Source organism: Pseudaestuariivita atlantica, assembly GCF_001205715.1.
GTDB classification, from domain to species: Bacteria; Pseudomonadota; Alphaproteobacteria; order Rhodobacterales; family Rhodobacteraceae; genus Pseudaestuariivita; species Pseudaestuariivita atlantica.
On the sequence record NZ_AQQZ01000006.1, the window covers coordinates 1 to 113,140 of the forward strand.

At 65.8% G+C, this 113,140-nt stretch carries 104 protein-coding genes and 1 tRNA gene; 50 read left to right on the top strand and 55 right to left on the bottom strand.

The annotated features are described in order from the left end of the window. Nucleotides 1–90: 90 nt before the first annotated feature. Both ATO11_RS13430 and ATO11_RS13435 read right to left on the bottom strand, forming a co-directional pair. Nucleotides 91–1,941 (bottom strand): tetratricopeptide repeat-containing sulfotransferase family protein, encoded by a 1,851-nt coding sequence (locus ATO11_RS13430; RefSeq protein ID WP_050531423.1) that lies wholly within the window; start codon nt 1,939–1,941, stop codon nt 91–93. Between the two features lie 85 nt (nt 1,942–2,026). After that, nucleotides 2,027–3,067 (bottom strand): Hint domain-containing protein, encoded by a 1,041-nt coding sequence (locus ATO11_RS13435; protein ID WP_050531424.1) that lies wholly within the window; start codon nt 3,065–3,067, stop codon nt 2,027–2,029. A 199-nt stretch (nt 3,068–3,266) separates the two neighbouring features. Here ATO11_RS13435 and ATO11_RS13440 point away from each other — a divergent pair, with 199 nt between their 5' ends. After that, nucleotides 3,267–3,578, top strand: a complete 312-nt coding sequence (locus ATO11_RS13440) for a DUF6916 family protein (RefSeq protein ID WP_050531425.1) — start codon at nt 3,267–3,269, stop codon at nt 3,576–3,578. 7 nt (nt 3,579–3,585) lie between these two features. Here ATO11_RS13440 and ATO11_RS13445 read toward each other — a convergent pair whose 3' ends face one another. The 5 genes from ATO11_RS13445 to ATO11_RS13465 form a co-directional block, all read right to left on the bottom strand. Continuing rightward, a complete protein-coding gene (locus ATO11_RS13445; RefSeq protein ID WP_050531426.1) occupies nt 3,586–4,086 on the bottom strand; it encodes a GNAT family N-acetyltransferase in 501 nt (166 codons plus the stop codon). Nucleotides 4,087–4,154: 68 nt separating this feature from the next. Beyond that, nucleotides 4,155–4,622 (bottom strand): DUF6916 family protein, encoded by a 468-nt coding sequence (locus tag ATO11_RS13450; RefSeq protein ID WP_050531427.1) that lies wholly within the window; start codon nt 4,620–4,622, stop codon nt 4,155–4,157. A 25-nt stretch (nt 4,623–4,647) separates the two neighbouring features. Beyond that, complete coding sequence (locus tag ATO11_RS13455) at nt 4,648–5,181, bottom strand: phage tail protein (RefSeq protein WP_050531428.1); 534 nt, start codon at nt 5,179–5,181, stop codon at nt 4,648–4,650. 232 nt (nt 5,182–5,413) lie between these two features. Further along, on the bottom strand, nt 5,414–7,963 hold the full coding sequence (locus tag ATO11_RS22505; RefSeq protein WP_134643119.1) for a tetratricopeptide repeat protein: 2,550 nt from the start codon (nt 7,961–7,963) through the stop codon (nt 5,414–5,416). Next, nucleotides 7,948–9,432 (bottom strand): aldehyde dehydrogenase family protein, encoded by a 1,485-nt coding sequence (locus ATO11_RS13465; protein ID WP_050531430.1) that lies wholly within the window; start codon nt 9,430–9,432, stop codon nt 7,948–7,950. The genes ATO11_RS22505 and ATO11_RS13465 overlap by 16 nt, the downstream gene beginning before the upstream one ends. Before the next feature lie 170 nt (nt 9,433–9,602). On the opposite strand from ATO11_RS13465, the gene aroQ reads away from it, so the two are divergent. From aroQ to ATO11_RS13480, 3 genes are all read left to right on the top strand, one after another. Beyond that, the gene (gene aroQ / locus ATO11_RS13470; RefSeq protein WP_050531431.1) at nt 9,603–10,046 is read left to right on the top strand and encodes a type II 3-dehydroquinate dehydratase; all 444 of its coding nucleotides are present in this window, start codon (nt 9,603–9,605) and stop codon (nt 10,044–10,046) included. After that, nucleotides 10,043–10,804, top strand: a complete 762-nt coding sequence (locus tag ATO11_RS13475; protein ID WP_050531432.1) for a LuxR family transcriptional regulator — start codon at nt 10,043–10,045, stop codon at nt 10,802–10,804. The genes aroQ and ATO11_RS13475 overlap by 4 nt, the downstream gene beginning before the upstream one ends. 543 nt (nt 10,805–11,347) lie before the next feature. Then, on the top strand, nt 11,348–12,004 hold the full coding sequence (locus tag ATO11_RS13480; RefSeq protein ID WP_050531433.1) for an NAD(P)-dependent oxidoreductase: 657 nt from the start codon (nt 11,348–11,350) through the stop codon (nt 12,002–12,004). Nucleotides 12,005–12,070: 66 nt separating this feature from the next. Here the strand turns inward: ATO11_RS13480 and tsf are convergent, their stop codons facing one another. The 3 genes from tsf to ATO11_RS13495 all read right to left on the bottom strand — a co-directional run bounded on the left by tsf (nt 12,071) and on the right by ATO11_RS13495 (nt 15,332). After that, nucleotides 12,071–12,946 (bottom strand): translation elongation factor Ts, encoded by an 876-nt coding sequence (gene tsf, locus ATO11_RS13485; RefSeq protein WP_050531434.1) that lies wholly within the window; start codon nt 12,944–12,946, stop codon nt 12,071–12,073. An 87-nt stretch (nt 12,947–13,033) separates the two neighbouring features. Further along, nucleotides 13,034–13,840: a 30S ribosomal protein S2 gene (rpsB, locus tag ATO11_RS13490; protein ID WP_050531435.1), complete on the bottom strand. Its 807-nt coding sequence runs from the start codon at nt 13,838–13,840 to the stop codon at nt 13,034–13,036. A 193-nt stretch (nt 13,841–14,033) separates the two neighbouring features. Then, a complete protein-coding gene (locus ATO11_RS13495; RefSeq protein ID WP_050531436.1) occupies nt 14,034–15,332 on the bottom strand; it encodes a HupE/UreJ family protein in 1,299 nt (432 codons plus the stop codon). A 98-nt stretch (nt 15,333–15,430) separates the two neighbouring features. Between ATO11_RS13495 and ATO11_RS13500 the strand changes: the two genes are divergently transcribed. The 3 genes from ATO11_RS13500 to ATO11_RS13510 all read left to right on the top strand — a co-directional run bounded on the left by ATO11_RS13500 (nt 15,431) and on the right by ATO11_RS13510 (nt 18,082). Next, nucleotides 15,431–16,324 (top strand): PfkB family carbohydrate kinase, encoded by an 894-nt coding sequence (locus tag ATO11_RS13500; protein ID WP_050531437.1) that lies wholly within the window; start codon nt 15,431–15,433, stop codon nt 16,322–16,324. Further along, nucleotides 16,321–17,238 carry a pseudouridine-5'-phosphate glycosidase gene (locus ATO11_RS13505; RefSeq protein ID WP_050531438.1) on the top strand — a complete coding sequence of 306 codons (918 nt, stop codon included), beginning with the start codon at nt 16,321–16,323 and terminating at the stop codon, nt 17,236–17,238. The genes ATO11_RS13500 and ATO11_RS13505 overlap by 4 nt, the downstream gene beginning before the upstream one ends. A gap of 76 nt (nt 17,239–17,314) precedes the next feature. After that, nucleotides 17,315–18,082, top strand: coding sequence for a DUF502 domain-containing protein (locus tag ATO11_RS13510; RefSeq protein WP_050531439.1), 768 nt, complete (start codon nt 17,315–17,317; stop codon nt 18,080–18,082). On the opposite strand, the gene ATO11_RS13515 is transcribed toward ATO11_RS13510, so the two are convergent. The 3 genes from ATO11_RS13515 to ATO11_RS13525 all read right to left on the bottom strand — a co-directional run bounded on the left by ATO11_RS13515 (nt 18,079) and on the right by ATO11_RS13525 (nt 22,183). After that, nucleotides 18,079–19,128 (bottom strand): patatin-like phospholipase family protein, encoded by a 1,050-nt coding sequence (locus ATO11_RS13515; protein WP_050531440.1) that lies wholly within the window; start codon nt 19,126–19,128, stop codon nt 18,079–18,081. The two genes, ATO11_RS13510 and ATO11_RS13515, sit on opposite strands and share 4 nt — an antisense overlap. 136 nt (nt 19,129–19,264) lie before the next feature. Next, on the bottom strand, nt 19,265–20,038 hold the full coding sequence (locus tag ATO11_RS13520) for a 3-hydroxybutyrate dehydrogenase (protein ID WP_050531441.1): 774 nt from the start codon (nt 20,036–20,038) through the stop codon (nt 19,265–19,267). Nucleotides 20,039–20,128: 90 nt separating this feature from the next. Continuing rightward, on the bottom strand, nt 20,129–22,183 hold the full coding sequence (locus tag ATO11_RS13525) for a calcium-binding protein (protein WP_134643120.1): 2,055 nt from the start codon (nt 22,181–22,183) through the stop codon (nt 20,129–20,131). A gap of 280 nt (nt 22,184–22,463) precedes the next feature. Here ATO11_RS13525 and ATO11_RS13530 point away from each other — a divergent pair, with 280 nt between their 5' ends. The 4 genes from ATO11_RS13530 (at nt 22,464) to ATO11_RS13540 (ending at nt 25,758) form a co-directional block, all read left to right on the top strand. Continuing rightward, nucleotides 22,464–24,290 (top strand): extracellular solute-binding protein, encoded by a 1,827-nt coding sequence (locus ATO11_RS13530; protein WP_050531443.1) that lies wholly within the window; start codon nt 22,464–22,466, stop codon nt 24,288–24,290. Between the two features lie 137 nt (nt 24,291–24,427). Then, complete coding sequence (locus tag ATO11_RS21680; RefSeq protein WP_110553698.1) at nt 24,428–24,544, top strand: lipoprotein; 117 nt, start codon at nt 24,428–24,430, stop codon at nt 24,542–24,544. Nucleotides 24,545–24,601: 57 nt separating this feature from the next. Then, complete coding sequence (locus ATO11_RS13535; RefSeq protein ID WP_050531444.1) at nt 24,602–25,078, top strand: arsenate reductase ArsC; 477 nt, start codon at nt 24,602–24,604, stop codon at nt 25,076–25,078. Further along, nucleotides 25,075–25,758: an aquaporin gene (locus ATO11_RS13540; RefSeq protein ID WP_050531445.1), complete on the top strand. Its 684-nt coding sequence runs from the start codon at nt 25,075–25,077 to the stop codon at nt 25,756–25,758. Before ATO11_RS13535 ends, ATO11_RS13540 begins: the two co-directional genes overlap by 4 nt. 41 nt (nt 25,759–25,799) lie before the next feature. Here ATO11_RS13540 and ATO11_RS13545 read toward each other — a convergent pair whose 3' ends face one another. Further along, nucleotides 25,800–26,423, bottom strand: a complete 624-nt coding sequence (locus ATO11_RS13545) for a helix-turn-helix domain-containing protein (protein ID WP_050531645.1) — start codon at nt 26,421–26,423, stop codon at nt 25,800–25,802. 69 nt (nt 26,424–26,492) lie between these two features. On the opposite strand from ATO11_RS13545, the gene ATO11_RS13550 reads away from it, so the two are divergent. Then, nucleotides 26,493–27,992 carry a class I adenylate-forming enzyme family protein gene (locus ATO11_RS13550; RefSeq protein ID WP_050531446.1) on the top strand — a complete coding sequence of 500 codons (1,500 nt, stop codon included), beginning with the start codon at nt 26,493–26,495 and terminating at the stop codon, nt 27,990–27,992. Then, the gene (locus ATO11_RS13555) at nt 27,989–28,645 is read left to right on the top strand and encodes a DsbA family oxidoreductase (protein ID WP_050531447.1); all 657 of its coding nucleotides are present in this window, start codon (nt 27,989–27,991) and stop codon (nt 28,643–28,645) included. The genes ATO11_RS13550 and ATO11_RS13555 overlap by 4 nt, the downstream gene beginning before the upstream one ends. Before the next feature lie 68 nt (nt 28,646–28,713). On the opposite strand, the gene ATO11_RS13560 is transcribed toward ATO11_RS13555, so the two are convergent. Continuing rightward, complete coding sequence (locus ATO11_RS13560) at nt 28,714–29,928, bottom strand: NADP-dependent isocitrate dehydrogenase (protein WP_050531448.1); 1,215 nt, start codon at nt 29,926–29,928, stop codon at nt 28,714–28,716. 86 nt (nt 29,929–30,014) lie between these two features. Continuing rightward, nucleotides 30,015–31,256 (bottom strand): MFS transporter, encoded by a 1,242-nt coding sequence (locus ATO11_RS13565; RefSeq protein ID WP_242601422.1) that lies wholly within the window; start codon nt 31,254–31,256, stop codon nt 30,015–30,017. 454 nt (nt 31,257–31,710) lie between these two features. Between ATO11_RS13565 and ATO11_RS13570 the strand changes: the two genes are divergently transcribed. Beyond that, complete coding sequence (locus ATO11_RS13570) at nt 31,711–32,607, top strand: mechanosensitive ion channel family protein (RefSeq protein ID WP_050531647.1); 897 nt, start codon at nt 31,711–31,713, stop codon at nt 32,605–32,607. Nucleotides 32,608–32,864: 257 nt separating this feature from the next. Here ATO11_RS13570 and ATO11_RS13575 read toward each other — a convergent pair whose 3' ends face one another. The 8 genes from ATO11_RS13575 to pdxH form a co-directional block, all read right to left on the bottom strand. Further along, complete coding sequence (locus tag ATO11_RS13575) at nt 32,865–33,071, bottom strand: hypothetical protein (protein WP_165586976.1); 207 nt, start codon at nt 33,069–33,071, stop codon at nt 32,865–32,867. Beyond that, nucleotides 33,071–36,727, bottom strand: coding sequence for a vitamin B12-dependent ribonucleotide reductase (locus ATO11_RS13580; RefSeq protein ID WP_050531450.1), 3,657 nt, complete (start codon nt 36,725–36,727; stop codon nt 33,071–33,073). The genes ATO11_RS13575 and ATO11_RS13580 overlap by 1 nt, the downstream gene beginning before the upstream one ends. A 501-nt stretch (nt 36,728–37,228) precedes the next feature. Next, nucleotides 37,229–38,176: a glycosyltransferase gene (locus tag ATO11_RS13585; protein ID WP_050531451.1), complete on the bottom strand. Its 948-nt coding sequence runs from the start codon at nt 38,174–38,176 to the stop codon at nt 37,229–37,231. Beyond that, complete coding sequence (locus ATO11_RS13590) at nt 38,166–39,293, bottom strand: DegT/DnrJ/EryC1/StrS family aminotransferase (RefSeq protein WP_165586977.1); 1,128 nt, start codon at nt 39,291–39,293, stop codon at nt 38,166–38,168. Before ATO11_RS13590 ends, ATO11_RS13585 begins: the two co-directional genes overlap by 11 nt. 84 nt (nt 39,294–39,377) lie before the next feature. After that, nucleotides 39,378–39,454, bottom strand: a tRNA-Pro gene (locus ATO11_RS13595). 58 nt (nt 39,455–39,512) lie between these two features. Beyond that, complete coding sequence (locus tag ATO11_RS13600; protein ID WP_050531453.1) at nt 39,513–39,980, bottom strand: DUF192 domain-containing protein; 468 nt, start codon at nt 39,978–39,980, stop codon at nt 39,513–39,515. After that, complete coding sequence (locus ATO11_RS13605; protein WP_050531454.1) at nt 39,953–40,495, bottom strand: cold-shock protein; 543 nt, start codon at nt 40,493–40,495, stop codon at nt 39,953–39,955. The genes ATO11_RS13600 and ATO11_RS13605 overlap by 28 nt, the downstream gene beginning before the upstream one ends. A 113-nt stretch (nt 40,496–40,608) precedes the next feature. Then, on the bottom strand, nt 40,609–41,214 hold the full coding sequence (pdxH, locus tag ATO11_RS13610) for a pyridoxamine 5'-phosphate oxidase (RefSeq protein ID WP_050531455.1): 606 nt from the start codon (nt 41,212–41,214) through the stop codon (nt 40,609–40,611). Nucleotides 41,215–41,356: 142 nt separating this feature from the next. Here pdxH and fabI point away from each other — a divergent pair, with 142 nt between their 5' ends. The 7 genes from fabI to trpE all read left to right on the top strand — a co-directional run bounded on the left by fabI (nt 41,357) and on the right by trpE (nt 48,576). Further along, nucleotides 41,357–42,163 carry an enoyl-ACP reductase FabI gene (fabI, locus tag ATO11_RS13615; protein ID WP_050531456.1) on the top strand — a complete coding sequence of 269 codons (807 nt, stop codon included), beginning with the start codon at nt 41,357–41,359 and terminating at the stop codon, nt 42,161–42,163. Further along, nucleotides 42,160–42,711, top strand: a complete 552-nt coding sequence (locus tag ATO11_RS13620) for a hypothetical protein (protein ID WP_050531457.1) — start codon at nt 42,160–42,162, stop codon at nt 42,709–42,711. The genes fabI and ATO11_RS13620 overlap by 4 nt, the downstream gene beginning before the upstream one ends. Beyond that, nucleotides 42,708–43,310, top strand: coding sequence for a LysE family translocator (locus tag ATO11_RS13625; RefSeq protein WP_050531458.1), 603 nt, complete (start codon nt 42,708–42,710; stop codon nt 43,308–43,310). The genes ATO11_RS13620 and ATO11_RS13625 overlap by 4 nt, the downstream gene beginning before the upstream one ends. Before the next feature lie 74 nt (nt 43,311–43,384). Next, a complete protein-coding gene (gene gpt / locus ATO11_RS13630) occupies nt 43,385–43,900 on the top strand; it encodes a xanthine phosphoribosyltransferase (protein ID WP_050531459.1) in 516 nt (171 codons plus the stop codon). A gap of 11 nt (nt 43,901–43,911) precedes the next feature. Further along, a complete protein-coding gene (locus ATO11_RS13635) occupies nt 43,912–45,078 on the top strand; it encodes an aminotransferase (protein ID WP_082176325.1) in 1,167 nt (388 codons plus the stop codon). Between the two features lie 105 nt (nt 45,079–45,183). Next, nucleotides 45,184–47,061 carry a peptidylprolyl isomerase gene (locus ATO11_RS13640; protein WP_050531461.1) on the top strand — a complete coding sequence of 626 codons (1,878 nt, stop codon included), beginning with the start codon at nt 45,184–45,186 and terminating at the stop codon, nt 47,059–47,061. A 6-nt stretch (nt 47,062–47,067) separates the two neighbouring features. Further along, a complete protein-coding gene (gene trpE, locus ATO11_RS13645) occupies nt 47,068–48,576 on the top strand; it encodes an anthranilate synthase component I (protein ID WP_050531462.1) in 1,509 nt (502 codons plus the stop codon). A gap of 15 nt (nt 48,577–48,591) precedes the next feature. On the opposite strand, the gene ATO11_RS13650 is transcribed toward trpE, so the two are convergent. Beyond that, a complete protein-coding gene (locus ATO11_RS13650) occupies nt 48,592–50,232 on the bottom strand; it encodes a divergent polysaccharide deacetylase family protein (RefSeq protein ID WP_110553701.1) in 1,641 nt (546 codons plus the stop codon). A gap of 134 nt (nt 50,233–50,366) precedes the next feature. On the opposite strand from ATO11_RS13650, the gene ATO11_RS13655 reads away from it, so the two are divergent. The 6 genes from ATO11_RS13655 to lexA all read left to right on the top strand — a co-directional run bounded on the left by ATO11_RS13655 (nt 50,367) and on the right by lexA (nt 55,428). After that, nucleotides 50,367–50,948, top strand: a complete 582-nt coding sequence (locus ATO11_RS13655; protein WP_050531464.1) for an anthranilate synthase component II — start codon at nt 50,367–50,369, stop codon at nt 50,946–50,948. After that, nucleotides 50,945–51,958, top strand: coding sequence for an anthranilate phosphoribosyltransferase (gene trpD, locus ATO11_RS13660; protein WP_050531465.1), 1,014 nt, complete (start codon nt 50,945–50,947; stop codon nt 51,956–51,958). Before ATO11_RS13655 ends, trpD begins: the two co-directional genes overlap by 4 nt. A 227-nt stretch (nt 51,959–52,185) precedes the next feature. After that, the gene (gene trpC / locus ATO11_RS13665) at nt 52,186–53,001 is read left to right on the top strand and encodes an indole-3-glycerol phosphate synthase TrpC (RefSeq protein WP_050531466.1); all 816 of its coding nucleotides are present in this window, start codon (nt 52,186–52,188) and stop codon (nt 52,999–53,001) included. Next, nucleotides 52,998–53,474, top strand: a complete 477-nt coding sequence (moaC, locus tag ATO11_RS13670; protein ID WP_082176327.1) for a cyclic pyranopterin monophosphate synthase MoaC — start codon at nt 52,998–53,000, stop codon at nt 53,472–53,474. The genes trpC and moaC overlap by 4 nt, the downstream gene beginning before the upstream one ends. Continuing rightward, complete coding sequence (locus ATO11_RS13675; RefSeq protein WP_050531467.1) at nt 53,471–54,637, top strand: molybdopterin molybdotransferase MoeA; 1,167 nt, start codon at nt 53,471–53,473, stop codon at nt 54,635–54,637. Before moaC ends, ATO11_RS13675 begins: the two co-directional genes overlap by 4 nt. Nucleotides 54,638–54,732: 95 nt before the next feature. After that, nucleotides 54,733–55,428 (top strand): transcriptional repressor LexA, encoded by a 696-nt coding sequence (lexA, locus tag ATO11_RS13680; RefSeq protein WP_050531468.1) that lies wholly within the window; start codon nt 54,733–54,735, stop codon nt 55,426–55,428. Here the strand turns inward: lexA and ATO11_RS13685 are convergent. After that, nucleotides 55,422–57,491 (bottom strand): ComEC/Rec2 family competence protein, encoded by a 2,070-nt coding sequence (locus ATO11_RS13685; RefSeq protein ID WP_050531469.1) that lies wholly within the window; start codon nt 57,489–57,491, stop codon nt 55,422–55,424. The genes lexA and ATO11_RS13685 overlap by 7 nt on opposite strands. Before the next feature lie 79 nt (nt 57,492–57,570). On the opposite strand from ATO11_RS13685, the gene gltX reads away from it, so the two are divergent. Beyond that, nucleotides 57,571–58,986 carry a glutamate--tRNA ligase gene (gene gltX / locus ATO11_RS13690; RefSeq protein ID WP_050531470.1) on the top strand — a complete coding sequence of 472 codons (1,416 nt, stop codon included), beginning with the start codon at nt 57,571–57,573 and terminating at the stop codon, nt 58,984–58,986. A gap of 59 nt (nt 58,987–59,045) precedes the next feature. Next, nucleotides 59,046–60,344 carry a citrate synthase gene (gene gltA / locus ATO11_RS13695; protein WP_050531471.1) on the top strand — a complete coding sequence of 433 codons (1,299 nt, stop codon included), beginning with the start codon at nt 59,046–59,048 and terminating at the stop codon, nt 60,342–60,344. An 88-nt stretch (nt 60,345–60,432) separates the two neighbouring features. Here the strand turns inward: gltA and ATO11_RS13700 are convergent, their stop codons facing one another. Both ATO11_RS13700 and ATO11_RS13705 read right to left on the bottom strand, forming a co-directional pair. Next, on the bottom strand, nt 60,433–60,765 hold the full coding sequence (locus ATO11_RS13700) for a 2Fe-2S iron-sulfur cluster-binding protein (protein ID WP_050531649.1): 333 nt from the start codon (nt 60,763–60,765) through the stop codon (nt 60,433–60,435). A gap of 109 nt (nt 60,766–60,874) precedes the next feature. Then, complete coding sequence (locus ATO11_RS13705; protein WP_050531472.1) at nt 60,875–62,224, bottom strand: selenium-binding family protein; 1,350 nt, start codon at nt 62,222–62,224, stop codon at nt 60,875–60,877. A gap of 310 nt (nt 62,225–62,534) precedes the next feature. Here ATO11_RS13705 and ATO11_RS13710 point away from each other — a divergent pair, with 310 nt between their 5' ends. Then, the gene (locus ATO11_RS13710; protein WP_134643122.1) at nt 62,535–64,637 is read left to right on the top strand and encodes a hypothetical protein; all 2,103 of its coding nucleotides are present in this window, start codon (nt 62,535–62,537) and stop codon (nt 64,635–64,637) included. Between the two features lie 61 nt (nt 64,638–64,698). On the opposite strand, the gene ATO11_RS13715 is transcribed toward ATO11_RS13710, so the two are convergent. The 10 genes from ATO11_RS13715 to ATO11_RS13760 form a co-directional block, all read right to left on the bottom strand. Continuing rightward, nucleotides 64,699–65,475: an enoyl-CoA hydratase-related protein gene (locus ATO11_RS13715; RefSeq protein WP_050531474.1), complete on the bottom strand. Its 777-nt coding sequence runs from the start codon at nt 65,473–65,475 to the stop codon at nt 64,699–64,701. A gap of 70 nt (nt 65,476–65,545) precedes the next feature. Then, complete coding sequence (locus ATO11_RS13720; RefSeq protein ID WP_050531475.1) at nt 65,546–66,001, bottom strand: cytochrome c-type biogenesis protein; 456 nt, start codon at nt 65,999–66,001, stop codon at nt 65,546–65,548. Next, on the bottom strand, nt 65,998–67,968 hold the full coding sequence (locus tag ATO11_RS13725) for a heme lyase CcmF/NrfE family subunit (protein WP_050531650.1): 1,971 nt from the start codon (nt 67,966–67,968) through the stop codon (nt 65,998–66,000). The genes ATO11_RS13720 and ATO11_RS13725 overlap by 4 nt, the downstream gene beginning before the upstream one ends. 78 nt (nt 67,969–68,046) lie before the next feature. Continuing rightward, on the bottom strand, nt 68,047–68,622 hold the full coding sequence (locus tag ATO11_RS13730) for a holin family protein (RefSeq protein ID WP_050531476.1): 576 nt from the start codon (nt 68,620–68,622) through the stop codon (nt 68,047–68,049). Beyond that, the gene (locus ATO11_RS13735; protein WP_050531477.1) at nt 68,613–69,224 is read right to left on the bottom strand and encodes a holin-associated N-acetylmuramidase; all 612 of its coding nucleotides are present in this window, start codon (nt 69,222–69,224) and stop codon (nt 68,613–68,615) included. The genes ATO11_RS13730 and ATO11_RS13735 overlap by 10 nt, the downstream gene beginning before the upstream one ends. Nucleotides 69,225–69,303: 79 nt before the next feature. Continuing rightward, nucleotides 69,304–69,747, bottom strand: coding sequence for a cytochrome c maturation protein CcmE (gene ccmE, locus ATO11_RS13740; RefSeq protein ID WP_050531478.1), 444 nt, complete (start codon nt 69,745–69,747; stop codon nt 69,304–69,306). Between the two features lie 7 nt (nt 69,748–69,754). After that, nucleotides 69,755–70,783: an N-acetyl-gamma-glutamyl-phosphate reductase gene (gene argC, locus ATO11_RS13745; protein ID WP_050531479.1), complete on the bottom strand. Its 1,029-nt coding sequence runs from the start codon at nt 70,781–70,783 to the stop codon at nt 69,755–69,757. Nucleotides 70,784–70,813: 30 nt separating this feature from the next. After that, the gene (locus ATO11_RS13750; protein WP_050531480.1) at nt 70,814–71,623 is read right to left on the bottom strand and encodes a glutamate racemase; all 810 of its coding nucleotides are present in this window, start codon (nt 71,621–71,623) and stop codon (nt 70,814–70,816) included. 4 nt (nt 71,624–71,627) lie between these two features. Then, nucleotides 71,628–72,506 (bottom strand): lysophospholipid acyltransferase family protein, encoded by an 879-nt coding sequence (locus ATO11_RS13755; protein WP_050531481.1) that lies wholly within the window; start codon nt 72,504–72,506, stop codon nt 71,628–71,630. A gap of 57 nt (nt 72,507–72,563) precedes the next feature. Beyond that, the gene (locus ATO11_RS13760) at nt 72,564–75,977 is read right to left on the bottom strand and encodes an indolepyruvate ferredoxin oxidoreductase family protein (RefSeq protein ID WP_050531482.1); all 3,414 of its coding nucleotides are present in this window, start codon (nt 75,975–75,977) and stop codon (nt 72,564–72,566) included. Nucleotides 75,978–76,126: 149 nt separating this feature from the next. Here ATO11_RS13760 and ATO11_RS13765 point away from each other — a divergent pair, with 149 nt between their 5' ends. From ATO11_RS13765 to grxD, 6 genes are all read left to right on the top strand, one after another. After that, a complete protein-coding gene (locus ATO11_RS13765) occupies nt 76,127–77,032 on the top strand; it encodes a LysR family transcriptional regulator (RefSeq protein ID WP_050531483.1) in 906 nt (301 codons plus the stop codon). 417 nt (nt 77,033–77,449) lie between these two features. Beyond that, nucleotides 77,450–79,609, top strand: coding sequence for a phosphoribosylformylglycinamidine synthase subunit PurL (purL, locus tag ATO11_RS13770; protein ID WP_050531651.1), 2,160 nt, complete (start codon nt 77,450–77,452; stop codon nt 79,607–79,609). Then, on the top strand, nt 79,609–80,223 hold the full coding sequence (locus ATO11_RS13775) for a CatA-like O-acetyltransferase (protein WP_050531484.1): 615 nt from the start codon (nt 79,609–79,611) through the stop codon (nt 80,221–80,223). The genes purL and ATO11_RS13775 overlap by 1 nt, the downstream gene beginning before the upstream one ends. A gap of 57 nt (nt 80,224–80,280) precedes the next feature. Next, on the top strand, nt 80,281–80,517 hold the full coding sequence (locus ATO11_RS13780; protein WP_050531485.1) for a BolA/IbaG family iron-sulfur metabolism protein: 237 nt from the start codon (nt 80,281–80,283) through the stop codon (nt 80,515–80,517). After that, complete coding sequence (locus ATO11_RS13785; RefSeq protein ID WP_050531486.1) at nt 80,514–80,807, top strand: hypothetical protein; 294 nt, start codon at nt 80,514–80,516, stop codon at nt 80,805–80,807. Before ATO11_RS13780 ends, ATO11_RS13785 begins: the two co-directional genes overlap by 4 nt. Nucleotides 80,808–80,838: 31 nt before the next feature. Beyond that, nucleotides 80,839–81,201 carry a Grx4 family monothiol glutaredoxin gene (grxD, locus tag ATO11_RS13790; protein ID WP_050531487.1) on the top strand — a complete coding sequence of 121 codons (363 nt, stop codon included), beginning with the start codon at nt 80,839–80,841 and terminating at the stop codon, nt 81,199–81,201. A gap of 24 nt (nt 81,202–81,225) precedes the next feature. Here grxD and ATO11_RS13795 read toward each other — a convergent pair whose 3' ends face one another. Next, nucleotides 81,226–81,639, bottom strand: a complete 414-nt coding sequence (locus ATO11_RS13795; RefSeq protein ID WP_050531488.1) for a hypothetical protein — start codon at nt 81,637–81,639, stop codon at nt 81,226–81,228. Nucleotides 81,640–81,683: 44 nt separating this feature from the next. After that, nucleotides 81,684–82,790: a PQQ-dependent sugar dehydrogenase gene (locus ATO11_RS13800; RefSeq protein WP_050531489.1), complete on the bottom strand. Its 1,107-nt coding sequence runs from the start codon at nt 82,788–82,790 to the stop codon at nt 81,684–81,686. Nucleotides 82,791–82,951: 161 nt separating this feature from the next. Here ATO11_RS13800 and ATO11_RS13805 point away from each other — a divergent pair, with 161 nt between their 5' ends. The 7 genes from ATO11_RS13805 (at nt 82,952) to ATO11_RS13835 (ending at nt 89,077) form a co-directional block, all read left to right on the top strand. Then, nucleotides 82,952–84,151, top strand: a complete 1,200-nt coding sequence (locus tag ATO11_RS13805; protein ID WP_050531490.1) for an ABC transporter substrate-binding protein — start codon at nt 82,952–82,954, stop codon at nt 84,149–84,151. 66 nt (nt 84,152–84,217) lie between these two features. After that, nucleotides 84,218–85,000, top strand: coding sequence for an ABC transporter ATP-binding protein (locus ATO11_RS13810; protein WP_050531491.1), 783 nt, complete (start codon nt 84,218–84,220; stop codon nt 84,998–85,000). A gap of 77 nt (nt 85,001–85,077) precedes the next feature. Then, entirely contained in the window at nt 85,078–85,704 is a 627-nt protein-coding gene (locus tag ATO11_RS13815; protein ID WP_050531492.1) for a hypothetical protein, read from the top strand. Next, nucleotides 85,701–86,414 (top strand): ABC transporter ATP-binding protein, encoded by a 714-nt coding sequence (locus ATO11_RS13820; protein WP_050531493.1) that lies wholly within the window; start codon nt 85,701–85,703, stop codon nt 86,412–86,414. The genes ATO11_RS13815 and ATO11_RS13820 overlap by 4 nt, the downstream gene beginning before the upstream one ends. A 1-nt stretch (nt 86,415) precedes the next feature. Beyond that, nucleotides 86,416–86,769 carry a hypothetical protein gene (locus tag ATO11_RS13825; RefSeq protein ID WP_134643124.1) on the top strand — a complete coding sequence of 118 codons (354 nt, stop codon included), beginning with the start codon at nt 86,416–86,418 and terminating at the stop codon, nt 86,767–86,769. Further along, entirely contained in the window at nt 86,769–87,779 is a 1,011-nt protein-coding gene (locus ATO11_RS13830; protein WP_050531495.1) for a branched-chain amino acid ABC transporter permease, read from the top strand. Before ATO11_RS13825 ends, ATO11_RS13830 begins: the two co-directional genes overlap by 1 nt. Continuing rightward, nucleotides 87,776–89,077 carry a branched-chain amino acid ABC transporter permease gene (locus ATO11_RS13835; RefSeq protein WP_050531496.1) on the top strand — a complete coding sequence of 434 codons (1,302 nt, stop codon included), beginning with the start codon at nt 87,776–87,778 and terminating at the stop codon, nt 89,075–89,077. The genes ATO11_RS13830 and ATO11_RS13835 overlap by 4 nt, the downstream gene beginning before the upstream one ends. Before the next feature lie 42 nt (nt 89,078–89,119). Here the strand turns inward: ATO11_RS13835 and ATO11_RS13840 are convergent, their stop codons facing one another. Together ATO11_RS13840 and ATO11_RS13845 are read right to left on the bottom strand one after the other, a co-directional pair. Beyond that, nucleotides 89,120–89,875 (bottom strand): DUF2272 domain-containing protein, encoded by a 756-nt coding sequence (locus ATO11_RS13840; RefSeq protein ID WP_050531497.1) that lies wholly within the window; start codon nt 89,873–89,875, stop codon nt 89,120–89,122. A 173-nt stretch (nt 89,876–90,048) separates the two neighbouring features. Continuing rightward, nucleotides 90,049–91,584, bottom strand: coding sequence for a helicase HerA-like domain-containing protein (locus ATO11_RS13845; RefSeq protein ID WP_050531498.1), 1,536 nt, complete (start codon nt 91,582–91,584; stop codon nt 90,049–90,051). A 420-nt stretch (nt 91,585–92,004) separates the two neighbouring features. On the opposite strand from ATO11_RS13845, the gene ATO11_RS13850 reads away from it, so the two are divergent. Beyond that, nucleotides 92,005–92,634: an invasion associated locus B family protein gene (locus ATO11_RS13850; RefSeq protein ID WP_050531652.1), complete on the top strand. Its 630-nt coding sequence runs from the start codon at nt 92,005–92,007 to the stop codon at nt 92,632–92,634. Nucleotides 92,635–92,697: 63 nt separating this feature from the next. Here the strand turns inward: ATO11_RS13850 and lpxB are convergent, their stop codons facing one another. From lpxB to pyrH, 13 genes are all read right to left on the bottom strand, one after another. Next, nucleotides 92,698–93,864, bottom strand: coding sequence for a lipid-A-disaccharide synthase (lpxB, locus tag ATO11_RS13855; RefSeq protein WP_082176330.1), 1,167 nt, complete (start codon nt 93,862–93,864; stop codon nt 92,698–92,700). Next, entirely contained in the window at nt 93,861–94,664 is an 804-nt protein-coding gene (locus tag ATO11_RS13860; RefSeq protein ID WP_050531499.1) for an LpxI family protein, read from the bottom strand. Before ATO11_RS13860 ends, lpxB begins: the two co-directional genes overlap by 4 nt. Nucleotide 94,665: 1 nt before the next feature. After that, nucleotides 94,666–95,451 (bottom strand): acyl-ACP--UDP-N-acetylglucosamine O-acyltransferase, encoded by a 786-nt coding sequence (gene lpxA / locus ATO11_RS13865; RefSeq protein ID WP_050531500.1) that lies wholly within the window; start codon nt 95,449–95,451, stop codon nt 94,666–94,668. Between the two features lies 1 nt (nt 95,452). Further along, nucleotides 95,453–95,914, bottom strand: a complete 462-nt coding sequence (gene fabZ, locus ATO11_RS13870) for a 3-hydroxyacyl-ACP dehydratase FabZ (RefSeq protein ID WP_050531501.1) — start codon at nt 95,912–95,914, stop codon at nt 95,453–95,455. Nucleotides 95,915–96,025: 111 nt separating this feature from the next. After that, nucleotides 96,026–96,559 carry an OmpH family outer membrane protein gene (locus ATO11_RS13875; RefSeq protein ID WP_050531502.1) on the bottom strand — a complete coding sequence of 178 codons (534 nt, stop codon included), beginning with the start codon at nt 96,557–96,559 and terminating at the stop codon, nt 96,026–96,028. A 3-nt stretch (nt 96,560–96,562) separates the two neighbouring features. Further along, entirely contained in the window at nt 96,563–98,914 is a 2,352-nt protein-coding gene (gene bamA / locus ATO11_RS13880; protein ID WP_050531503.1) for an outer membrane protein assembly factor BamA, read from the bottom strand. Nucleotides 98,915–99,040: 126 nt separating this feature from the next. Next, a complete protein-coding gene (locus ATO11_RS22510; RefSeq protein ID WP_278044297.1) occupies nt 99,041–99,166 on the bottom strand; it encodes a hypothetical protein in 126 nt (41 codons plus the stop codon). Between the two features lie 99 nt (nt 99,167–99,265). Then, nucleotides 99,266–100,609, bottom strand: coding sequence for an RIP metalloprotease RseP (rseP, locus tag ATO11_RS13885; protein WP_050531504.1), 1,344 nt, complete (start codon nt 100,607–100,609; stop codon nt 99,266–99,268). Nucleotides 100,610–100,621: 12 nt separating this feature from the next. Beyond that, nucleotides 100,622–101,791, bottom strand: coding sequence for a 1-deoxy-D-xylulose-5-phosphate reductoisomerase (gene dxr, locus ATO11_RS13890; protein WP_050531505.1), 1,170 nt, complete (start codon nt 101,789–101,791; stop codon nt 100,622–100,624). After that, on the bottom strand, nt 101,791–102,585 hold the full coding sequence (locus ATO11_RS13895; RefSeq protein WP_050531506.1) for a phosphatidate cytidylyltransferase: 795 nt from the start codon (nt 102,583–102,585) through the stop codon (nt 101,791–101,793). The genes dxr and ATO11_RS13895 overlap by 1 nt, the downstream gene beginning before the upstream one ends. Then, the gene (locus ATO11_RS13900) at nt 102,582–103,295 is read right to left on the bottom strand and encodes an isoprenyl transferase (RefSeq protein ID WP_050531507.1); all 714 of its coding nucleotides are present in this window, start codon (nt 103,293–103,295) and stop codon (nt 102,582–102,584) included. The genes ATO11_RS13895 and ATO11_RS13900 overlap by 4 nt, the downstream gene beginning before the upstream one ends. Nucleotides 103,296–103,509: 214 nt before the next feature. After that, nucleotides 103,510–104,076, bottom strand: a complete 567-nt coding sequence (gene frr / locus ATO11_RS13905) for a ribosome recycling factor (RefSeq protein ID WP_050531508.1) — start codon at nt 104,074–104,076, stop codon at nt 103,510–103,512. Between the two features lie 54 nt (nt 104,077–104,130). Continuing rightward, entirely contained in the window at nt 104,131–104,862 is a 732-nt protein-coding gene (gene pyrH, locus ATO11_RS13910) for a UMP kinase (RefSeq protein ID WP_050531509.1), read from the bottom strand. An 85-nt stretch (nt 104,863–104,947) separates the two neighbouring features. Between pyrH and miaA the strand changes: the two genes are divergently transcribed. From miaA to ATO11_RS13940, 6 genes are all read left to right on the top strand, one after another. Continuing rightward, nucleotides 104,948–105,832 (top strand): tRNA (adenosine(37)-N6)-dimethylallyltransferase MiaA, encoded by an 885-nt coding sequence (gene miaA / locus ATO11_RS13915; RefSeq protein ID WP_207382975.1) that lies wholly within the window; start codon nt 104,948–104,950, stop codon nt 105,830–105,832. Nucleotides 105,833–105,931: 99 nt separating this feature from the next. Continuing rightward, nucleotides 105,932–106,699, top strand: coding sequence for a helix-turn-helix transcriptional regulator (locus ATO11_RS13920; RefSeq protein ID WP_082176331.1), 768 nt, complete (start codon nt 105,932–105,934; stop codon nt 106,697–106,699). A gap of 178 nt (nt 106,700–106,877) precedes the next feature. Next, the gene (locus ATO11_RS13925) at nt 106,878–108,524 is read left to right on the top strand and encodes an ABC transporter substrate-binding protein (protein WP_050531511.1); all 1,647 of its coding nucleotides are present in this window, start codon (nt 106,878–106,880) and stop codon (nt 108,522–108,524) included. Between the two features lie 110 nt (nt 108,525–108,634). Beyond that, on the top strand, nt 108,635–109,681 hold the full coding sequence (locus tag ATO11_RS13930) for an ABC transporter permease (protein ID WP_050531512.1): 1,047 nt from the start codon (nt 108,635–108,637) through the stop codon (nt 109,679–109,681). Between the two features lie 14 nt (nt 109,682–109,695). Then, entirely contained in the window at nt 109,696–110,883 is a 1,188-nt protein-coding gene (locus ATO11_RS13935) for an ABC transporter permease (RefSeq protein WP_050531513.1), read from the top strand. A 104-nt stretch (nt 110,884–110,987) separates the two neighbouring features. Next, nucleotides 110,988–113,072: a dipeptide ABC transporter ATP-binding protein gene (locus ATO11_RS13940; protein WP_050531514.1), complete on the top strand. Its 2,085-nt coding sequence runs from the start codon at nt 110,988–110,990 to the stop codon at nt 113,070–113,072. Nucleotides 113,073–113,140 lie beyond the last annotated feature (68 nt).

Here is a 113,140-nt window from a genome sequence, read left to right on the forward strand (position 1 = left end):
CATTCCTGAATTGCTCATGGGTGACATTATCGCTTTGCGGCTACATCTGATATTCGTATAATCTGTATTATGTAAATATCGGATGCGCAGCTATTGCAGCTTGGTGACCCCGCACGCCGCCAGTTCCTCTTCCGTCAGGTGCTTGCGCAAGGCCAGCGCCAGCCCCTCAAGTCGTGGCCCGTATCGCTGCCAGCGCTTGACCGAGCTTTTGTAGACCGGCTGGCGCACCTGCACGACCGACGCGGTGTTCACGTTGCGCGAGGATGACGCGTGGTCCAGCACCGCCGGTTCCCAGGCAAGACCGACGAAGTCGAGAAGGTCTTCCATCATGGCGCGGGGATCGGCGACCAGCGCCTCGTAAGGCACCTCCCGCACCTGCCCCGGCAGTACCTTCGCCCAGTAGGATGCAAGTTCGTCGAACGTGTCATAGGCCGCGGCGAGATGTTCGAACCTGGTCGAGAACGGCTGGTTGCGCCCGAAGTTCTGGGTGAAGTTCGACAACAGGCAATCCATCGGGTGGCGCCGCATGATGAGGAACCGCGCGCGCGGGAACGCCAGCGCCAGCAGCCCGACATAGAGGTAGTTGGACGGCATCTTGTCGGTCACATACTCGGACCGCAGGCCGTTCGCGTGCAGGAATTGCACGTAGTTTTCCGCCATGACCGTGATCATGTCGTCCGTCAGCGTGTCGGGCTCCATCTCGCCTTCCAGCACGTCCTTGACCTCGGGCGCGAAGCGGAAGGCGGCCATGGTCGCCGTCATCTCCCCGCCCGCCTGCACGGCGGAATGGCGGGAGAACATCTGTTCGGTCAGCGTGGTGCCCGACCGGGGCATCCCGCAGATGAAGATCGGCGCATGCGTTTCGAGCCCGGCAGACCGGTGCCGCGTGATCAGTTCGGGCGTCACCACCTCGCGCATGCGGGCGGCGCGGGCGTCCAGCACCGACTGGTCGTGGGGGTATTGCTCGGCGGTGATGTCGTTGGCGCGGGTGAAATAGGTGATGGCAGCGTCGTAATCGCCGATATCCTCGGCCGCCTTGCCACGGGCGAACATGAGGCCCGCAAGCGCATCGCGGTCCTCGATCCGGTCGGCCTCTGCCTCGAACCGGTCAAGCGCGTCCAGCTCGGGATCGCCGGGCTGGATCTTTCGCAGGTAGACCAGCCGCGTCAGCGCGGCGAGCCCGATGCCCGGTTTGCCGACGATGGAGCGCAGGGCCGACACGCCCTCCTCCACCCGGCCCGAGGATGCGAGGATCGACCCGAGATACAGCATCGCCTCGGACGCGTTCGGGTTCAGTTCCAGCGCCCGCCGTGCATGGTGTTCCGCCGCTTCGTGCCGTTCGAAGCGGTAAAGCGCGTGGGCCAGCGACACATGCGCCGACACGTCCTGCGGATCGTCCGCGAGGATGCGGAACAGCACGTCCACCGAGGGTTTGTAATTGCCCATGCGCAGGTAGGCCTGCGCGAGGTTGTGACGGCTGTCCGTCAGGCTGTCGTCCAGTTCGATCGCCTTTTGCAGGTTGAGGATCGCCTTGCGGTATTCCTTGCGCAGCACCTGCGCCGCGCCAAGGTTCGCGCGGGCCAGCGCATAGTTCGGCGCGGTGTCGACCGCCTGCTGGAAAAGCTCGGTCGCCGCGTCCAGATCGCCGTCATCGGCCATGAGCGAGCCAAGGTCGACCATGATCGACACGTCGTCCGGCGCCTTGAGCAGCGCTTCTTCCAGAAGCGCCCTGCCCCGCGCGCGGTCACCGGCCTTGGAGGCGCCGCTGGCCTGCATTTGCAGAAGCTGTGGCAGCGGGCCGTACTCGTCGATCAGCGCGCGGATGCCCTCGTTCGCCTCGTCATGGCGACCGGCATTCTGGTGCCGCCTGATGCGCGGCAGGGCGGCGTTGATCTTTTCGACGATTGCGTCCGCATCCTTGGTACTGGGTGCGCTGGTCATGTGGTGCGGGCCTTGAAGTCTTCAGAAGAAAAAAGCGGTGCCGCCCGGAAGGACGGCACCGCCGGATCGTTCGGTTTGCGCAGCGTCAGGCCGCGCGGGAGAGCGCCAGGCCAAGGGCATCGGCCCGCGTCGAAAGGCGGTCCACCACGCTGCGTGCGACCATGCGTTTGGCCGACACGCGCGGCAGCGGCATCTCGTCGATGATCGGCGCGTCGATACGCTCACCGCCATTGATGAAATTGTCGCGCGTCGCGTAGTCGAGGAACGTCTCGGCCGGGCAATTCTCGGCGAGGATCAGTTCATGCGCGGCCGTTTCCACGTGGTAGTAGGTCAGGCTCTTGCCCGCATCCACAACCTGGTAGATCGACCGGCCGTTGATCAGCGCGTGCGCGTCGTAAAGCCGCCCGTCAAGCTCGATCGCGTGGTTGGGCGAGACATACAGGTCGCGCGACGGCACGCCTTCGGCCAGCGCGCCCGCCTTGATGCAGACCGGGTGGGTCTTGGCCGGTTGCGCGGTCGTCAGGTCCACGGGCTGGATGCCAAGCCATTCGACCGCGATCGCGCGGCCATCGGCGGTGCTGACCAGATCGCCTGCCTTGATATCCTCGACGGCGACGTCGCCTTCGGGCGTCGCGATGCGCGTGCCTTCAAGGTAGCACACCAGCGCGGACTGCGTGGTGATGCTGTTGACCGTGATCAGCGGCGGACCACCCAGCGAGGTGAAGCGGATGCCCGAGAAAAAGTCACCGATGCCCAGCGTGCCGACGTTGATCGTGCCGCTGTGTACACCGGTGATCACGACGTCCGTCCCGGTCGCCGCGATGAACGTCACGTTGAACGCCTGGGAGCCCGAACCGAACACGATCTCGAGGTTGGTGCCGGCAAACCGGTCGAACCCGCCGGTTGTTGCGAACGTCAGGGTAAAGTTCCCCGCCGCGCCGGTCGTCTGGTCCGAGATGTTGAAGTTCTGGTTCACCGTGGGATCGTATTGCAGGATCTCGTTGCCGCCGTTCGCGTCATCGGTGCTGAGCGTGAAGGTAACACCATCCTCGACGAACACGAGGGTGGGATCGGTCCCCCCCTGGTTGATGTTCGATGAGCCATCGTCAAAATTGAAGGTGGGCATGGAGTAGTCCAATCGTGTTGTAACAATCTCTTAACTTGTAACTGACGCTGCGGCAGTCGCCTACGAAAAAATGCAGGGCCGCGCACATTTTCCAGAAAGAATCGTCGGTTGCACAATTGCTTCGGGCATTTTGCCGGGATCGCGTGCGGACCGGCATGTTGTGCTTGAGTGCGTCGGCAAACTGTTCATAACTCTCGCCATGGATGATTTGAACGCTGACATTTTCGAACGCCGGATCGGCAAGGACGTGCATGTGCAGGGCGATGACGCGGTGGTGACGATGCGCGTCGTGCAGGTTGAGCGTCGCGCGACGAACGCGCCGCCGCAACCCGAAGGCGCCCTGCAAGTGCGGGCCGAGGGCTTTTCGGTCGTTCTGAAAGGGCCGCTCGATCCCGTGCTGGCCCCCCTCACCTATCCCGTGGACGTGCCTGATGGCGGGCAGCATTTCCTGTTCGTGTCGCAATTCGCACAGGACGCCGAAGCGGCGCATTACGAAATCGTCGTGAACTGATCGCCGGTCAGACCTCGCGCGGGCCGAGGTCGGGCATCCATTCCATCGCCCAGTATTGCCCGATGTCGCCGGTCACCCGGAATCCCAGCCGCGCGTAAAGCTGCTGGACGGGATTGCCCTTGGCCACGCTCAGGCGCAGCGGAACCTTGCCGCCCTGCGCCTCGTGCATCAGGGCGCGCAGGATGTCCGTGCCCAGCCCCCGGCCCTGCCATTCGGACGCGATGAGCAGGTCGATCAGGCGCAGGCAATCGCTTTGCCGGTCAACGGTCAACCGCCCCCCATCGATGCCGTCGACCTGCAGGATCGTGTAGGTCGCACCGGGGTACGAGGTGGCATATCCCCGCTTTTGCAACGCGAACTGGCTTTTCAGGAAATCGCGCGTGGCCTCGGCGCTCCAGCCGGTCTGCGCCATCTCTTGCGCGCGGCTCTCGGCATAAAGGGCGAACAGGAACGCGTCGTCCGCGTCGGTCACGGGCCGCACGGTCACGGTATGCGTTGTTGCCTGCATGTCATTGGCCCGTATACGAAAATCGCCGCCGGCCCGAAGGCCGCCGGCGATGTCGGTTGGATCGGTCCCTAGTTGAGGACCAGTTCGAGCGTGTGCCCGCCATGGCGGCGCGGCGTAGCGATCAGGTGCAGATCCGCCGTGCCGAGGCGCCGGTGAGACACCCGGTAGGTGCCATACCCGTCATCCACGATCGGGGCGATGTCCGGTCCCTCGAACGTGGCCGTCAGACCGGCACGCCGCGGCAGGTGCGCGGGCCGCGCCGGACCGGAGTTCACCGGGTCCACCGCGGTCAGCTTGAGAACGAGATCGCCATGCACCTTGCTGTGCAGACGGAACCGTTCACCGACCAGCGGCTCCATTTCCACCGCCGTGACGTTGTGCCAGCGCGGCGCGCTGAGGACCGGCGCGGTTTGCGGTGCCGTGGCGGCCTCACCCCCCAGCCCAGCACGAACCGTGCCCGGCAACGCGGCAATCATGGCGACCGCCGCCTGCCCCGCCAGCAAGGTGCGGCGCGTGACCTTTGCAAAATAGCTCATGTCAGCCTCCTTTCGATGGCGTGGATCAGCTGCGCGACGGGAAGAGGCCCTGCAGTGCGATCACGAAATTGACCACCTGGTACGGAGGCATGTTGTAATGCGGCAGGTTGCCACCGGCATTGCTTTGCTGGATCGCTGCCGCGTCAAAGCTGACGTCGTTGCTCGGGCTCCGGTTGTTGCGGTAGGCCGTGAACCCGTTGCCGAGGATGCGTCCCGTCGGATCCGTCGAGTTGGCCGCCGCCGGATCCGCCCGGAGCGTCACGTTGTGGTTGTGACTTGGCATTTCATTGACCGTGAGTGCTACTTCCTCCACCCCGGCCTTCTGCCCCATCACTGCCGGTGACAGACCGGGGCCGTTGCCCTGATGCATGGGGAACCGCCCGCGCAGCTCCGGAAGACCGAAAGATGTGCGCCCATCGCCACCGAACATCGTGCCAAGCAACGAGAAGAGCGCGGTGTAGGAAGCGATCGGCAACAACTGGCCGTCGCACATCGCCCAGCCACGCGGCGCAAAGTTCCACCCACCCATTTTGATTTCACCAAGAAACGGTTCGCCCATACCAACAATCCTTTTGTAAAAAGCTTCTATAGGTTGAAAGGTTAGAGGGTGACGTGAAGTAATGCAAAGGAAAGTTAACGGCAGTCGAGAAATTTTCCTCTCTGAATTGGCCCGTTTTTCGTTTTAGAATCAGGTACTAGCAAAAAGAGCGCGGATGTGGCGCCAAACACATACATGCCCGTTTATGTCACATGACATACATCAGGAGCGTGTATCGGTCTGACGAAGCGGGTCAGATTTCCTTGATTCCCCGGATCGCGTTCTGCACCTCTTCCGGGACCCGCGACTTGCGCGCATTCCAGTATCCGGCCTTCGACTTGTAGGCGAGGTTGACGTGGCTCTGGACGGTGCGCGCCACCTTGTCCGACGGGATCACCGTGAGGTTCTCGTACGTCGTCTCGGGCGGATTGTGGGCGATGTAAAGCGCGGTCGCGCGGGTCATCAGGCCCGGCCCGGTCTTGGCCCACGGGCTGTCGTTTTCGCGCTGAATCAGCGATTGCCCCGCCAGCGCGATGGCGTTCTGCAAAACCGGGTGGCCGGGCCGCGCGCAGATGAAGTTGTTGGCGATCGGCCCCATGATCTCGCGCATGGCGACCATGCCGTTGCCACGCCCCGTCAGGTCGCGCAGATCGCCCACCAACCGGTCATCGGCGTCGGCGTAGACGCCGCCGAACTTGAACAGCAGGCACAGGCGCAGGAAGTCGCATTCCTCGGTCACCGAATTTGCCAGCGTGAAGGCCCGGACATGCTGGCGCGAGAAGTTTTCGCGCAGGAAGGAGAGCGCCGTCATGTGGTTGTAGACCACGTGTTCCACGCCGGGGGCTTTCCAGCTTTGCATCACGGTCTGGACGTCGCCGGGGATGTCGGCGGTGTTCCAGTATTGCATGACGCGCAGCGGGATGTCGGTTTCGCCCCTGGGCCGCGGCGGCTGGCCGGCGAACCAGTTGTCGACGATGATCCGCGCCGGGCGTACGAAGGGCCGCGCGAGGGTGCGCAGGATGGTGGCCTCGTCATCGCCCGCCGCCTCCATCTGCTTGGCCTCGTGCAGGTAGAGCTGCAATTCCCGCAGGCGCGAGCCCATGAAGGTCGTCCCGAAATGCCGTGTCGCCTGCAGGCCCGAGGCGCGCGTGTCGCGGCTTTTCTGCGCGACTTCGGTGGCGCGCTCGACCCGGCCAAGCGCGAGGTTCAGTTCGAATTCCTGCGACAGGGACGGATGGGCAAGGCCGCGCGCTTCCCGCGCCTCGATCAGGTCGAGCGCCTTTTCCCATTCGAACCCGAACACCCAGAGCGAGATGCGGTCGGGATCGAGGTCGATCTCGGGATTGGCGGCCTGCAGCCGGTCAAGATAGGCGTGGCCTTCGTCGATCGCGCCGCTGTCGATGCAGCTGCGGATATACCGGCGGCGGGCGGGCGCGAGGTCAGGCCAGACATGCATGCACCGGCGCAGGTACCGTCGCGCCAGCGCCAGTTTGCCCGCGTCGATCAGGTATTCCGCCAGCACCATCGCCTGCGACGCCGTCGCCGGGACCGGGAACCGCGCGCGCGCGGTGCGCAGGGCCGCGTCCGGCCCGTCGATCAGCCATGTCGTCAGCGCCTCGAATTCCGGGCGGACGGGCGGTGCCACGCGGGAGGCGAGCGCGCGCGCCACGCCCGTCACCTCCTCCTCGGGCATCACCGTCAGCGCGCAGCGCAGGACATGCGACGCCGGGCCGAGCCCGATCTTCGTCTGATCCGCGACCGCGCCGTAACAGGCGGCGGCAGCGGCGGGCATGTCAACCTTGTCGACGACCTCCATCAGCCGGGCGATCTGCGGATCGCCCAACTCGCCGATCCGGGCCGCCAGCGCCGTCAGCACCGGTTCAAGATGGCGGGGCCGCGTCGTCCGTACCGCGAGTTCGGCATATTTCAGCAGCGCCGCATGCGGTGCCTGCGCCAGCGCCTCGGGATCGGCAGGCAGGCCAAGCTGGGTTTCCAGCAGGTCGAACGCGCCGGTCAGGTCGCGTTTCTGTTCCAGAAGGTCCGCCCGCGAGGCCGCGAAGGCGGGATCGTCCGCATGCGCGGCGAGCAGCGCCTCGGCCTCGGTCACGTGGCCCTCGGCGATCAGGGTCTGGACCAGCCTGTAGGTCAGCACGGTGTCGCCCGGCTGCGCGGCAATCGCCTCACGCAGCGCGTCGAGCGCCCGGCCCGGTTGCATCATGCGTTTCAGAAGCGCGAATTTCGCCAGGACCAGCCGCCGGTTGCCCGGCGTCAGGTCAAGGCCCGCATCGCAGGCCGCAAGCGCGGCCTCGTAATCGCGGGCATCCGTCAGCATCTCGACGAGGCTCACACGGATCCGGAACGCTTCCGGCGCGGCATCCAGCCCTTCGCGGGCCGAGGTCATGGCCTCTTCGGTGCGCCCCAGTGCCGCGAGGCTTTCCACGTGTCCCGACCGCGCCAGCACGTTGTCGGGGATGGCGGCAATCGCTGCATTGAAATTTCCAAGCGCGTCCTCGACCCGGCCCGCCGCCAGCAGCCGCTGACCCAGCTTGGCGCGCACGACCCCGTTTCCGGGCAGTCGTTCCGACAGCTGTTGCAGGAGGTCGAGCGCTTCACCGTCGCGCTGCAACGCTTCCAGCACCGATGCGCGTGTCAGCAGGATCGGCGGGTCGTCGGGCCAGCGGGCAAGCGCGGCGTCGATCTCGACCAATGCGTCGTCGGGTGGCAGCGACGAGAGCGCCGCGCGGGCCGAGGCCCGCGCATCGGGCAGGGTTTGCGCGTCGACCATGTTCACAGCTTGATCCACGCGGTTTTCAGGTCGACGTATTTATCAAGCGCGTGCAGGGACTTGTCGCTTCCATTGCCCGATTGCTTCACGCCGCCCAGCGGCACGGTGCCGTCCGCCCCGCCATAGGTGTTGACGTGCACGACCCCGGCGCGCAGGCCCGCAACCATCCGGTGCGCCCGCGACAGCCCGCCGGTCCAGACCGCCCCGGCAAGGCCGAGCGGGCTGTCATTGGCAAGGCGCAGCGCCTCGTCTTCGGTAGTGAACGGGGTCACCGCCAGCATCGGGCCGAACACCTCTTCACGGAACAGGTGATGGTCGGGGCGGACGCCGGTGAAGATCGTGGGCGCCATGTAGGTCCCGCCCGTGTCGCGCAGGATCTGGTCGCCGCCGGTTGCGCAGGTCGCGCCCTCGGCCCGCGCGGTCGCGGCGAAATCGAGGTTGCGGGCCATTTGCGCCTCGGAATGCACGGCGCCGATCTGGGTGGAGGTCTGCAGGGGATCGCCGACGCGGAAGGCCTCTGCCTCGCGCACCAGCGCCGCGACGAAATCGTCGTGGATCGAGGCTTCGACCAGCAGCCGCGCGCCCGCAATGCAGACCTGCCCGGAATTGCGGAAGATGCCCGCCGCCGACACGCGCGCGGCCTCGTCCAGATCAGGCGCATCGGCGAAAACCACGTTGGGCGACTTGCCCCCAAGTTCGAGGTAGCAGCGCTTGAGGTTCGACGCCGCCGACGCCTCCAGCAGTTTGCGCCCCGTTGCACCCGACCCGGTGAAGACCAGCACGTCCACGTCCATCGAGCGCGCCAGCGCATCGCCCGCCCCTGCCCCGTCGCCGGTGACGACGTTCAGCACACCCGGCGGCAAACCGGCCTCAAGCGCCAGTTCGGCCAGTCGCAGCAAGGAAAGCGAGGCGCTCTCGGACGGTTTCAGAACCACCGAATTGCCCATCGCCAGCGCGGGCGCGAGTTTCCACGCGCCGATCATCAGCGGGAAGTTCCACGGCACGATGGCCCCCACCACGCCCACCGGCGCGCGATGGATCAGGCCAAGGGTATCCGGGGCGGTCGGCGCGATTTCTCCGTACACCTTGTCGAGCGCTTCGGCGTAGTACCGGATCGTGCCCGCGGCCGAGAGCGGTTCGGCCTTGAACGCCATCCCGATCTCGGTCCCGTTGTCGCGCACGCCAAGCACGGCGAGCGACAGCGCCTCGGCCTCGATCAGGTCCGCCCAGCGATGCAGCACCGCCTTCCGCGCGGCAGGAGGTTGCGCGGCCCAGCGTCCATCCTCGAACGCCGCGCGGGCCGAGGCGACGGCGCGGGCGACGTCCTCTGCCCCGCCACTTGCAATCGTCGTCAAGTGCGATCCGTCTATCGGGGAGATGACATCCAGCGTTGCGCCATCCACTGCTGCCACGCGCGCGCCATCGATCAGGTGGCCCTGCGCGGCAACGGGCCGCGCACGCTCTTTATCGATGTCGGATTGCTGCATTTTTTTCCCCGGTCTTCGTGCGCCACCCGACCCTACCGCGCCTCATGCGTCAAGCCCCTTGCACAGCGATGCAACATCCCCGCAACGCCTGCCGTTCGATGCATGCGCAACGTCTGGACAGCGACCGTGCAGGCGTTTAGAACCACGCGACGCCGGGGTAAAAAGACGTTATGCAGTCGATCCTTATATTGAATGGACCGAACCTGAACCTGCTTGGGCAGCGTCAGCCGGAAATCTATGGCCGCACCACGCTCGACGACATCCGCGAGATGTGTACCGAGCATGCGCAGACCCTTGGCATCGAGATCGAGTTCGAACAGTCCAACCACGAAGGCGCACTGATCGACCGGATCCACCAGTCTAAGGCCCTGCATGACGGGATCGTGCTGAACGCGGGTGCCTATACGCACACCTCGTGGGCGTTGCACGATGCGGTTGCATCGGTCGAGTTGCCCACCATCGAATTGCACCTCAGCAATGTCCACGCGCGCGAGCCGTTCCGGCACCATTCGTGCCTCGCCCCTGTGGTGATCGGTCTCATTTGCGGATTCGGCGCAAATGGCTATCGCCTCGCCATGGATGCGATGTATAGCTGGCTTGAGGACAGTGCATGAAAACCAACCTCCGCCAGTACCTGATCGACATCACCAACGCTCCCTCCATCGAAGAGATGTGGGAGCTGCACGTGCGCGTGATGGGTGAATACGGGTTCGACCGGCTGCTGTATGGGTTCACCAACTTCCGGACCGAGCACTCGCTGGGCGACCCGAACGACTTCCTGCTGCTGACGAACCACAATCCAGAATACATGGACGGGTTCATCAAGCAGGGCTTCTTTTCCGACGCGCCGATGGTGAAATGGGCGCTGGAGAATGACGGCGCGCAAAGCTGGCGCTGGATGGCCGAGGTCGCGGCCTCGGGCGCGGTGTCGCCGAAGATGGCCAAGGTGATCGAGTTCAACCGCGACATGCAGGTGATCGCCGGCTACACGATCAGCTTCAAATCGGTCTCGCCCCGGTCCAAGGGCGCCATCGCGCTGACTGCCAAGCCGGGCATCAGCCAGGACGACGTCGATGCGATCTGGGCCGAGTCGGGCACCGACCTGATCGTGATGAACAACGTCGCGCACCTGAAGATCCTCAACCTGCCCTTCCATGTGTCGGGCCGGACGCTGACGAAGCGGCAGCTGGAAGCGCTGCAATGGGTGGGCGACGGCAAGACGATGCAGGATATCGCGACCATCATGGGCCTCACGCAGGCCACGGTGGAAAAGCACCTGCGGCTTGCCCGCGACGCGCTGGACGTGGAAACGACCGCGCAGGCCGTTTTGAAAGCCGCGTTCCAGAACCAGATGTACCTCGTCGATCGCTGATTTGGGCCCGATTCGAATCGGGCTGCGCCGAAAGTGGGAATTCCCGCGCCGAATTCCCCTCGACAAAACTGACCAAGGGTAAGGAATTCCAGCATAGCGCCGGATTCGCTTTTTGGCATCTGCCCCGAATCGACATTTTTGTTTGCCATTCAATCGCTTGATTGCCCCGGTCAAACCGCTTTGAGCGGGTGGAAATCCCCGAAGGTACGGAATCCCCTACTGTTTGACGTAGCGTCCAATTGGCACTGTGATGTTGTTCCGTGAGTGGTGGCTTTGGCCTGGAACGCTGGGTCCGACCCTTCTGATTTGAAGGCACTGGGGCTCATCTACCGGGAAACCGGCGTCGGTCTTGAGGTGAATTACCATCGAAAGGCCGACATCAATTCGAGCTGCTCTGCCTCATCCCCAACGTTCGGGGCAGCTTCGTAAGGGAACGGCGCAGGCTCCGGGAGCCTGCGTCGTTTTTTATGGTGGGTGCACGGTCCGGTTTCGGTCTGTCGAATTTGCAGTGAACCCACCGGCCGCTTTGCGCGTAGGTCCCGCATGACCGATGCCGAAAACCAAGCCCCCCTGCTCGTGATGGGCGCGACCGAAGGCATCGGCAGGTGCGTCGTGCTCGAAGCCATGGAACGCGACCTGCCCGTGCGCGCCTTTGCCCGCGGGATCGATCCCGGAACCGCCCGTCCGGGATTCGAACCCGTTCAGGGCGACGCCCTTAGCGCCGGCGACGTGCGCCGCGCGGTGGCCGGTAGCCGCGCCGTCATCGTGGCCCTCGGCATCACCGAACGCCTGTCGATGCTCTGGGAGAAAGAGACGCTGTTCTCCCGTTCGGCGCATGTCCTCGTCGAGGCGATGGCAGCAGAGGGCGTGAAACGTGTGGTCGTTGTCACCGGGTTCGGCGCGGGCCGGTCGCGGACCGCGATGAGCGGTCTGGAGCGGCTGGGACATGGCGCGCTGCTGGGCCGTGTCTATGCCGACAAGACCCGGCAAGAGGAGATCGTGATGGCTAGTGGGCTCGACTGGACCATCGCGCGCCCCGTGATCCTGCGCAACGGCGATACCGGTCGCCTGCCGCGCGTGCTGCGCGATCCCGCGCATTGGCGCAACGGTCTGGTCGGGCGGCGCGAGGTCGCGCGGTATCTGGTCTCATCCGCGCTTGACCCGACGGATATCGGCGCGGATGTCGTGCTGACCCGCTAGCGCCGCGTCGACAAAGAAAAACCCCGGCGCGAGGCCGGGGTTTTCCTGATAGCTGTGAAGGAAGGCTCAGCCGCCCATGGTCTTGGCGACCTCGGCTGCGAAATCCTCTTCCTTCTTCTCGATCCCTTCGCCCACTTCCATGCGGATGTAGCCGGTGATCTCGACGCCCGCGTTCTTCGCGGCCTGTTCGACGGTGTTGTCGGGGTCGATCACGAAAGCCTGGCCCAAGAGGGTGACTTCCGAGAAGAACTTCTTCATCCGGCCGACGATCATCTTCTCGATCACGTTGTCGGGCTTGCCCGACTCGCGCGCCTGCTCGGTCAGGACGTTCTTTTCACGCTCGACCACGGCGGGGTCCAGGTCGGCCTCGCCCAACGATTGCGGGTTGGCGGCGGCGATGTGCATCGCGACCTGCTTGCCGAACGCCTCGTTGTCGCCCGACAGGGCCACCAGCACGCCGATCTTGCCCATGCCGGGCGCGGCGGCGTTGTGCACGTAGGACACGACCGAACCGCCTTCGACCACCGCCATGCGGCGGACCGACATGTTCTCGCCAATCGTGGCGATGGCGTCGGTCACGGTTGCCTCGACGGTCTTGCCGCCCATGTCCGCCTGTTTCAGCGCGTCGATATCCGACACGCCAAGCGCGGCATCTGCGATGCCCGACACCATCGACTGGAAGTCGGCGTTCTTGGCGACGAAGTCGGTTTCGGCGTTGACCTCGACCGCGACACCGCGGCCCCCGTCGACCTTGACGGCCACGAGGCCCTCGGCCGCGACGCGGCCCGATTTCTTGGCGGCCTTGGCAAGGCCCTTGGTGCGAAGCCAGTCGATGGCGGCCTCGATGTCGCCGTCATTCTCGGTCAGCGCCTTCTTGGCATCCATCATGCCCGCGCCGGTCATTTCGCGCAGTTCTTTCACCTGTGCGGCTGTGATCGCCATGTCGGCTCTCCTCGTCGTCTTTTTGATGATGGTGGGAGCAGGCCCCTGCCCGCTCCCGTCATGTCTTTGTGACCGTCAGGGACGGTCTCAGGCTTCGGCCGTGGTCTCTTCCTCGGCGGCTGCGGCAGGGGCGTCTTCGCCCGCATCAGCCACGGCCTCTTCTTCCATGCCCTCTTCCATCGCGCCCAGGTCGACGCCTGCGGCGCCCAGCTGGGCCGACATGCCCTCGATCGCCGCGCGGCTGGCGAGGTCGCAGTACAGCGCAATGGCGCGGGCCGCGTCGTCGTTGCCGGGGATGATGTAATCCACGCCGTCGGGCGAGCAGTTGGTGTCGACGACGGCCACGACCGGGATGCCCAGCTTGTTGGCTTCCTGCACGGCCAGCGCTTCCTTGCGCACGTCGATCACGAACAGCAGGTCGGGGATGCCGCCCATTTCGCGGATGCCGCCCAGCGACGCCTGCAGCTTGGCCTGGTCACGCTCCATGCCCAGACGCTCTTTCTTGGTCAGGCCCTCGGCGCCGTCGTTCAGCTTCTCGTCAATCGCGTTCAGGCGGTTGATCGATTGCGACACGGTTTTCCAGTTGGTGAGCGTGCCGCCCAGCCAGCGGTGGTTCATGTAGTATTGCGCGCATTTCTCGGCGGCCTCGGCGACGGGGCCCGAGGCCTGGCGCTTGGTGCCGACGAACAGGACGCGACCGCCCTTGCCCACGGTGTCCGAGATCACCTTGAGCGCCTGGTCCAGCATCGGGACCGTCTGGGTGAGGTCCATGATGTGGATGCCGTTGCGCGAGCCGTAGATGAACTCGCCCATGCGGGGATTCCAGCGTTGGGTCTGGTGACCAAAGTGAACGCCAGCTTCCAGAAGCTGGCGCATCGAGAATTCGACTGCCATTGCAGGTCCTTTCCGGTTTCAACCTCGGTCCGCGCATTCGGGGCTGTTGCCCCAACCGGTGGACCGATGGGGATGTCTCCCCCACCCGCCCGACACGGACCTGTGGATTTCGTGTGCGCGCCTTACCGCCGATGGCGCGCATGCGCAACCCCCGCCGTGGCGAGGCCGCCCGTCAGGGCGGATGAGCGGCCCCTTACAGCAGGACGCGCTCGATCACCCACCACACGCCGACCAGCCCGATCAGGGCCGAGGCCGGGATCTCCACCGACCGGCGATAGGCCTCGTTGTCCCAGCTGACCATCGCGCCCGCGCAAAGCGCGCAAAGCGCCGAGGCGGCGGCGAACAGCAGGCCGAGGTCAGCGAAATCGAGGCCCGGCACCGCCGCGTTCAGCGCGAAGGCGACCGCCGGGACGGCGATCACCGCCGCCACGAGGTAGCCAAGCGCCAGCGGCCGTCCGGCATCGCCGCGCCCCGCCTCGCGCATCGCGATCCGGCACAGGACCCACGCCACGACGATCACCGTGATCTGGCCAAGCTCCACGCCGATATTGAACCCGATCAGCGCCGACACGAAATGCCCCGGCGGCAGGCCGAACTCGCTGAGAACGCTGGCAAAGCCCAGCCCGTGCAACAGCCCGAACCCGAAGATCACGAAGGGCCGCCATCGGTTCAGCCCGTCGGTGAACATGTTCTCGAACGCGACATAGGCGATCGACAGCGCGATCAGCGGCTCCACGATTGACCCCGGAACCTCCACGATCTTCAGCGCGCCAAGCGCCAGCGTGACCGTGTGCGCCACGGTGAAAAGGCTGATCTGGATCAGCAGGGGCCGCAGCGCGGGCGTCAGGAAGAACAGCCCCAGCACGAACAGGATATGGTCGAGACCCTTCGGCAGGATGTGGTCATACCCCACGGGAATGTATTCGAAAAACGTGGCCCCCCAGCCCTTGTCGATCCCGCCGTCCAGCGGGATCGGCTCGCTGGTTTCACCCCCGGCAAGGTAGCCGGTAAAGGGGTCGTCCACCGCCTGCTGGCGCAGGATCATGGCGCCCCAGCCCGCGGGCCAGGTCACGGTGAGCGATTGCGCCCCGGCCGGGACGCTGCCGGTCAGCGTGAGGGTCGAATCGCGGGCGAGATCGACATTGCCCACCGGCGCGACCTCGACATTGTCGAGCGTCAGGGCCACGGGCGCGTCGCCCGCGGTCACGATCAGCTTGTCCTGCATGGCCGGGAACGCCTCGCGCACCCGCGCGGCCAGCGCCTCGGGGTCGAGCGCGCGCGCGGCGTCATAGGCCTCGGCCCGGTCGCTGTCATTGGTATCGGCCAGCCCGTCGAGGTCGACCCCGGCCACCAGCGCCTCGGCGCTCATCTGCAGTTGCAGCGACATCCGGCCATCGGCGACGCTCAGATCGCCGATCGCGGGCCGCACTTCGTGGGCCGACGCGGCGCCTGCCCAGACCATCATCAGAATTGCCAGCAATCGCAGCAACATCACGTGCCTCCCGGTTCGTCTCTTCCTTGGGTTAGACATCACTCCGCACCCGGCGGCAAGCGCTTGCACACGGCGACGCGGAGGTTCACAACCGCCACATGGCATCCAACCCCGATATCCTGTGCATCGGCTCCGTCCTGTGGGACGTGATCGGCCGTTCGGCCAGCCACATGCGGCAGGGATCGGACGTGCCGGGGCGCATCACCCGCTTGCCCGGCGGGGTCGCTCTCAACATCGCGATGACGCTGGCGCGCTTCGGCCTGCACCCGGCCCTTCTGAGCGCCGTGGGCCGGGATGCCGAGGGCGATGAGCTTGTCGCCTCCTGCGCCCAGCTCGGCCTCGACACGACCCACCTCTACCGCTCCGACGACCTGCCGACCGACCGCTACATGGCCGTCGAAGGCGCGAACGGCCTGATCGCCGCCATCGCCGACGCCCATTCCCTCGAAGCCGCCGGGTCCAAGATCCTGCGCCCGTTGACGTCCGGCCCCCTCGGCAGCACGGACGCACCCTATGACGGCCCCGTCGCGCTCGACGGGAACCTGACCTTGCGCCTGCTGACCGAGATCGCCGAAAGCCCGGCCTTCGCCGCCGCGCGCCTCTACGTGGCACCGGCTTCACCCGGCAAGGCCGAGCGCCTGTCGCCCTTCGTCAGCCACACGCGCGGCCAGCTGTTTCTGAACCTCGAAGAGGCGAACCTGCTCTGCCAGGCCCGCCACACCACGTCCGAGGCCGCGGCCGAGGCGCTTCTGAACCGCGGCGCCGCGCGCGTGCTGGTGACGAACGGTCCCAACGCCGCCTGCGATGGCAGCGCCGCGGGCCTTGTCACCGGCCAGCCGCCCGAGGTGCTGGTGACCCGCGTGACCGGCGCGGGCGACACCTTCATGGCTGCCCATATCGCGGCGGAACTGCGGGGCGAGGACCGGGCGACCGCGCTCGACACCGCGCTGCAGGCCGCCGCGCACTACGTTTCCGGAGACACCTCCCTATGACCCTCTTCACCCCCACCGCCGAGGTGCGCGACGCGCTGGCCGCTGGTAGCCCCGTCGTCGCTCTGGAAAGCACGATCATCACCCACGGGATGCCTTACCCCCGCAACCTCGACATGGCTGCCGAGGTCGAGGCGACGGTGCGCGAGGGCGGCGCGGTTCCCGCCACCATCGCGGTCCTCGACGGTGTGCTGCATGTCGGCCTCACGCCCGACCAGACGCAGGCGCTGGCGCAGGCCGAGGACGTCGCCAAGCTGAGCCGCGCCGACCTTGCCGTCGCCATCGCGCAGGGGCGCACCGGCGCCACCACCGTCGCCGCCACGATGATCGCGGCCCGCGCCGCCGGGATCGGCGTTTTCGCCACCGGCGGGATCGGCGGCGTGCACGTGGGCGCGGAAGAGAGTTTCGACATCTCCGCCGACCTGCAGGAACTGGCGCAAACCCCCGTCACGGTCGTCTCCGCCGGGGCCAAGGCCATCCTCGACCTGCCGAAGACGCTCGAAGTGCTGGAAACCCTCGGCGTGCCAGTCATCGCCTTCGGACAGGACCGCCTGCCCGCCTTTTGGTCGGCGGACTCGTCGCACCTCGCCCCCCTGCGCATGGACGACGCCGCCACCATCGCGCGGGCGCAACTTGCGCGCGCGGCGCTCGGCATCCCAGGCGGCCAGCTTGTCGCCAACCCCGTGCCTGCGTCCCACAGCATCCCCGAAGCCGAGATGGCCCCGATCATCGCCCGCGCCATCGACGACGCCCGCGCCGCGGGCATCGCCGCCAAGGCCGTGACCCCTTTCCTGCTGCAACGCATCTTCGAACTGACGGGCGGCCGGTCTCTCGACACCAACATCGCGCTTGTCCTCAACAACGCCCGCCTCGCCGCCGCGATTGCCGTGGAATTGAGCAGGATGCGCGCAAAATGACCGCGCGGGGGCCAAGGCAACTTGTGGGCAACCGCGAAACGCCTTACCTCAAGGCAACTCTGAGTTTTCGCGGCCCATGAATACGCCCTTCGACGACCCGCCCCCACGCCCGCGCCGCCCCGGCCTTCTTGCGCGCCTGCGCACCTCGTTCCTGACGGGGATCGTGGTCATCGCGCCGGTCGGCCTGACGGTGTGGCTTATCTGGACGGTGATCGGCTGGGTCGACGGCGTCGTGCTCCCCTTCGTGCCAGAGGCCTCGCAACCCGAGAACCTCGTCAACCAGCTGATCGGCAACCCCCGCTTCGTCACGACGGAGACCGGGCAAAAGGTCCCCAACCCCGACTGGATCACGGTGAACATCCGGGGCGTCGGCGTGGTTGTCGCGCTTTTCTTCACCATCTTCGTCGGCTGGATCGCCCGCGGCGTGATCGGCCGCTCGCTCATCCGCTGGGCGGAATCGCTGGTCGAAAGCGTGCCCGTGGTGCGCTCTATCTATTCCGGCGTGAAGCAGATCGCCGAAACCGTCTTTGCCCAGACGGACCGGTCGTTCGAGAAGGCCTGCCTCATCCAGTATCCCCGCGAAGGCATCTGGGCGATCGGCTTCATCTCGACCCAGGCCAAGGGCGAGGTCGCGCGCCGCGGCGGGCGCGGCACCGACATGCTGTCGATCTTCGTGCCCACCACCCCCAACCCGACCTCGGGCTTCCTGCTGTTCTTCCCGCGCGAGGACGTGATCGAACTCGACATGTCGATCGAGGATGCGGCCAAGCTGGTGATCTCGGCAGGCCTCGTCTATCCCGGCGACCTGCCCCCGAAAACCGAGAAAAAGCGCGCCGACGCCTAGCCGAACATCTCGGCCAGGTCCTGCGTCTGGCGCGTGTTCAGATCGTCCCAATGCGCCTCGATGAACCGCTCAGCCGCCGCGCGGCCCGCCTCGCGCAGCGTTTCGAGCACCTTGGGCACCGGAATGATCTTGGTCGCCACGCTCAACCGCGTCATCAGCCCGTCGTCGGCGATCATGTGAATACGCGGCGCCTTCATCTGGTCCGCCCCGATCCGCCCCTCCCCGATCAGCCGTTGCACGAAATTGATCGCCCGCAATTCGCGCAGAAGCGACGAGTTGAAACTGATCTCGTTCAGGCGGTTCTGGATGTCCTGCGGCCTGCGCGGCACCTCGTCCCGGTGCAGCGGGTTGATGTTGATGACGACGATATCCTTGGGCAGATGCGCGGCGAACAGCGGAAACAGCGCCGGGTTGCCGGTATATCCCCCGTCCCAGAACGCCTCCTGCCGGCCCGTCGCCGGATCCGTGAATTCCACCGCCTGGAACAGCGTCGGCAAACAGCCCGAGGCCAGGATCGCCTCCGTCGTGATCTCCTCGCGCGTGAAAACCCGGATCTTGCCGGTCCGCACGTTGGTCGCGCTAATGAACAGGTCCGGGTCACCATGGCTGCACACGTTGCCGTAATCGAACGTCTCCACCACCCGCCGCAGGGGATGGGAATAGAACGGACCATAGGCATAAGGACTGACAGCGCGGCTTACCGCCTCGGTCCAGTTATAGACCGGCGACGCTTCCAGCGCTTTCGAGATCGCACCGACATCGCCCAGCCCACTCGCCATCCAGCCACCGGCCCAGCCCGGCAGGCCCAGGTCCGGCATCGCCCCGATCCGCGCCCACAACTCATTGAGCGCCGCGCGCGCCTCCTCCGCACCACCCCGGTCCAGCCCCGCCTTAAGCGCCGCCCCGTTCATCGCCCCGGCAGAGGTGCCCGAAATGCCCGCGATATCAAGCTCCGGCTCCTCCAGCAGACGATCCAGAACACCCCAGGTGAACGCGCCATGCGCACCGCCACCCTGCAAGGCCAGATTGATGCGCTTCCGGGCCATGCGGCACCTCCACCCGATCTTCTTCTCTTTTCAAATATGTCCGCCGGAGGCTCCCGCCCCCAGCCACCCAAACACCCGCCGGATCATGCGCGGCCCACCCAGGCGAGGCCGCCCATCAGGGCGGATGAGCGCGCGGTCAAAGCGCCGTCCAGCCGCCATCAACGCTGATCGTCGTGCCGGTGACCTGGGCCGCCGCGTCCGAACACAGGAACACGCAGGTCCCGCCCATCTGCTCGACGGTGGCGAACTGTTTCGACGGTTGCCGCGTCAGCATCACCTCGCGGATCACCGTCTCGCGGTCCATCCCGTATTCCTTCATCGTGTCGGGGATCTGGGCCTCGACCAGCGGCGTCAGCACGTATCCCGGACAGATCGCGTTCGCCGTGATCGGCTCCTCCGCCGTCTCCAGCGCGGTGGTCTTAGTCAGCCCGACGATCCCGTGCTTGGCCGCGATATAGGCGGACTTGTAGGGCGAGGCCGTCAGCCCGTGGGCCGAGGCGATGTTGACCACCCGCCCCCACCCCGCCGCCCGCATCTTCGGCAGTGCGGCGGCGGTGGTGTGGAAGGCCGAGGTCAGGTTGATCGCGATGATCGCGTCCCACTTCTCGACCGGGAACTCGGGGATCGGCGCGACATGCTGGATACCCGCATTGTTGACAAGGATGTCGCAGGCACCCGCCTTCTCGATCAGCGCCCGCGCGTCGTCGCCCTTCGACATGTCGGCCTGGATGTACCGCGCGGTCACACCGGTCTCTTCGGCGATCGTCTCGGCGATCGCGTGATCCTCGTCCCGATCGGTGAACGAGTTCAGCACCACGTCCGCACCGGCCCGCGCCAGCTCCCACGCGATCCCCAGCCCGATTCCCGAATTCGATCCGGTGATCACGGCTGTCTTTCCCTTCAGGGCCATCTGCGCCTCCCTTCATGCTGCGTTGCCGCAAAGGTAGGCGCTGCACGCGCAAAGGGAAAGCCCGGACGGACCGTCCGGGCCTGTCACCCGTCAGAAGAAGATGACGTCGGCGCTGTCGAACTGCCCTGCCATGTTCAAAAGCGTGATGGTGCCCTGGGTGCCGAAATCCAGCACGACGTGCGCCCCCCTTGTGGTGATATCCAGCGATGCGAAATCCGCCGCAAGGTCCGTCGAGATGCGCAGCCGGTCGGGGCCATTCTCGAAATCGGTGATCACGTCGTCGCCGAACCCGGTCAGGACGATCAAACCCTCGCCGCCAGCGCCGCCGGGCGCCGACAGCGCCGCTTCCTCGCGATAGATGAACTGATCGATGCCCGGCCCGCCAAAGAGCGTGTCGTCGCCGCGCTGCCCCCAGAGGCGGTCGTTTCCGTCATCGCCGAAGATCTGGTCGTCTCCGCCCGAACCGAAAATCGTATCGGACCCGGTGCCGCCATGCATCTCGGTCCCGACATTCATCCCTGTCCCCTGCGGGCCCGCGTCGTTGATCGCCTCGTTGTCTCCCTGGATGAAATCATTCCCGGCGCCGCCGAACACGGTCGAGTTGCCCGCCCCGGTGATGACCCGGTCGTTGCCGCCGCCGCCGTGAATCTCGTCACTGCCGCCGCGGCCGCGTATGATGTCGCTCGACGTGCCGCCATCGATCAGGTCGGCCTCGGAGCTGCCGAGCAGAACGTCGCTGCCGGCACCACCGAAGATTTGCGAGGACCCCTGCGCGGTGACGAAATCATTGCCGTTTCCGCCCCGCAGGATCTGATTGCCTTCGCGGAAACCGTCGCCGGGACTGGACGTCCCGCCGAAGATCAGGTCGTTGCCATCGCCGCCGTTGATCTGGTCGGACCCGGCCCCGCCATAGACGGTGTCGTTGCCGGTGCTGCCGTCGAATACGTCGCTGCCGCCGTACAGGCGCGACAAGACCGGCCCGGTTGGCGCCACGTAATCATCGAACCGCGATCCGACATCACCGAACAGCCGTACCTGGCCATTTTCGCGTCCGAAGCCGATGAGTCCGTCGGCGTATTCATGGATGAACACGCCCGCGCTGAACGCGCCCATGTCGGGCGACTCGATTGGGCCCGTCACAAGTGCGCCGTTCCCCGAGTAAACACTATAGAGCAGCGCATCGTCGGCAGCACCGGTCGAGGCCATCACGTCTTCGCGGGCAAAGCCGATGGCAAATCCGCCACTCTCCAGCGGCGTGACGTCGTGGTTGCCGGAGATGGCCCGGTCGGCGCCCTCATGCACCGCGCGCCGTGGCCCGACGAGGCCACCCGAGTGGTCCAGCACCTGGAAGAATACGCCGCCGGCGCTGGTATCGGTCCAAACCACCACGAAATTGCCGTTCGCAAGCGCGACCAGTTCCGGGTCTGCCGGCGTGTGCGAACCTGCCGAGATCAGTTGCGGCGCGACGACGGTGTTGCCTTGACTGTCGATGATCCTGACCTGAACCCACAGGTTCGACCCGTTGTCGAAAAGGGAGGCAAGGGCGATATTGCCATTCGGCAGATCGCTCGCCGACGGGTTCGTCTCGTCGATACCGGCTGAATTCGTGATGTTCACGCCGGACTGCAGTTCCTGCCCGAACAGATTGTAACGGGTCAGCATCAGGTCGTATCCGTTCGTCCCGTCGGGCTGTGCATAGATGACGGCTGTGCTGCGGTCATCGAGGGTTTCGACATCCACGCCCATCGCCTCGCCGCCCAGATCGATGAGTCCGCTCATCCGTTGCGCTCCGACGGAATCGACGACTCGTACCCGGATCGAGTTGAAGGTCGTCGAGCCGACCGCCGAGTGATAGGCGACCGCATACCCGCTGAGCGGCGAGGCATCGATATCCACGTCGAAGAATGGCGGCGTGTTCACCGAGCCCCCGAACGAGATGTCGGAATATTCACGGATCAAATCGCCGCGCTCGCTGATCTGGTCGACATCAAAGGTGGTGTTCAATGGATCGAGCAACAATGTGGAACCATCTGCCGCTCGGACGGCTTCCAGGCCGCCCAGGAACGATGTTGTTAAGAACGTCGTCGTTTCTATTCCCCTTGCAAATCTACTGGTCAATCGAATGCGCCCGCCGAAAATCTGCACCCCGTTGAGGGGCGCGCCGGGCGTCGGGGAAAGATATTATGGGCGAAACGCACACCGACAAAGAAAAAACCGTCGTGGGCATCTGGCCAAAAAAAAAACGCCGGCACGAAGCCGGCGTTAAGTTATTGAGGCAGGTTTCATACAGGCAAGAAACCTATCGAGCAGTGCCCTTTGTATAAGCGAGGCCGCGCCGCAGGCCAAGCTAAAAGTTTGATAAGACGTAAAGACACCGGTACGGTTCGGCTCAACAAAACAAGGGCAAAGGGAGATTGTACCCGATATGGCATCAGATTTTTTCCAACGTGGACGGGCAAATATCGGGGCGGCGCTGGTCGCGGCGGCGCTTGCTCTCAGCGCAAATGTGGCAATTTCTGGGCCGAAACATGGCATAGCTATGTATGGGGACCCTGCCCTCCCACCGGATTTTGTGTCGCTGCCTTATGCCAACCCGGCTGCGCCCACCGGCGGCAAGATCGTCACCGGCGAGGTCGGCAGCTTCGACAGCCTCAACCCGCACATCCAGAAAGGACGTGTGCCCTGGCAGCTACGGTTCATCGCGTATGAAAGCCTGATGGGCCGGTCATGGGACGAACCCTTCACGCTGTACGGCCTTCTCGCCGAATCAATCGAGACCGACGAAGACCGCAGCTGGGCCGAGTTCACGCTCCGCCCCGAGGCGCGCTTTTCGGACGGCTCCCCGGTGACGGTCGAAGACGTGATGTGGTCCTACGAGACGCTCGGCACGATCGGGCACGGGCGCTACCACGGGCTGTGGAAGAACATCGCCTCGATGGAACAGACGGGCGAGCGCAGCGTGAAATTCACCTTCGCGGAACCCAACCGCGAGCTGGCGCTGATCGTCGGCATGCGCCCGATCCTGAAAAAGGCGCAATGGGACGAGGTGGAGTTCGACCGTTCGGGGCTCGACGTGATCCCGATCTCGTCGGCACCTTACGTGATCGACGATTTCCAGGCCGGGCGCTTCGTGTCGCTGAAACGCAATCCCGATTACTGGGGCGCAGACATCCCCTTCCGGCGCGGCACCAACGTGCTGGACGAGATCCGGCTGGAATTCTTCGGCGACGGCACCGCCCAGTTCGAGGCCTTCAAGGCCGGTGAGCTGAATTCCAACCGCGAGTTCAACGCCGAGAAGTGGGCCACGCAATACGATTTCCCGTCGGTCGAACGGGGCGATGTCGTCAAGTCTCTGATCCCCAACCGGCGGCCTTCAGGCATGACCGGGTTCGTGATGAACACCCGCAAGCCGCTCTTTTCGGACTGGCGCGTGCGCGACGCGATGCTGCACGCCTTCAACTTCGAATACATCAACGACACCATCACCGGCGGCCGGCAGTCGCGGATCGGATCCTACTTCTCCAATTCCTACCTGGGGATGGAGGACGGCGCGGCCTCGGGCCGGGTGGCCGAGATGCTGGCGCCCTTTGCCGACACGCTCCTGCCCGGCGCACTTGACGGCTATGCCCTGCCCGTGTCGGACGGCAGCGAACGCAACCGCGCGGGCCTGCGCGCGGCCATCGCCCAGATGGAAGCCGCCGGGTACACCCTGCAGGACGGCGTGATGACCGGCCCCGATGGCCCCGTCTCCTTTGAAATCCTCTTGCGGCAGGGCTCGACCGAGGAACGCGCCATCGCCAACATCTTCGTGCAGGCGCTGGACCGCATGGGTATCACCGCCACCATCGAGGTGGTCGAAAGCGCGCAATACAAGGAACGCACCACCGCCTTCGATTTCGACATGACGTGGTACCGGTTCGGCCTGTCTCTCAGCCCCGGCAACGAACAGCGGCGCTATTTCGGCAGCGAGAACGCGGCGGTCGAAGGCCAGCGCAACTGGGCGGGGGTCGAGGATCCGGCGGTCGATGCGATGATCGACACGATGCTGAACTCCACCAGCCGCGAGGATTTCATCGCCGCCGTGCGCGCCATGGACCGCGCGCTGATGGCCGGGCGCTATTTCCTGCCGACCTATGTCTTCACCGAAGGCCGGATCGCGCATGACAAGCGGCTGAAATACCCCACGACCTTCCCGATCTACGGCGACTGGATCGGCTGGCAGCCGGATGTCTGGTGGTGGGAAGAAGGCTGATCTCCGCCCATACAGGCGTTGTGGATAAGTAACACGAGGCCACTGGAACAGGACCGGCCCGTTGCGCATCGGCGCGGCGGGCCTTTATCTGGCGTCAGAGCCGCCGAAAAAGAGCGGCCCACGCATGAGGCAACACGATGCAACGCACACTTCTGGCTTTGGCCGCTGTCGCGCTCCTTTCGGGATGCGCCACCGTCAACGGGATCGGAGAGGACATCTCGGCCGGCGCAACACGCGTCGCCGGCTGGTTCTGACACTCCCGTCCCGGCCCTCGTCATAAAAGGTTTACAAACCTGCCCTACCCGGCAGGCATGAATATCCTTGTGCTGTGCACCGGCAATTCGGCCCGGTCGATCCTTCTTGAATCCATCTTCAACGACGCGGCACCGGGCCGGGTGACGGCGTGGTCGGCGGGCTCGCAGCCCACGGGCAAGGTGCACCCGCACTCCCTGCGGCTGCTGTCGCGGCTGGGGCACGACGTCACGCGCGCACGGTCGAAAAGCTGGGATGAATTCGCCGGGCCGGACGCGCCCGCGATGGATATCGTCATCACGGTCTGCGGATCGGCGGCGGGCGAAACCTGCCCTGTCTGGCCCGGAGCGCCCGTGCGCGCCCATTGGGGCGTCGAAGACCCGGCAGCGGCGGCCGAAGCCGACTGGGACGCGGCCTTTGGCGAGGCCTACCGGATCCTGAGCCCGCGCGCCCACGCCCTTCTGGCGGAGCCGTTCGAAGAGATGTCCCCGGCGGACCTGAAAACCACGCTCGACAGGATCGGAGCGCTCGCATGATGCAGAAACTCGCGGCCGAAGGGCTCGGCACGGCGCTGCTGCTGATCGGCGTCGTGGGATCGGGCATCATGGGAGAGACGCTGGCGGGCGGCAACACCGCCATCGCGCTTCTGGCCAATGCCATCGCCACGGGTTGCATGTTGTATGTCATCATCACCGTGCTTGGCCCCGTTTCGGGCGCGCATTTCAACCCCGCCGTCACGCTTGCATTCCTGCTGCGGCGCGAGATCGCGCCTGGCCTCGCCTTCGGCTATGTCGCGATGCAGATTGTCGGAGGAATATTGGGGGTTTGGGCGACACACCTCATGTTCGACCTGAACATCCTCCAGACCTCCACCACCGCCCACCGGACCGGCATCGCGCAATGGTGGGCCGAGCTTGTGGCGACCTTTGGCCTGTTGTTCGTGATCTTCGGCGGGCTGCGGTCGCGGCCCGACGCGGTGCCGACGCTGGTGGCGCTGTATATCACCGGGGCCTACTGGTTTACCGCCTCGACATCCTTCGCCAACCCGGCGGTCACCATCGCGCGGTCCTTCACCGACACGTTCGCGGGCATCCTGCCCGCCCATGCGCCGATGTTCATCGTGATGCAGATCGCGGGCGTGGGGGTCGCGGCGCTGGTCCTGCCGCGCCTTTTTGCCATTCCAACGCCGGACGAGATCAGGCGCGACCAGAACTGACCCGGCGCGGCCTCAACGCCCAGCCGCCGCGTACCGGGGGATCACCCCAGCGAGGTCACCCACAGCACGGTCGCGTCATCCTCGCTGACCGACACCACGTTATGGCCCATCGCCGCGTCGTAATAGGCGCTGTCGCCCCGGCGCAGCTCGGCCGGTTCGTAGAACTCGGTATAAAGCCGCACGACACCGGTCAGCACGAACAGGAATTCCTCGCCATCGTGGCGCACCCAGCCGTCGAATTCGCCCGGATCACGGGCGCGGATTCGGGTGTGATAGGGCAGCATCTTCTTCTGGGTCAGGCCCTCGGCCAGAAGCTTGTGTTCGTAGGTCGTGGTCAGGAAATCGACGCCTTCGTCGGCCCGCGTCTGCACCAGCCGCCCGGTGATCCGGTCGTCCTGCGGCGGCGTGAAAAGCTGCGGCACGCTGATCGCCAACCCCTCGGCCAGCTTCTTCAGCGCGTCGTAGGTGGGCGACATGTTCCCGTTCTCGATCTTCGACAGGGTCGACCGGGCAAGGCCCGCCGCCTGTGCCGCCTGTTCCAGCGTCCAGTTCCGCTCCTTGCGCAACTGGCGCACGCGCGCGCCCAGGTCGAGCGGTTCGGCATGCAGTTCCGACTGGCCGCTGGCCCGCGCGATGCGGATGATTTCTGGTTGACTGTCGCTCATGGCCATTCCGGGTATAGGAGCCGCCTCTGCCCCTTGCAACCGCCCTGAGCCGCCTCTACCCCGTTGACCATGTTGTCCGATCACCACGAAGGCGCGCCGCCGGCGATCCCGTCCGCGTTCAATCTTGCCGCGCATGTGCTGGCGGGCGGGGCCGCAAGCGACCTCGCATTCGACCTGATCGGGGGCGAGGCGCGGCTGACCTATGCCGACCTGCGCGCCGCCGTCGGGGGTGCCACACTTGCGCTGGCGTCACGGGTGCCGCCGGGGGGGCGTGTCCTCATGCGGCTGGGCAACAGCCTCAACTTTCCGCTGTGCTATCTCGCGGCGATCAGCGCCGACCTCGTGCCGGTCGTCACCTCGGCACAATTGACCGCGCCCGAGGTGGCCGACCTCGCCGCGCAGGTGCGCCCGGCCCTTGCCGTGCAGGACCCCGACCTGCCCGCCGCGCCGGACGTGCCGCAGGTCACCGCCGCCGAATTCCGCGCGTTCTGCCATGGGCCCGCGCAGGCTCCGGTCCAAGGCGATCCCGACCGGCCCGCCTATATCGTGTTCACCTCGGGCACGTCGGGCCGTCCGCGCGGCGTGGTGCATGCCCACCGCGCGATCCTTGCCCGGCAGATGATGATCCGCGACTGGTACGGGTTGCTGCCGCGGGACCGGTTGCTGCATGCCGGGGCCTTCAACTGGACTTACACGCTGGGCACCGGCCTGATGGACCCGTGGAGCATCGGGGCAACCGCGCTCACGCTGGCGCCGGGGACCGATTTTGCCACGCTGCCGGACCTCTTGCGCGCCCACGACATCAGCATCTTCGCCGCCGCGCCGGGCGTCTACCGCCGCCTGCTGCGCGGGTCGGGCCGGATCGACGCGCCTGCCCTGCGCCACGGCCTCGCGGCCGGGGAGAAGCTGCCCGATACCCTGCGCGCCCGCTGGCGCGTGGCCACGGGGACCGACATCCACGAGGCGTTCGGGATGAGCGAGTGTTCGACCTTCATCTCGGGCGCGCCCGACCGTCCCGCCGCGCCCGGTGCGCTGGGGCGGCCACAGCGCGGGCGGCGCGTGGCGCTTCTGGGGGATGGCACCGCCCCCGTGCCGCGCGGCGAGGAGGGCGAGATCGCCGTGCACCGCTCCGATCCCGGCCTGATGCTGGGCTACCTCGATGCGCCGGACGACACCCGCGCGCGGATGCGGGGCGACTGGTTCCTGACCGGGGACCGGGGCGAGATGGATGCCGACGGGCAGATCACCTACCTTGGCCGCGCCGACGACATGATGAACGCGGGCGGTTTCCGCGTCTCGCCCATCGAGGTCGAAACCGCCATGGCCCGCCACCCCGCCATCACCGATTGCGCGGCGGTCGAATGCCGGGTCGGGGCCGAGACCAGCATCATCGCACTTGCCTATACCGGCGAGGCCGTGCCCGAGGCCGACCTGGCCGCGTTTGCAGAAGCCCGCCTCGCCCGGTACAAGTGCCCGCGCAATTTCACCCGCGTCGCGTCCCTGCCGCGCGGGGCCAACAACAAGCTTCTGCGCCGCCGCGTCCGCGCCCAACTGGAAGGCTCTTCATGACCCAGCTTGTCCGTCTCGACATCCTGTCGGACCCGATCTGCCCGTGGTGCTACATCGGCAAGACCCATCTTGACCGCGCGTTAGCCGAAGCCGCCGCCCCGGTGTTCGAGATCCAGTGGCATCCCTTCCAGCTGAACCCCGACATGCCACCCGAGGGCATGGACCGCCGCGCCTACCTCGAGGCGAAGTTCGGCGGCAAGGAGCGCGCGGTAGAAGTCTATGGCCAGATCGCCGAAGCGGCCGAGGATGCCGGGCTGATGCTGAACCTCGGCGCGATCGAACGCACGCCCAACACGCTCGATGCGCACCGGCTGATCCACTGGTCGGGGCTGGAGGGCAAGCAGGGCGAAATCGTCGCCGCGCTGTTCCGCGCCTATTTCGAGGAAGGCCGCGACATCGGCGACCGCGAAGTGCTGGCCGACATCGCCGATGGCGTCGGCATGGATGCGGCGGTGGTGCTGAAACTGCTGGCGTCCGATACCGATATCGACGACATCCGCGCCCGCGACGCCAAGGGGCGCGAGATGGGCGTGACCGGTGTGCCGTGCTTCATCGTCGGCGGCCAGCACGCGGTGCCGGGCGCGCAGCCGCCCGACCTGTGGGCCAAGGTGATCGAGGAGATCCGCGCCAACACCCCCGCCCCCGCCGCCTGACCCCGGAACGAAACAACCCGGCCACGATGGGCCGGGTTGCGAAGTCTTTGCGCCAAGGGGCCGGGTGATCAGCCTGCCAGCGCCTTGTTGAGGTTCTCTTCGATCTTCTCGAGGAAGCCCATCGTCGTCAGCCAGGATTGGTCCGGGCCGACCAGCAGCGCGAGGTCCTTGGTCATGTGACCGGATTCCACGGTGTCGACGATGACCTTTTCCAGCGTCGTGGCAAAGTTCATCAGCGGCTCGTTCCCGTCGAGTTTCGCGCGGTGCTTCAGGCCACCCGTCCAGGCATAGATCGACGCGATCGAGTTGGTCGACGTCTCTTCACCCTTCTGGTGCTGGCGGTAGTGGCGGGTCACGGTGCCGTGCGCGGCCTCTGCCTCGACGATCTTCCCGTCGGGCGTCATCAGTTGCGAGGTCATCAGGCCAAGCGAGCCAAAGCCCTGCGCCACGGTGTCGGACTGCACGTCGCCGTCATAGTTCTTGCAGGCCCAGACGAAGCCGCCGTTCCACTTCATGGCGCAGGCGACCATGTCGTCGATCAGGCGGTGTTCATAGGTGATGCCCTTGGCCTTGAACTGCTCTTCGAACTCTTCCTCGTACACCTTCTGGAACAGTTCGAGGAACCGGCCGTCATATTGCTTGAGGATGGTGTTCTTGGTCGACATGTAGACCGGCCAGCCAAGGTTCAGGCCATAGTTCAGCGAGGCGCGCGCGAAATCGATGATCGAGTTGTCGAGGTTGTACATCGACATGAACACGCCCGACGACGGCGCCTTGAAGACCTCGTGCTCGACGACCTCGCCATCCTCGCCGACGAATTTCATCGACAGCGTGCCGGGGCCGGGGAATTTCATGTCGGTCGCGCGGTACTGGTCGCCAAAGGCGTGGCGGCCGATCACGATGGGTTGCGTCCAGCCGGGAACAAGGCGCGGCACGTTCTTGCAGATGATCGGCGCGCGGAACACCACGCCGCCCAGGATGTTGCGGATCGTGCCGTTGGGCGAACGCCACATCTTCTTGAGGCCGAACTCCTCGACCCGCGCCTCGTCCGGCGTGATCGTGGCGCATTTGACGGCGACGCCCACTTCCTTGGTTTTCTCGGCGGCGTCGATGGTGATCTGGTCCTCGGTCGCGTCGCGCGACTCGATGCCCAGGTCGTAGTACAGAAGGTCCACATCCAGGTAAGGCAGGATCAGCTTGTCCTTGATGAACTGCCAGATGATGCGGGTCATCTCGTCGCCGTCCATCTCGACGATGGGGTTCTCTACCTTGATCTTGGTCATGGGATGCTCCGGTTTTACTGATTTGGCCGCCTGATAGCGCAAGCTCGCATGGGTGAAAAGGGGCGATGTATACCTGTGTATACTGTTTAGCCACTTTCCGGCGCCAGCCGCCGCATCAGCCACAGCCCCGCAACGGCGAAGATCAGCACGCCCAGGGCCAGCGTCAGCGGTGTGCCGTCGAAAAACAGTGCAACGGGTGCCGCCATAAGCGAGGACACGACCGTCGCGATGGATGCCATGACCGAGGTCGCAACCCCCGCGATATGGCCCAGCGGCTCCATCGCGATGGCGTTGACGTTGCCGATGGTCAGCGCCGCCTGGAAGAACAGGGACGTCAGCCACACGATCGACAGCGCAAAGAAGACCGGCCCGGTCATCCCGGCGGCCAGCATGACCAGCACGCCGCCGCTGATGAAGATCTGCACACCCAGCATCGTCTTGACCAGCCGCTGCATGCCCAGCCTTTCGACCAGCAGCGCGTTCAGGAACGAACCCGACCCCGCCACCACCGCGATGGCGAAGAACCACACCGCGAAGCTGTCGGCACGCCCGAATGACTGGTCGAAGATCAGCTGGATCGTGGCCACGGTCGCGAAGATGGTGGCGAAACAGAAGCACTGCACCATGATCGAGATGCGCACCGTCTGGTTGCGCCACATCTCCAACCCGGCCGCCCAAAGCAACGTGACGCGCATGGGGCGACGATGGGCAGGGTTCAGCGTTTCCGGCAGGCGCACCATGGTCCAGATGGTGGTGATGGCGGAAAAGAGCACGAAGGCAAGAAAGATCGCCCGCCAGTCGACCGCCCAGATGATCGCCGTGCCGATCAGGGGCGCGACCGCCGGGAACAGGGTGAAGACGATCATGCAGAAGGACAGGATCTTGGCCATGCCCCGCCCCGCGTAAAGGTCGCGCACCACCGCGATCGCCACGACCCGCGGCCCGGCGGCGGCCATGCCTTGCGCGAACCGCGCCGCCAGCATCACTTCCAGCGATTGCGCCCGCCACGCGATCAGCGAGGCCAGCACGTACAGCACCCCGCTCCACAGGATCACCGGCTTGCGCCCCCACGCATCCGACATCGGCCCGGTGAACAGCGTGCCGACGCCGGTCCCGACAAAGAAGGTCAGCACGATCAGCGGCGCCATGTGCGCCCGGTCCGGCCCGATCTCTGCCGCGATCTCGGGCAAGGCGGGCAGCATCGCGTCGGTGGAAAAGGCGATGGTCGCGAACGTCATGCCCATCAGGGCGATGAATTCGATCCGCGACATGCCCCCGCTGTCGGGGGTGGCCGATCCGGGCGGCGGGGAGGCGGAGGCGCGATCCATCTCCCGCACCCTACCCGATCGGCGAGGGGCCACAAGGCAGGGCCGGCGAATCGAAACCCCGCCCCATTTCCAGACCAACGGGACACGCAACGCGGACAATCGAAAGACGCGATCCGCCATTGTTGCACGCTCCACCGCCAGTTCCGCCACATTTCGGCCGGATTGGGTCCAAATCGCGGAAATCCTTGCCCGATTTCTGCCTCTTTTCGTAACGTCCCGGCAGCTCAGGAGGACGTCATATGCTCGTCTTGGTTCTTTTCGTTGCCGTGGTGGCACTCGACCTGGTGGTGTTCAAAACATTCGGGTCGGACGACCTGTAAAACCCAGGTCCAAAGGTGGCGACGCCCTCTCACGTGTCGCTGCCTTCCCCAGGAAGGGGGTCCGGGAACCGGGCTCCCTTTTTTCTTGGCCACGCGGCCTTGGAACGATGACGGCGATGCGTCGTTTCCCCTGCATGGAACTGTTATCGAACGCCTGGACGGCGCTGCCCGCCCCCACCCGCAATGCGGTCGAGGATTACGTGTCCGGCTTCTGGACACTCCTGCCCAAGCTGGCGATCGCGGCGCTGTTCCTGCTGCTCGTCTGGGCGGCGATCCGGGTGGCGCGCTGGATCCTGCCGCGCGTTCTGCGCCGCGCACGGATGCGCACCGCGCTGGTCGAGGTGATCGTGATGATCCTGACCACGGCGGCATGGCTGTTCGCGATCCTCGTCGCCCTCACCATCCTGTTCCCGTCGGTCACGCCCGCCAAGGCGATCACCGCGCTCGGGCTGGGGTCGGTCGCCATCGGCTTCGCGTTCAAGGACGTGTTCGAGAACTTCCTCGCCGGGATCCTGCTGCTCTTGCGCGAACCCTTCGCCAAGGGCGATTTCGTCGAATGCGAAGGCATCGATGGCGAGGTCGAGACGATCACCATCCGCGACACCCATGTGCGCCAGACCGACGGGCAACTGGTCGTGGCGCCCAATGCCATGTTCTTCAAGAACCCGGTCACGGTGCGCACGGCGATGGACCTCCGGCGGACCACCATCATCTGCGGCGTCGCCTACGGCGAGGACGTGGACGCCGCACGGACCGTGATAGAAGACGCCGTGAAAGGCGTCGACGACGTGCGTGACGACGTGCGCGACGTGGAAATCTTCGCCCAGGAATTCGCCGACAGTTCGATCAATTTCGAGGTCACGTGGTGGACCGGGTCGCGCCCCATCGACATCCGCCGGTCACGCGATCTCGTGGTCGCCGCCGTCAAGCGCGCGCTGGACGAGGCCGGGATCGAAATCCCCTTCCCCTACCGCACGCTCACCTTCAACGAACCGCTGCCCCTGCGCGGCGCACCCGCCGATCCCGAATGAAAAAAAGGAGGCCACGAGGGCCTCCTTCTAGTTTCGCCGTTCAGGCTCATTTGGTACACCGCTCGGTTATTCTCGCCTGCGGCCTGAACGTCATCCGGGGTGAGCGCACCCACCCGGTACCCTTGTGACCTCTCGCGGCCGCCCATCAGGGCGGACAAGAGGCCTGTCTCGTCGCCGGGCCCGGTGCTGCTGGAACCGGGCCCGGCTGCGCTTGAAGTCGTAGGGACGCTCCCCCCAAACAGCCCCAAGCGGTCCGGTCAATCGCGGTGCAGCACGGCGCGGGCCAGCTGCACCCAATCCATCTCCTTCGTCTCGTCGCACCGCACGAAGCGGCCCAGGAACCCTTGCACCCGCGCGGCCATCACGTCCGCGCCCGTGTCGGTGGCGAGGATCCGTGCCAGGCTTTGCCGTTCCGCTGTCGTCAGCGGCACCGCATCGCCCAGACGGGTCCACGCCGCCTGCATCAGCTGCACCCGCTCGTGGCGCCGCAGGTGTTGCACTTCATGCAGGTGCCGTTGCGCACCAGCGTGTAGTTGCCGCAATCGCCGCACGGGTCACCTTCGTACCCCTGCATCTTGGCCTTGGTGCGCGCATCCATGCCCGTGGCCGTGGCGATCGCCCCGGTCGAGGTCGAGGTTTCCGGCACGATGGTCTGCAACGTGGCGACGGGATCGCCTCCGCCCGCTTCCATCGCCACGGCCTGCCCCTGCCCGCCTTGCAGCACCACCAGTTCCTGCGGTGCCCGGCCGCGCAGGTACCCAGACGAGGCCACCTGCTTCAGCACTTCCAGCGGATCGGACGCCTTGGTGCCCGCCAGTTCGCGGATGTTCGACACGCCCTCTTCCTCGCCACGGCCCAGCTCGTCGAAATGGGTGCCGTCGGGCTGGACGTGCGCCAGGTCGGTTCGGTCGAGGTACGACACGGCCAGTTCGCGGAAGATGTAGTCGAGGATCGAGGTCGCGTTCTTGATCGTCTCGTTGCCCTGCACCATTCCCGCCGGTTCGAACCGGGTGAAGGTGAAGGCGTCCACGAATTCCTCCAGCGGCACACCGTATTGCAGGCCGACCGACACCGCGATGGCGAAGTTGTTCATCATCGCCCGGAACCCGGCACCTTCCTTGTGCATGTCGATGAAGATCTCGCCCAGCTGGCCGTCTTCGTACTCGCCCGTCCGCAAATAGACCTTGTGCCCGCCCACGATCGCCTTCTGGGTATAACCCCGGCGGCGTTCCGGCATCTTGTCGCGGTTGCGCTTGATGACTTCCTTGACGACCACCTTCTCGACGATCTTCTCGGCGATGACCTGCGCCTTCTCCATCGTGCCGCCGGTTTCGAGGATTTCGGCGGCTTCGTCGTCGTCCTCCACCAGCGCGGCCGCCAGCGGCTGCGACAGTTTCGATCCGTCACGGTAGAGCGCGTTGGCCTTCACCCCCAGCTTGTGGCTGAGCTCGTACGCCGCCTGGCAATCCGCGATGGTCGCGTCGTTCGGCATGTTGATCGTTTTCGAGATCGCGCCCGAGATGAACGATTGCGCCGCGGCCATCATGGTGATGTGGCTGTTGACCGACAGGAACCGCTTGCCCTTCTTGCCGCACGGGTTGGCGCAGTCGAAGATCGGCAGGTGCTCTTCCTTCAGGTGCGGAGCCCCTTCCAGCGTCATGGTCCCGCAGACATGGTCGTTCGCCGCCTCGATATCCTGCCGCGAGAAGCCCAGGTGCTTGAGCAGGTCAAAGGTCGGGTCATTCAGCGTTGCAGCCGGGATGCCCAGCGTGCCGGTGCAGAACTCCTCGCCCAGCGTCCACTGGTTGAACACGAACCGGATGTCGAAGGCCGAGGCGAGCGCCTGTTCCACCTTGTCCAGTTCCGCCTGCCCGAACCCGTGGCCAACCAGCGCGGTGTGGTTGATCCCCGGCGCATTGCCGAGCGACCCGTGACCCACGGCATAGCTGACGATCTCTTCGATCTGCGCGCTGCCATAGCCCAGCTTTTCCAGCGCCGTCGGGACCGAGCGGTTGATGATCTTGAAGTAGCCGCCACCGGCCAGCTTCTTGAACTTCACCAGCGCGAAGTCCGGCTCGATCCCCGTCGTGTCACAATCCATGACGAGGCCAATGGTGCCGGTGGGCGCGATCACGCTGGTTTGCGCGTTGCGGTAACCGTGCGCCTCGCCCAGCTTCAGCGCCTCGTCCCACGCGCCGGTGGCGAGCTTCACGAGGTCCTTGTCGGGGCAGTTCGCGTGGTCGAGCGGGACGGGTTTCACCGCCAGCTTCTCGTACCCCTCGGTTGCGCCGTAGGCCGCGTTGCGGTGGTTGCGGATGACCTTGAGCATGTGCGCCTTGTTGCGCTCGTAGCCCGAGAAGGCGCCGAGTTCGCCGGCGATTTCTGCCGAGGTGGCGTAGGCCACGCCGGTCATGATTGCCGTCAGCGCACCACAGAGCGCCCGGCCCTCGTCACTGTCATACGAGTAGCCCATGTTCATCAGCAGCCCGCCGATATTGGCATACCCAAGGCCCAGCGTGCGGAAATCGTAGCTGAGTTGCGCGATTTCCTTCGACGGGAACTGCGCCATCATCACCGAGATTTCCAGCGTCAGCGTCCAGAGCCGCGTGGCGTGCATGTAATCCTCGGCCTGGAACTTGCCGTCCTTCAGGAAGGTCAGCAGGTTCATCGAGGCGAGGTTGCACGCCGTGTCGTCGAGGAACATGTATTCCGAGCACGGGTTCGAACCGCGGATTTCGCCATCTTCGGGGCAGGTGTGCCATGCGTTCACGGTGTCGTGGTACTGGATGCCCGGATCGGCGCAGGCCCATGCGGCGTGGCCGATGTCTTCCCAAAGCGCACGCGCCTTGATCGTCTTGGCCACCTTGCCGTCGGTGCGGCGGATCAGTTCCCAGTCACCATCGGTCTCAACCGCCTTCAAGAAGGCATCCGTGACGCGGACCGAGTTGTTCGAGTTCTGGCCCGAGACGGAGGCATAGGCCTCGCTGTCCCAATCGGTGTCATAGGTCGGAAACTCGATCGAGGCATATCCCTGCCGCGCATAATCCAGCACGCGCTTGATGTATGTCTCGGGGATCGCGTTGCGCTTGGCCGCTTTAACAGCGTCCTTCAAGCTGTTGTTCTTGCTGGTATCCGTGGCGTCTGTCGCATCTCCGTCCCAGCTGCGGATCGCGGCAAAGATGGCGTTGAGCTTTTGCTCGTGCATCTTCGAACCGGCGACGATGGACGCAACCTTCTGCTCTTCGCGGACCTTCCAGTTGATGAAGTCCTCGATATCGGGGTGATCCGCGTCGCAGATCACCATCTTCGCGGCGCGGCGCGTGGTGCCGCCCGACTTGATGGCGCCCGCGGCGCGGTCCCCGATCTTGAGGAAGCCCATCAGGCCCGACGAACGTCCGCCGCCCGACAGGGCCTCCCCTTCGGCACGGAGGCTGGAGAAGTTCGTGCCCGTGCCTGAACCGTATTTGAACAGGCGCGCCTCGCGCACCCACAGGTCCATGATGCCGCCATCGTTCACCAGGTCATCCGAGACCGACTGGATGAAGCAGGCATGCGGCTGCGGATGCTCGTAGGAGGATTTCGACTTGGTCAGCTTGCCGGTCTTGTAATCGACATAGTGGTGGCCCTGCGCCGGCCCGTCGATGCCGTAGGCCCAGTGCAGGCCGGTGTTGAACCATTGCGGCGAGTTCGGCGCGGCGCGCTGGGTCGCCAGCATGTGGCGCATCTCATCGTAATAGGCGCGCGCGTCTTCCTCGGTCGTGAAATAGCCGCCCTTCCAGCCCCAGTAGGCCCATGCGCCTGCAAGCCGGTCGAACACCTGCTTGGCCGAGGTTTCGCCCGTCTTTTCAGTACCTTCCTCGGCCGGGACAGACCGCCACAGGAATTCGGGCACGCCCTTTTCCTTGACCTTTTTCAGCGCGACCGGAACGCCTGCCTTGCGGAAGTATTTCTGCGCGATCACGTCGGACGCGACCTGGCTCCAGCTTTGCGGCACCTCGACATCGTCAAGTTTGAACACGATGGTCCCGTCGGGGTTGCGAATTTCAGACGACGTGCGCGTGAACTCGATGGCGGCGTAAGCGTCCTGCCCGGCGGTCGTGAATGTCCGTTCGATCTTCATGGCTGCCTCTCAACCTTCCCTATCATGCGGAGCTTGACGTCTGTGCGTCCTGCGCCCCTTTTCATCCCCACAACCAGGTTCCAACCGTCGGCAAAACACCTGCCACCGGGCCAGATGCGCCTGGCCGGACTACATGGTCGGGATCCTGTCTTTCAAACCGGCCTGCCACAATATTTAGTGTTCGTTGAACCGGCCCACGCAAGGTGACGTATCGGCGCCCAGACGGTCAACGAAAATCTCGACAAATTTCCGACAAAAATTGCTTGCAATGCTCTGTTGCGGACGCACCAAGAATTGCCCACCGATTCATACCCAGCGCCGCGAGCCGTATTTTTCCAGTAAAAGAGGCGATTTGCGCCGCGTCCTTCGCATTTGCTCACAACTTGGCAGGCGGTCAGTCGCGCGGTCGAAAAGTCGCTCAAACACAACATCTAGCGGTGGAAACCGGCGCACGACCACACGGGGTAGTGTGTCATCCAGCCGCAGATTGCGCAGAATCGGTCACAGGCGACCCATCAGCGCGGCCAGCCCAAGCACCACAAGATCGACCCGTCCCTGCCGGTAGAGATCCAGGTCGCGGAAGGCGCGCAGGCGTTCAGGCGCCGGTTTCGAGCGCAGGTCCATGAACGCCTCCAGCACCGCGCGATGTCCGGGCGTCAGCCGATGCGCCGAGGCGTGAAGCGCCCGCCCGTTGCGCGCGGTCCAGTCGCCCATCTCCCCACCCAGAACCTGCCGCACCCGCAACAGCGTCGCGCCCAGCCCCTTGTTCGTCCCGAACAGGTTGCCGCCGTGCTGGCGGTACAGCAGCGTCGGCGTCTCGTCCCGCACCACCCGCGCGCCTGCGCCCGCAAACAGCTGGTAGAGCCACCAGTCATGCGTGACCGGCCCGCCCGCTGCCAGCGCCTCCTGCGCGGCGTCGCGGGCCAGTTGCCACCCCGCGCGGTTCATCAGCATCGTGTTGCCGCCCGCGATCGACTGCACCAGCGCGTTCCGGAAACCGGGCGGCCGGGTAAACAGCGGCGAGCGGCGCTGGCCCGAAAGGTCCGCCTCCACGATCCACGTGGCGCTGCCGTAAAGCGCCGGACCCGTCACACCGCGCAGCGCCTTGATACCGTGCGACAGCCGGTCGGACAGCCAGACATCGTCCTGATCGCTGAGCGCCACCCAGTCCGGATCGCCCTCGACCCCCGCAAGCATCGTCAGGAAGTTCGCCGCCGGTCCCTGCCCCGGTCCGTCGATCAGCCGCACGTCGTGGTGGGGATGCGCCGCCGCGAAGGCGCGCACCATGTCCGGCCCCGCGTCCCGCGACCCGTCATCGCCCACGGTCAGGTCCCACACGTCGTGATCCTGCGCGGCAAAGCTCTGCAACTGGTCGTCGAGAAATTGCGCGCCGTCATAAAGCGCCATCAGGATGCGCACGCGCCCGGTATCGGCCCCGTCAGCCGTCAAAGCTCAGAAGCCCGTCACAGACCTGCGCGATCTGCGCCTCGGTCAGGTCGGCATAGATCGGCAGGGAAAGGCAGCCCTCCGCGAACCGCTCCGCCCCCGGCAGGTCCCAGCGGCGATCGCCCCATGCCTCCATCTGCCAAAGCGGCGGGTAATGCACCGAGCATTGCACGCCATGGTTCTTCAGATGCTCCATCAGCGCCGCGCGCGGCGTGTCGCGCAGGACGAAAAGGTGCTGGTTGCCCCTCTCGGACCCGTCAAGCGTGTGCATCCCGGCCTGCGCCAGCACCTCGCGGTAGCGGCCTGCGATCCCGGCAAGGCGCGCGAGCGTGGTGTCGAGCCGGCCCAGTTGCGACAGCCCGACCGCGCCCTGGATGTTGGTGGGGTTGCACTTGTGGCCCATGATCGGCAGCGCATAGGCCCAGTCGGTTTTCAGGGACCGGTACCTGTCCCCCACCGGCTTGTTGACCCCGTGCAGCCGGGCAGAGCGGCACCACGCGGCGAGGTCGGCATCGTCGGTTAGGATCATCCCGCCCTCGGTCGCGTTCACCACCTTGGTCGGGTAGAACGACCAGATGGAGGCGAGCGTCGACAGGCTGCCCACCGCGCGCCCGTCGGCATAGCTCGCACCCGTCGCGTGGGCGCAATCCTCGATCACCACGTGCCCGTGCTCTTCGGCAAAGCGGATGAGCCGGTCCATCCCGTCAAGCGGGATGCCGCCGTACCCAAGCGGCGCAAGGATGGTGGGCGCGGTGCCTGCCGCTTCGATCAGGGCATCGACGGGCGTGGATCCGGTGGCCGGGTCGGTATCGGCGAAGGTCACATCAAACCCGGCATGCGCCGCCTGGAAGGACGGGCCTGCAAAGGTCATCGCCGGGAACACCGCGCGCGCGCCTTCGTCCCAGCCACCCGGACCCCGCAGGTAGCGCAGGACCAGCATGTGCCCGTTGGTGCAGGAGTTCACCATCACCGCATGCGCCCGCCCGTGCCGCGCGGCAAAGGCCTCTTCGAACGCCGCGACATGGGTACCCATGGTGGTGAACCGCGTGTCCATCACCGCGACCGCCGCGTCGCGGTCGGCATCGGTGAAATGCGGCAGGTGGAAGGGCACGGTGGACATGCCCGATACCTGCCCGGTCAGCGGCCCGCACGCAAGCCGGTCGTGCCTTGCGCGCCTCATCGGTCGATTTTCGGGGGAAACCGGTGGTCGGAGCGGCGAGATTCGAACTCACGACCCCCTGTACCCAAAACAGGTGCGCTACCAGACTGCGCCACGCTCCGTCACCGAGGTCGGGCTATAATGCCTGCCGCGGGGATTGGGAAGGCCGGATCGACCGGTTCAGCACGCCCAGGCGGCGGTCTCTTGCCCGATCATGGGGTGCCGCAACTCGCTGCCGGGGACGATCCCGATCCGTTCGGCCAGACCGCCATTGATTTCAAGCACGTACTGGATGCCGTCGCCGCCATCGATATGGGTCAGGTCCAGCGGGATCGCGTTGGAATGGACCCGCTGCACGACGCCCCGTGCGTCGGCAAAGATCATGTCGAGCGGGATCAGCGTGTTCTTCATCCAGAACACCGCCCGGCGCGGCGCGGGATAAATGAAGAGCATGCCGGCAGACATCGCCATCGCCTCGCGGTTCATCAATCCGACGGATCGCGATGTCGGTGTGTCGGCCAGTTCGACGTTGAACGCCGCCTCGCCCCAGTCCCCGCGCAATTCGACGCGGTCGGGCGCGCATTCGGCAGAGGCGACCCCGGCCCAGACAAGCAGCCCGATCAGGACTGCGACAAAGCGGCTTCCCATGCGGTGACCTCGGTTGCCATGCGGCCTCTCTTGCCGTCGATGACCCGGATACCAAGCGCCTCGCCCGGTTGTAAATCGGCAAGGCCCGACCGCCGCAACACTTCCACGTGAATGAACACGTCTTCCGAGCGCCCGAACACGTTGGCAAAGCCAAAGCCCTTGGCCTTGTCGAACCACTTGACCCTGGCGGGTTCCAGCGGGGCCGAGCGCATGACCTCGGGATCGACGTCGTCGAAGTCCGCCAGCGGCGCCGCCTGCGCCCCTTCCGGCGGATTTATGGCGTGCACCACAAGCGCCTGCATGCCGCGCGTCGTCTGCTGCACCGTCACTTCGATGCCCGCGCCATCCGCGACCGAGCTTTGCCCGAAATTGCGTAATACGTTGGCGTGAAGGAGGATATCCGGCCCACCCGAATCCGATAACACGAACCCGAATCCTTTAACCGGATCAAACCACTTCACGGTGCCGTTAACGCGCTGCCCATCCGCTTGCACGTCGTACTTGTCTTCAGTCATGATCGCCTCACCCTGGCCCCTGTGTGCGCCAGAGGACCGGACTTGGCAAGCGCATAAATTGTACTTTTCGACAAGTCCACTTTGCATAAACGCAATACGCTCAGGGATTAAGCTCATGGATTCAGTCGCGAGACCTCCCACGTCTCGCCCGCCGCCGCGCGCGTCCACCGGAACCGGTCATGCAGGCGAAACGCGCCATCGGCCCAGAATTCGATCTCGACCGGCGTGATCCGGTAACCGCCCCAGTGCGGGGGCCGGTTGGGCGCGGTTCCATGAGCGGCGGTGACCCGCGCCACCTCGGCCATCAGCGCCGCGCGGCTTTCAAGCGGACGGGATTGCGCGCTGGCCCACGCGCCGAGCCGCGACTTGAGCGAGCGCGACGCGTAATACCGGTCCGCCTGCGGCCCGTCCTCGCGGCTGACCAGCCCGCGCACGCGCACCTGCCGATGCAGGCTTTTCCAATGCAGCACGAAGGCGGCCTTGCCCGCGCCGTCAAGCTCACCCGCCTTGGCGCTTTCGTAATTGGTGTAGAAGACGAACGCGTCGTCCTCGATCTCCTTCAACAGGACCATGCGGACATTGGGCAGGCCGCCCGAATCCACCGTCGCCAGCGCGATCGCGTTGGGATCGTTGGGCTCCATCGTTTCCGCCTCGGCCAGCCATCGCCGCGCGATCACGATCGGATCGTCCCCTGCAAATATCCCGCCCCGGTCCGACATGTGCTGCCCCTTCCTGCATTTGTCTGGCTGGCATCTAGCGACCTGACCCGCCCCGGCAAGGGCACGGCCCGCGGGCTTGATGCGTTGCGATCCTTGGCCTAAAGGTCTGTGAAGTCAAACGACGCGCGGGGGGACAGGCGGGATGTCGCATCAATTGATGGCCGGAAAACGCGGCCTGATCATGGGCCTGGCCAACGACAAGTCCATCGCCTGGGGCATCGCCCGCGCGCTGGGAGAGGCCGGGGCGGAACTTGCCTTTTCCTACCAGGGCGAGGCGCTGAAAAAGCGCGTGGCGCCGCTGGCCGAGCAGCTGGGCAGCGACCTTGTCCTGCCCTGCGACGTGAGCGATCCGGCCTCCATCGACGCGCTGTTCGAGACGCTGAAGGAAAGCTGGGGAAAGCTTGATTTCCTTGTCCACGCCATCGGCTTTTCGGACAAGAACGAGCTGCGCGGGCGTTATGTCGACACCAGCCGCGACAACTTCCTGATGACCATGGACATCTCGGTCTATTCCTTCACCGCCGTGGTGAACCGGGCCGAGAAGATGATGACCAATGGCGGGTCCTGCCTGACGCTCACCTATTACGGGGCCGAACGGGTGATGCCGCATTACAACGTGATGGGCGTCGCCAAGGCGGGGCTGGAAGCGTCGGTGCGCTACCTGGCCGAGGACCTGGGCAAGGACAACATCCGCGTCAACGCGATCAGCGCGGGCCCGATCAAGACGCTCGCGGCCTCGGGCATCGGCGATTTCCGCTACATCATGAAGTGGAACGAATACAACTCGCCGCTGCGCCGCAACGTGACCATCGACGACGTCGGCAATTCGGCGCTCTACCTCTTGTCCGACCTCGGCGCAGGGGTCACCGGGGAGAACCTGCACGTCGATGCGGGCTATCACGTCGTGGGCATGAAGGCGGTCGACGCGCCCGACATCTCGAAATCATGAAGGCGGCGGCGTTTGCGCTTGCCTGCCTCTGCGCGGGACCGGCGGCGGCGCTGTGTGACATGGACGGTGCTGGGGCCGCGGGCCTCGCGTCGGGCGACTGGACGGTCATGGTGATCGAATCGATCATTTCCGTGGGCAATATCAACCACATCGCCGATCCCACCCCGCCACAGACAGCGCAGATCGAAATGGACGCTGAGGGCGCCGGGCGCTTTGCCATGGCCGGGGCCGAGATGCCGCTGGCACGCCGCGCCCCCGGCACCTTCCATATCGAAGTCCATCCCGAACGCCGCGCCGGTTTCGACGCGGTGCTGGCGCATCTTGAACGCACCGAGGGCGACCTGCCCTGCCCGCTGGCGGCCTTGCCGCAATACCTTGGCGAGAAGACCGCCGAACAGGGCGCGCGCCGGGCGCTGGCGCTGACCGACCTCGTGCAACTGGACGCGGAGACGATGGCTGGCGTGCAATACACGGTGATCCGCGACCCCGACGCGCCGCTGGTGACCGTGCGCACCACCCTGACCCTGACGCGGGAGACGGGTGAGTGACCTGGGAGCAGCTGATCGCGTTCAACCTCGTTCTGGGCGCGGCGCTGATCAGCCCCGGCGCGGCCTTCCTCGTTGCCGTCAGGACGTCGGTCAGCGCGGGTCGCGCGGCGGGCATCGCGACGGGGCTTGGGCTGGGCAGCGCGGCGGCCTGCTGGACGCTGGCGGCGCTTCTGGGCCTCAAGGTCGTGTTCGACCTCTTCCCATGGACCTATGCCGCGCTGAAGATCGCGGGCGCGGTCTACCTGATCTGGCTGGCGGTGCAGACATTGCGGCACGCCAGCGCGCCCCTCGGGACCGCGCCTGTCCCCCGGCACCGGGCCTTCCTGGCCGGCGCGCTCGTCAACTTCGGAAATCCGAAATCGATGCTGTTTGCCGCCGCCGTGATCGTCGTCGTCTTTCCGCAGGGCCTTGCGCCGCGCGACATCGCGCTGATCACGCTCAACCACCTCGTGCTGGAGTGGATTTTCTATACGAGCGTGGCACTTGCGCTGTCCTCGGCCCCCGCCCGTGCGGGATATCTGCGGGCCAAGCCGTGGTTCGACCGGCTGGCGGCCGGGCTGCTGGGTGCGCTGGGTCTGCGGCTGCTGCTAAACCGATAGGCGCAGGCCCCCTTTGCAGCGGCGCGATACCGACGTAAGACCAACGTGAGACCGACGCGCCGAAGGAGCCTTCCATGACCGACCGCCTGCCCCACGAAAAAGGCTTTCACGTCAGCTGGGACCAGCTGCACCGCGATGCGCGCGCGCTGGCGTGGCGTCTGCAGGGCGAAGCCCCCGAAAGCGGCTGGAAGGCGGTTGTCGCCATCACCCGTGGCGGCATGGCGCCCGCGATGATCGTCGCGCGCGAGCTGGATATCCGCACCGTCGACACGATCAGCGTCAAATCCTACCACTCGGGCGGCGGCAAGGCCGACCAGCGCCGAGACGCCGAGGTGCTGAAATCCCCGGACGCGACGGTGATGGGAGATGGCAAGGGTATCCTCATCGTGGATGACCTTGTCGACAGCGGCAAGACGCTGGAACTGGTCCGCTCGCTCTATCCGCAGGCCCATGTCGCTACCGTCTATGCCAAGCCGATGGGCCGCCCGCAGGTGAACACCTTCATCACCGAGGTCAGCCAGGACACGTGGATCTTCTTCCCGTGGGACATGGCGCTGCAATATGTCGAACCCTATCGCGGCACGGATTAAGACCGGCGTCCATGTCCCTGACATCACGCACTTTTCCGTCACCCGTGACCGAGGCGTATCGCTGGCTTGACGCCCGTGCGCCGAACGATCTGCCGCTTCTGAACGTGGCGCAGGCCGCGCCCGCCGATCCGCCGCCCGACGCGATGCGGGCGCACATGGCCGACCTCGTCCTGACCGACGACGCGGCGCACAAGTATACCGGCAACTGGGGCCTGCGCCCAGTGCGGGAGGCGCTGGCGGATACCACCGCGCGGCTATACGGCGGCGCGGTGAGCGCGGACCAGGTGGGCCTGACATCGGGCTGCAACCAGGCCTTCGTCGCAGCCCTCGCCAGCTTCGCGGAACCGGGCGACGAGGTGATCCTGCCGGTGCCATGGTACTTCAACCACGCCATGTGGTGCGACATGGCGGGCGTGACCAAGGTGCCGCTGCGCTGCGGCCCCGACATGCTGCCGGACCTGTCCGAGGCGGCCTCTCTCATCACATCCAGAACGCGCGCCATCGTGCTGATATCGCCGAACAATCCCACGGGAGCGGAATACCCCGCCGACCTGCTGGCAGGGTTCCGCGACCTGTGCCGCGCGCATGGCATTCACCTGATCCTTGACGAGACCTACCGCGATTTCCTGTCCACCCCCGGCGCGCCGCATGACCTCTTCACCGACCCGGACTGGGACGAGGTGCTGATCCACCTCTACTCCTTCTCGAAAAGCTTCCACCTGACCGGCCACCGCACCGGCGCGCTGCTCACGTCGCCCGCGCGGCTCGAAGACGCGGCGAAATTCATCGACACGGTCACCATCTGCCCCACCCCGCTGGGCCAGAAGGCGGCGCTTTATGGCCTGACCGAGATGACGCAATGGCTGGCCGGGGAACGCGCCCTGATCCTCGACCGCAGGGCCACCGTCGCGCGCCTGATGCCCCGGATCGAGGCGCGCGGCTGGCAGCTTGCGGGCCTTGGCGGGTATTTCGCCTACCTGCGCCATCCGTTTGCAACCGATGCCGCGACGGTCGCGCGCCACCTGCTCGACACCCACGCGATCCTGTGCCTGCCGGGCACCATGTTCGCGCCCGAAGGCGACGACAGCGCCCGCCAGCACCTGCGCGTGGCCTTCGCTAACGCGGATGCCGAGGGGCTTGAGGACCTTTTCGAACGGCTGGCACGCGTCGAACTCTAGGGCACGGCCGCGAAATCGCGTCCCTGACCGGCTCGCCGCTTGCCCTGTCCGCGGCACCCGCGTAGACATCGCCCGAACCAGGGTCACCGCACGGGAGCACGCATCATGGCCGCAGGCAGAAAATCCATGTCGAAGACCTTTGTCTGGATCATCGTCGGCCTGCTCAGCTTTGCGATGATCGGGTTCGGCGCGGCCGGGCTTGGCGGGTCGATCCGCACCATCGGATCGGTCGGCGACAAGTCGATCAGCGTGCAGGATTACGTGCGCGAGTTGCAGGCCCAGATCCGCGGCTTCCAGGAGCAATCCGGCACCACCATCACCTTCCAGCAGGCGCAGGCCTTTGGGATCGACCGGCGCGCGCTGCAGCAGATGGTGACGGCGGCGGCGCTGGAGCACGAAGCGGCCCAGTTGGGTCTGTCGATCGGTGACGCGAACCTGCGCGACCAGATCGTGCAGATCTCCGCCTTCCAGGGACCGGGCGGCGCGTTCGACCGCGCCTCCTATCGCTTCCAGCTTGAAAACGCAGGCCTGACCGAGGCGGAATTCGAAGAGGACCTGCGCTCGGAAAGCGCGCGAACCCTGTTGCAGGGCGCCGTCCTGTCGGCCACGCCTATGCCCGCGACCTATGCGGAAGCGATGGTGAATTTCGTCGGCGAGACGCGCAATTTCACGTGGAGCCGCGTGGGCGACCTGCAGCTCGACGTCGAGATCGCCGAACCCGACGACGCGCAGTTGCGCGCCTTCTACGACGACAACATCGCGCTGTTCACCCGTCCGGAGACCCGCAAGATCACCTATGCGTGGCTTGAGCCCGACATGCTGATCGGTGACATCGAAACCTCGGACGAGACGCTGCGCGAGATCTACGAGGATCGCAGCGAGATCTACAACCAGCCCGAACGCCGTTTGCTGGAACGCCTGTCGTTCCTCGACGCAGGCGCGGCGGATGCGGCGCGGGCACGGCTGGATGCGGGAGAGACCGATTTTGAGACGCTGGTATCTGACCGCGGCCTGACCCTCAGCGACGTGGACCTTGGCGACGTGGCGCGCAGCGACCTGACGGACGAAGCCGCCGACGCCGTGTTCGGCGCCGAAGCGGGCGATGTCGTGGGCCCCGTCGCCACCAATTCGGGCGTGGCGCTTTACCGCGTGAACGCCGTGCTGGCCGAACAGGTCACCACCTTCGAAGAGGCACGGCCCGACCTTCTGACCGAGCTGCAGCGCGACAGCGCCAACCGGATGATCCAGGCGCAGATGGACAACATCATCGACCTGCTGGCAGGCGGGGCCACTCTGGAGGAACTGGCGGACGAGACCGACATGCAACTGGGCCAGATCGACTGGACCGGTGACAGCGACAGCGGCATCGCCGCCTACGCCGCCTTCCGCGCGGCAGCGTCCGAGGCGCGGGTGGGCGATTTCCCGGAGCTGGAGGAATTGTCGGATGGCGGCATCTTCGCCCTGCGCCTCGACGCGATCGAAGAGCCGCGCGCCGAACCCTTCGACACCGTGACCGACCGCGTGGCCGAGGCATGGCGCACCGCCGAGACGACCCGCGCCCTGCAGGAACAGGCCGAGACGATGGCCGACCAGCTGCGCGAAGGCCGGACCTTTGCCGCGCTGGGCCTTGCCCCGAATATCGAGACCGGCATCAACCGCCGCGGTTTCATCGAAGGTGCCCCGCGCGCGCTGCTTGCCACCGCGTTCGAGATGGAACTCGGCGACGTGCGGGTGATCGAGGCGGATGGCGACGCGGTGATCGTGCGGCTCGACAACGTCATGCCCGCCGACCTCGCCAGCGAGGACAACGCGGCGCTGGTGTCCTCGGTGACCGACCAGATGTCGGGCATGATCGCGCAGGACCTGTTCCAGGCGCTGGCCAACGACGTGCAGGCGCGGGCCGGGATCTCGATCGACCAGCAGGCGCTGACGGCGGTGCACACGCAGTTCTTCGGCGGCGGCGTGGCCGGTGGCGGATCCTGACAGGCCATGCAACTGACCCCCGATTTCGACACCTTCGCCGCCGCCTATGACCGTGGCGAGCCGCAGGTCGTCTATGCGCGGCTGGCGGCCGACCTCGACACGCCCGTTTCGCTGATGCTCAAGCTGGCGGGCACCAGCCGCGATGCCTTCGTGCTGGAATCGGTCACCGGCGGAGAGGTGCGCGGGCGTTATTCCATCGTCGGGCTCAAGCCCGACCTGATCTGGGAATGTCGCGGCACGACGGCGCGCGTGAACCGCGCCGCGCGGTTCGACCGTGACGCCTTTGTCGACGAGGCCGCCGATCCGCTGACCTCCCTGCGCGCGATCATCGAGGAAAGCCGCATCGACCTGCCCGCCGACCTGCCGCAGGCCGCGGCCGGGCTTTTCGGCTATCTCGGTTACGACATGATCCGGCTGGTCGAGCATCTGCCGAACATCAATCCCGACCCGCTTGGCCTTGCCGACGCGACGCTGCTGCGCCCCTCCGTCGTGGCCGTTCTCGATGGTGTGAAGGGTGACGTGACCGTGGTGGCACCCGCCTGGGTGACCGAGGGGCAGTCGGCCCGCGCCGCCTATGCGCAGGCCGCCGAACGGGTGATGGACGCGCTGCGCGATCTTGACCGCGCGATTCCGCCCGACAGCCGCGAGATGGGCCATGCGGGCGACCTGCCCGAACCGGTGTCGAACTTCACGCATCAGGGCTATCTCGACGCGGTGGAGAAGGCGAAGGAATACATCCGCGCGGGCGACATCTTCCAGGTCGTGCCGTCGCAGCGCTGGACGCAGGATTTCCCGCTGCCGCCCTTCTCGCTTTACCGCTCGCTGCGGCGCACCAACCCGTCGCCCTTCATGTTCTACTTCAACTTCGGCGATTTCCAGGTGATCGGCGCCAGCCCCGAGATCCTCGTGCGGGTCTTCGGGAACGAGGTCACGATCCGCCCCATCGCGGGCACCCGCCCGCGCGGCGCGAACCCGGCGGAGGACCAGGCGCACGAAGACAGCCTGCTCGCCGACGAAAAGGAACTGGCCGAGCACCTGATGCTTCTGGACCTGGGCCGCAACGACGTGGGCCGCGTGGCCAGGATCGGCACCGTGCGCCCGACCGAGGAATTCATCGTCGAACGCTACAGCCACGTGATGCATATCGTGTCGAACGTGGTGGGCGAACTGGCCGAGGACCAGGACGCGCTGTCGGCCTTCTTCGCGGGCATGCCCGCGGGCACCGTCTCCGGTGCACCCAAGGTACGCGCGATGGAAATCATCGACGAGCTGGAGCCCGAAAAGCGCGGCGTCTATGGCGGCGGCGTCGGCTATTTCAGCGCGGGCGGCGACATGGACATGTGCATCGCGCTGCGCACGGCGCTGGTGAAGGACCGCAAGCTCTATATCCAGGCCGGCGGCGGCGTCGTCTATGACAGCGATCCCGAGGCCGAATACATGGAAACGGTGCACAAATCGAACGCGATCCGCCGGGCCGCTGCCGATGCGGCGCGGTTCACCCGCGACGGCAACTGATCCGAGCGGTGCGCCTTACCGGTCCGCGTTCAGCACCATGGACACCGGCACCAGCCCGACCTGCGCGGCGCGATCCTGAAGACCCCAGAGCAGAAGCGCGCTGATCGTGTCGGGCCGTAGCCGCCCCACCATGACAACGCCGTTTTCCTGCCGCGCCTTGAAGGCCGCCTGATCGAGGAACCGCCGCATCACCTTGGGATCCTGCCCGTTGCCGTCGAAATCCCGGAACACGGTCGCGGCGGGCACACCCGCCTTTGCGGCCAGCGTCGCACCGGCGTTCAGCCCCTTGGAAAAGAGGACCAGCCCGTGACCCGTCTGTCCCAGAATGGCCGCGACCTGGTCGGACACCGCGCTTGATCCCTGAAGACTGCCTTCGCGCGCTTCGAGGATGCCCACCGCTTCCGGCACCGCCGACAAGAGCGCGGCCAGGGTGACCTCGACATCCTGCGGTTGCGCGCCCTGCGGAACCTCGGCCAGCGCCATCACTTCCAGCCCAAGCGCGCGGTAATCGGCGGCGCGGGCCTGCGCGACCTCGGATGTCGGGTCGACCGCGACGGTCACCGGGTAGGGAAACCCGTCCAGCACCTCGGCCCCGATCGGGCCCGACCCGTCGTCGATCAATACGATCGCCATGCGCGGGCGGTCGGCGGCGACCTCGATCGGTTCGGCGAACAAGACAACCGGGCGCTGATCGTCCTCCCCGGCAGCGGCCTCCCCGCCCTCCGCCGTCACACTCGGCAGGCGCGGGGTGCTGGCGGGTACAAGCGTGCGGGCCGGTTGCCCGACGCGCGGGCGGTCGCCTGCCTCGTCGGTCGTGGACGGCACCAGTGCCGTGACCTGCGGCGCGGGCGCGTCCGCGGGGCCATCCGCATCGGGAAGCCCGTCCGCCCCGTCCGCCTCGGGCGACGTGGGCCGCGCACCGGGCAACGGAGCGTCGTCCCCGCCGGAAGTGCCAAGCGAGGGCGATGCCGGGGTTTCCGGTGCCGACGGGGCGGTGACCCCGGTCCCTGCCTCGACCGGCGCGGGCGTGTCCCCAACGGCGGGGGCATCGGGTACGGTGATCGCGCCTGAATCGGGCGCGGCAGGCTGTTCGGGCAGCGCGGGCTGTTCGACGCGGGAGGCCAGCGCCTCCCCGTTTTCATCCGGCGCTTGCGGTGTCTCGAGGCTGGGCGCGGCGCTTGCGATCTCCGCCGGTTCGGCGGGCGTTTCGGGTTTCAGCGCGGTTGTGTCCGCGTCCGGCGCGGTCAGGGTCGCACCGGGGCCTGACGGGCGCGCGACGCCCGTGTCGCCTGCGGTTGGCAGCGCCGCGCCGGTACCGCCATCGGCGGACGGCGCCGAGGGCGCGTCACCCAGATCGGCCGTTTCCGGGGCCTTTGCCGGCTGGCGCGCTTCCTCGGCCAAAGCGGCCAGCGTGTCCGGGGCGGATGCGGCATCCGTGGTCGGGGTTTCGGCCTGCGGTGCGGCGGCTTCGTCGGTACCTGCGACCTTGGGTGCCATGTCCTCCGCCGGAGCGTCGGCGGCCATGCCGCCCGGCGCGTCGAGGTCCGGCGTCGGCTGCACCACCATCGGTGGCGGGCCCGCCACGCTCAGCACGCCCACACCCAGTACGGAAAGAACCGCGCCCCACGCGGCCCCGGAGAGAAACCCTCGCGCCATCCTTGCCCCCTAGCCCGTTGCCTGCTCGTGCCTGCCGGTGTCGCGATGATCTTGTCCGGCCCACGTTGCGCCAGTATAGCGCTTGAGGGGCTCCGCGCTCCACCCTTTTCGTGATCCGCACCGGGAAACCGCCCATGCTGCTTCTGATCGATAACTACGACAGCTTCACCTACAACCTCGTGCACTACGTGGGCGAGTTGGGGGCCGAGGTCGTCGTGCGCCGCAACGACGCGCTCGACGTGCAGGAGGCGATGGCGATGAACCCCGCCGGTATCCTGTTGTCGCCGGGCCCCTGCGATCCCGACCAGGCGGGCATCTGCCTTGCCCTGACGCATGCCGCGGCAGAGACCGGGACGCCGCTGTTGGGCGTGTGCCTTGGTCACCAGACCATCGGGCAGGCCTTCGGCGGGCGCGTCGTGCGCCATGACGAGATCGTGCATGGCAAGATGGGCATGATGCACCATCGCGGCACGGGCGTGTTCAAGGGTCTGCCCTCGCCTTTCAAGGCGACGCGCTATCACTCGCTGGTGGTGGACCGCGCGACGGTGCCGGACGTGCTGGAGGTCACGGCAGAGCTGGAAGACGGCACCATCATGGGCCTGCGCCACCGCGAGCTGCCGATTGAAGGCGTGCAGTTCCACCCCGAAAGCATCCGGTCCGAACACGGCCACGCGATGCTGAAGAATTTCCTAGACACGATGAAGGTCCCGGCATGAGCGACGCGCTGAAACCCCTGATCGGCGCCGCCGCCGACGGGCCCCTCACCCGTGCGCAGGCCGAGGACGCCTTTGGCATCCTGTTCGACGGGGAGGCGACGCCCAGCCAGATCGGCGGGCTCTTGATGGCGATGCGCACGCGGGGAGAGACGGTGGACGAATACGCCGCCGCCGCCGCGGTGATGCGCGCCAAGTGCAAGGCGGTGCGCGCGCCCGAAGGTGCGATGGACATCGTCGGGACCGGGGGCGACGGCAAGGGCACGCTCAACATCTCGACTGCCACAGCCTTCGTCGTGGCGGGCGCGGGTGTGCCGGTGGCAAAGCACGGCAACCGCAACCTGTCGTCCAAGTCGGGCGCGGCGGATGCGCTGACGCAGATGGGCCTGAACGTGATGGTCGGGCCGGAGGTGGTCGAGAAATCCATCGCCGAGGCCGGGATCGGCTTCATGATGGCCCCGATGCACCACCCCGCGATTGCCCACGTGATGCCCACGCGGGCCGAACTGGGCACGCGCACGATTTTCAACATCCTCGGTCCGCTCACCAACCCCGCGGGCGTCAAGCGCCAGCTGACCGGAGCGTTTTCGCGCGACCTGATCCGGCCAATGGCCGAAACGTTGTTGGCGCTCGGGTCCGAGAAGGCGTGGCTCGTGCACGGCTCGGACGGGACGGACGAGTTGACGATCACCGGCGTCAGCTGGGTCGCGGCGCTTGAAGGCGGCGCGGTCGAGATGCGGGAGATCGTTCCCGCCGATGCCGGCCTGCCCGAACATCCGTTCGAGGCGATCGTGGGCGGCACGCCCGCAGAGAACGCGACGGCCTTCCGCGCGCTGCTGGACGGCGAGGCCTCGGCCTACCGCGACGCGGTGCTGCTGAATGCCGCCGCCGCGCTGGTGGTGGCGGATGTCGCGGGCGATCTGAAAGCAGGGGTCGAGATGGCGCGCGAGAGCATCGACAGCGGGTCGGCCAAGGCCCGGATCGAGGCGGCGGCGCGGGCAACGAACGGTTGAGCACAGCCTGGAGCCGCGCAGCGTCGGGCCGCGGTGCGGCGATCCCACCTGCCCGCGAAGCGCTTGATGCGTGCAAATTCCGAACTCCGCCCCGGCGATGCACCAAGACCTGCCAAATCGCCGTGCCGGGGGGCGGCCCGGCGATGCGCGGCGGCCTGCGGCCTTGATTCCGCGCCGGTCGCGGCTCAACCGTTGCACCCCTCCCCCCAACCGCTTAATCAGGCCCAATGACAGACACCGTGCTCGACCGTATCAAGGCCTACAAGCTCGAAGAGATCGCCGCCGACAAGGCCGCCAAGCCGCTGGAGGCGGTGGAGGCCGAGGCGCGCGCGGCATCGCCCGTCCGCCCCTTTGCCGACGCGCTTCTGCACGCCGCGCGCACCGGCTATGGCCTGATCGCCGAGATCAAGAAAGCCTCGCCCTCCAAGGGCCTGATCCGCGCCGATTTCGACCCCGCGACGCTTGCAAAGGCTTACGAGGCCGGTGGCGCGACCTGCCTGTCCGTCCTGACCGATACGCCTTCTTTCCAGGGTGCCAAGAGTTTCCTTACCGAAGCGCGCAACGCCACGTCCCTGCCCGCTCTGCGCAAGGATTTCATGTACGACACCTACCAGGTGGCCGAGGCCCGCGCTCTGGGAGCCGATTGCATCCTGATCATCATGGCCAGCGTATCCGACGCGCAGGCGCGCGAACTGGAAGACGCCGCGACCCATTGGGGCATGGACGCCCTAATCGAGGTGCACGATGCCGAGGAACTGGACCGCGCCAGCCACCTGTCCTCGCGCCTGCTGGGCATCAACAACCGCAATCTCAAGACCTTCGACGTCACGCTCGACACCACCCGCGAACTGAGCCGCCGGGTGCCCGAGGACAAGATCATCGTCGCCGAAAGCGGCCTGACCGGCCCGGAGGACCTCGCCGACCTCGCCCGCTACGGCGCGCGCACCTTCCTGATCGGCGAAAGCCTGATGCGGGCCGAGGACGTGACCGCCGCGACCCGCGCGATCCTTGCCTCGCCTGAAGTGCCGCAGGTCGGGTTGTGAGCGGGCTCACGCATTTCGACGCGGCGGGCGCCGCGCAGATGGTCGACGTGGGCGACAAGCCCGTGACCGACCGCATCGCCACCGCCATCGCCCGCGTCACCATGCAGCCCGAAACGCTCGCCCTCATCATGCAGGGCACCGCCAAGAAGGGCGACGTGCTGGGCGTGGCACGACTTGCGGGCATCATGGCCGCCAAGAAGACCTCCGACCTGATCCCGCTCTGCCACCCGCTGCCGATCACCAAGGTCACGGTGGACCTGACGCCCGACACCGACCTGCCCGGCGTGCACATCACGGCCACGGTCAAGACGACGGGCCAGACGGGGGTCGAGATGGAGGCCCTGACCGCCGCCGCCACCGCCGCGCTGACGGTGCACGACATGGTCAAGGCAGTGGATCGCGGCATGGTCATCGACGACCTGCGCGTCACCTTCAAGGACGGCGGCAAGTCCGGCCGCTTCGACGCGCCGTGATCTCGGTCACCGAGGCGCTTGATCACCTCTTTGCGCTGGTCACGCCCCTGCCCTCGGAAGAGGTGCCGCTGGCCGAAGCGGCGGGCCAGGTTCTGGCCGAGGATGCGGTCGCGCGGCGCGATCAGCCGCCTTTCACCGCCTCGGCCATGGACGGATACGCGGTGGCGGGTGATCCCGAGATCGGCTCGACGCTGACCGTGATCGGAGAGGCCGCCGCCGGGCACCGCTTTGACGGGTCGGTGGGTCCGGGACAGGCCGTGCGCATCTTCACCGGCGCCCCGGTGCCCGAGGGCACGACCCGCATCGTCATCCAGGAAGACACCTCGCGCGACGGCGACACCATCACCGTGACCGGGTCCGAGCCGTCCACGCATCTGCGCCCGCGCGGAGGCGATTTCGCCGCCGGGGCGCGGGTTGCCGCGCCGCGCCGCCTGACGCCGTCCGACATTGCCCTGCTTGCCGCGATGAACGTGGCGCAGGTGCGTGTCACGCGCCGTCCCGTCGTCGCCATCATGTCGACGGGCGATGAGCTGGTCATGCCCGGCGAAACCCCCGGCCCGGACCAGATCATCGTGTCGAACGCCTTCGGGCTGAAGGCCATGCTCGAGGCAGAGGGCGCCGACGTCCGGCTGTTGCCCATCGCGCGGGACAGCGAGGCCTCGCTCACCACCGCGTTCGGGTTGACCGACGGCGCGGACCTCGTCGTGACCATCGGGGGTGCCTCGGTCGGGGATCACGACCTTGTCGGGCCGGTGGCCGAAACGCTGGGGCTGGCGCGCGACTTCTACAAGATCGCGATGCGGCCCGGAAAACCGCTGATGGCGGGGCGCATGGGGGATGCGGCGATGGTGGGCCTGCCGGGCAACCCGGTGTCGGCCATGGTCTGCGGGCACGTCTTCCTGCGCCCGATGATCGCGGGCTTTCTTGGCCTTGGAAGTGCCCCGGTGCCGACGCGCAAGGCGGTTCTGGCGGAACCGCTGGGCAAGGGATCGGCGCGCGATCACTACATGCGCGCCACGCTTGACGGCGACCGGATAACCGCCTTCGCCCGGCAGGACAGTTCGCTTCTGACCATCCTGTCCTCGTCCAATGCGCTGCTGATCCAGCCCGCCAACAGCCCCGCCCTTGATGCGGGCACGCAGGTGGACTGCATCCCCCTCTGACACGCTCCCGTCAAAAGTTGACACAAAACGGGAACATGTGTAGAACAAACGCAAACAGGCCCGGAACAAACGGGTATGCGCAGAGGAAGCGAGCGATGCTGACACAGAAACAACTGGACCTTCTGGACTTCGTCAACAAGCGCGTTCAGCGCGACGGGGTGCCACCGTCGTTTGACGAGATGAAGGACGCGCTGGACCTCCGTTCGAAATCCGGCATCCACCGCCTGATCACCGCGCTGGAAGAGCGCGGGTTCATCCGCCGCCTCGCCCACCGCGCCCGCGCGCTGGAAATCGTGAAACTGCCGGAATCGCTTGGTGGCAAGCCCGCGGGCTTCATTCCCACCGTGATCGACGGGGACCGCCCCGCCGCCACGCCTCCCGCCGCGCAACCCGTCGTGTCGGACGGCGCGGACTGGGTGCCGATGGTCGGCAAGATCGCCGCCGGTGTCCCGATCGAGGCGATCGAGGACCGCTCGGCCCAGGTCAGCGTGCCGCAGGCGATGCTGAATGGCAGCGGCCCGCATTACGCGCTGGAGGTCAAGGGCGACTCGATGATCGACGCGGGCATCAACCACGGCGACGTGGTGGTGATCCGCGAAACCTCGACCGCCGATGACGGCGACATCGTCGTCGCGCTGGTCGACGATCACGAGGCGACGCTGAAACGCCTGCGCCGCCACGGGGCCGCGATCGCGCTCGAGGCGGCCAACCCGGCTTACGAGACGCGCGTTTTCCCCGCCGACCAGGTCAAGGTGCAGGGGCGTCTTGTCGGGTTGATCCGCACCTACTGATCCCCGACCGTCTTCATCCAGTCGACAAGACCCGGCGGTGCGGTGCCTCGCGGTGACCACGGGCGCGCGCCGCCATCGACATGCGCGATCCGCGCGCGCAGGCCCGTTCCATCCCTCCACAAGGCGATGCTGCCGCTGTCGCGCAGCTTGTCGAGGTCGAGGACGAGGCACGGCCCGTCGAGGGTGAGCGGCACGTTCGACACGATCAACCGGCCCCGCGCGCAGGGCGGTGGCGTCCGCGCGGCGCGTTTGCCCGCGACATGCACGATGTCCCAGCCCGCACTTTCGGCGTTCCAAGATTGCGCGGCCTTGGCCTGTTCGACCCGCAGCCCGTCATTCTCCAGCCAGATCCCGGCGACAAACCCTGCGCCTTTCGCGCGGCTCAGGGCGCGCATGTCGTCCACGCGCACGCCCACGATCTGCCCCTCCGCGTCGATCAGCACGTCCGGCCTGTCATCGCCCGACCATTGCGTCAGCACCAGCGCCAGCGCCGGGAGCGCCGCGAAGCGTCCGCGCCCCTGCACAAGCGCGAGCCACAGGCCCGCAAGCGCCAGCGCGGGCAGGACCCAGCCCGCGGGCGTGGCGATCCCGCTGACCGATCCGTCCCATCCCGCGACCCGGTCCGCCACGCCGAGGATCCAGCCGATCCCCTGCCCCGACACCCATAACGGCAGGGCCGCGAGGCCAAGGGGCATGAGCACCAGCCCGGCAATGGCAAACGGCATGATGACGGCCCCCATCAGCGGCACCGACAACAGGTTCGCGATCAGCCCGTAATGCGCGAACATGTTGAAATGCGCGGCCGCCACGGGGGCGGTGGCGATCCCGGCCACGCCCGAGGACACCACCAGCGCGATGACCGGGCGCAACCAGCCGGGTGCAGGATCGCGCCGCAACTCGCGGATGCCCGCGAAGGCGGCGACCAGCGCGGTGGTCGCGGCAAAGGACATCTGGAAACCGGGGCTCAGAAGCGCCTCGGGTCGCAGCGCCAGCACGATCAGCGCGGCCAGCGCCACCGCCCTGAGGCTGAGTGCCCGCCGGTCCAGCAGCACCGCCCCCAGCGCCACCGACACCATGATGAAGGCGCGTTCGGTCGCGACGTTGCCGCCCGACAGCGCAAGGTAGGCCGCCGCCGCGAGGAACCCGGCCACCGCCGCGATCCGCCGGATCGGCCAGCGCAGCGCGAGCGAGGGCGCAAGCGCAAGCGCGCCCCGCACCATGCCGAACACCACCCCCGCCGCAAGCCCCATATGCAGCCCGGAGATGGCCAGCAGGTGCGCGAGGTTCGTGGCCCGCAGGTCCTCCACGATCCGCGGATCGAGGGCCGAGCGGTCGCCGGTCACGATCGCCGCCAGAACGCCGCCTTCCGGCCCCGGCAACGCGGCCTGCAACCGGGCGGACAGGGCCAGCCGCACCTGCGTGATCCAAAGGGCGAAACCGGTTCTCTCCGGGTCCTCGACGGCCACGACCGGCACCCGGCTGTACCCCACGCCCCCCAGCTTCTGGAACCATGCGTGTCGACGAAAGTCGAACCCGCCCGGTTCCGCCGCGCCGCGCGGGGGCGCGATATAGGCGGTCGTGCCGACCCGGCGACCGGGCAGGAAGTGCGTGTGCGGACCGTCCTTGGCCACGCTTACCCGCACGCGCCGGGGCGTGTCAGCGGGCGCCACGCGGGACAGCGCGACCTGGTCCAGCGTCAGCCGTGGCAACCCGGAGGCAGAGCGGTCGATCTTCACGATCCGCCCGGCCACCGCGCCGTAGACCGGCTTGGCCAGAACAGGCCCCGAAACATTGTGTGTCCGCGCCGCTGCCAGCACTACGCCAAGCGCGGCCAGAACGCCCGCCCAGATCACCACCCGGACAAGCAGCGGCGTCTGCGCGCGGAGCGCCAGCAGCGCGCCGAACAGCGCCAATGCCGCAAGGATATAAAGCACCCACGGCGTGGGTTCGGTGTCGAGCGAGAAATAGGCACCGATCCCGGCGCCAAGGCAAACCGGCGCCCAGGGAAAGAAATGGCCCTGCTGCGACAGGGCCCACCCGGATACGCGGGTTGCCAGTGTCATGCTTGTTCTCGTCCCTCGGGGTCGGTAAACGCGCGGGACATGCTTGCCGCACGATCCTTAGCAAAAGGTTAACCTTCCCATGCACGACGCGACCCATGCGCCGGTAGTGACCCGGTTTGCCCCCTCTCCGACCGGTTATCTGCATATCGGCGGCGCGCGCACGGCGCTTTTCAACTGGCTTTTCGCGCGTGGGCGCGGCGGCAAGTTCCTGCTGCGGATCGAGGATACCGACCGCGCGCGCTCCACCCCCGAGGCAACGCAGGCGATCCTTGACGGGATGGCGTGGCTGGGCCTTGACCATGATGGCGAGGCGATCAGCCAGTTCGCCCGCGCCGACCGCCATGCCGAGGTCGCGCACCAGCTTCTGGAACAGGGTGCCGCCTACAAGTGCTTCGCCACGCCCGAGGAGATCGCGGCCTTCCGCGATGCCGCCCGCGCCGAGGGTCGTTCGACCCTGTTCCAAAGCCCGTGGCGCGATGCCGATCCGGCCACGCATCCCGATGCGCCCTTCGTGATCCGCCTCAGGACACCGATGGACGGCACGACGGTGATCCGCGACGCCGTTCAGGGCGACGTCACGATCCGCAACGACCAGCTGGACGACATGATCCTGCTGCGTTCGGACGGCACGCCGGTCTACATGCTGGCGGTGGTGGTCGACGATCACGACATGGGCGTGACCCACGTGATCCGGGGCGACGATCACCTCAACAACGCGGCGCGGCAGATGGGGATCTATACCGCGATGGGCTGGCCCCTGCCCGTCTATGCCCATATCCCGCTGATCCACGGCCCGGACGGCAAGAAACTGTCGAAACGCCACGGTGCGCTCGGGGTCGAGGAATACCGCGACATGGGCTACCCGGCGGCGGGCATGCGCAACTACCTTGCCCGGCTGGGCTGGAGCCACGGGGACGACGAGTTCTTCACCGATGCGCAGGCGATGGCGTGGTTCGACCTTGATGGAATCGGCAAGGGCGCCGCGCGGTTCGACTTCAAGAAGCTGGGTCACCTATGCGGTCAGCACATCGCGGCGGCGGACGATGCTGCGCTGCTGCGTGAATTGGAGGCGTTCGCCCGCACGACCGATCACGATTTGCCGACCGATCAGAGGAAAAAGTGGCTGGCGGACGCCATGCCCTTCCTCAAGCAACGCGCCAAGACATTCCCGGAACTCATTGAAAAGGCGCATTTTGTCTTGACCGACACGCCGGTCGTGCCGGACGAAAAATCCGGCGCGGCGCTCGACAATGTATCCCGTGGTATACTGACCGAATTGACGCCGCAGTTGCGAGATGCTAGCTGGACCCGAGACGATCTGGAGGCCGTTCTTGGCACCGCTGCCGAGAGCCATGGCCTCAACTTCGGAAAACTCGCAGCCCCCCTGCGCGCGGCATTGGCCGGACGCAGTGCAACGCCCAGCGTGTACGACATGATGCTGGTCCTTGGGCGCGACGAGTCCGTTGCCCGGATCGATCACGCCGCCCGCAGCTGACGGGCCGACCACGACCACCGCCCTGTCCGGGCGCGACGCATTTGAACGGGAGACAACCGATGGCCGATACCGCACACAAGACAGCAACGCTGACACTGGATGGCCAGACCTATGATCTGCCGGTTTATTCCCCGACCGCCGGGCCCGACGTGATCGACATCCGCAAGCTGTACGCGCAGGCCAAGGTGTTCACCTACGACCCCGGCTTCACCTCGACCGCGTCTTGCGACAGCACCATCACCTTCATCGACGGCAACAAGGGCGAATTGCTGCACCGCGGTTACCCGATCGACCAGCTGGCCGAGAAATCCCACTACCTCGAAGTCTGCTACCTGCTGCTGTACGGCGAATTGCCGTCCGCGAAAGAGCTGGAGGTGTTCGAACAGACGATCACCAACCACACCATGCTGCACGAGCAGATGGTGAACTTCTTCCGGGGGTTCCGCCGCGATGCGCACCCGATGGCGATCATGGTGGGTGTCGTGGGCGCGATGTCGGCCTTCTACCATGACTCGACCGATATCAACGACCCGCGCCAGCGCGAGATCGCCTCGCACCGCCTGATCGCCAAGATGCCGACGATCGCGGCCTGGGCCTACAAGTATTCCATCGGGCAGCCCTTCGTGTATCCGCGCAACGATCTCGACTACGCGTCGAATTTCCTGCGCATGTGCTTCAGCGTCCCGGCCGAGGAATACGAGGTCAACCCGATCCTCAGCCGCGCGATGGACCGGATCTTTACCCTGCATGCCGATCACGAGCAGAACGCATCGACCTCGACGGTGCGGCTGGCGTCGTCTTCGGGTGCGAACCCGTTTGCCTGCATCGCCGCCGGCATCGCCTGTCTTTGGGGCCCGGCGCATGGCGGCGCGAACCAGGCGTGCCTGGAGATGCTGGAAGAAATCGGGACGGTCGACCGCATCCCCGAATTCATCGACCGCGCCAAGGACAAGAACGACCCGTTCCGCCTGATGGGTTTCGGCCACCGCGTCTACAAGAACTTCGACCCGCGCGCGACGGTGATGAAGCAATCCGCCGACGAGGTGCTGGAGCTTCTGGGCGTGGAGGACAACCCCAAGCTGCAGGTCGCCAAGGAGTTGGAGAAAGAGGCCCTGAACGATCCCTATTTCGCCGAGAAGAAGCTGTTCCCGAACGTCGATTTCTATTCGGGCATCATCCTCGAAGCGATGGGTTTCCCGACCTCGATGTTCACGCCGATCTTCGCGCTGTCGCGCACCGTGGGCTGGATTTCGCAGTGGAAAGAGCAGCTTGACGATCCGCAACTCAAGATCGGCCGTCCCCGGCAGTTGTACATGGGCGAGACGCGTCGGGATTACGTGGAAATCGAGAACCGGTAAAAGCCAAGCGCGAGCGCGGAATCAAGGGCCTTCAGGCCCGCCGCGCATCGCCGGGCCGCACCCTTGCCCGGCGACTCGCGGCCAACTTCTAACGCCGCAAGCGCGCGCCCGGCGCCACCGCGAACGGGTTCTGGTAAAGCTGGTCGTGGCTTTCCACACCCACGTCGATCTCGCAATCCGTCACCGGCAGCGCGACGCATAACAGGATATACCCCGCTTGGCTCTGCCGCCGGTTCAGCGCCGTGCCTTTCGGCTGGCGCACCTTGCCCGACAGCATCTTGGCCGCGCAGGTGATGCAGCCGCCGTAGTTGCAGGCGATGGGCAACTGGATGCCTTCCCGCAGCGCGGCGGCATAGATCGGTTCATCCTCGGCCACGTGAAAGGTCACGCCGCGATTGCGCAGCGTGACCTTGTGCGTCACCGCCACCAGCGTTTCAGCCAGCCGAAGAGCGGCCTGGATGGCGCGCGGGTTGCGGCCTCTTCGCCCACGGCCTTCGCAAGGCCGCAGGCACCGCATCCACACATCGCGCTTACATCCAGATGTCGGAGGTCACGTCGCCTCCGGGATAGCGCATCTCGTGGCAGCGCGAGGGGCCGTTCGGCTCGCCGCCGAAATCCACCACGAAATCGGGATTGATGGACATGCCACCGTTTTCCGTGTCGCAGTCGATCATGTACATCTGCGCGCCTTTGTCCTTCATGTCGGGGTAAAACTGGTTGTCCCATGACGAGAAGAGCGAGGTCGTGACATAGAGCCGCTTGCCGTCCAGTGACAGCTGGATCATCTGCGGCGCGCCCTGCACCTTGACGCCGTTCACCTCGGGCGCCTTGCCCAGCATCCCGCCGATCCAGACCTGCCCCGTCAGCTTGGGATTGGCGCGGTCCGAAACGTCGTACTGGCGCAAATCACCGTGCAGCCAGTTGGCGAAATACAGGTACTTGTCGTCCATCGAGATCAGGATATCCGTGATCAGCGACGGCATCGGCACCGGGAAGCCTTCGACGTCGATCGTGTCGATATCGATCACCTTCTCGATCTCGAAATCGCCATCGTCCGTCTTCCACCAGCGGAACACGTTCGACGACAGGGTCGCGGCGAAGAACCCTTCGTTCGAGGCCGGGTCGTGCAAGCCGCGCACTTCCAGCGGGATCATCCCGTCGGCGCCCATGTCGATGGATTTCACGATCTTCTTGCCTTCGAAATCCCAGAAGTGGATCGACTGGCCGTACTTGCCCGCCGCCACGTCTTCGAGGTCGAAACCCGGCATGAACGTGTTGGGCGCACCCCATTCGGACGACACCATCATGTTGTGACGCGGCTGGTACCAGAAATCGTAGTTGTAGTTCATGCCGGTGATGTCGTTCTCCCACCGGCCGACGATGTTGAAATCCTTGTCCAGATGCAGGAACCCGCCCGGCGCGTTGCCGTCGGCATCGCCCAGCATCGAGATGATGATGTCCTGCTTGAGACAGTGCACGGTATGCGGGCCGCTCAGGCCCGTCTTGGCCTTGATGTCGTCACCCGACACGACCTTGTGCAGCTTGGGGTTCTTGGCGTCCGACACGTCCACCACGTTGATGTTCGACGTCCGCACGCCGGGCAGCAGCAGGAACTGGCGCTTCATCGACGAGTCGTCGTTGCAGGACGAACAGGCGTTCCAGCCCGAATGGTGCAATTCGTCGCCGATCTGGGGCATCTCGGTCCGGGCGACGACCTGGCTGTAGGTGGGGCTGTCTGGATCGACATCCACGGTGGCGAGGTAATCGGGAGCCTCGACGCCGGTGCCGACATACAAGGCAACGGTATAAAGCAGTTTTTCACGCTCGGCCTGCATGGCCTCTGCCGGCGATGCATAGCCGGGTCCGCAGCATTCACTCATTGGAATATCCTCCCAGTTCCAAGTTGTTTTTAGAATTATGACCCTGATACCGGCACAGATGATCGGCACCTGTCAACAATTGTCTGACATTTGAATCGCCTCGGGCCGGTCCCCGCCCGGCATGGACAATTTGCAACCCTACGCGCGGATTGTTCGAAGACCTTGCAATCAAAAAGAGAAAGTTGGGCCGCAAGAAGGCGGAAACGCTCTGTTTACGCCAAATTGTTTTCGAATTCTCGCCACCCGTTCTAGCCCGGTACCCGCGCATCTCGGGGGCGATGTCGCGAGCGACATAGCTGTGGAGGGCGACATGCCTGGAACGGACCAACACGTCTACCAGTTGGGCTGCGATCCCGTAGTCACACTGACCATCGTCGAAGACGAGGGTAGCCTCGTCTTCATCCTGGACGGCGCCGACGACACGACCGACATCGACGGCTTCTTCTTCAATCTCAAGGACGACAGCGTCTCGCCCACGCTTCGGATCTTCCCCAAGGTCGATGACCCGAACGGCGACGTCATCGATTTCCGCGCCGAACCGGGCATCCTGAACCAGCTCGACAACGGCGCGCAGACGCAGGAGCAGTTCGACGTCGAGGTGCAGTTCGGCGAGTTTCCCGGCTCGAACGCGGGCACGGTGAACGACACGGGCTTTACCATCTGGGTGGATGCGGGCCGTCCGTTGACCATCGACGACATCGACCTGACCAAGCTGGTCGCCGTGGTCGACAGCGACAACGGCATGGGCATGGCGCTGATAGGCGGCGAAGGTAGCGGCGCGCCCGTCACCGAAACCGTGATCGACGTGGATTTCCAGCTCGACAATGGCACCAATATCCTTGGCTCGCCGCTTCTGGAAAGCGGCATCGCGCAGGCCGATGGCTGGTTCGCGCAAGGCGGCTCGGTAGGCGCCAGCGGCGCGGGAGACGGTGTCCTACGACTCGACGCGATCGCGTTGACCGGTGCTGTCGCGCTGTCCTTCGACATCCATTCCGTCAACGCGCAGAATTTCGAGGCCTCGGGCCAGTACGGCGACAGCCTGCGGGTGGAGGTGCAGTTGGATGACGGGTCGTGGGTCCTGCTGGACGAATTCGTCGTGGACGAACATACCGACACCTTCACCGGCTCGTTGACCGGCCAGACCTTCGGCGACGGCGCGGCCAGCACGATGAGCTATTCCGGTGGCATCCTCGACCAGATCGACGGCGAGGTGTCCTTCCGCCTCGTAGCCGACATCAGCGCCGCGAACGAGATCCTGCGGGTCGACAACATCGCGGTCACGACCACCACGGGTGGCGCATCGCAAACCCCCGTCGTGATCGGGGCCGAGAATTTCGACGGCCTGCACGACCCGGAGGACAGCGACCTCGTGCGCGCGGACGGCGACTGGGAGGTGTGGGACGACGCCTTGCACACCGACGGCGCCAATGACGGACGGCTGGTGTTCGAGGAATTGCCCGCCGACGGCCCGGTGGAGTTTTCCATCGACGCGCAGGGCATCAACCTGCAGAAGTTCGAGGCCTCGGGCCGGTACGAGGACACGGTGCGCATCGAGGTGCAGATCGACGGCGGCGACTGGGTTCTGCTGGACGAATTCCGCGTGAACGACGCGGGCGATGCGCTAGTCGGGTCCGAGACCGGGCAACAGATCACCGACACGAAGGCCACGCTCGACTACGCAGGCGGGGTTCTCGATACCGCGCAGACGGACGTGCAATTCCGTATCGTGTCCGACATCTCGGCCTCCGACGAACAGGTCCGGTTCGACAATGTCGAAATCCGCATGATCGAGGACGCGGCGGAAGAGTGCGAAGGCTTTGACGGCGCGCAATCGGGCGACGTGGTCAGCGACCAGTTCGCCGGTGTCACGGTATCGGCGCAGCGCGCGGGCGATGCCGCCGACAGCGAGAATGACGCGATGATCTTCGACACCGCGAATCCCACGGGCGGCGATCACGACCTGTCTTACGCGGGCAAGGGCAACGTCATCATCATCTCGGAAGACAACGATTCAGGTGATGCGGACGACAACGCCCATGGCGGCACGATCTCGTTCGACTTCGACGTGGTGTCGACCGTCTCCAGCCTGACGGTGCTGGACGTGGAAGAGGCCGGCGGGTCGATCGACCTTTTCGACGTGGACGGCGAGCTGATCAATTCGGTCGCCATCCCCGCCGGCACCGACAACGGCGAGGCGGTGATCGACATCAACACCGATGGCGTGGCGTCGATGGACGTGAACCTTGTCGGATCGGGCGCGGTGGACGACCTGTGCTACACGCCGCAGGAAGAGGGCGTGTTCTGCGACCAGTACCTTGTCGAATATGACGAGCTGATCCTGCCCAAGATCGACGCCGATCCGGCTCTCGACACGACGGAAACGGACATGGGTGATGACCTGCTGATGGTCTGATCGCCCTTGTCCGGTGCAGCGCCCTCCCCGGCCATCGCCCGCCGGGGAGGGTTTCTGGCACCTAGCGGCCTTCGAACTTGGCCGCGCGCTTTTCGGTGAAGGCCAGCACACCTTCCTTGAAGTCCCGCGAATGGCCGCACTTGCCCTGCAAATGGGCCTCGACGTTCAGCTGTTCGCTCAGCGTGTTGGTGTCGGAGGCGCGCAGCGCTTCCTTGACCGCGCGATAGGCCATGGTGGGACCTTGCGCGAGGTGCGCCGCGCGGCCGCGCCAGTGCGCCTCGAACTCCGCATCGGGCACCGCTTCCCAGATCAGGCCCCAGGCCTCGGCCTTGGCCGCCGGAATGCGTTCGGCAAACAGCGACGCGCCCATCGCCTTGGCCAGACCCATCCGGCGCGGCATCGACCAGGTGCCACCCGCATCCGGGATCAGGCCGATCCGCGTGAAGGCTTGCAGGAAATAGGCCGATTCCGCCGCGATCACCACGTCGCAGGCCAGCGCCACGTTGGCGCCTGCCCCCGCCGCCGCGCCGTTGACCGCCGCGATGGTCGGGATCGGGCATTCGTCCAGCGCAAGGATCAGCGGCCCGTATTCGTCGCGCAGGGCGCGTTCCAGGTCGATCCTGCCCGCGCTCGCCGCATCACCCAGATCCTGACCCGAGCAGAATGCGCGGCCCGCCCCCGTCAGCACCAGCACCTTGGCCCGCGCCTGCACGTCCTTCACCGCGTGCAGCAGCTCTGCCCGCATCTGCGTGGTCATCGCGTTCAGGTGGTCGGGCCGGTCGAGCGTCAGCACGGCGATGCCGTCCGCCTCGCTCAGCTGGATCGTTTCGTACTGCATGGGGCTTCCTTCGTCTGCGCCTGTGTCGGTCCTACCCCGACATAGGCTGAGACGGGCGAAAAACCCAGCGTCACTCTTCGAGAATTCGGCGCAGGCGCGCTTCCTCGTCCTCGCTCAGGGCACCTGCCTGTTGTGGCGTCGCCCGCGCGCGCCCCCGGAGGAAGGCAAAGGCCAGCCCGCCGGCGATCAGCAACATCAGCGGCCCCGACGCCCAGAGGATCAGGTTCGCCCCGTCCGCGTCCGGCCGCATCTTCACGAAATCGCCGTAGCGGGCGACGAAGAAGTCGACAACCTCCTCGTCGCTCATGCCCTCGGTGAGCAGTTCGCGCACCAGCACCCGCGCATCCCGCGCCCAGTCGGAATTGGACGAGGCGATGCTTTCGGACTGGCACTTCACGCATCGCAACTCGTGGTCAAGCGCCTGTGCCCGCGCTTCCAGCACCGGGTCGGCCAGCATCTCTTCCGGTTCGACCGCCGCCACAGGCACGGCCAGCAACATCATCAGGATGAACGCGATCCGCCTCATTCCGCGGGCACCGCCGCCGAAGAGGCCACCTTGCGCGCGCCAGCAGCGACGCGATACCGCCGGTCGCTCAGGCTGACGAAGCCGCCAAGCGCCATCAGGATGCTGCCCGCCCAGATCCAGCCGGTGAGCGGCTTGATCCACGTCCGCACCGTCCAGCCGCCGTTCTGCTGCGGGTCACCGATCACGACGTAGACGTCGCGCAGGAAGCGAGAGTCGATCGCCGCTTCGGTCGTCGGCATCTGCGCCACCGGGTAGATGCGCTTTTCCGGGAACAGGCGCGCGATCTCCTCGCCACCCCGGCTGAGGATGATTTCCGCCCGCGTGGCGATGAAGTTCGGTCCCTGCAAGTCCGTCACGTCCACCAGTTCGACCGTATGCGCGCCCACCTCGAACGGGACGCCCCGTTCGGCGACGCGAATATCCTCCACCTGCCAGCCGGTCAGACCGGCAACACCGATGAACGTGATGCCCAGCCCGGCATGCGCAAGGGCCTTGCCCCAGTCCGCACGCGGCAGGCGCAGCAGGCGCGCGGCGCCGCTCTTGCCGGTGCGCAGCCACAACTCGGTCAGCGCACCAAAGACGAGCCACGCCCCGACGAACATGCCGATGGGTGCCAGCGCCGAACGGCCCGTGGAGATGGCCCAGACAAGCGTCGCAAGGCTGAAAACCAGCGCCAGTATCAGCGCGACCCGCATCGACCGCATCGCCCGCCCGATCCGGCCGCGTTTCCACGGCAGGATCGCCCCGATGGGCAGCACGGCCCCGAGAATCAGGAAGATGGGGGTGAAGGCGATGTTGAAGAACGGCGGGCCGACGCTCAGCTTGTGGTCAAAGAACATCTCGGCCAAGAGCGGCCACATCGTACCCACGAAGACGATGAACGCGGACACCGCCAGCAGGACGTTGTTCACCACCAGCGCGCTTTCGCGGCTGACGACGCTGAAGACGCCCTTGGCCTCCATCACCCCCGCCCGCATCGCGAACAGCACCAGCGCGCCGCCGGTGAAGAAGGCGAGGATGCCAAGGATGAACACCCCGCGCTCTGGGTCATTGGCAAAGGCGTGCACGCTGGTCAGAAGACCCGACCGCACGATGAACGTCCCGATCAGCGAAAAGCCGAAGGCGAGGATGGCCAGCAGGATCGTCCACGCCTTGAGCGTCTCCCGCTTCTCGACCACGATGGCCGAGTGCAGCAGCGCGGCCGCCAGAAGCCACGGCATGAACGAGGCGTTTTCGACCGGGTCCCAGAACCAGAACCCGCCCCAGCCCAGTTCGTAATAGGCCCACCACGACCCCAGCGCGATCCCGATGGTGAGGAACACCCACGCCGCCAGCGTCCACGGACGCACCCAGCGCCCCCATGCCGCGTCCACCCGGCCTTCTAGCAGCGCGGCGACGGCGAAGGAAAACGCCATGCTCAACCCGACATAGCCGAGGTAGAGGAACGGCGGATGGAAGGCGAGGCCCGGATCCTGCAACAGCGGGTTGAGGTCCTCCCCGTCGAACGGCGGCACGACAAGCCGCAGGAACGGGTTCGAGGTCAGCAGGATGAAGGCGAAGAACGCAACCGCAACGGCCGCCTGCACGCCCAGCACCCGTGCCCGCAGCGTCGGCGGAAGGCTTTGCCCGAACCACGCGGCCGACGCGCCGAACAGCGTCAGGATCAGCACCCACAACAGCATCGAGCCTTCGTGGTTCCCCCATGTCCCGCTGATCTTGTAAAGCATCGGCTTCGCGGAATGGGAGTTCAGCACAACCAGCCGCAGCGAGAAATCCGAGGTGATGAAGGCATACATCAGCGCGGCAAAGGCGAAAGCCGTCAGCAGGAATTGCAGCGTTGCCGCCGGTTCCGCCACCGCCATCCAGGACGCCCAGCGTTTGTGCGCCCCGACAAGGGGCACGACCGTCTGGACGATGGCGACGAGGAAAGCGAGGATAAGCGCGAAGTGGCCGAGTTCTGTGATCATGCGCATAGGATAATGCGTTGACCGACCCGCGCCAATCGCAATCGGCGCGAGCTTTGTATCACTTTGTCGCGGGGGCGCTCAGGATGCGCGGTGTCTTGCCCAATCCTCCAGCGCGGCATTGCCCGCCGGGGTGATCGTTCCCATCGTCAGGTTTGCATCCGTCCCGGTTTCGGCAACGCTCGGTGTGTCAGCATCGAATTCGCGCAGCATGTCGAGCGAGTTGACGACCTGCGGCACCCGGCTCAGCGTTTGCGCCAGCTCCTTCTGAAACGCCTGCCCCTTGGCCTGGTGGCGCGCGCCGAAATAGAAACTCACGATCACGCCCAGCAACCACCAGAGCGGTTCGGGCACCAGCGCGATGCCGGTCATGCGTTCGGCGAACCAGACCGGGTCGAACATCGCCGCCACGAACAGCCCGATCGTGCCAAGCGCCAGCGCCGGGCGCGGGATGCGGTTGATCGCGTCCATCAGCCGGTCGAACAGGCTTTGCCGGGAAAAGGCGAACTCCATGCCGAACTGGTTCAGCGCCTGCCCCTGCACGCTGACCGCGCGGACGGCGTCGGCTTCGGCATTCACGCGAAAGACTTCCGCCGTTTCCTTGATCACGTTGCCCGATCCGAAGAGCGCATCCAGTATCCGTCCGATCATCCCCATGCCCGCACCCTTTCGTCGAACTGCGCCTGCGTCATGTGGAACCGGGGTGACAGGAATTCCTCCGCCCGGCGGATCCAGCCGCCCTTGCCGCCTGCCCGCGTGCGCGCGTACTTGCGGCTCGCCGGGCGCTTGTCGGCCAGCGCGAAGTAATAGTTGCGCCGCGCGATCCCGTAGGCATCGGCCAGATGATCCGGCGCTGCGTCATACGCGGCATGGGCGGCGGCGGCGGTGAGCGGCCCGATCACGCCATCGACGGCGACCTTGAACCCCATCTGCCCCAGCAGCCGCTGCAAAATCTTCACCGCGTTGCTGCCAGCGTTCACGTACATGTCGAACACCGTCGCCTGGATCGCCTCCGGCAGGTCGGCGATGCGCGGCTCCACGAAGTAATGCGTGATGAAGATGTTGACGGCCTGCTTGCGCGTCAGCATCCGCACGTCGCTGGCATTGATGCGGCCATCGCTGTTCAGGTCCAGCCCCAGCCGCCGCATCGTGTGGATCGTCACGCCGTAATTCGTCGCCCCGCCCGGATCGTGGGGATCGTTCACGTAACCGCCTTCGCGCGCCACGATCTCTTCGGCGATGGTTCGCACGTCCTTCATGGGTCACCCCCGGTTGCCACTGCTCGGGGCCAAAGCTGCCCATGCAGTGGTTAACGGGAGGCTGACAGCCCGTGCGCGCCTAGCTGTCGGCTTCCTGGTAGACGCCCTGTTCTTTCAGCGCGTCGATGACCTCTTTCGGCATGTAGGTCTCGTCGTGTTTGGCAAGGATTTCAGAGGCCTGGAAGACACCGTTCACGTAGCGACCCGTGCCGACCATGCCCTGGTTCTCTTCGAACAGGTCAGGCAGGACGCCGGTAAAGGTGACCGGCACCACCGCGCCGCCATCGGTCACGCGGAACGAGATCTGCTCACCCTGACCACGGGTGATCGAGCCTTCCTCGACCAGCCCGCCGATGCGGAACACTTCCGTAGGACCCGGCGGTTCGGCGATCACCTGGCTGGGAGAGCGGAAGAAGTTGATGCCGTCGCGCATCGCGTAACCGATCAGGGCCGTCGAGGCGATCAACGCCACGACCGCCACGAGGATGACCTGGATGCGTCGTTGCTTCTTCAGTCCCTTCATCGCGTCCTCACGGGTAAAGGGGCACGCCCATCAGCCCCGTCGTCTCGTCCAGTCCCAACATCAGATTGGCATTCTGGAGCGCTTGTCCAGAGGAGCCTTTGCACAAATTGTCGAGAGCGGCAAACACCACCGCCCGTCCGGCGATCCGGTCGCCCACCACGCCCACATGGCAAAAGTTCGATCCGCGGGTGTGCCGCATGTCGGGCTGTTCGCCGAACGGCAGCACCACGAGGAACGGCTCGTCTGCATAGGCATCGCGCAACGCGCCGTGGATCGCCTCCGGGTCGCCCTTGACGTAGACGGTGACGAGGATGCCCCGGTTGACCGGCACGAGGTGCGGCGTGAACTGCACCCTTACGTCCCGCCCGGCGATGGCGGAAAACTCCTGGTCGAACTCGCCCAGGTGCCGGTGCGTCCCGCCCACCGAGTAGGGATGCAGCCCCTCGGACAGTTCGGCGTGTAGCAGGATCTCTTTCAAGGCCCGCCCCGCCCCGGACACACCCGCCTTCAGGTCGATGGCGATGTCGTCGAGGTCGATCAGGCCCTTCTCGATCAGGGGCCGCAGCGCGTATTGGCCGGTGGCGGCATTGCACCCCGTGCCCGCGACGAAGGACGCGCCCGCGATCTGGTCACGGTAGAACTCGGTCAGGCCGTAAACCGAGTCCGCCTGCCGCTCTACAGCCGCATGCGGGTTGCCGTACCACTTTTCATAATCCGCAGGATCCCGCAGCCGGAAATCGGCCGAAAGGTCAATGATCTTGAGGTCCCTCGGCAGCCCCTTGATCACCTCTTGCGAGGTCTTGTGCGGCAGGGCGCAGAAGACAAGGTCGATGCCGGCAAAGTCGATCTCGTCGATGGTCACCAGCGTCGGCAGGTCGAGATGGCGCAGGTGCGGATAGACCTCGGCCATGGTCTTGCCGGCCTTGGAATTGGCCGCCAGCGCCGCGATCTCCATCTGCGGGTGCCCGGCGATCAGCCGGACCAGTTCAGCGCCCGTATAGCCCGAGGCGCCCAAGATAGCGATTTTGTAAGTCATGTTTGTTTTCCGTAAGTTGAAAGACGATGTTCAAGCAGCTTGAAAGGTCATCTTTCGTCGGAGGAATTGCGTGGCCCGGTCGCTCACCCGCGCCGGATCGCCGGTCGTGAGATAGGCCGCCTCACCCGATCCCAGCATGTCGGGATGCCGGTCGAGGTAATCGGCGAGCGAGGCCGCGACGAGGTTCGCCTGCGAATAGACCGACACGTCCGGCCCAAGTGCGGCCTGGAACACCTCCTGCACCAGCGGGTAATGGGTGCAGCCAAGGATCGCGGCCTGCGGCTCGGGCATCTTGCGCTTCAGCGCGTCCACGTGGGACCGCACCAGCGCCTCGGCGAGGATCATGTCACCGTCCTCGATCGCGTCGACCACGCCGCCACAGGCCTGCGCCTCGACATCGACGCCGATGGCGCGGAAGGCCAGTTCACGCTGGAAAGCGCGGCTGGCGACGGTGGCGGGCGTGGCAAACAGGGCAACGTGCTGCACGGCGACCTCCCGCGGGGGCGAATTGTCGCCCCAGTTGCGTTCGGTCAGCGCCTCGATCATCGGCACGAAGACGCCCAGCACCCGCTTGTCCTTCGGCAGCCAGCTTTCCTGCATCCGCCGCAGCGCTGCCGCTGAGGCGGTGTTGCAGGCGAGGATGATCAGGTCGCAGCCCGCTTCCCACATCCGCTCCACCGAGCGGCAGGTCAGGTCATAGATGTCATCGGCATCCCGCACACCGTAAGGCGCATGCGCGCTGTCGGCGAAATAGACGAAGTCCACCTCGGGCAGGCGCGCCTGCACGGCATCAAGGACGGTCAGCCCGCCCAGGCCGGAATCGAATATGCCAACGGCCATGCGTTCAGTGCTTGCGTCTTTCGTCGAATTCGAACCCGTAGTCATAGGACTGCAGGGGTGTTGGCGAAAGCTCATAGGTCGCTTTGCGCAGGAAATCCATGAGGTTTTTCGTGTCCTTGGCAAGCGGGTCGAGCACGTCGCGCGAAATCGGCTCCCCGATGGCCACGCGCACGGGCGTGTCCACGCGTTTCTTGAATTCCTTGATCAACAGGCCCAGCCGCAGCGTGCTGTGCAGGTGCGAAGCGACCTGGAACAGCCGCGAGGTATGCCCGTCGAAATACATCGGCACGACCTGCGCGTCGGACTTGGCGATCATGCGCGCGGTAAAGCCCCGCCAGCCGGGGTCCATCGGGTTGCCGAAGGGACGCTGGGCTGTCGAGACCGTGCCGCCGGGGAAGATGCCGATGGCCCCGCCTTGCCCGAGGTAGTCCAGAGCGGTCTTTCGGGTTTCGAGGTTCAGCTTCATCGCCTCTTTGGTCTCGTCGAACGAGATCGGCAGGATGACCCGGTTCAGTTCTTCGGCCTTGCGGAAAATCTGGTGCGCGAGGATGCGGAAATCGCCCCGCGTTTTCGACAGGACGTAACCCAGCATCATCCCGTCGAGGATGCCGTAGGGATGGTTGGCGATCAGGATGACCGGCCCGGTGCGCGGGATGTTCGACAGCGACCCGCCCACGACGTCGAGCGTCAGGCCATAGCGTTCGACCATCACTTCCCAGAAATCACGGCCCTCGGCGACCTCGCGCTCGTACCCCCTGGCGCGGCGGATCAGGCGCATCCGGCCCGTGGTGTTTTCCAGCACCCGGATCATCGCACGACCGGCCTTCGTCTCGGCCGAATAGGCATACGAGATGTCCCGAGTGGCACGGCCGTCCTTGTGCATGGCTTTCCTCGCCCGCTTGCGTGGCGTCGATATAAGTGCCCGTGGGCGGCGCGTCCACTACTCGGCGGCGGCTTGCGTCACCGTGCCGCCAGAGGTGATCTCGGCCCAGAGTTCCGCCCGCCGCTTGCCCGCTTTTTCGGCATTTGCGGCCTTGACCGGGCCGAAGCCGCGGATCTGCATCGGCAGGGCCAGAAGCTCGCGGATCAGCGGGCGCGTGGCGGGGCTGTCATGGGCGGAGATCTTGCGCAGATCGGCAAGGTATTCCTTGATCAGCCGCCGTTCCATCCGGCGTTCGGCGGTGTAGCCGAAGGGATCGAACGGCGTGCCGCGCAGGCGCTTGAAGCGTTTGAGCAGGCGGAAGGTCCAGACGCTGCGTGCTCCGTACTCCACCTTCTGCGGCCGGCCATCGGGCCCCGGTTTCGACTTGTGCGGCGGGGCGAGGTGATAGGTCAGGTCGATCTTGCCATCGAACGCCGCCTTGGCCTTGGCGCGGGTCTGGCACAGAAGGCGGGCGACCTCGTACTCGTCCTTGTAAGCCATCAGCTTGTGCAGGCTGAGGGCAACGGTTTCCTTCAGCTCGGGATCGCTGATCTCGGCAACGCGTTTGGCATAGCGGCGGGCATAGGTGCCGGACTGGTACTGCTTCAGATGCGCCACGCGGAAAGCGATCCGCTCGTCCAGCGTTTTCGGCAGCGCGATCACGTTCGGCTCCAGCAGATTCTGCGCCTCTTGCGGGAAGAGGACGGCCCAGCGGCCGATTTCGAACGCGCGGAGGTTCTTTTCGGGCGCAGCCCCGTTCAATTCGATGGCCTGCCGGATCGCATCAAGCGTCAGGGGCAAAAGCCCGCGCTGCCACGCGCCGCCCAGCACCATCATGTTGGAAAAGATCGAGTCGCCCATCGTCGCCTTGGCAAGGTCGGTGGCGTCGAACAGGTCCAGCCGATCACGCAGGCGCGCTTCAAGAGAGACCTGCAAGTCCGCCTGCGGAATACGGAATTCGGTGTTGCGCGTGAATTCACCCGTCACGATTTCGTGGCTGTTGACCACCGCCCCCGTCCGGCCCGAAGACGTCAGGCCCAGCGTCTTGGACCCGGCCGACACGACAAGGTCCCCTCCGATCAGCGCATCCGCCTCTCCCGTGGCGACGCGGATCGCGTTGATGTCCTCGGGGCGGTTGGCGAGGCGCAGGTGGATATGCACCGCGCCGCCCTTCTGGGCGAGGCCCGCCATCTCCATCATGCCCGCGCCCTTGCCGTCGATCTGCGCCGCCTGCGCCAGCACCGCGCCCAGCGTCACGACGCCCGTGCCGCCGACGCCGGTGATGATGACGTTATGCGTGCCGTTGATCTGCGGCAGTTCCGGGTCGGGCAGGATCGGCAGGTCCAGCGCCTTGGTCGCGGCCTTCTTGGGTGTGCCGCCCTCGACGGTCACGAAGGACGGGCAAAACCCCTTGAGGCAGGAGAAATCCTTGTTGCAGGCGGATTGGTCGATGGCGCGCTTGCGCCCGAACTCGGTCTCGACCGGCGTGATGGCGACGCAGTTCGACTGCACCCCGCAATCGCCGCAACCTTCGCAGATATCGGTGTTGATGAAGACGCGCTTGTCGGGATCGGGGAACAGCCCGCGCTTGCGGCGGCGGCGTTTTTCGGCCGCGCAGGTTTGGACATAAATGATCGCGCTGACGCCTTCGACGGCGGCGCAGGTTTTCTGAACGCTGTCCAGTTCGGCCCGCTCGTGCACATCAAGACCGGACGGGAAGTCATTGAGATCAATGTCTTCCTTCTCGTCATAGACCAGCGCGACATGGCCCACGCCTATCGCCTGCAACTCCCGCGCAATGCGCTGGGGTGACAGCCCGCCCTCGTTCGGCTGGCCGCCCGTCATGGCGACGGCATCGTTGAAGAGGATCTTGTAGGTGATGTTGGTCCCGGCAGCGAGCGCGGCGCGGATCGCCTGCACGCCCGAGTGGTTGTAGGTGCCGTCGCCGAGGTTCTGGAAGACGTGCGCGCGGTTGGAAAACGGCGCTTCCCCGATCCAGTTCGCGCCCTCGCCGCCCATATGTGTGAACCCGGTCGTCTCCCGGTCCATCCACTGCACCATGTAGTGGCAGCCGATGCCCGCATAGGCGCGGCTGCCCTCCGGCACCTTGGTCGAAGAGTTGTGCGGGCAGCCCGCGCAGAAATAGGGGAGCCGGGCCGCGATGTCCGGCGCGTTGTCGGCGCGGCGGGCCTCGTCCAGCGCGGCCATCCCGGCGCGGATGCCGTCGGTCTCCCGCCCCTCCTCGACAAGGATCTCGCCCAGCTTCGACGCGATCCACACCGGGTCCAGCGCCCCGCGCGTCGGGAACAGCTCTTCACGGTGGATGCCGCCCGCACCGCCCTTGTACCAGCCATAGACCCGGTAGCGGTTGTCGTCGAACAGCGCCTCCTTGATCTGGATCTCGATCAGTTTTCGCTTTTCCTCGACCACCACGATCAGGTCGAGCCCTTCGGCCCAGTCGTGGAAGCCCGCCATGTCCAGCGGGAAAGTCTGCCCGACCTTGTAGGTGGTGATGCCCAGCCGTTCGGCCTCTGCCTCGTCGATGTTCAGCAGCGCCAGCGCGTGGCACAGGTCGAGCCAGTTCTTGCCCGCCGCCACGAACCCGATCTTCGCGCCCGGACGGCCCCAGACGCGCCTGTCCATGCGGTTGGCGCGTGAAAATGCCTCCGCCGCGAAGCGTTTGTGGTCGATCATGCGCGCTTCCTGCGCGTGCGGCGTGTCGATCAGGCGGATGTTCAGCCCGCCTTCGGGCATTGGGAAGTCCGGCGTGACGAATTGCAAACGATGCGGGTCGCCGTTCACGACCGCCGTTGCCTCCACCGTGTCCTTCATCGTCTTCAGGCCCACCCACAGGCCCGAAAATCGTGACAGCGCGTAGCCGTAATGCCCGTAATCGAGGATTTCCTGCACGCCCGCGGGCGACACGATGGGCATGTAGGCGTCGATCAGCGCCCATTCGGACTGGTGCAGCACGGTGGAGCTTTCACCGGTGTGGTCGTCCCCCATCGCCACCACCACCCCGCCATAGGACGAGGTGCCCGCCATGTTCGCGTGCCGGAAGACATCACCCGACCGGTCCACGCCCGGCCCCTTGCCGTACCAGAGGCCGAAGACACCGTCATACTTGCCCTCGCCCCGCAATTCGGCCTGCTGCGACCCCCAAAGCGCCGTGGCGGCGAGGTCTTCGTTCAGCCCTTCCTGAAAGCGGACATTGGCGGCGGCAAGGTGTTTGGCCGCGCGGTGCATCTGCATGTCGACCGCACCCAGCGGCGACCCGCGATACCCGGTGCAATAACCCGCCGTGTTCAGCCCCGCCGCCTTGTCCCGCGCCGCCTGCGCCAGCATCAGGCGCACAAGCGCCTGCGTGCCGTTCAGAAGTACCGGGGATTTCGTCAGATCGAACCGATCGTCCAGTGTGACCCGAGCGGTCATGCACGCCTCCCTATTTGCACGACAGGATAGCACGATGATAGGTCACAGTTGCTGACCCGCATAGTAAAATCTTGTTTGATCCCGGACCTGTCGCATCACGACACGTAAATTGCGTATAAGCGAGGGCAAAGGATTCGGACGGGTCGCGCATGGACTGGGACAAGCTAAGAATATTTCACGCGGTCGCCGATGCGGGATCGCTCACCCATGCCGGTGACACTCTCCACCTGTCTCAATCGGCGGTCTCGCGGCAGATTCGCGCTCTCGAAGAATCGCTCAACACCACGCTGTTCCACCGCCACGCGCGCGGTCTGATCCTGACTGAACAGGGTGAATTGCTGTTCGATGCCACCTCGGCCATGTCGCGCCGGGTCGACACCGCCGCCGCGCGCATCCGCGACAGCGAGGAGGAGGTTTTCGGCGAATTGCGGGTGACCACCACCATCGGCTTCGGATCGCTGTGGCTGGCCCCGCGCCTGATGCAGCTTTATTCCAAGTATCCCGACCTCAAGATCGACCTGAACCTCGAAGAGCGCGTTCTGGATCTGCCCATGCGCGAGGCTGACGTGGCCATCCGCATGAAGGAACCGAGCCAGGCCGACCTGATCCGCAAACGCCTGATGTCGGTCCGGATGCGCCTCTATGCAACGCCTACCTACCTTGACCGGGTCGGACGGCCGGAGCGATTGAGCGATTTGTCGAAACACCGCCTGATCAGCCAGAACCCCGCGACACCGCAGGTGGGCGCGGGCGTGGCGCTGATCCAGATGCTGCTGACGCAGGACGTGCCCATGCACCTGACGGTGAACAACTATTTCGGCGTCCTGCAATCGGTGATCCACGACATCGGCATCGGGGTCCTGCCCGATTACGTGGTGGAGGATTTCCCCCAACTCGAACGCGTGCTGCCCGACGTGGAATCGAACGAGGTCCCCGTCTACCTCGCGTACCCCGAGGAATTGCGTCACTCCAAACGCATCCACGCCTTCCGCGACTTCGTGCAGGACGAGATCATCACCTACCGCAAGTCCGCGCGGGAGAAAGGGCTCGCCTGACGGGCGACCGCGCGCATAGCTCGTCGCCACGGGACCTAACAACACCCCTTCGGCAAAGCGCTGGCTTCCTACCTATGCGCCTGACGCATACCGGCCTTGCGCAAAAAATCGTCGGTTGTGCTTGATGCGTAAGCAATGGCGACCTAATTGGAACTATGAAGCAAGGACGGGCGTTGCTCTCCTACTTCATACCTCCCTGTTGGACTTAGGCCGGGCTTAGCCCCGGCCCTTTTTTTGCCCGCAGGTCAGGTCTTTCGTCGCCGGAACACGTCAAATCGCAAGCGGATCGCGGATACGCGTTTGCGGCGTTTGGCGAAACGGCAAGGGTCAGGGCAAAAGCCGTCCCGAACCGCCTTTCCCCCGGCCCGCCCCTGTCGTATGAACCGCGCAACCGCGACGAAGGGGACGCCGCCACCCATGCAAGAACCTGCCATCACGCCCGACCTGATCGAAGCCCACGGCCTGAAGCCGGACGAATACGATCGCATCCTCGACATCATCGGGCGCGAGCCGACCTTTACCGAGCTCGGCATCTTCTCGGCCATGTGGAACGAGCATTGCTCCTACAAATCCTCGAAACTGCATCTGCGCACTCTGCCCACGACCGGCCCGCAGGTGATCTGCGGCCCCGGTGAAAACGCGGGCATCGTCGATATCGGTGACGGTCAGGCCGTGGTCTTCAAGATGGAGAGCCACAACCACCCGTCCTACATCGAACCCTACCAGGGCGCGGCAACCGGCGTGGGCGGCATCCTGCGCGACGTCTTCACCATGGGCGCGCGCCCCATCGCGGCGATGAACGCGCTGTCCTTTGGCGAACCGTCGCACCCCAAGACCCGCAGCCTTGTCGCGGGCGTGGTGGCGGGCGTCGGCGGCTACGGCAACTGCTTCGGCGTGCCCACCGTGGGCGGCGAGGTCCGCTTCGACCCGGCCTATAACGGCAACTGCCTCGTGAACGCCTTTGCCGCGGGCCTCGTCGACAGTGACAAGATCTTCTACTCCGCTGCCTCGGGCGTCGGCATGCCGGTCGTCTACCTTGGCGCAAAAACCGGCCGCGACGGCGTGGGCGGTGCGACGATGGCCTCGGCGGAATTCGACGCGGATATCGAGGAAAAGCGCCCCACCGTGCAGGTCGGCGACCCCTTCACCGAAAAGCGCCTGATGGAGGCGACGCTGGAACTGATGGCGACCGGTGCCGTGATCTCGATCCAGGACATGGGCGCGGCGGGCCTCACATGTTCGGCGGTCGAGATGGGTGACAAGGGCCAGCTTGGCATCGCGCTCGACCTCGAAAAGGTCCCGCAGCGCGAGGCGCACATGACCGCCTACGAGATGATGCTGTCGGAAAGCCAGGAACGCATGCTCATGGTCCTGAAGCCCGAGCTTGAGGCCGAGGCCAAGGCCGTCTTCGACAAGTGGGACCTCGACTTTGCCATCGTCGGCGAAACCATCGCCGAAGACCGCTTCTTCATCCGCCACAACGGCGAAGTGAAGGCCGATCTGCCGCTCTCGAAACTCGCCTCCACCGCGCCGGAATACGACCGCCCGTGGGAGCCGACGCCCGAGGCCGAGCCGCTGGGCGACGTGCCGGAGGTCGACGCGATCGACGCGCTGAAGGCCCTGATCGGATCGCCCAACTATGCCGCCAAGACGTGGGTGACCGAACAATATGACAGCCAGGTCATGGCCGACACCGCGCGCGGCCCCGGTCTGGGCGCGGGGCTGGTGCGGGTGCACGGCACCGACAAGGTGCTGGCGTTCACCTCGGACGTGACGCCGCGATATGTAAAGGCCAACCCGGTCGAAGGCGGCAAGCAGGCGGTCGCCGAAGCGTACCGCAACCTCACCGCCACCGGCGCCCTGCCCCTTGCCACGACCGACAACCTGAATTTCGGCAACCCCGAAAAGCCCGCGATCATGGGCCAGTTCGTCGGCGCGATCCGGGGGATCGGCGCGGCGTGCGAGGCGCTCGACATGCCCATCGTGTCGGGCAACGTGTCGCTTTACAACGAAACCGATGGCGAGGCGATCCTGCCGACCCCCACCATCGGCGCGGTTGGTCTGCTCGCATCGGGCGAGGACGTGATCGGCTGCGACGTGCGCGAGGGCCATGTCGCGCTGGTTGTCGGGGAGTCCGCCGGGCACCTGGGGCAATCCGCGCTGCTGGCCGAGGTCTTCAACCGGGTCGAAGGCGACGCCCCGCCCGTCGATCTGGACGCCGAAAAGCGCCACGGCGACTTCATCCGCGCCAACCGTGGCATGATCACCGCCTGCACCGACCTCAGCGATGGCGGGCTGGCGCTTGCGGCGTTCGAACTGGCCGAGGCGGCGGGCGTCGGCGTGACGCTGGACGCATCCACCAATGCCGAGCTTTTCGGCGAGGACCAGGGCCGCTACCTTGTCGCCTGCGGGTTCGACAAGGCCGAAGAGCTGATGATCGAGGCGTCGCAGGCAGGGGTGCCCATCATCACCGTCGGTCGGTTCGGCGGGTCGGATGTGAGGCTGGGCAACAGCGCCGCGCCTCTCTCTGACCTTGCCAGGCTCTACCGCACCGCGTTCGCCGACGCGGTCGGCTGATGGCTTCCCGGAGGATCGATTTCGACGATTGGCCGGGGACCCAGCAATTCCGGTTCTTCCGGACCTTCGACAGACCACATTACGCGATCACCACGCGGCTTGACGCAGCAGCGTTGAAAAAGCGCGGCGGGTCGCCATTTCGCGGGGTCCTGTGGGCGCTTGGCGCGGGCCTCGCTTCGGTCGATGCCATGCGCCTGCGGTTCGAGGGCGACGTGGTCACGCTGCATGACGAGGTGCAGATCTCTCCTCCCATCGCGCTGGATGACGGCAGCTTCGCCTATGGCTATTTCGACTGGACGCCTGACCGGGCGGCTTTCGATGCGCATGCGGCCGGGGTCATCGAAACCGTGCGCCGCAGCGGGTCGCTCGACCCCACATCGGGCAAGCCCTGCGTGACCTTCGCCTCCTGCCTGCCGTGGCTCGATTTCACCGCGCTCGACAACGCGATGCCACACAGCGACGACTGCGTGCCGCGCCTTGCATGGGGCAAGATCGTGCCCAAGGGTGACGGGTTCGACATGGCTGTTTCGGTGCAGGTGCATCATGCTCTTGTTGCGGGCCGCGATATCGGCGCGTTCATGGACGCGGTGCAGGCCGCGCTTGATGCCGCTTGAAGCCCGGCCTTGCGGGCCATAGTTTATCACCGACACTAACGAAGGATCGCCCCACCCATGCCCATGAGCCGGACCGAGATCGAAACGCTGCTGCGCGACGCCTTTCCCGAGGCGACAATCGAGGTCGGCGGCGACGACGGCGTGCACATGTCGGCGATGGTCGTGGATGAAAGCTTTCGCGGCAAGAACCGGGTGCAACAGCAACGCGCCGTCTATGCCGCGCTGAAGGGCAAGATGGACGGGCCGAACGGCGAATTGCACGCCTTGGCGCTGACAACGCGGGCACCGGAATGACATCGTTGCTGGACCTCCTCACGCGGCCCTTCCGGCGCTCCTCGCGGCGGCCCCTCAGCTACCGGCAACCGCAGATGGGCCGGGACGCGGAGGTGCCCCTGGGCATGGAAGCGCTCGACATGACCGAGGTGGACCGCGTCAACCGCCGCAACGACGCGCTGGAGCGCGTGACGCTCGCCGGGAAGAACCGGTTCGGCCGGTCCTTCACCCAGAACGCCGCCAGCCGGATCGACCCGATGCCGGATGACGAAACCTACGCCGCGGAATACCACCGCCGCTTCAACCGCTAGGGTGCGCTTTCGCACCGCAAGGAACGACGACATGACCGACGCAAAATCCCGGATCGACGAAACCGTCAAGGCCCACGACGTGGTGCTTTACATGAAGGGCACGAAAGAGATGCCGCAATGCGGGTTCTCCTCCCGCGTGGCGGGCGTGCTGAACTACATGGGCGTGGACTACACGGACGTGAACGTGCTGGCCGACGACGAGATCCGCCAGGGCATCAAGGATTACTCCGACTGGCCGACGATCCCGCAACTCTACGTCAAGGGAGAGTTCGTGGGCGGCTGCGACATCGTCACCGAGATGACCCTGTCGGGTGAACTCGACACGATGTTCGACGAAAACGGCGTGGCCTACGACAAGGACGCCGCCGACAAGATCCGCGAAGCGAACGCCTGACCGACGGCGCGTGACTGGCCGGCCCTAGTAGTCGGTCAGCACCGCCATCGACTTGGAATTCAGCCGGAAATTGATGACGACGACCTGGCCCTCGCGCTCGTGCAGCAGCGCGCCGAACCAGATGTAGCCGGATGGGCCCCAATAGGCGCGGACCTCGGTCAGGAACCGCGCGCCAAGCGTCGTTTCCTTCAGCACCGCACCATCGGTGAAATCCTGCGGGTAGATGCCGGTGAACTGCGCTTGCAGCGATTGCAGCTCTTCCCGCGTGTATTCGTCCCGCCCGCCGAGGAACTGGATCAGGGGGACGAAATCGCGCCCCATGATGTGGTCATCCACGAAAGCGGCGTAGGACTGGTAATCATCGAAGACGGAATCCTCCTGCTGCGCGGCCAGCGCGGCAGGCAGGATGGCGAAGACAAAAGCGATCAATATGCGCATCGGAAACTCCAAATAGGATCAAACGATGCGCCAAGCCTAGCGGCTCAGCCCTTGGGCGTCATCCGGTAGATCGCGCCGTTGCCGACGCTGATGAACCAGATCGACCCGTCCGGGGCCTCGCGCACGTCGCGCACGCGGTCGGTTTCCGGGCCCTTGATCTGCGCGACCTCGGCCATCGGGTCGCCGTCGAGCACGCTGATATAGTCGAACTTGAGCGATCCGATGAACACGTCCCCGCGCCAGTCGGGCCATTGCGCGCCGGAATAGACTATCATGCCCGACGGGGCCATGGACGGGTCCCAGTAGTACGCAGGTTGCTCCATCCCCTCCTGCGCGGTTCCGACGCCGATCTTGTCGCCGTTGTAATGCACCCCGTACGAGATGACGGGCCAGCCGTAATTCGCGCCCTTGCGGATCCGGTTGACCTCGTCCCCGCCCTTGGCGCCGTGTTCGACCGTCAGCAGGTTGCCGTCGAGGTCAAGCGCCGCGCCTTGCGGGTTGCGGTGGCCGTAGGACCATATCTCGTCCAGCGCCGACGCGTCACCCACGAACGGGTTGTCGGACGGCACTGTCCCGTCGCGGTTCACCCGCACGACCGACCCGTTGTGGCGGCCAAGATCCTGCGCCGAGGGGCGGTCGCCCCGGTCCCCCACGGTGACGAACAGCGAGCCGTCCGGCGCCTCGACCACGCGCGACCCGAAATGGAACCCGCCGCCCGAGCCGCGCTTCATCTCCCAGATCGTGTCGACCTCGGACAGGCGGTCATTGCCGCGCGACAGGGTGCCGACGGCCAGCGCCGTGCCCTCGTTGAAGCGCTGGCGCTTGGCATAGGTCAGGAACACGCGGCGCGAGCTTTCGAAATCGCGCGCGACGACGACATCCAGCAGGCCACCCTGCCCCGTCGCGCGCACGCGCGGAACGCCTTTGACCTCGGTCCGCGTGCCATCGGCGCCCACGTGCCACAGCGTGCCTTCCCGCTCGGTCACGAGGAATCCGCCATCGGGCAAGAGCGCCACCGCCCAGGGTTCGTCGAACCCGTCCGCCACCATCTCGACGCCCAGGTCCGATGTCGGGATCACCTCCTGCGCCAGCACCCAAGCGGGCAGCGCGGCAAGACAGAGGCCAAGCAGGACGGACGGGGAACGGGGCATGATAATACTCCTTGACGTAACGGCATCACGGCCTTCACCGCGATCACATAGGCATTCCGCCCCTCAAAGCCAGCCACAATCGCGCGATCCGCTTCCATTTCACAACGAAGGGCCTTAGGGTTTCGGGTGGATTGTCAGAATCCGACAAGGGAGAGATATCAATGAAAAAACTGCTTCTGGCCTCGGCCGCGAGCGTCGCGCTGACCGGTGCGGCACATGCCGACGGACACGGCGCCGACATCAAGCTGGGCATCATCCTGGGCTTCACCGGCCCGATCGAATCGCTGACCCCGTCGATGGGTGACGCCGCCGAACTGGCGATGATGGAAGTGACCGATTCCGGCCTGCTGCTGGGCGGCAAGTCCGTCGCGGGCGTACGCGCGGATTCGACCTGTATCGACGCAGCTGCCGCAACGGCCGCCGCCGAACGTCTTGTGACCGCCGATGGCGTCAAGGGCATCATGGGCGCGGACTGCTCGGGCGTGACCGGTGCGATCCTCAACAACGTGGCCGTGGCAAACGGCGTCGTGATGATTTCGCCCTCGGCGACCTCGCCGGGCCTCAGCCACAACAACAACGAAGATAACGGCCTGTTCTTCCGCACCGCACCGTCGGATGCGCGCCAGGGCGTCGTGATGACCGAAGTCCTGATGGAAGAAGGCATCAAGGAAGTCGCCGTTACCTACACCAACAACGACTACGGCAAGGGCCTGGCGGATTCGTTCCAGGCCGCGTTCGAAGCCGCGGGCGGCACCGTGACCATCTCGGCCGCGCATGAAGACGGCAAGGCGGACTACTCGGCCGAAGTCGGCGCGCTGGCCTCGGCCGGTGGCGACCGCCTCGTGGTTGCGGGCTATGTCGACCAGGGCGGTTCGGGCATCGTGCGCGCGGCGCTCGACTCGGGTGCCTTCGACACGTTCCACTTCCCCGACGGCATGATCGGCGCCAAGCTGGAAGAGAACTTCGGCGCAGAGATCGACGGCTCGACCGGTCAGCATCCGGGCACCGACAGCGACGGCGCGTCGATGTTCACCGAGATGGTGGGCGACAAGTTCGACGCCACCTCGCCCTTCACGCCGGAAAGCTATGACGCGGCGGCGCTCATCATGCTGGCCATGCAGGCGGCCGGGTCGGACGACCCCAACGTCTACAAGGAAAAGGTGATGGACGTGGCGAACGCTCCGGGCGAGCAGATCTTCCCGGGCGAGCTGGCCAAGGCGCTGGAAATCATCGCCGGTGGCGGTGACGTCGACTATGTCGGCGCGACCGCGGTCGAACTGATCGGCCCCGGTGAATCGGCCGGCAACTATCGCCAGATCGTGATCAAGGACGGCAAGATCACCACGGTGAAGTACCGCTAAGTCACTGACTTGAAAGACTGAACAGCCCGGGCCATTGGTCCGGGCTGTTTGCAGGGGGGACAGGCGATGATCGTTGTCGACAACATCGTGAAGCAATTCGGCGGTTTCCGCGCCGTGGACGGCGCGTCGATGGAGATCGCGAAGGGCTCAATCACCGGCCTGATCGGCCCCAACGGCGCCGGAAAGACAACTCTTTTCAACGTGGTGGCGGGCGTTCTTAAACCAACCTCCGGGCGCGTCACGATGGATGGCGAAGACATCACCGGCCTGCCGCCGCACACGCTCTTCCACAAGGGCCTGCTGCGGACCTTCCAGATCGCCCACGAATTCCAGACGATGACCTGCCGGGAAAACCTGATGATGGTGCCCGGCGCGCAATCGGGCGAGACGCTGTGGAACACGTGGTTCGGACGCCGCCGGATCGCCGACGAGGAACGCGCGCTGAAGGCCAAGGCCGACGAGGTGCTGGAGTTCCTGACCATCGAACACCTCGCCGATCACAAGGCCGGGCAGGTGTCGGGCGGCCAGAAGAAGCTTCTGGAACTGGGCCGCACCATGATGGTCGATGCCAAGATCGTCTTCCTCGACGAGGTCGGCGCGGGCGTGAACCGCACGCTTCTGAATACCATCGCCGACGCCATCCAGCGGCTCAACACCGAGCGCGGCTACACCTTCGTCGTGATCGAGCATGACATGGATTTCATCGGCCGCCTCTGCGACCCTGTCATCTGCATGGCCGAGGGCAAGGTGCTGGCCGAAGGCACGCTGGCCGAGATCAAGGCCAACGACCACGTGATCGAGGCCTATCTTGGCACCGGTCTGAAGAACAAGGAGGCGGTCGGCGCATGACGGACCCCCGCACGTGGGGGCCAGCCCCCACACCCCCGAGGTATTTCGGAACCGAAGAAGCAACACGGTGGCAGCGAGTGCCGGGCCGCCTGTGGAAGGGTTGTGTCGCCGCCGTGGTCGGATGCTGCCTTGCCGTGACAGCGGCAGCGCAAAGTGTCGTCGGTACAGCGGTCGTCTCGGGCAAGCCGGTGCAGCTTTTCGATGACGGCACCTGGCGGTACCGCGATACGGTGGAGCGGAAAGACGGGTGCAGGCCCGTGTCATTCGGCGTTGCCTTCTGCGGCGACCCGGCGTCGTGGAAGTCGCTCCCCCCGCCGGGCGAATTCGACCGGCTCTACCAGTTCAACAACCAGTTCTACGGCGGCCTGATCGTCGAGAATTTCGGGGTCAACCGCGGCATCACGATAGAGTTCATACGGCAGGTGATCCTCGACATCGCGGCAGAGGCCTCGGGGATCACGGCCGAGGAAGTGCCGATCCTCGACGTGTCGCGGCGCGAGGTGGACGGCGTGTCCGCCGAGACGGTCGTCTACCTCACCAAGATCAACAATACCGACTTCATCTTCGCCAACACGCTGATCCTGACGGATGACATGAACATGCAGGCGATGGTCTGGACGATCAACGATACCTACACGGCGGAACATTCGGGCGTGACCGACACCTTCATCGACCTTCTGAAAATCGGGGAGAGCGGCGAGTGAGCGACCCGTTCCTCATCGGCGACACCATGACCGGCGGTTATGGCAAGGGTCCCGATATCCTGCACGATTGCACCGTGGCGGTGGAGCGCGGCGAGATCGCGGTGATCGTCGGCCCCAATGGCGCGGGCAAGTCCACCGCGATGAAGGCGGTGTTCGGGATGCTGGACGTGCGCGCGGGCGCGGTGCGGCTCGACGGGGAGGACATCACGCACCTGTCGCCGCAGGACCGGGTGCTGAAGGGCATGGGGTTCGTGCCGCAGAACGCCAACATCTTCACCTCGATGACGGTGGAGGAAAACCTCGAGATGGGGGCTTTCATCCGGCGGGACGATTTCTCTGGCACGATGGAGCAGGTCTATGACCTGTTCCCGATCCTGCGCGAGAAACGCCGTCAGCCCGCCGGCGAATTGTCGGGCGGGCAGCGTCAGCAGGTGGCGGTGGGCCGCGCGCTGATGACCGAGCCGAAGGTGCTGATGCTGGACGAGCCCACGGCGGGCGTGTCGCCCATCGTGATGGACGAATTGTTCGACCGGATCATCGAGGTGGCCCGCACGGGCATCCCGATCCTGATGGTCGAACAGAACGCACGGCAGGCGCTGGAGATTGCCGACAAGGGATACGTGCTGGTGCAGGGGCGCAATGCGCATACCGGCACGGGCAAGGAATTGCTGGCGGACGAGGAAGTCCGCCGGTCGTTTCTGGGAGGATAGGATGCGGTTTCTCACTCTGAGTGCGTCTGTCGGGATGGTCCTGTTCGCGCATGCGGCATCCGCCGCCATGCAGTGCCGGTTCACGACCGAATGCTACGAAGCCGAGTCCTGCACCGAGGCTTCCTTCGACGTCACGCTGGACACCGAGACCAACTCGATCTCGACCGAATTCGGAGACTTCAGAATGGCACGTGTCGCCGCCAAGGACGGCAGCTGGTTCCAGGCCTGGGGCATCGATCACACGCAGAAGCTGTTCTATCTCATCCTTGCCGAGGGCTCAGACGCGCGCATGACGCTGCACATGGCCGGGCCGCAGATGGTCAGCTATGTCGGCACCTGCGAGGAGCGCGAGTGATGGATTTCCTGAACGCCATCGTCGCCCTTGCGAACTTCGTCATCGTCCCCGCCACCGCCTATGGTGCGCAATTGGCGCTGGGGGCGCTGGGGGTCACGCTGATCTACGGCATCCTGCGGTTTTCGAACTTTGCCCATGGCGACACCATGGCCTTTGGCGCGATGTTCGCGATCCTGTTCACGTGGTGGTTCCAGTCGATGGGGATCAGCGCCGGGCCGCTGCCGACCGCGCTTCTGGCCCTGCCCTTCGCCATCGTCATCACCGGTGCTTTCCTGCTGGCGACCGACCGCGTCGTCTACAGGTTCTACCGGCAGCAGAAAGCCAAGCCGGTGATCTTCGTGATCGTCAGCCTGGGCGTCATGTTCATCATGAACGGGCTTGTGCGCTTCATCATCGGGCCGAATGACCAGCGCTTTGCCGATGGTGAGCGGTTCATCATCTCGGCCCGCGACTTCAAGGCGATGACGGGCCTGCGCGAAGGGCTGGCAATCAAGACGACGCAAGGGATCACGGTGATTACGGCAGTGATCGTCGTGGCGATCCTGTTCTGGTTCCTGAACCGCACCCGCACCGGCAAGTCGATGCGCGCCTATTCCGATAACGAGGATCTGGCGCTGCTGTCAGGCATCAATCCCGAGCGGGTGGTGATGGTGACATGGCTGATCGTGGCGGCGCTGGCGACGGTCGCGGGCACGCTTTACGGGCTCGACAAGACGTTCAAGCCGTTCGTCTTCCTGCAGCTTCTGCTGCCGATCTTCGCCGCCGCCATCGTGGGCGGGCTGGGCAACCCGGTGGGCGCGATCGCGGGGGGCTTCGTCGTCGCCTTTTCCGAGGTCACGATCACCTATGCGTGGAAGAAGGTTGCCAATTACGTGCTGCCCGATGCGCTGGCGCCGGATGGCCTCGCCCAGCTTCTGACCACCGATTACAAGTTCGCGGTATCCTTCGCGATCCTTGTCGTCGTGCTTCTGTTCCGGCCCACCGGCCTTTTCGCGGGGAAATCGGTATGAGCGAGCCTCTTCGGAATACCCTGCTCTTCGCGGGCGTCGGGGCGCTGATCCTCCTGACGGGATTCATGCAATCGTGGAACTCGGCCCTGCTGATCCTGAACATGGGGCTCGTGAGCGCGATCATGGCGCTGGGCGTGAACCTGCAATGGGGCTTTGCGGGGCTCTTCAACGTCGGGATCATGGGCTTCGTGGCTCTGGGCGGCCTTGCCACCGTGCTGGTTGCCATGCCGCCGGTGGAAGAGGCCTGGGCGGCGGGTGGTTTGCGCCTTCTGACCGCGCTGGTCATGGGGGCGGCCACGATCACGGCTGCAGTGCTGGCCTATGGGCGGCTGACGGGCCGGACGCGGACCTTCGTGGTGCTTGGCATCCTGCTCGTGGGCTTCGTGATCTATCGCATCCTCCTGGATCCCGCCAAAGCCTCGGTCGAGGCGGTGAACCCCGCGCTGACGGGCTACCTCGGCGGTCTTGGCCTGCCGGTGCTGATCGCCTGGCCGGTGGGAGGTCTCTTGGCCGCCGGGGCCGCGTGGCTGATCGGCAAGACGGCCTTGGGCCTGCGCTCGGACTACCTCGCCATCGCGACGCTCGGGATTTCCGAAATCGTGATCGCGGTTCTGAAGAACGAGGACTGGCTGGCGCGCGGCGTCAAGAACGTGGTCGGCCTGCCCCGCCCCCTGCCCTACGAGATCGACCTGCAGCAGGATCCGGGCTTTGTCGACCGCGCGACCTCGCTGGGGCTCGACCCCGTGACCGCGTCGACGCTTTACGTGAAGCTGGGCTATTCGGTCCTGTTCGCCGTGGTGCTGATCGTGCTTCTGTGGCTGGCGCAGCGGGCGCGCAATTCGCCCTGGGGCCGCATGATGCGCGCGATCCGCGACAACGAGGTCGCGGCCGAGGCGATGGGCAAGGACGTGACCGCGCGGCACCTGCAGATCTTCGTGCTGGGTTCGGCCATCTGCGGCATCGGCGGCGCGATGATGACAACGCTCGACGGCCAGCTGACCCCCGGCACCTACCAGCCCCTGCGCTTCACCTTCCTGATCTGGGTGATGGTGATCGTCGGAGGCTCCGGCAACAACCTGGGCGCTGTTCTGGGAGGCTTCCTCATCTGGTTCCTCTGGGTGCAGGTCGAACCGATGGGCGCCTGGGCCATGTCGTGGATCGTGGCACCTTTGGCCGAGGACAGCGCCCTGCGCCTGCACCTGCTCGACAGCGTGGCGCATATGCGGCTCCTGACGATGGGGGTGATCCTGCTGGTGGTGCTGAGGTTCTCGCCGCGGGGGTTGATCCCGGAGCGGTGATGCAAGGGGACGCACTACCGAGTCCCCTTGTTCGATCAATTCCTACAGGTTGTTGCGCAGGACTGCGAAGACGTTGCCGTCGCCTGTCAGATGGCCGTTTGCATCGATGTCATAGCGGGTGTGCCTGACCGAGTGTCTGACGTTGCCCCCGATGGTCAGAACGCGTCCGTCCTCGACCGCGACGACGATATCGCAGTGGCTTTTGAACCATCGCGTTTCGGCAGCGTAGTCATAGTCGATCCGGTTCTGACGCCAGCGGCACACCATGTCGCCGATGCCCGGCCGGTGTTCGTTCAGCCGGAACCCCCAGAACGGGCTGGGCTTGTTGCCCGACCGTGCGGCGATGGATGCGTGAATGTACCGGGCATGTGCGGCGGCATAGACGAATCCGTCATACCCACCGGCCTGCCTAACGCACCACGAGATAAACGCTGCCGACCACGGCTGTCCCCGGTCAAGACCGTCAAGATGATCCATGCCGATTGATGCCCAGTAGTCTCCGACACGGTCGACGAATGGATCCTGATACTCCTTGCCCGTCCCGCGTTCGAACCGGAGCCATTCCGCGATGCAAATCCGGGCCAGGCGTTCCTTGGCCTCACTTTCGGCCGGACGGATGACATTCTTGGAAATGAAGCCGTTCGCACCGTCCACCGTCGCGGGCATCCAGCGATCCCCGACCTGTGCGCCGGTGACATCGACGGCGGTACCGAGATCGTTGGTGCTGATTACGTTGTTTCCGAACCCGGCTTCGCGGCGAAAATTTGCATGATCTACATCTGTGAAATGCGTTGGCATTGAATTCCCTTCAAAATGGACTGCGATGGGAATTACCTAGAACGCGAGTTCAGATTAACGGAAATGGCAATTGTCGCACTTGGTCGGTTTGACGAATTATTCACGCAAAATAACCAATCAGCGCATTCAGCCAAGGGAGTCCAGCGCACCGATCAAGTCGTAGAAAGCGCGGCTCACCGCCCCCGAAACAACCCGCCCAGGATCCCCCTTACCATCCGGCGCCCGGTCGTCCCGGTCAACTCCTTCACCACCATCTTGCCCATCGCCTCGCCGAAGGACGTGCCGCGGCGGCGGGAGGTTGAGCGGGTGACGCGGGTGCCGGAGTAGCGGCGGCCGGCGCTGAATTCGCGCTCGGCGGTGGACATCTCCTCTTCCTTTTCCTCCAGCGCCTCGGCCTCGGCCGCGGCCTGTGCCGCGCGCTCCTTCAGCATCTCGTAGGCCGATTTGCGGTCCACCGGGTCGTCGTACTTGGCCCCGATGGCAGATCCCGCCATCAGCATCGCACGCTCGCGGTCGGTGATCGGGCCCAGCTGGGACGAGGGCGGGCGGATCAGGGTGCGTTCGACAATGCCCGGTATGCCCTTCTTCTGCAGCATCGAGGTCACGGCCTCGCCCACGCCGACCTGCGTGATCGCCTCCTCGGTCGAAAAGCGCGGGTTGTCGCGATATGTCTCTGCCGCCAGCCGCAGGTTCTTGCGGTCGCGCGCGGTGAAGGCGCGCAACGCGTGCTGGATGCGGTTGCCCAGTTGTCCGAGGATGTCCTCGGGGATATCCGCCGGGCTTTGCGTGATGAAATAGACGCCCACGCCCTTCGACCGGATCAGCCGCGCCACCTGCTCGACCTTGTCGACGAGCGCCTTGGGCGCGTCTTCGAACAGAAGGTGCGCCTCGTCGAAGAAGAAGACCAGCTTGGGCTTGTCCGGGTCACCCACCTCGGGCAGTTCCTCGAACAACTCCGACAGGAGCCACAGCAGGAAGGTCGCGTAGAGGCGCGGCGAGGCCATCAGCGTGTCGGCGGCAAGGATGTTGATCCGCCCGCGCCCGTCGGCGTCGTGGCTCATCACGTCGGCAAGCTCCAGCGCGGGTTCGCCAAAGAACTCCGCCGCGCCCTGGTTCTCCAGCACGAGGAGCCGCCGCTGGATCGCGCCGATCGACGAGACAGAGATGTTGCCGTACCGCAGGGACAGGTCCCCCCGGTTCTCCCCCACCCAGACGAGCAGCGATTGCAGGTCCTTGAGGTCAAGCAGAGGCAGGCCCTGTTCGTCCGCCAGCCGGAACGCGATGTTGAGGATGCCTTCCTGCGCCTCGGTCAATTCCAGCAGGCGGGAGACCAGAAGCGGCCCCATCTCGGCCACGGTGGTGCGCACCGGGTGGCCCTTCTGGCCGAACAGGTCCCAGAAGGTCACCGGGAAGGCGTCGTAGGTATAATCCGAGAACCCGATCGTCTGCGCGCGGGACATGAAGGCGTCGTGCAGCTTGAAATCGGGCGAGCCGGATTTGGCGAGGCCCGACAGGTCCCCCTTCACATCGGCAAGGAAGACCGGCACGCCCTGCGCCGAGAAGCTTTCGGCGAGGATCTGCAGCGTCACCGTCTTGCCCGTCCCCGTCGCACCCGCGATCAGGCCATGGCGGTTGGCGTATTTGAGGGTCAGGTTCTGCGGCTCGGCATAACCTTCACCACCGCCACCGATAAAAATGCTGTCACTCATGGCGGTTCTCCCTTCCGTCATACTCTGCGCACGCCCGCGCAACCTATCATTAACCTCACCGTGCGATAGTCCCTCATGCCGGTTTTTGGCCCCTTGGGCGCAGGCCGGTTGACTTCCTCCCTGTCAGACTGGCCGCGCCGCATGGTGCGGCCCTTTTTTTGTCGGCGAACTGACCGGGATTAGCTGTTGACCGGGCCGCGCATCTTGCGTAGCTTCCCGCGCATACTAAGTCGGCCAGTCCGACGGGGAGAGATAGAAAAATCGAAAAGGGGCCGCTCTTCGGCCCCTTTTTCTGTTTTGATAGACGGGGTTTGGCCATGCGAGGTTTGAGCGGATTGCCGCCGCCTTTGGGCCTGACACTGCCCGCGCCGCATGGTATTGGGCATGCAAGGATCGAAGCAGACTCGCGGGAACAACTTGATGCTCGAACGGATGACTTGGCTGGCCCTCGTGGCCGGGATCGCGCTGGCCGGACCGGCTCTTGCGCAAACCACCGAAGGCGAGGGCGACGCGCCCGCTGCCACCAACGAAGTGGATGGCGGGCTGAGCACGCCTCTCAGCACCGGTGAGGAAGTGACGGAAGGGCCGCGGATCGGCTCGACCTATGTCGTGGAAGAGATCGGCGACTGGACGCTGCAATGCCTGAAAGCGCCCGAAGGCCAGGAAGATCCCTGCCAGCTGTACCAGCTGTTGCGCGACGCCTCTGGCAACGCGGTGGCTGAGGTCAGCATCTTCCGCATCCCTCCCGGCGGTCAGGTGGAGGCGGGGGCGACCTTCGTCGTGCCGCTGGAAACGCTCCTGACCTCGCAATTGACCGTGTCGGTCGATGGCGGGAAGGCGAAACGCTACCCTTACTCGTTCTGCAACCAGATCGGGTGCTATGCGCGCGTGGGCCTTCTGGGTGCCGACGTGACGTCCTTCAAACGCGGGGCCAAGGCAACGGTCACGCTGGTGCCCTTCGCGGCGCCCGACCAGAAGGTCGAACTCGACATGTCGCTTTCGGGCTTCACCGCGGGGCTTGCAAAGGCATCGATCATTCCGCCGCGCTGATCCGCGCGGACAACACAACGCCCAAGCGCCCCGCCCTGACCGGCGGGGCGTTTTCGTATCCGGCTAGCCCAGTCGTGACAGGACCGCGTCGGCGGCGCGCAAACCGGGTGCCGGACCGCCCTGCCCCAAACGCTGCATCGTAGTCGCCATCGCGGCGCGCTGCCCGGACGGATCGTCCAGCACGCCCGCCATCGCCTCTGCCAGCGCGGCACCGGTGCAGGCCTCGCCGATCCGCTCCGGCACGGTGCGCGTCTCGCTGACGAGGTTCACGAGGTTCACGGTGTCGGTCAGAAGCATCCGCCCGATCACCTGCCGCGACAGCCATCCCATCGTGTAGCCCACGACCATCGGCGTGTCCGAGGCGGCCAGTTCCAGCGCGACCGTGCCCGACGTGGCAAGTGCAACATCAGCCGCCCGGAAGGCGGCGCGCTTGGTGGCCATCGCCTCGGCGCTGTCAGTCCCCGGCGGCACGAGGATCGGCTGGCCCGGCCATGACGCCACCGCCGCGCGGACCGTGTCGGCCACGGGTCCGGCCAGCGGCACGACAAGGCGCAGGTCGGGCCGGGTGGCGGTCAGGCGAGTTACCGCGTCCTCGAGGATCGGCAGCATCATCCCGACCTCGCTGCGGCGCGACCCCGGCAGCACCATCAGCAGCGGCGCGTCACCGATGCCGTGCGCGGCGCGGAAGGCCGATGCGTCCGCGTCCGTGGCAACCGGTTCCGTCACGACGGGATGCCCGACGAAATCACATTCCATCCCGGCGGCTTCCATGTAGGGCGGCTCGAACGGGAACAGGGCCAGCACGTGATCGACATGCGCCGCCATCCGCTTCGCCCGCCCCGGCCGCCACGCCCAGACCGTGGGCGCGACGTAGTGCACGGTGCGCATGTCACCCTGCGCCTTTACCGCCTTGGCCACGCGCAGGCAAAATTCCGGCAGGTCGATGGTGATGAGCGCATCGGCACCGCTTGCCACCGCCGCCTCGGCGGTTTCGCGGATGCGCGCCTTCAGGTGCCCGTATTTCCGCAGGATCGCCCCCAGCCCCATGATCGAGATATCGTCCATCGGGAAGATCGAGGAGAGCCCGCGCGCCTCCATCATCGGGCCGCCGACGCCTTCGAAGGTCACGTTTTCGGCCCCGAGCCGCGCCTGCAGCCCCTCCATCAGCGCCGCGCCCAGCCGGTCGCCGGACGGCTCACCCGCGACAAGGAAGAACCTGCGCTTGCTCACGGCGCGTCGGCCCAGAGGAAGAGCCCGGTTTCGGTAAGGGCCGCGTCCAGCCGCGCGCGATCCAGAACCAGCGTCTGCCCGGCGGTCACGGCGATGCCTGCCAGACCCGCCGCGCGCGCCTGGTGCACCGTGTCGGGCCCGATGGCGGGCATGTCGACGCGCAGGTCCTGGCCGGGTTTCGGGGCCTTGACCAGCACGCCCGGCGCTTGCGGACGTCGCGCGGGATCGGTCGCGGCAACGAAGGACAGAAGCGCCTCGGTCCCCTGCAGGGTTTCGATGCCAAGGCACCGCCCCTGCGCCACGACCGCGGCCTGCCCGACATCCAGCGGCCCCAGTGCGGCAAGGATTGCGCGGGCGCGGGCGATGTCGTTCCGCGCGACCGGATCGGGCTCTGCCACGCTGGCCGCCCCCGCCGCCAGCGTTAGGCCACCTGCGACCTCGTGCGCGCCACGCACGCGAAAGCCCTGCCGTTCGATCAGCGCGATGACCGCGCGCAGCACGGCGTCGTCGCCCTGCGCCAGCGCGGCCAGCAGCGCCGGTGCCTCGGCCTGCATCAGCGGATCAAGGGCTGCGGGGTCGAGACGTGGCTTGATGGAGCCTGCGAGGACCACGTCGCCCACCCCCGCCGCGCGCAAACGGTCGAAGGCCGCGCCCAGCTTTTCAAGCCGGTGCGGCTCTGCCCGGTCCGCGATGCGCGCGTCGGGCGTGTCGAAGGCAAGGCAGAGGGCGTCCGGTTGCGCCTCGGCCAGCGCCACGGGCAAGGCCCCGGTGCCGGCAAGGATGGCAATCGGCACGCTCATCTCACCGCTCGGGTGTCAGGAAAGACCGGTCGCTGTCGCCGAGGACGAAATCGACGATTTCCTGCACATAGGCGCTGTCGGTCTCGGCCCCGAGCCGCCGGGCGCGCTCCTGGAACGCGCCTTCGCCCTGCGCCAGCATCTGGAACGCGGCCCGCAAGGCCGTGATGTCCGACCGGTCCACGCCGCGCCGCTTGAGCCCCACGAGGTTCAGCCCGTGCAACTCGCCTCGCGGCGCCTGAACAAGGCCGTAGGGGATCACGTCGTTCGTCACCATGGTGACCGCGCCGATGATCGCGCCGCGACCGATCCGCACCCATTGGTGCACGCCCGACAACCCGCCGATGATCACGTCATCCTCGACCACGCAATGGCCCGCGAGGGCGCAGTTGTTCACGAGGATCACGCGGTCGCCCACCTGCGCGTCATGCGCCACGTGGCACCCGGCCATGAACAGCCCGTCATCGCCGACGCGCGTCACGCCGCCGCCGCCCTCGGTCCCGGTATTCATCGTGACGTGTTCGCGGATGCGGTTGCGCGCGCCGATTTCCAGCCGCGTCGCCTCTCCCTTGAACTTCAGGTCCTGCGGGATCTCGCCGATCACCGCGAAGGGAAAAATGACCGTGCCGGCCCCGACCGTGGTCTGGCCGCCCACCACGACATGGCTTTTCAGCTCGACCCCGTCCGCCAGCGTGACATCGCCGCCGACATGGCAGAACGGGCCGACGGTGACGCCCTCGCCCAGCGTCGCGCCATCCTCGATGATCGCCGAAGGGTGGACGCCCGCCATGTTACTCTCCCAGGTCCATCATCGCGGTGAACTGCGCCTCGGCGGCCATCTCGCCGTCGACGGTAGCCTTGCCTTCGAACTTCCAGATCTTGCCGCCCGGCTTGCCGCGCAGCGTGCTGACCTGCATTTCAAGCACGTCGCCGGGGATCACCTTGCGGCGGAACTTGCAGCCGTCGATCGCCATGAAATAGATCAGCAGGTCCTTGTCGGCGAGGTCCATCGCCACGCCCACCATCACCGCCGCCGTCTGCGCCATCGCCTCGACGATGGTGACACCGGGCATGATCGGCGTGCCGGGGAAATGGCCCTGGAAATGCGGCTCGTTCATGGTGACGTTCTTGATGCCGAGGGCCGAGGACGTGCCCTCGATATTCTCCACCCGGTCCACCAGCAGGAACGGGTAGCGGTGCGGCAGGATGCGCTGGATCAACTGGATGTCGGCGCGGGTCGGCGTATCGGTCATGTGGTCCCCCGGAATGCGCTGGCGGTCCCGGCGGGGATGGCAGGCGCATGGTCTGTCATGGTCTTGCCGCGCGTCGTACCAAGTGCCACGCGCGCCCGCAACTCACCCGTCTCACTCGTCCGGCTGGCCAAGCGCGGCATCGATGCGCTGGATCGCGAGATCGGTGATGATCACGTTGTCGTCGACAAGGATCGTGGTGCCCCGTTCGATCATCACGTCCGCCCCGGCCTCGACCATGATCTGGGCCAGTATCGGACGCACCGCTTCGAGAAACCGTTGCTGGCGCTGCTCGGCCGAGGTGGTGAGAACGCGGGCCTTTTCATCCTGCGCGGTGCGGATCGCGGTGACCTTGGTGTCGAACGCCTCGGCCAGGGCGCGGAACTCCTCGGCGGGCAATTGCGCGCGCTGTTCGGTCAGGCGGCGTTCCTCGTCGGTCAACTCCTGCTCGATCCGCTCGTTCTCGGACACAAGCGCGTCGCGCTGCGCATCCAGCTCGGCCAGGATGCGCCGACCGGGACGGCTGTCGCTGATGAGACGGTCGAACTCGATCACGAGGACAGGCACCTGCGGCACGCCCGCCGCGGGCTGCGCCAGCGCGGCCTGTCCAAGGACCAGCGCGGCACACAGCGTCAGCAGGCGCAACACGGCCTAGAACTCGGTGCGGATCGTCAGCTCGAAATTGCGTTCCCGGTCGAAGGACCGCTTGCTGACAGCTTCCGAGAAGTTGAACCGCAACGGACCGATCGGGGTTTCCCAGAAGATCGAGGCCCCGACGACGTGGCGCAGGTTGAAATCCTCGCCCACGATATTCGCGCCGCCATTGGTGCCCCAGACCGACCCGGCATCATAGAACAGGCCCCCGGTGATCCCGTATTCCTCGGGCAGGCCGAGGGGGAATTCCGCCTCGAACCGGGCCACGGCATAGAAGTTGCCGCCAAGCGCGTCGTTGGTCGATTTGCCCGCACGGTTGGACGGGTTGATCTCGCGCGGGCCGATCCCGCCGAATTCGAACCCACGCAATTGCGACGAGCCCAGCAGGAACCGGTCGTTCACCGTGCTTTGCCCGTTGGTGAAGTTCAGCGCACCGCCTTCGATCGAGGCGCGCAGCGTCACTTCCTCGTTCAGGACCTTGGTCTGTGCCACCGCGCGCGCCGTCGTCCGGATATAGCTCACGTCGCCGCCAAGCCCGGCAAAGTCCTGTCCGAATTCCAGCAGCACACCGGCATTCGGGTTCAGGCCGGTGTTCCGCGTGTCGTAGCTGTAGGTGTAGCCGACCGAACTGGAATAGCGTCCGCCCTGTTGCGCCTCGTTGAAGATGATGTCGCCAAGGTCGTCGTTGACGTTCGAAATCTCGGCATAGGCCGCGGTGTAGCGCAGTTGCAGGCGCCCGTTCTCGCTCACCGGGAAGGTGAAGGAGGGCTGGAAGGTACCGACGGCGGTGTCATAGGTGAATTCGTTGCGCGACGATTCGATGTAGGACAGGTTCAGCCCGAACGCGACATCCCGCCCAAGGAAGGACGGTTCGACAAAGCCGAACTGGTAATTCTGCTGCGAGTCGCCCGTGGTGACGCCAAAGGACAGCTTCTGACCGCGACCAAGGAAGTTGTCCTCCCGGAAGGTGACGTTCACGCCGAAGCCACCGTCGGTCGAATAGGTGCCGCCGAAACCGAGCGACCCTGTGGGCTGCTCTTCGACATCGACATCCACGACCACCTGTTGCGGGGACGAGCCTTCGCGCGCGTTCACGTCGGCGCGGCTGAAGAAGCCGAGCGCGCGGATGCGTTCGGCGCTTTCGCGGATCTCGCGCGGATTGAACGGGTCGCCTTCGACGATCCTGAACTGGCGGCGGATCACGCGGTCGAGCGTGCTGGTATTGCCCTCGATATCGATCCGCTCGACGAAGATGCGCGGACCACGGGTGACCAGCAGTTCGACATCAAGTTCGAGGTTGCGGTCATCGCGCGTGATGCGCGGTTCGACCCGGATGAAATCCAGCCCTTCCTGGATGGCCAGCCGTTCCAGCCGCGCGATGGAGTTTTCCACCACCACCGGCGAATAGACCACGCCCGGCCGGACGCGCAGCGCCTCCTGGAACAGGTCTGTGTCCACTTCCGGCAGGTCCGAGGTCACGACGACCTCGCCAAACCGGAATTGCTGGCCTTCGATCACGTTGAAGTTGACGAAATACCCGTCGCGCTCTTCGGCCAGTTCGGCGTTGACGCTGTTGATGCGGAAATCGACATACCCGCGCGAGGCGTAGAAATCGCTCAGCACCTGTTTGTCGAACTCGATCCGGTCGGCGATGAAGGTGTCGCTGCGGATCAGCCGGCGGAAGATACCCGCCTGCTTGGTCTCCAGCGCGCGGCGCAGGCGGCGGTCGGAATATTCCTGGTTGCCGACGAAGCCGATGCGCTCGATCTCGACCACGTCGCCTTCGAAGATCTCGAACACCAGGTCGACGCGGTTCTCGCTGCGGCGGATGATGCGCGGCGTGACGCGCGCCGCGATGCGGCCCTGCTGGGCATAGGCCTCGGTGATGCGGGCGGCGTCCTGTTCGGCCTGCGTCGGGCTGAAGACGCGGCGCGGCGTGGATTCGACGATCGGTTCGAGGTCCTCGTCATCGATCCGGCGGTTGCCTTCGAACGAGATGCGGTTGATCGTCGGGAACTCGACCACGGTGATGACCAGCGTCGACCCCTGCGGTTCGACCGTCACGCTTTCGAACAGGCCGGAATCGCGGATGCGTTGCGCGGCCTGGTTCACCTGCCCCGCCGATACCGATTGGCCACGGGCGATTCCGGCATATGTGAGGATCGTCGCGGTTTCGATCCGCTCGTTCCCCTGCACCGAAACCGACTGAAACACGAAGGTCTGGGCATACGCCCGCTCGGGCACGCTGACCCAAGCCGTTGATACCAAAAGAGCAACCATCGCCGCCTTGGATGCCTGCCCGATTCTGCCCTGTCTGGTCTTGAACGACCAAGCCCCCGTACCGGCCATTCCGCCCTCACATTTTTATCGCCATGCGTTGATGTGTGAGTATCCGCAAAGACGCGGCTTGTCAAAAGCGCAGGACGCCTTTGAAATCAGTCAGAAGCGGGAAAACGGGGTTGGGGATAAGCCGGCTTAAAGCCCGGCAAGCCAGGTCGCGCCCACCAGCGACAGGATCAGCAGACCGGACATCAGCAGCCGGTCGGCATTCAGCCGCATCAGCAGGTTCAGTCCCTTTGCACCGTCTTGAAGCGTCCGCATGGTCGCACTCCGATCCTCGAGTTCGTTGCACGAGTAGGCGGCAATTGAGGCAGAGTTGCGGCAGGGGTGCGGCCATCTTGCGATGCCCGCCCTCTTCGGTCAGGGGCAGAATATGTCGTTGAACAGCGCAAACGTCATCAGCGACAGGATCAGCGTCAGCCCGATGGACATCAGCAGCCGCATCGCCCGGTCATTGGGCGGACGGCCCGTCACCGCCTCGTAGGCGTAGAATGTCAGGTGCCCGCCATCGAGCATCGGGATGGGAAAGAGGTTCAACAGCCCCACCGCCGTAGACAGCACCGCGATGAACCAGATGAAGCTTTCCGCCCCCTGGCTTGCCATCGCGCCCGAGGTCTGCGCGATCCCGATGGGACCCGACAGGTTGCACGACGAAATCGCGCCGGTGATCATGTGACCGAGGCCCGAAATCGACCCGGTGATGATCCGCCAGGTCTGCTCCACGCCGTTGCTCAGCGCCGTGCCCACGCCGGGGAACGAGGTCTGCGGTTCAAAGAACAGCCCGCCCGCGATCCCGATACGCCATTGCGTGACGAACGTGTTGTCGGCCTGCGGTTCATCCACCCTGCGCGGCGTCAGGGTCGTCTCGAACGTGCTGCCCTCGCGCCAGACCGTCAGGTTGAGCGGCGCGCCGTTGGACGACTCCACCGCTTCCTTCAATTCGCTGAACGCATAGACGGGCGTGCCTTCGATGGCGGTGATCACGTCCCCCGCCTTCAGACCCGCTGCAAGCGCCGCCGATTGGGGTGACAGTTGCAATACGATGGGAGGCAGAGGATTCGGGCCGGTCGCCTCGACCGTTTGGCCGTCCCGCGTCACGGTATAGGAGGTCACCGGCGTCACCGGCAGAAGCGCGTAGTAATCGCTGCCGGTCTCCGTCGCGTCCGGTCCCGGCATCGGGATGCCCTGTATCTCGCGGATGATGTCACCGGGGGCAAGTGTCGTCTCTACCGGGGTCGGGCGCAATTCGCCCACCGTCAGCGGTTCTTCGACGACACCGTTGAAGGCGATCACGCCCGCGAAGACGAGGATCGACAGGGCGAAGTTGAAGACCGGACCGGCCAGAACCGTGGCCGCGCGCGCCCAAAGCGGCGCGCCGTGCATCGTGTGCCGCGCCTCCTCGGCGCTGAGGCCCGCCATCGCCTCTTCGTCCTTGCCGCTGGCGGCATTGGCATCGCCCGCGAACTTGACGTAGCCGCCGAATGGAAGCGCCGCGAATTGCCACTTGGTGCCGTGCCGGTCGGTGCGGGAATAAAGGACCGGACCGAAGCCCAGCGAGAAGACGTCCGCCTTGATCCCCGACCAGCGGCCGACGATGTAGTGCCCGTATTCGTGTACCGCGACGATCACCGACAGCGCCACGACGAAGGCGAGGATGATCCAGAAGAACGAACTGAATTGCGGAATAAGTGCTATGGGATCCAAACCGGGGCCTGCCTATCTGTTCTGCGCCATCGCCGCGATGACCGTCGACGCCTCTTGTCGGGCGAAGTGGTCCGCGGCGAGCACGTTATCAAGGGCGATTTCGGCATCAATATGGCCTTTGTCGCGGCCAAGCACCTCTTCGACCACCCCCGCCATGTCGAGAAAGCCGATACGCCCGTCGATGAAAGCGTCCATCGCGACCTCCTTGGCGGCGTTGAACACCGCGCCGGACAGCCCGCCCGTCTCCATCACCTCGCGCGCCAGCCTGAGCGCGGGATAGCGCGCCGGATCGGCCTCTCGGAAAGTGAACTGCCCCAACGCGACAAGGTCGAGCCGGTCGACGGGCAGCGCCTTCCGGTCGGGCCAGTGCAGCGCATAGCCGATGGCGTGCCGCATGTCGGGCGGGCCCAAATGGGCCATCAGCGCCCCGTCGCTGAAGCCCACCAGCGCATGGATCATGCTTTCGGGGTGGATCACCGTCTCGATCCGGTCGGGGGCGATGCGGAAGAATTCGTGCGTTTCGATCAGCTCCATCGCCTTGTTGAAGAGGCTGGCGCTGTCGATGGTGATGCGCTGGCCCATGTCCCAGTTGGGATGGGTCGCGGCCTGTTCGGGGGTGGCGCGGGCCATCTCTTCATGGCTCCAGTCGCGGAACGCGCCGCCCGACGCGGTGATGATCACCCGCTCGACCGCGTCCATGTCCTCGCCCACCAGCGCCTGGAAGACCGCCGAATGTTCGCTGTCCACGGGCAGGATCGTGGCGCCTGACGCGTCCGCCGTGGCATTCATCAATGCGCCCGCGCAGACCATGCTTTCCTTGTTGGCCAATGCCAGCGTCGCGCCCTGCGACAGGGCGGACAGGCCCGGCCGCAGCCCCGCCGCGCCGACGATGGCCGACATCACCCAGTCGGCCGGTCGGGCCGCGGCCTCCTGCATGGCGGTCTCCCCCGCCGCGGCCTCGATCCCCGATCCTTCCAGCGCGGCCTTCAGATCGCCCAGCAGGTCCTCGTGGCAGGTGACGGCAACCTCGGCACGCAACGCGCGGGCATCGCGGGCCAGTTGCGCGATGTTGCGCCCGCCGGTCAGGGCCACGACCTGATAGGCATCGGGGTGCCGCGCGATCAGGTCGATCGTGTTCTGCCCGATCGACCCGGTCGCGCCGAAGATCGACACGCGCCGCATCAGAAGACCGCCGGGTAGCGCGTCAGCAGCATCGACAGCATGACGAACAGCGCCGCCCCGATCAGCGCGTCGAACCGGTCGAGCACGCCGCCATGACCGGGAATGAGTGCCGACGAATCCTTGACCCCTGCCCGGCGCTTCACGCCGCTTTCGCAGATATCGCCCAGTTGCGAGGCAAAGCTGACCGCGACCGAATAGAAGATGAACATGCCGTCCTGCGCCGCGATCGGCGTGAAGGCCCAGCCCACGGCCGCCGCCGCCGCCCACCCGCTGAGGATGCCCGCCCATGTCTTCTTGGGGCTGAGGGTCGGCCAGAACTTGGGCCCGCCGATCAGCTTGCCTCCGAAATAGCCCGCGATGTCGGTCGCCACGACGAGGAAGATCAGCCACAGCGCGAATTCCAGCCCCAGCTGGTCGCGCAGGTGCACCAGCCCCCCGCCCGCCAGCATCACCGCCACCGTCCCGAAGCCGAAGATGCGGCGGTCGCGCTTGATGAAGAAGACGCCGACCGCGGCGGGCAGGATCAGAAGCGGCACGCTGGCCAGCTTGGGCACGTAGGACGCGAGGACGACCGTGACCCCGGCAAAGGCCGAGATCGGGATCAGCGAGGGCATCACGCCGTGCCCCCTTTCGGCCATGCGCGCCAGTTCCCACACGCCCACGCCGCAGATCACCCCGATCAGCAGCTGGAACCAGATACCGCCCAGCCAGATTTCAAGCGCGCAGACCGAGATCAGCACGATGGCCGAGATGATCCGCGGGGCAAGGTCCGACCAGCGCGCCGACACGCTCATGTCTTGACCGCCCCGAAGCGCCGGTCGCGCTTGCCGTATGACTTCACCAGCCGCGCCAGTTCATCGGCCGAGAAATCGGGCCAGAGCGTGTCGATGAACTCGTATTCGGCATAGGCCGATTGCCAAAGCAGGAAGTTCGAGATGCGCGCCTCGCCACTGGTCCGGATCACGAGGTCAGGATCCGGCAAAACGTATGTATCAAGGTATTTTGGAAGCGTTTCTTCATCTATCGCATCAACTGAAAGACGGCCGTTCTTCACATCCTCCGCCAACCGCTTGGTGGCGCGGGCGACCTCGTCGCGGCCGCCGTAGTTGAGCGCAATGGTCAGGTTGACGCCGTCGCGGTCCTCGGTCAGCGATTCCAGCTCGTCCATCAGGTTCAACAGCTTCTTGTCGAGCCGCACCCGGTCGCCGATGAACCGCACCCGCACGTTCTCGTCGTAAAGCGCGCGGGCTTCCTTGGCGATGTAGCGGCGGAACAGGCTCATCAGCCCCGCGACCTCGACCTGCGTGCGTTTCCAGTTCTCGGTCGAGAAGGCGAAGATGGTGACGTACTTGACGCCAAGGTCCGGACAGGCGCGCACCACTTCGCGCACGCGCCGCGCGCCCGCATGGTGGCCGAACAGGCGCGGACGCCCGCGCTGGGTGGCCCAGCGGCCGTTGCCGTCCATGATGATGGCGATATGGCGGGGACCGTCGGGGGCCGTCATGCGCTGCCCTTTCGAGCGCGCCGGGGCAAGCGGTGCGATGTCGGGTAAGCTGTAACCATCCGGGGCTCCGCCCTTTGACGCCTCGAACGCTCCACCGGAGCGTTCGCCGGGCCTGGCTTGGATAGGATTGTGCTGGCTTCCATCCGGGGCTCCGCCCTTTGACGCCTCGAACGCTCCACCGGAGCGTTCGCCGGGCCTGCGGCCCGGACCGGCGTCAAACCTGCATGATCTCGCCTTGCTTGGTTTCAAGCTGGGTATCGACGGCCTTGATGAAGCGGTCGGTCAGGTCCTGGACCTCTTCCTCCCACAGCTTCTGGTCGTCCTCGGACATGCCGTCGCCCTTGGCCTTCTTGATCTGGTCCATCCCGTCGCGGCGGACGTTGCGGATCGCGACGCGGGCGTGTTCGGCGTATTGCGCGGCCACCCGGCTCAGCTCGCGGCGGCGTTCCTCGTTCAACTCGGGGATCGGCAGCATGATGATGGTGCCGTTCGTCTGCGGGTTGATGCCCAGCCCGCTTTCGCGGATCGCCTTCTCGGCGGCGCCGACCAGCGACTTGTCCCACACGTTCAGCGTGACCATGCGCGGCTCGGGCACGTTGACGGTGCCGATCTGGTTCACCGGCGTCTTCTGCCCATACGCCTCGACCATCACCGGCTCCAGCATCGAGGCCGACGCGCGGCCCGTCCGCAGCGAGGCGAACTCGGTCCTCAGCGATGCCATGGCGCCGTCCATGCGGCGCTCAAGATCATCGGTGTCGAGCATAAAATCGTCGTCTGACATGACCTTATCAGTCCTTCCTGCGGGCCTGCGCCCTGCTTTCCGCGCAGATTAACGTCAAGCGTGCACGGTTGTATAGGTGCCTTTGCCTGCGAGAATTCCCCGGAACCCGCCCGGTTCGTCCAGCGAGAAGACGATCAGCGGCATCTTGTTGTCGCGCGCCAGCGCGATGGCGGCGGCGTCCATGACCTTGAGGTTCTTCTGCAGCACGTCGTCGTAGCTGATCCGGTCGAACCGCTTGGCGTCGGCGTTCTGCTTGGGATCGCTGTCATAGATGCCGTCGACCTGCTTGCCCATGAAGATCGCCTCGCACGCCATCTCGGACGCGCGCAGGGCCGCGGCGGTGTCGGTCGTGAAATAGGGGTTGCCGGTGCCCGCCGCGAAAATACAAACGCGCTTTTTCTCGAGGTGGCGCACGGCGCGGCGGCGGATATAGGGCTCGCACACCTGGTCCATCGGGATGGCCGAGATCACGCGGGTGAACACCCCCAGCCCTTCAAGCGCCGATTGCATGCCGAGCGCGTTCATCACGGTGGCAAGCATGCCCATGTAGTCGGCGGTGGTGCGCTCCATCCCCTGCGCAGACCCTTGCAGGCCGCGGAAGATGTTGCCGCCGCCGATGACCATGCAGATCTCGACGCCGAGGTCGTGGACGGATTTCACCTCCTGCGCGATGCGTTCGACGGTGGGGGGATGCAGGCCGAATCCCTGGTCGCCCATCAGCGCCTCGCCCGAGATTTTCAGCATGACGCGTTTGAATTTGGTGCCGGGGGTCGTGTCGTCGGCCATGAAACCTCGCGATGGTGGGTTTGAATTGCGCGCAAAATGTCGGAAAACGCAGGCCCTTTCAATCGCGCAATGACCTGCCGTGCACATGATTGCCGAAATCGCCGACCTTCCCGCCGACCGACCGGTGCTGATCGCGGGCGCGACAGCCTCGGGCAAGAGCGAGCTTGCGCTCCGGATCGCCGAGGCGGCGGGCGGTCTGATCGTGAATGCCGACGCGATCCAGGTCTACGCCGACTGGCAGGTGCTGACGGCCCGTCCGGGCGAGGCCGACCTCGCCCGCGCGCCGCATGCGCTTTATGGACACGTGCCGGGCGACGTCGCCTATTCCGTGGGTCACTGGCTGCGGGAGGTCGCGCCGATCCTGTCGCAGGGTCCGCGCCCGATCATCGTGGGCGGCACGGGGCTTTACTTCCGCGCCCTGACCGAAGGGCTGGCCGACATCCCCGCAACGCCCCCCGCCATCCGGGCCGAGGCGGACGCGATCGTCGCCGACCGCGGGTTCGAGGCGCTGCTGGCAGGTATCGATCCCGAAACCGGGGCGCGGATCGACCGGCAGAACCCGATGCGGGTGCAGCGCGCATGGGAAGTGCAGCAGGCCACCGGGCGCAGCCTGGCCGCGTGGCAGGACGACACCGCGCCGCCCCTGCTGCCCCTGTCCGACACGCTCGCGCTGCATCTCGACGCCGACCGCGACTGGCTGAATGCCCGGATCGCGGCGCGGTTCCGGGCGATGGTCGACGGTGGTGCGCTGGACGAGGCCCGCGCGCATCTTGACGGGTGGGACCCGGCGCGGCCCTCCTCGAAAGCCATCGGCGCGCAGGATTTGATCGACCACCTTCACGGCCGGATCGACCGCGCCACCGCCGAGGAGCGCGCCACCATCGCCACCCGCCAGTATGCCAAGCGCCAGCGCACGTGGTTTCGCGCAAGGATGCGGGCATGGCACCGCGTGGACCCGGCCACGCTTTGACCCGCGCAAGCCGTCTTATGTCATTTAAGGATTGCAAGCGGCGCATGTTCTGGGCAGGTTTGTGCAAGTAAGTTACCAGTAATCGACCTCGAGTATGTGATGATCGCGAGATGTGTGAGTGGACGGCAGGAGGTTTCGGCAACCTCGCTGACGGCCTTGGGCAAAGGCGAAACATGGCGGCTGGCCCTGCCGCATTACCATGACAATCCGATGCTGATCTGGCTGACGCGGGGCGAAGGCCGCATCATGATGGGCGGACGCCATTCCGGTCTTGCGCCGGGCATGCTGGCCGCCCTGCCCGCGCGGGCGCTGATCGCACTCACCCTGTCGCCGCGCGCGCATGGCTGCGCGCTGTCGCTGTCCGATCCCGACAGCCTGCAAGAAACCTGCCTGTTCCGCCCGACCGGGGACGCGGACGAGGCGATGCTGACCAACCTGTCGAACGCCTTCCTGCAATCCGACGGCGATTTCCTCGCCGAAGGCGCCTCCCGCGCGCTGGCGGCGCTGCGGGCAAACGAAGCCGCCACACCCACCGCGGCCGACCGTCTGCTTGGCGCGTTTTTCGGCCGCGTCGTGGCGCCAAGCCCGGCGAGGTCGTCGATGGCCGAACATGCGGCGGCGCTGGGCGTGACGCCGACCCACCTCACGCGCGTCTGCCGCACGGCGCTGGGCCGGTCGGCAGCGGATGTCCTGACGGGGCGGGTGCTGCACGCGTCCCGCACCGCGTTGCAGGACACCGACGCCGCGATCAAGGATATCGCCGAAGAGATCGGCTTTTCCTCCGCCGCCTATTTCACCCGCTTCATCCAGAAGCATACCGGCCAGACCCCGTCGGTGGTGCGTCGCAAGGCCCGGATGGCGGCCTAAAGCGACACGGGCGTGTCGCTTTTTTTACTTCAAGTGACGGTGAGACCCGTTGACGCGGTCCCAAAACTGTTGCGGAATGCGCAGACACTCACGGACCGGCCGAGGGGATCACGCGTCTTCGGACGATTGCCGGACCGGGGACGTCAAGAATGACAAACTGTGTCACAGGGAGAACAAGATGACGCATTCCACAAAATCGCTGCACCCCGCAGCGGTGATGTTCGCTGAAGAACACAAGAAGGGCCTGATGGACCGCCGCGAGTTTCTCGTGCGCGCGACCGCGCTGGGCGTTTCGTCCGTTGCTGCCTACGGCCTGATCGGCCTGAACGCGCCCGTCCATGCGGCAGCGCACGCCCAGCAGGGCGGCACGCTGCGCATGCAGATGGAAGTCCGGGCACTGAAAGACCCGCGCACCTATGACTGGACGCAGATCGCGACCTTCACCGCCGGCTGGCTGGAATACCTGGTGGAATACAACAGCGACGGTTCGTTCGAACCGATGCTGCTGGAAAGCTGGGAAGCCAACGAAGACGCGACCGAGTACACGCTGAACGTCCGCAAGGGCGTGAAGTGGAACAACGGTGACGACTTCACCGCCGAAGACGTTGCACGCAACATCGCCGGCTGGTGTGAAAAGGACGTCGAGGGCAACTCGATGGCGGGCCGCATGGCATCGCTGATCGACCCCGACACCAACAAGGCCGCCGAGGGCGCGATCACCGTGGTCGACAGCCACACCGTGAAGCTGAAGACCTCTTCGTCCGACATCACCATCATCCCCGGCATGGCCGACTACCCGGCCGCGATCGTGCACGCGTCGCACAACCCCGACGACATGCTCGGCACTGCCGTGGGCACCGGCTTCATGAAGCCGGAATCGCTCGAAGTCGGCGTGAAAGCCGTCATCGTGCGCAACGAAGGCCACGACTGGTGGGGCTATGGCGCCGGCAAGGGTGGCTATCTCGACCGGATCGAGTTCATCGATTACGGCACTGACCCGTCCGCGACCGTCGCGGCGTTCGAGGCCGAAGAGATCGACATGAACTGGGAATCGGTGGGTGACTTCGCCGACATCATGGACGGCATCGGCCTGACCCGCTCGGTCGTGACCTCGGGTGCGACCGTCGTGATCCGGACCAACCAGTCCCACGAACAGTACCAGGACGTGCGCGTCCGCAAGGCCATCGCCATGGCGGTGGACAACGCGGTCCTGCTCAACCTCGGTATCGGCGGTACGGGCATCACGGCAGAAAACTGCCACGTTGGCCCGATCCACCCCGAGTTCGACCCGGCCGTGGGCCGCATCCCGTTCGATCCCGCCGGCGCCAAGGCGCTGATGGAAGAGGCCGGCATGCTGGATTACGAGCACGAGCTGATCTCGATCGACGACGACTGGCGCAAGAACACCACCGATGCCGTCGCCGCGCAGCTGCGTGACGCGGGCATCAAGGTCAAGCGCACGATCCTGCCGGGGTCGACCTTCTGGAACGACTGGGCGAAATACCCGTTCTCGTCGACCAACTGGAACCACCGCCCGCTGGGCACGCAGGTTCTGGGCCTGGCCTACCGTTCGGGTGAAGCCTGGAACGAGTTCGCATGGTCGAATGCCGAGTTCGATGCGCTGCTGGCCGAAGCCAACGCCATCGCGGATGCCGATGCACGCCGCGTGGTGATGGGCAAGATCCAGAAGATCATCATCGACGATGGCGTGACGATCCAGCCCTACTGGCGCCAGCTGGCGCGCCACCACACCGATCGCGTGACCGGCGTGGACATGCACATCGCTTACCTGCCGCAGATCTACAAATGGGCCGTGGCAGCCTAAGCTGAACCGACAAGGGCCGCAGGGAAACCTGCGGCCCTTTCCTTCGCAAGCACCGCGTCAGACGGTGCAGGCAACCAAGGCCGGCATCCGCCGGCAGACAGGGAACAAACATGGGGATGTTCATCCTTCGCCGCGCAGGCGTCATGCTGCTGACGGCGATCTGTTTGACTTTCATCGTCTTTTTCATGACGAATCTCTATCCGAACCTGGAAAAGCTCGCCAAGACGCAGGGCAATTTCCGGATGACCGAGGAAGAGGTCGCCCGCTGGCTTGAACCGCGCGGCTACACGCAACCGACGCTTTACAAATACGCCGAATGGCTGGGCGTGAAGCCGGGCTACCGCGGCGAATCCGCCGATGGCCGCCCGCTGGGCCGCTGCGTGCGACCCGGACAGGACGAAGGCAGCATCCCGAACTATTGCGGCATCCTGCAGGGCGACTGGGGCTATTCCACCCAGTTCAAGGAACCGGTGAGCGACATCGTCTGGAAACGGCTCGCCCTGACCGGCAAGCTGATGTTCTGGGTGATGCTGCTGATGGTGCCCGGCGCCCTGATCGTGGGCGTACTGGCGGGCATGCGCGAAGGATCGGTCACCGACCGGACGCTGTCGACCGGGGCCATCGTGACGACGGCGACACCGGAATACGTGTCGGGCGTGATCTTCATCGCGGTTTTCGCCTCGTCTGCCGTGGGCCTGCGATGGTTCAAGGGCTCCGCCACCTCGGCGATGGAGAACATCACGTTCGAGAATTTCTTCCTGCCGGTCATCACCATCGCCCTTTACGGGCTGGGATACGTCGCGCGGATGACCCGCGCCTCGATGGCCGAGGTCATGACGGCGCAATATATCCGAACCGCTCGGCTCAAGGGCGTCAGTTTCGGCAACATCGTGATGAAACACGCGCTGCGCAACGCGCTGATCGCGCCTTTCACCGTGATCATGTTGCAGTTCCCGTGGCTGCTGAACGGCGTCGTGATCGTCGAGACGCTCTTCAACTACAAGGGCTTCGGCTGGCTTCTGGTGCAGGCGGCGGGCAACAACGACATCGACATGCTGCTGGCCTGTTCGGTCGTGGCGGTGGTCGTGGTGCTGGTCACGCAACTCATATCCGACATCGGATACGTGTTCCTTAACCCGCGCATTCGCGTCAGCTAAGGGAGGAGAGAGACATGGACCCTCTCAGCTGGGGAGCAATCTTCGCGCGCATGGCGGTGCAGTTCACGCCCGTCTGGATCGCGCTGGTGGTGCTGTTCGCGGTGTCGATCATGTTCAAGCGCCGGCTTGGCCTCTATGGCAAGCTGTTCGATTCCACGATCGGCATGATCGGGTTCGGGCTGGTGATGTTCTGGGTGTTCACGGCGCTCTTCGCGTCGATGATCATGACCTTCCCGCCGCTCGAACAGATCCCGGTGATGAAGAACAAGGTGCCGGGCTGGCCCGTCACCGGGGCCGATGAAGGCGCCTATGACTTCTACCTCCTGGGCGGCGACGCGCTGGCGCGCGACGTGTTCAGCCGGATGGTCGCGGGATCGCAGATCGTCATCACCATCGCCCCCGCCGCGACGATGTTCGCCTTCATGGTGGGGATCGTGCTGGGCCTGCCGGCGGGTTATTTCGGTGGCACCTTCGACACGGTGCTGTCGTTCCTGTCGAACCTGATCCTCGCCTTCCCGGTGATCCTGCTGTTCTTCCTGCTGGTGACGCCGGAAATCATCGAGACGGGCATGCCCAACTACATGGCGATGGTGCTTTTCGTGTTCCCCGTCCTGTTCCTGTGCGTGCTGATCTATTCGCGCTTCAGGACCCGGCCCGAGGTGTTCAACATCGCCTTCCCGGTCATCATGATCGCGTCGGTCTGGCTGTACCTGTCGCTGGTGTCCGAGGTGGGCACCAAGGTGCAGCTTCTGCCCGGCTTCCTCGACCTGTTCGACGTGCCGGGAGAGATCCTCGTGGTGTTCGTGTCGGTGGTCTTCGTCAACTCGCCCACGGTCTTCCGGATCGTGCGCGGCCTGACGCTCGACATCCAGACGCGGGACTACGTGGCGGCGGCCCAGACCCGCGGCGAAGGGTCGTGGTACATCATGCTGTGGGAGATCCTGCCCAACGCGCGCGGGCCGCTGATCGTCGATTTCTGCCTGCGGATCGGCTATGCCACGATCCTTCTGGGGACGCTCGGCTTCTTCGGCCTCGGCCTGCCGCCGGAAAGCCCGGACTGGGGGACGACGATCAACGCCGGGCGGCGGCTCTTGAGCGCCTTCCCGCACCCCGCCGTGGTGCCCGCGCTGGCGCTGATCTCGCTGGTGCTGGGGCTCAACCTGCTGGCCGACGGCCTGCGCGAGGAAAGCCTGCGCGACTGACTGACCGGGTTCGGGGGGCCAGCCCCCCGGACCCCCCGAGGTATTTATGAACCGAAGAAGCGACCCTGGTGCGTTCCGGTTCGATCCGACAGGAGGATCACACGATGCAGAAATGGGATTATGACGGCCCGATCCTCGAGATCGAGAACCTGTCGATTTCGTTCTTCACCCGGTTGCGGGAAATTCCCGCGGTCATGGATTTCTCCTGCGTGGTGCAACCCGGCGAAGCGATGGGGCTGGTGGGCGAATCCGGCTGCGGCAAGTCGACCGTGGCGCTGGGGGTGATGCAGGACCTTGGCGTGAACGGGCGGATCGTCGGCGGATCGATCAAGTTCAAGGGCCGCGACCTCGGCCAGATGAGCGCCGAGGAGTTGCGCGACATCCGCGGGTCCGAGATCGCGATGATCTACCAGGAGCCCATGGCGTCGCTGAACCCGGCGATGAAGATCGGCAAGCAGCTGATGGAAGTGCCGATGATCCACGAGGGCGTGGACGAGAAGGAGGCCTACAAGCGCGCGCTTGAGGTCGTGACCGACGTGCGCCTGCCCGACCCCGAACGGATGCTGAACTCGTTCCCGCACCAGTTGTCGGGCGGCCAGCAGCAGCGAATCGTGATCGCGATGGCGCTGATGTCGAAGCCGTCGCTTCTGATCCTGGACGAGCCCACCACTGCGCTGGACGTGACGGTGGAAGCGGCGGTTGTCGACTTGGTGAAGGACCTCGGCAAGAAATACGGCACCTCGATGCTGTTCATCTCGCACAACCTCGGCCTCGTGCTGGAGACCTGCGACCGGTTGTGCGTGATGTATTCCGGCGAGACGGTCGAGACCGGGTCGATCGAGGACGTGTTCGACGAGATGCAGCACCCCTACACGCAGGCGCTGTTCCGGTCGATCCCGCTGCCCGGCGCCGACAAGAACGCGCGCCCGCTGAAGGCGATCCCCGGCAACTTCCCCCTGCCCCACGAACGCCCGCCGGGCTGCAATTTCGGCCCGCGCTGCGACTATTTCGAGGCAGGCCGCTGCGACGCCCGCGAGATCCCGATGTTCGAGGTCGAAGGCAACGACCGCCACGCGACGCGCTGCCTGAAATACCAGGAGATCGACTGGGACGCCCCGATGGAGCTGTCCGAGACCAAGGAAAAGGGCAGCGTGGGCGACGTTGTCCTGAAAATGGACAACCTCAAGAAATACTACGAGGTCGCGGCCTCGGCCCTGTTCGGGGGCGGCAACAAGAAGGTGGTCAAGGCGAACGAGACCCTGACCTTCGAGGCCCGCGAATCCGAAACGCTCGCCATCGTGGGCGAATCCGGCTGCGGCAAGTCGACCTTCGCCAAGGTGCTGATGGGGCTGGAGACGGCGACCGAGGGCAGCATCATCCTCGACAACCGCGAGATCGGCAGCACGCCCATCGGCAAGCGGGATACCAAGGTCGTGTCGGACATCCAGATGGTGTTCCAGAACCCGTTCGACACGCTGAACCCGTCGATGACGGTGGGCCGGCAGATCATCCGCGCGCTGGAAATCTTCGGCATCGGCAAAAGCGATGCCGAACGGCGCGAGCGGATGCTGAAGCTGCTGGACCTCGTGAAGCTGCCGCGCGAATTCGCCGACCGGATGCCCCGGCAATTGTCGGGCGGCCAGAAACAGCGCGTGGGGATCGCCCGCGCCTTCGCCGGTGACGCGCGGATCGTTGTCGCGGACGAGCCGGTCTCGGCGCTCGACGTGTCGGTGCAGGCCGCCGTCACCGACCTGCTGATGGAGATCCAGCGGGAGCACAAGACGACGCTTCTGTTCATCTCCCACGACCTCAGCATCGTGCGCTACCTGAGCGACCGGGTGATGGTCATGTATCTCGGCCACGTGGTCGAACTGGGCACCACCGACCAGGTCTTTGCCCCGCCCTACCATCCCTATACCGAGGCGCTGCTGAGCGCGGTGCCCATCGCCGATACATCGGTCGAGAAGAAGCATATCGTGCTGGAAGGCGACATCCCCTCGGCCATGAACCCGCCGCCGGGATGCCCGTTCCAGACGCGGTGCCGCTGGAAGTCGGACGTGCCGGGTAACCTGTGCGAGACCGAGGTCCCGCCCATGCGCCAGCTGGCGGAGGGCCACCAGGTGAAATGCCACCTGGCCGAAGACATCCTTGCGCGCATGGAGCCGGTCATCAAGATCGCCGCCGAGTGATCGCCACCGGCCAGCAGGCCGGTCTGATCGCGACAGCGCAGCTGGACCTGCGCCCGGTTGCGCGGGGC

Excerpts from the sequence above, each read along its gene's own strand:
- ATO11_RS13755 (WP_050531481.1), bottom strand. The coding sequence starts at position 72,506 with ATGCACAAGGACGGCCGTGCCACTCGGGACATCTCGTATGCCTATTCG.
- ATO11_RS13925 (WP_050531511.1), top strand. The coding sequence starts at position 106,878 with ATGACGCATTCCACAAAATCGCTGCACCCCGCAGCGGTGATGTTCGCT.
- ATO11_RS13710 (WP_134643122.1), top strand. The coding sequence starts at position 62,535 with ATGCCTGGAACGGACCAACACGTCTACCAGTTGGGCTGCGATCCCGTA.
- ATO11_RS13715 (WP_050531474.1), bottom strand. The coding sequence starts at position 65,475 with ATGCAGTACGAAACGATCCAGCTGAGCGAGGCGGACGGCATCGCCGTG.
- ATO11_RS13440 (WP_050531425.1), top strand. The coding sequence starts at position 3,267 with ATGGATGATTTGAACGCTGACATTTTCGAACGCCGGATCGGCAAGGAC.
- ATO11_RS13640 (WP_050531461.1), top strand. The coding sequence starts at position 45,184 with ATGGCCGCAGGCAGAAAATCCATGTCGAAGACCTTTGTCTGGATCATC.
- pdxH (WP_050531455.1), bottom strand. The coding sequence starts at position 41,214 with ATGTCGGACCGGGGCGGGATATTTGCAGGGGACGATCCGATCGTGATC.
- ATO11_RS13500 (WP_050531437.1), top strand. The coding sequence starts at position 15,431 with ATGGCATCCAACCCCGATATCCTGTGCATCGGCTCCGTCCTGTGGGAC.
- ATO11_RS13535 (WP_050531444.1), top strand. The coding sequence starts at position 24,602 with ATGAATATCCTTGTGCTGTGCACCGGCAATTCGGCCCGGTCGATCCTT.
- gltX (WP_050531470.1), top strand. The coding sequence starts at position 57,571 with ATGCACGACGCGACCCATGCGCCGGTAGTGACCCGGTTTGCCCCCTCT.
- ATO11_RS13805 (WP_050531490.1), top strand. The coding sequence starts at position 82,952 with ATGAAAAAACTGCTTCTGGCCTCGGCCGCGAGCGTCGCGCTGACCGGT.
- ATO11_RS13560 (WP_050531448.1), bottom strand. The coding sequence starts at position 29,928 with ATGACCAAGATCAAGGTAGAGAACCCCATCGTCGAGATGGACGGCGAC.
- ATO11_RS13450 (WP_050531427.1), bottom strand. The coding sequence starts at position 4,622 with ATGAGCTATTTTGCAAAGGTCACGCGCCGCACCTTGCTGGCGGGGCAG.
- ATO11_RS13920 (WP_082176331.1), top strand. The coding sequence starts at position 105,932 with ATGATCGCGAGATGTGTGAGTGGACGGCAGGAGGTTTCGGCAACCTCG.
- ATO11_RS13520 (WP_050531441.1), bottom strand. The coding sequence starts at position 20,038 with ATGGCCCTGAAGGGAAAGACAGCCGTGATCACCGGATCGAATTCGGGA.
- ATO11_RS22510 (WP_278044297.1), bottom strand. The coding sequence starts at position 99,166 with ATGCGGACGCTTCAAGACGGTGCAAAGGGACTGAACCTGCTGATGCGG.
- ATO11_RS13600 (WP_050531453.1), bottom strand. The coding sequence starts at position 39,980 with ATGGGAAGCCGCTTTGTCGCAGTCCTGATCGGGCTGCTTGTCTGGGCC.
- ATO11_RS13725 (WP_050531650.1), bottom strand. The coding sequence starts at position 67,968 with ATGATCACAGAACTCGGCCACTTCGCGCTTATCCTCGCTTTCCTCGTC.
- ATO11_RS13850 (WP_050531652.1), top strand. The coding sequence starts at position 92,005 with ATGCTCGAACGGATGACTTGGCTGGCCCTCGTGGCCGGGATCGCGCTG.
- ATO11_RS13655 (WP_050531464.1), top strand. The coding sequence starts at position 50,367 with ATGCTGCTTCTGATCGATAACTACGACAGCTTCACCTACAACCTCGTG.
- ccmE (WP_050531478.1), bottom strand. The coding sequence starts at position 69,747 with ATGAAGGGACTGAAGAAGCAACGACGCATCCAGGTCATCCTCGTGGCG.
- ATO11_RS13735 (WP_050531477.1), bottom strand. The coding sequence starts at position 69,224 with ATGAAGGACGTGCGAACCATCGCCGAAGAGATCGTGGCGCGCGAAGGC.
- ATO11_RS13445 (WP_050531426.1), bottom strand. The coding sequence starts at position 4,086 with ATGCAGGCAACAACGCATACCGTGACCGTGCGGCCCGTGACCGACGCG.
- ATO11_RS13570 (WP_050531647.1), top strand. The coding sequence starts at position 31,711 with ATGGAACTGTTATCGAACGCCTGGACGGCGCTGCCCGCCCCCACCCGC.
- ATO11_RS13835 (WP_050531496.1), top strand. The coding sequence starts at position 87,776 with ATGAGCGAGCCTCTTCGGAATACCCTGCTCTTCGCGGGCGTCGGGGCG.
- ATO11_RS13730 (WP_050531476.1), bottom strand. The coding sequence starts at position 68,622 with ATGGGGATGATCGGACGGATACTGGATGCGCTCTTCGGATCGGGCAAC.
- rpsB (WP_050531435.1), bottom strand. The coding sequence starts at position 13,840 with ATGGCAGTCGAATTCTCGATGCGCCAGCTTCTGGAAGCTGGCGTTCAC.
- ATO11_RS13575 (WP_165586976.1), bottom strand. The coding sequence starts at position 33,071 with ATGCAGGCGGCGTGGACCCGTCTGGGCGATGCGGTGCCGCTGACGACA.
- fabZ (WP_050531501.1), bottom strand. The coding sequence starts at position 95,914 with ATGACCGATACGCCGACCCGCGCCGACATCCAGTTGATCCAGCGCATC.
- ATO11_RS21680 (WP_110553698.1), top strand. The coding sequence starts at position 24,428 with ATGCAACGCACACTTCTGGCTTTGGCCGCTGTCGCGCTCCTTTCGGGA.
- aroQ (WP_050531431.1), top strand. The coding sequence starts at position 9,603 with ATGCAGTCGATCCTTATATTGAATGGACCGAACCTGAACCTGCTTGGG.
- ATO11_RS13590 (WP_165586977.1), bottom strand. The coding sequence starts at position 39,293 with ATGTCCACCGTGCCCTTCCACCTGCCGCATTTCACCGATGCCGACCGC.
- grxD (WP_050531487.1), top strand. The coding sequence starts at position 80,839 with ATGACCGACGCAAAATCCCGGATCGACGAAACCGTCAAGGCCCACGAC.
- trpC (WP_050531466.1), top strand. The coding sequence starts at position 52,186 with ATGACAGACACCGTGCTCGACCGTATCAAGGCCTACAAGCTCGAAGAG.
- ATO11_RS13685 (WP_050531469.1), bottom strand. The coding sequence starts at position 57,491 with ATGACACTGGCAACCCGCGTATCCGGGTGGGCCCTGTCGCAGCAGGGC.
- ATO11_RS13940 (WP_050531514.1), top strand. The coding sequence starts at position 110,988 with ATGCAGAAATGGGATTATGACGGCCCGATCCTCGAGATCGAGAACCTG.
- ATO11_RS13795 (WP_050531488.1), bottom strand. The coding sequence starts at position 81,639 with ATGCGCATATTGATCGCTTTTGTCTTCGCCATCCTGCCTGCCGCGCTG.
- ATO11_RS13860 (WP_050531499.1), bottom strand. The coding sequence starts at position 94,664 with ATGAGCGTGCCGATTGCCATCCTTGCCGGCACCGGGGCCTTGCCCGTG.
- ATO11_RS13810 (WP_050531491.1), top strand. The coding sequence starts at position 84,218 with ATGATCGTTGTCGACAACATCGTGAAGCAATTCGGCGGTTTCCGCGCC.
- ATO11_RS13455 (WP_050531428.1), bottom strand. The coding sequence starts at position 5,181 with ATGGGCGAACCGTTTCTTGGTGAAATCAAAATGGGTGGGTGGAACTTT.
- ATO11_RS13505 (WP_050531438.1), top strand. The coding sequence starts at position 16,321 with ATGACCCTCTTCACCCCCACCGCCGAGGTGCGCGACGCGCTGGCCGCT.
- ATO11_RS13895 (WP_050531506.1), bottom strand. The coding sequence starts at position 102,585 with ATGAGCGTGTCGGCGCGCTGGTCGGACCTTGCCCCGCGGATCATCTCG.
- lpxA (WP_050531500.1), bottom strand. The coding sequence starts at position 95,451 with ATGGCGGGCGTCCACCCTTCGGCGATCATCGAGGATGGCGCGACGCTG.
- fabI (WP_050531456.1), top strand. The coding sequence starts at position 41,357 with ATGTCGCATCAATTGATGGCCGGAAAACGCGGCCTGATCATGGGCCTG.
- ATO11_RS13765 (WP_050531483.1), top strand. The coding sequence starts at position 76,127 with ATGGACTGGGACAAGCTAAGAATATTTCACGCGGTCGCCGATGCGGGA.
- ATO11_RS13620 (WP_050531457.1), top strand. The coding sequence starts at position 42,160 with ATGAAGGCGGCGGCGTTTGCGCTTGCCTGCCTCTGCGCGGGACCGGCG.
- ATO11_RS13900 (WP_050531507.1), bottom strand. The coding sequence starts at position 103,295 with ATGACGGCCCCCGACGGTCCCCGCCATATCGCCATCATCATGGACGGC.
- argC (WP_050531479.1), bottom strand. The coding sequence starts at position 70,783 with ATGACTTACAAAATCGCTATCTTGGGCGCCTCGGGCTATACGGGCGCT.
- ATO11_RS13515 (WP_050531440.1), bottom strand. The coding sequence starts at position 19,128 with ATGGCCCGGAAGCGCATCAATCTGGCCTTGCAGGGTGGCGGTGCGCAT.
- ATO11_RS13825 (WP_134643124.1), top strand. The coding sequence starts at position 86,416 with ATGCGGTTTCTCACTCTGAGTGCGTCTGTCGGGATGGTCCTGTTCGCG.
- gltA (WP_050531471.1), top strand. The coding sequence starts at position 59,046 with ATGGCCGATACCGCACACAAGACAGCAACGCTGACACTGGATGGCCAG.
- ATO11_RS13550 (WP_050531446.1), top strand. The coding sequence starts at position 26,493 with ATGTTGTCCGATCACCACGAAGGCGCGCCGCCGGCGATCCCGTCCGCG.
- ATO11_RS13475 (WP_050531432.1), top strand. The coding sequence starts at position 10,043 with ATGAAAACCAACCTCCGCCAGTACCTGATCGACATCACCAACGCTCCC.
- ATO11_RS13845 (WP_050531498.1), bottom strand. The coding sequence starts at position 91,584 with ATGAGTGACAGCATTTTTATCGGTGGCGGTGGTGAAGGTTATGCCGAG.
- ATO11_RS13840 (WP_050531497.1), bottom strand. The coding sequence starts at position 89,875 with ATGCCAACGCATTTCACAGATGTAGATCATGCAAATTTTCGCCGCGAA.
- lexA (WP_050531468.1), top strand. The coding sequence starts at position 54,733 with ATGCTGACACAGAAACAACTGGACCTTCTGGACTTCGTCAACAAGCGC.
- ATO11_RS13775 (WP_050531484.1), top strand. The coding sequence starts at position 79,609 with ATGGCTTCCCGGAGGATCGATTTCGACGATTGGCCGGGGACCCAGCAA.
- trpD (WP_050531465.1), top strand. The coding sequence starts at position 50,945 with ATGAGCGACGCGCTGAAACCCCTGATCGGCGCCGCCGCCGACGGGCCC.
- gpt (WP_050531459.1), top strand. The coding sequence starts at position 43,385 with ATGACCGACCGCCTGCCCCACGAAAAAGGCTTTCACGTCAGCTGGGAC.
- ATO11_RS13430 (WP_050531423.1), bottom strand. The coding sequence starts at position 1,941 with ATGACCAGCGCACCCAGTACCAAGGATGCGGACGCAATCGTCGAAAAG.
- ATO11_RS13435 (WP_050531424.1), bottom strand. The coding sequence starts at position 3,067 with ATGCCCACCTTCAATTTTGACGATGGCTCATCGAACATCAACCAGGGG.
- ATO11_RS13785 (WP_050531486.1), top strand. The coding sequence starts at position 80,514 with ATGACATCGTTGCTGGACCTCCTCACGCGGCCCTTCCGGCGCTCCTCG.
- dxr (WP_050531505.1), bottom strand. The coding sequence starts at position 101,791 with ATGCGGCGCGTGTCGATCTTCGGCGCGACCGGGTCGATCGGGCAGAAC.
- pyrH (WP_050531509.1), bottom strand. The coding sequence starts at position 104,862 with ATGGCCGACGACACGACCCCCGGCACCAAATTCAAACGCGTCATGCTG.
- tsf (WP_050531434.1), bottom strand. The coding sequence starts at position 12,946 with ATGGCGATCACAGCCGCACAGGTGAAAGAACTGCGCGAAATGACCGGC.
- ATO11_RS13800 (WP_050531489.1), bottom strand. The coding sequence starts at position 82,790 with ATGCCCCGTTCCCCGTCCGTCCTGCTTGGCCTCTGTCTTGCCGCGCTG.
- ATO11_RS13635 (WP_082176325.1), top strand. The coding sequence starts at position 43,912 with ATGTCCCTGACATCACGCACTTTTCCGTCACCCGTGACCGAGGCGTAT.
- ATO11_RS13935 (WP_050531513.1), top strand. The coding sequence starts at position 109,696 with ATGGACCCTCTCAGCTGGGGAGCAATCTTCGCGCGCATGGCGGTGCAG.
- ATO11_RS13720 (WP_050531475.1), bottom strand. The coding sequence starts at position 66,001 with ATGAGGCGGATCGCGTTCATCCTGATGATGTTGCTGGCCGTGCCTGTG.
- purL (WP_050531651.1), top strand. The coding sequence starts at position 77,450 with ATGCAAGAACCTGCCATCACGCCCGACCTGATCGAAGCCCACGGCCTG.
- ATO11_RS13565 (WP_242601422.1), bottom strand. The coding sequence starts at position 31,256 with ATGGATCGCGCCTCCGCCTCCCCGCCGCCCGGATCGGCCACCCCCGAC.
- frr (WP_050531508.1), bottom strand. The coding sequence starts at position 104,076 with ATGTCAGACGACGATTTTATGCTCGACACCGATGATCTTGAGCGCCGC.
- ATO11_RS13510 (WP_050531439.1), top strand. The coding sequence starts at position 17,315 with ATGAATACGCCCTTCGACGACCCGCCCCCACGCCCGCGCCGCCCCGGC.
- ATO11_RS13465 (WP_050531430.1), bottom strand. The coding sequence starts at position 9,432 with ATGCAGCAATCCGACATCGATAAAGAGCGTGCGCGGCCCGTTGCCGCG.
- ATO11_RS13495 (WP_050531436.1), bottom strand. The coding sequence starts at position 15,332 with ATGTTGCTGCGATTGCTGGCAATTCTGATGATGGTCTGGGCAGGCGCC.
- ATO11_RS13480 (WP_050531433.1), top strand. The coding sequence starts at position 11,348 with ATGACCGATGCCGAAAACCAAGCCCCCCTGCTCGTGATGGGCGCGACC.
- ATO11_RS13605 (WP_050531454.1), bottom strand. The coding sequence starts at position 40,495 with ATGACTGAAGACAAGTACGACGTGCAAGCGGATGGGCAGCGCGTTAAC.
- ATO11_RS13780 (WP_050531485.1), top strand. The coding sequence starts at position 80,281 with ATGCCCATGAGCCGGACCGAGATCGAAACGCTGCTGCGCGACGCCTTT.
- ATO11_RS13750 (WP_050531480.1), bottom strand. The coding sequence starts at position 71,623 with ATGGCCGTTGGCATATTCGATTCCGGCCTGGGCGGGCTGACCGTCCTT.
- ATO11_RS13705 (WP_050531472.1), bottom strand. The coding sequence starts at position 62,224 with ATGAGTGAATGCTGCGGACCCGGCTATGCATCGCCGGCAGAGGCCATG.
- trpE (WP_050531462.1), top strand. The coding sequence starts at position 47,068 with ATGCAACTGACCCCCGATTTCGACACCTTCGCCGCCGCCTATGACCGT.
- ATO11_RS13650 (WP_110553701.1), bottom strand. The coding sequence starts at position 50,232 with ATGGCGCGAGGGTTTCTCTCCGGGGCCGCGTGGGGCGCGGTTCTTTCC.
- ATO11_RS13555 (WP_050531447.1), top strand. The coding sequence starts at position 27,989 with ATGACCCAGCTTGTCCGTCTCGACATCCTGTCGGACCCGATCTGCCCG.
- ATO11_RS13830 (WP_050531495.1), top strand. The coding sequence starts at position 86,769 with ATGGATTTCCTGAACGCCATCGTCGCCCTTGCGAACTTCGTCATCGTC.
- miaA (WP_207382975.1), top strand. The coding sequence starts at position 104,948 with ATGATTGCCGAAATCGCCGACCTTCCCGCCGACCGACCGGTGCTGATC.
- ATO11_RS13580 (WP_050531450.1), bottom strand. The coding sequence starts at position 36,727 with ATGAAGATCGAACGGACATTCACGACCGCCGGGCAGGACGCTTACGCC.
- ATO11_RS13930 (WP_050531512.1), top strand. The coding sequence starts at position 108,635 with ATGGGGATGTTCATCCTTCGCCGCGCAGGCGTCATGCTGCTGACGGCG.
- ATO11_RS13530 (WP_050531443.1), top strand. The coding sequence starts at position 22,464 with ATGGCATCAGATTTTTTCCAACGTGGACGGGCAAATATCGGGGCGGCG.
- ATO11_RS13760 (WP_050531482.1), bottom strand. The coding sequence starts at position 75,977 with ATGACCGCTCGGGTCACACTGGACGATCGGTTCGATCTGACGAAATCC.
- bamA (WP_050531503.1), bottom strand. The coding sequence starts at position 98,914 with ATGGCCGGTACGGGGGCTTGGTCGTTCAAGACCAGACAGGGCAGAATC.
- ATO11_RS13545 (WP_050531645.1), bottom strand. The coding sequence starts at position 26,423 with ATGAGCGACAGTCAACCAGAAATCATCCGCATCGCGCGGGCCAGCGGC.
- ATO11_RS13540 (WP_050531445.1), top strand. The coding sequence starts at position 25,075 with ATGATGCAGAAACTCGCGGCCGAAGGGCTCGGCACGGCGCTGCTGCTG.